The organism is Pantoea sp. JZ2 (assembly GCF_035191405.1).
Classification (GTDB): domain Bacteria; phylum Pseudomonadota; class Gammaproteobacteria; order Enterobacterales; family Enterobacteriaceae; genus Pantoea; species Pantoea stewartii.
This window is the reverse complement of sequence record NZ_CP045247.1, coordinates 459,727-573,164: the sequence shown is the minus strand read 5'-3', so window position 1 is coordinate 573,164 and position 113,438 is coordinate 459,727. Positions and strand designations below refer to the sequence as shown.

117 protein-coding genes, 5 tRNA genes, 4 rRNA genes and 2 pseudogenes (2 of these 128 only partly in view) are annotated in these 113,438 nt (G+C 52.6%); 37 read left to right on the top strand and 91 right to left on the bottom strand.

Annotated features, from left to right (window positions below; genetic code table 11):
* Positions 1-542 carry the 5' end (the start) of an autotransporter assembly complex protein TamB gene (gene tamB, locus GC087_RS02815; RefSeq protein ID WP_324029567.1) on the bottom strand. 3,226 nt of this gene lie to the left of the window's left edge, so only the first 542 of its 3,768 coding nucleotides appear in the window; it begins with the start codon at positions 540-542; its stop codon lies beyond the left edge, outside the window.
* A pseudogene (tamA, locus tag GC087_RS02810) lies at positions 539-2,253 on the bottom strand (autotransporter assembly complex protein TamA). Before tamA ends, tamB begins: the two are co-directional and overlap by 4 nt.
* Before the next feature lie 513 nt (positions 2,254-2,766).
* Between tamA and GC087_RS02805 the strand changes: the two are divergent.
* Positions 2,767-4,086, top strand: coding sequence for a polyamine export protein PaeA (locus GC087_RS02805; RefSeq protein ID WP_033740022.1), 1,320 nt, complete (start codon positions 2,767-2,769; stop codon positions 4,084-4,086).
* A 32-nt stretch (positions 4,087-4,118) separates the two neighbouring features.
* On the opposite strand, the gene GC087_RS02800 is transcribed toward GC087_RS02805, so the two are convergent.
* Positions 4,119-4,325 carry a stringent response modulator YtfK gene (locus GC087_RS02800; RefSeq protein ID WP_003855513.1) on the bottom strand — a complete coding sequence of 69 codons (207 nt, stop codon included), beginning with the start codon at positions 4,323-4,325 and terminating at the stop codon, positions 4,119-4,121.
* A 310-nt stretch (positions 4,326-4,635) separates the two neighbouring features.
* Here GC087_RS02800 and GC087_RS02795 point away from each other — a divergent pair, with 310 nt between their 5' ends.
* Positions 4,636-5,199, top strand: a complete 564-nt coding sequence (locus GC087_RS02795) for a YtfJ family protein (RefSeq protein WP_205955720.1) — start codon at positions 4,636-4,638, stop codon at positions 5,197-5,199.
* Between the two features lie 37 nt (positions 5,200-5,236).
* Here GC087_RS02795 and cysQ read toward each other — a convergent pair whose 3' ends face one another.
* The gene (gene cysQ, locus GC087_RS02790) at positions 5,237-5,980 is read right to left on the bottom strand and encodes a 3'(2'),5'-bisphosphate nucleotidase CysQ (RefSeq protein ID WP_033740024.1); all 744 of its coding nucleotides are present in this window, start codon (positions 5,978-5,980) and stop codon (positions 5,237-5,239) included.
* Between the two features lie 294 nt (positions 5,981-6,274).
* Here cysQ and GC087_RS02785 point away from each other — a divergent pair, with 294 nt between their 5' ends.
* Positions 6,275-8,215, top strand: coding sequence for a bifunctional 2',3'-cyclic-nucleotide 2'-phosphodiesterase/3'-nucleotidase (locus GC087_RS02785; protein WP_324029565.1), 1,941 nt, complete (start codon positions 6,275-6,277; stop codon positions 8,213-8,215).
* Positions 8,216-8,249: 34 nt separating this feature from the next.
* Here GC087_RS02785 and fklB read toward each other — a convergent pair whose 3' ends face one another.
* Complete coding sequence (gene fklB, locus GC087_RS02780; RefSeq protein WP_006118358.1) at positions 8,250-8,870, bottom strand: BamJ family beta-barrel-assembly machinery protein; 621 nt, start codon at positions 8,868-8,870, stop codon at positions 8,250-8,252.
* 220 nt (positions 8,871-9,090) lie between these two features.
* On the opposite strand from fklB, the gene GC087_RS02775 reads away from it, so the two are divergent.
* Positions 9,091-9,756, top strand: coding sequence for an OapA family protein (locus tag GC087_RS02775; protein ID WP_158281346.1), 666 nt, complete (start codon positions 9,091-9,093; stop codon positions 9,754-9,756).
* A 379-nt stretch (positions 9,757-10,135) separates the two neighbouring features.
* On the opposite strand, the gene rplI is transcribed toward GC087_RS02775, so the two are convergent.
* The 5 genes from rplI to yjfP all read right to left on the bottom strand — a co-directional run bounded on the left by rplI (position 10,136) and on the right by yjfP (position 12,587).
* Complete coding sequence (rplI, locus tag GC087_RS02770) at positions 10,136-10,585, bottom strand: 50S ribosomal protein L9 (RefSeq protein ID WP_006120926.1); 450 nt, start codon at positions 10,583-10,585, stop codon at positions 10,136-10,138.
* Positions 10,586-10,624: 39 nt separating this feature from the next.
* A complete protein-coding gene (gene rpsR / locus GC087_RS02765; protein WP_000135199.1) occupies positions 10,625-10,852 on the bottom strand; it encodes a 30S ribosomal protein S18 in 228 nt (75 codons plus the stop codon).
* Between the two features lie 4 nt (positions 10,853-10,856).
* Positions 10,857-11,174 (bottom strand): primosomal replication protein N, encoded by a 318-nt coding sequence (gene priB, locus GC087_RS02760; protein ID WP_006120927.1) that lies wholly within the window; start codon positions 11,172-11,174, stop codon positions 10,857-10,859.
* 6 nt (positions 11,175-11,180) lie between these two features.
* Complete coding sequence (gene rpsF / locus GC087_RS02755) at positions 11,181-11,576, bottom strand: 30S ribosomal protein S6 (RefSeq protein ID WP_006120928.1); 396 nt, start codon at positions 11,574-11,576, stop codon at positions 11,181-11,183.
* 261 nt (positions 11,577-11,837) lie between these two features.
* On the bottom strand, positions 11,838-12,587 hold the full coding sequence (yjfP, locus tag GC087_RS02750; protein WP_006120929.1) for an esterase: 750 nt from the start codon (positions 12,585-12,587) through the stop codon (positions 11,838-11,840).
* A gap of 154 nt (positions 12,588-12,741) precedes the next feature.
* Between yjfP and GC087_RS02745 the strand changes: the two genes are divergently transcribed.
* Together GC087_RS02745 and bsmA are read left to right on the top strand one after the other, a co-directional pair.
* Entirely contained in the window at positions 12,742-14,673 is a 1,932-nt protein-coding gene (locus GC087_RS02745) for a methyl-accepting chemotaxis protein (protein ID WP_054633018.1), read from the top strand.
* 57 nt (positions 14,674-14,730) lie between these two features.
* Positions 14,731-15,057, top strand: a complete 327-nt coding sequence (bsmA, locus tag GC087_RS02740; RefSeq protein ID WP_324029563.1) for a biofilm peroxide resistance protein BsmA — start codon at positions 14,731-14,733, stop codon at positions 15,055-15,057.
* Here the strand turns inward: bsmA and GC087_RS02735 are convergent.
* The 15 genes and pseudogenes from GC087_RS02735 to nnr all read right to left on the bottom strand — a co-directional run bounded on the left by GC087_RS02735 (position 15,031) and on the right by nnr (position 33,079).
* Positions 15,031-16,659, bottom strand: a complete 1,629-nt coding sequence (locus GC087_RS02735) for an isovaleryl-CoA dehydrogenase (RefSeq protein ID WP_324029561.1) — start codon at positions 16,657-16,659, stop codon at positions 15,031-15,033. The genes bsmA and GC087_RS02735 overlap by 27 nt on opposite strands.
* An 84-nt stretch (positions 16,660-16,743) precedes the next feature.
* A complete protein-coding gene (gene rlmB, locus GC087_RS02730) occupies positions 16,744-17,478 on the bottom strand; it encodes a 23S rRNA (guanosine(2251)-2'-O)-methyltransferase RlmB (protein WP_033740035.1) in 735 nt (244 codons plus the stop codon).
* A gap of 66 nt (positions 17,479-17,544) precedes the next feature.
* Complete coding sequence (gene rnr, locus GC087_RS02725; protein ID WP_006120935.1) at positions 17,545-19,980, bottom strand: ribonuclease R; 2,436 nt, start codon at positions 19,978-19,980, stop codon at positions 17,545-17,547.
* 16 nt (positions 19,981-19,996) lie between these two features.
* Positions 19,997-20,440 (bottom strand): nitric oxide-sensing transcriptional repressor NsrR, encoded by a 444-nt coding sequence (nsrR, locus tag GC087_RS02720; protein ID WP_006120936.1) that lies wholly within the window; start codon positions 20,438-20,440, stop codon positions 19,997-19,999.
* Positions 20,441-20,662: 222 nt separating this feature from the next.
* Complete coding sequence (locus GC087_RS02715; RefSeq protein ID WP_033740036.1) at positions 20,663-21,961, bottom strand: adenylosuccinate synthase; 1,299 nt, start codon at positions 21,959-21,961, stop codon at positions 20,663-20,665.
* Between the two features lie 166 nt (positions 21,962-22,127).
* Positions 22,128-22,328, bottom strand: coding sequence for a DUF2065 domain-containing protein (locus tag GC087_RS02710; RefSeq protein ID WP_006120939.1), 201 nt, complete (start codon positions 22,326-22,328; stop codon positions 22,128-22,130).
* Positions 22,329-22,383: 55 nt separating this feature from the next.
* Positions 22,384-23,388 (bottom strand): protease modulator HflC, encoded by a 1,005-nt coding sequence (gene hflC, locus GC087_RS02705; protein WP_006120940.1) that lies wholly within the window; start codon positions 23,386-23,388, stop codon positions 22,384-22,386.
* A gap of 3 nt (positions 23,389-23,391) precedes the next feature.
* Positions 23,392-24,623: pseudogene (gene hflK, locus GC087_RS02700) on the bottom strand (FtsH protease activity modulator HflK).
* 177 nt (positions 24,624-24,800) lie between these two features.
* Positions 24,801-26,081 (bottom strand): ribosome rescue GTPase HflX, encoded by a 1,281-nt coding sequence (gene hflX, locus GC087_RS02695; protein ID WP_006120942.1) that lies wholly within the window; start codon positions 26,079-26,081, stop codon positions 24,801-24,803.
* 75 nt (positions 26,082-26,156) lie between these two features.
* Entirely contained in the window at positions 26,157-26,471 is a 315-nt protein-coding gene (gene hfq / locus GC087_RS02690; protein ID WP_033740039.1) for an RNA chaperone Hfq, read from the bottom strand.
* A gap of 104 nt (positions 26,472-26,575) precedes the next feature.
* Entirely contained in the window at positions 26,576-27,526 is a 951-nt protein-coding gene (gene miaA / locus GC087_RS02685) for a tRNA (adenosine(37)-N6)-dimethylallyltransferase MiaA (RefSeq protein WP_006120944.1), read from the bottom strand.
* A complete protein-coding gene (mutL, locus tag GC087_RS02680) occupies positions 27,519-29,363 on the bottom strand; it encodes a DNA mismatch repair endonuclease MutL (protein ID WP_039341770.1) in 1,845 nt (614 codons plus the stop codon). Before mutL ends, miaA begins: the two co-directional genes overlap by 8 nt.
* 49 nt (positions 29,364-29,412) lie before the next feature.
* Positions 29,413-31,089: an N-acetylmuramoyl-L-alanine amidase AmiB gene (amiB, locus tag GC087_RS02675; RefSeq protein ID WP_205952345.1), complete on the bottom strand. Its 1,677-nt coding sequence runs from the start codon at positions 31,087-31,089 to the stop codon at positions 29,413-29,415.
* Positions 31,086-31,562 carry a tRNA (adenosine(37)-N6)-threonylcarbamoyltransferase complex ATPase subunit type 1 TsaE gene (tsaE, locus tag GC087_RS02670; protein WP_033740042.1) on the bottom strand — a complete coding sequence of 159 codons (477 nt, stop codon included), beginning with the start codon at positions 31,560-31,562 and terminating at the stop codon, positions 31,086-31,088. The genes amiB and tsaE overlap by 4 nt, the downstream gene beginning before the upstream one ends.
* Positions 31,559-33,079: a bifunctional ADP-dependent NAD(P)H-hydrate dehydratase/NAD(P)H-hydrate epimerase gene (nnr, locus tag GC087_RS02665; protein ID WP_054633012.1), complete on the bottom strand. Its 1,521-nt coding sequence runs from the start codon at positions 33,077-33,079 to the stop codon at positions 31,559-31,561. The genes tsaE and nnr overlap by 4 nt, the downstream gene beginning before the upstream one ends.
* On the opposite strand from nnr, the gene queG reads away from it, so the two are divergent.
* Positions 33,078-34,217 (top strand): tRNA epoxyqueuosine(34) reductase QueG, encoded by a 1,140-nt coding sequence (queG, locus tag GC087_RS02660; RefSeq protein WP_324029559.1) that lies wholly within the window; start codon positions 33,078-33,080, stop codon positions 34,215-34,217. The two genes, nnr and queG, sit on opposite strands and share 2 nt — an antisense overlap.
* A gap of 342 nt (positions 34,218-34,559) precedes the next feature.
* On the opposite strand, the gene GC087_RS02655 is transcribed toward queG, so the two are convergent.
* The 4 genes from GC087_RS02655 to orn form a co-directional block, all read right to left on the bottom strand.
* Positions 34,560-34,635, bottom strand: a tRNA-Gly gene (locus GC087_RS02655).
* 26 nt (positions 34,636-34,661) lie between these two features.
* Positions 34,662-34,737: transfer RNA gene (locus tag GC087_RS02650), tRNA-Gly, on the bottom strand.
* Between the two features lie 26 nt (positions 34,738-34,763).
* A tRNA-Gly gene (locus GC087_RS02645) sits at positions 34,764-34,839 on the bottom strand.
* Between the two features lie 153 nt (positions 34,840-34,992).
* Positions 34,993-35,541 carry an oligoribonuclease gene (gene orn / locus GC087_RS02640; protein WP_006120954.1) on the bottom strand — a complete coding sequence of 183 codons (549 nt, stop codon included), beginning with the start codon at positions 35,539-35,541 and terminating at the stop codon, positions 34,993-34,995.
* A 99-nt stretch (positions 35,542-35,640) separates the two neighbouring features.
* Here orn and rsgA point away from each other — a divergent pair, with 99 nt between their 5' ends.
* The 3 genes from rsgA to mscM all read left to right on the top strand — a co-directional run bounded on the left by rsgA (position 35,641) and on the right by mscM (position 41,029).
* Positions 35,641-36,690, top strand: coding sequence for a small ribosomal subunit biogenesis GTPase RsgA (gene rsgA / locus GC087_RS02635; RefSeq protein ID WP_033740048.1), 1,050 nt, complete (start codon positions 35,641-35,643; stop codon positions 36,688-36,690).
* 92 nt (positions 36,691-36,782) lie between these two features.
* Positions 36,783-37,679 carry an archaetidylserine decarboxylase gene (gene asd / locus GC087_RS02630; RefSeq protein WP_033740050.1) on the top strand — a complete coding sequence of 299 codons (897 nt, stop codon included), beginning with the start codon at positions 36,783-36,785 and terminating at the stop codon, positions 37,677-37,679.
* A gap of 11 nt (positions 37,680-37,690) precedes the next feature.
* Positions 37,691-41,029: a miniconductance mechanosensitive channel MscM gene (gene mscM / locus GC087_RS02625; RefSeq protein ID WP_324029557.1), complete on the top strand. Its 3,339-nt coding sequence runs from the start codon at positions 37,691-37,693 to the stop codon at positions 41,027-41,029.
* A gap of 137 nt (positions 41,030-41,166) precedes the next feature.
* On the opposite strand, the gene mdh is transcribed toward mscM, so the two are convergent.
* The gene (gene mdh, locus GC087_RS02620) at positions 41,167-42,105 is read right to left on the bottom strand and encodes a malate dehydrogenase (protein ID WP_006120961.1); all 939 of its coding nucleotides are present in this window, start codon (positions 42,103-42,105) and stop codon (positions 41,167-41,169) included.
* 536 nt (positions 42,106-42,641) lie between these two features.
* Between mdh and argR the strand changes: the two genes are divergently transcribed.
* From argR to yhcN (GC087_RS02600), 4 genes are all read left to right on the top strand, one after another.
* Positions 42,642-43,112: a transcriptional regulator ArgR gene (gene argR / locus GC087_RS02615; protein WP_006120962.1), complete on the top strand. Its 471-nt coding sequence runs from the start codon at positions 42,642-42,644 to the stop codon at positions 43,110-43,112.
* Positions 43,113-43,597: 485 nt separating this feature from the next.
* Positions 43,598-43,861 carry a peroxide/acid stress response protein YhcN gene (gene yhcN, locus GC087_RS02610; RefSeq protein WP_039341751.1) on the top strand — a complete coding sequence of 88 codons (264 nt, stop codon included), beginning with the start codon at positions 43,598-43,600 and terminating at the stop codon, positions 43,859-43,861.
* Positions 43,862-43,934: 73 nt separating this feature from the next.
* Entirely contained in the window at positions 43,935-44,207 is a 273-nt protein-coding gene (locus GC087_RS02605; RefSeq protein ID WP_006120964.1) for a YdgH/BhsA/McbA-like domain containing protein, read from the top strand.
* A gap of 94 nt (positions 44,208-44,301) precedes the next feature.
* A complete protein-coding gene (yhcN, locus tag GC087_RS02600) occupies positions 44,302-44,565 on the top strand; it encodes a peroxide/acid stress response protein YhcN (protein ID WP_006120965.1) in 264 nt (87 codons plus the stop codon).
* A gap of 205 nt (positions 44,566-44,770) precedes the next feature.
* Here the strand turns inward: yhcN (GC087_RS02600) and GC087_RS02595 are convergent, their stop codons facing one another.
* From GC087_RS02595 to aaeX, 6 genes are all read right to left on the bottom strand, one after another.
* Positions 44,771-45,739 (bottom strand): Rpn family recombination-promoting nuclease/putative transposase, encoded by a 969-nt coding sequence (locus tag GC087_RS02595; RefSeq protein ID WP_324029556.1) that lies wholly within the window; start codon positions 45,737-45,739, stop codon positions 44,771-44,773.
* Between the two features lie 142 nt (positions 45,740-45,881).
* The gene (locus GC087_RS02590) at positions 45,882-46,166 is read right to left on the bottom strand and encodes a barstar family protein (protein ID WP_033740055.1); all 285 of its coding nucleotides are present in this window, start codon (positions 46,164-46,166) and stop codon (positions 45,882-45,884) included.
* Between the two features lie 55 nt (positions 46,167-46,221).
* On the bottom strand, positions 46,222-47,676 hold the full coding sequence (locus tag GC087_RS02585) for an NAD-dependent succinate-semialdehyde dehydrogenase (protein ID WP_324029554.1): 1,455 nt from the start codon (positions 47,674-47,676) through the stop codon (positions 46,222-46,224).
* 113 nt (positions 47,677-47,789) lie between these two features.
* Complete coding sequence (gene aaeB, locus GC087_RS02580; RefSeq protein ID WP_039341742.1) at positions 47,790-49,742, bottom strand: p-hydroxybenzoic acid efflux pump subunit AaeB; 1,953 nt, start codon at positions 49,740-49,742, stop codon at positions 47,790-47,792.
* Positions 49,743-49,751: 9 nt separating this feature from the next.
* Positions 49,752-50,684 carry a p-hydroxybenzoic acid efflux pump subunit AaeA gene (gene aaeA, locus GC087_RS02575; RefSeq protein ID WP_033740058.1) on the bottom strand — a complete coding sequence of 311 codons (933 nt, stop codon included), beginning with the start codon at positions 50,682-50,684 and terminating at the stop codon, positions 49,752-49,754.
* Between the two features lie 7 nt (positions 50,685-50,691).
* Complete coding sequence (gene aaeX, locus GC087_RS02570) at positions 50,692-50,895, bottom strand: p-hydroxybenzoic acid efflux pump operon protein AaeX (RefSeq protein WP_006120970.1); 204 nt, start codon at positions 50,893-50,895, stop codon at positions 50,692-50,694.
* 229 nt (positions 50,896-51,124) lie between these two features.
* Here aaeX and aaeR point away from each other — a divergent pair, with 229 nt between their 5' ends.
* Positions 51,125-52,042 carry an HTH-type transcriptional activator AaeR gene (gene aaeR, locus GC087_RS02565; protein WP_006120971.1) on the top strand — a complete coding sequence of 306 codons (918 nt, stop codon included), beginning with the start codon at positions 51,125-51,127 and terminating at the stop codon, positions 52,040-52,042.
* 180 nt (positions 52,043-52,222) lie between these two features.
* Here the strand turns inward: aaeR and tldD are convergent, their stop codons facing one another.
* The 8 genes from tldD to csrD form a co-directional block, all read right to left on the bottom strand.
* On the bottom strand, positions 52,223-53,668 hold the full coding sequence (gene tldD / locus GC087_RS02560) for a metalloprotease TldD (protein ID WP_006120972.1): 1,446 nt from the start codon (positions 53,666-53,668) through the stop codon (positions 52,223-52,225).
* A 65-nt stretch (positions 53,669-53,733) separates the two neighbouring features.
* Positions 53,734-57,561, bottom strand: a complete 3,828-nt coding sequence (gene yhdP, locus GC087_RS02555; protein WP_039341739.1) for an AsmA2 domain-containing protein YhdP — start codon at positions 57,559-57,561, stop codon at positions 53,734-53,736.
* A 133-nt stretch (positions 57,562-57,694) separates the two neighbouring features.
* The gene (gene rng / locus GC087_RS02550; protein ID WP_033740062.1) at positions 57,695-59,164 is read right to left on the bottom strand and encodes a ribonuclease G; all 1,470 of its coding nucleotides are present in this window, start codon (positions 59,162-59,164) and stop codon (positions 57,695-57,697) included.
* A 1-nt stretch (position 59,165) separates the two neighbouring features.
* A complete protein-coding gene (locus GC087_RS02545) occupies positions 59,166-59,747 on the bottom strand; it encodes a Maf family protein (RefSeq protein ID WP_006120975.1) in 582 nt (193 codons plus the stop codon).
* Positions 59,748-59,755: 8 nt separating this feature from the next.
* Positions 59,756-60,244, bottom strand: a complete 489-nt coding sequence (gene mreD / locus GC087_RS02540) for a rod shape-determining protein MreD (RefSeq protein WP_006120976.1) — start codon at positions 60,242-60,244, stop codon at positions 59,756-59,758.
* Complete coding sequence (gene mreC, locus GC087_RS02535; RefSeq protein ID WP_006120977.1) at positions 60,241-61,263, bottom strand: rod shape-determining protein MreC; 1,023 nt, start codon at positions 61,261-61,263, stop codon at positions 60,241-60,243. Before mreC ends, mreD begins: the two co-directional genes overlap by 4 nt.
* 147 nt (positions 61,264-61,410) lie before the next feature.
* Positions 61,411-62,454 (bottom strand): rod shape-determining protein MreB, encoded by a 1,044-nt coding sequence (gene mreB / locus GC087_RS02530; protein WP_003855260.1) that lies wholly within the window; start codon positions 62,452-62,454, stop codon positions 61,411-61,413.
* Positions 62,455-62,763: 309 nt separating this feature from the next.
* A complete protein-coding gene (gene csrD, locus GC087_RS02525) occupies positions 62,764-64,713 on the bottom strand; it encodes an RNase E specificity factor CsrD (RefSeq protein ID WP_110268752.1) in 1,950 nt (649 codons plus the stop codon).
* A gap of 282 nt (positions 64,714-64,995) precedes the next feature.
* On the opposite strand from csrD, the gene msrP reads away from it, so the two are divergent.
* The 11 genes from msrP (at position 64,996) to GC087_RS02470 (ending at position 74,402) form a co-directional block, all read left to right on the top strand.
* Positions 64,996-66,000, top strand: coding sequence for a protein-methionine-sulfoxide reductase catalytic subunit MsrP (msrP, locus tag GC087_RS02520; protein ID WP_006120979.1), 1,005 nt, complete (start codon positions 64,996-64,998; stop codon positions 65,998-66,000).
* On the top strand, positions 66,001-66,603 hold the full coding sequence (gene msrQ / locus GC087_RS02515) for a protein-methionine-sulfoxide reductase heme-binding subunit MsrQ (protein WP_324029551.1): 603 nt from the start codon (positions 66,001-66,003) through the stop codon (positions 66,601-66,603).
* A 221-nt stretch (positions 66,604-66,824) separates the two neighbouring features.
* On the top strand, positions 66,825-67,277 hold the full coding sequence (gene aroQ / locus GC087_RS02510; RefSeq protein ID WP_033740114.1) for a type II 3-dehydroquinate dehydratase: 453 nt from the start codon (positions 66,825-66,827) through the stop codon (positions 67,275-67,277).
* A 25-nt stretch (positions 67,278-67,302) separates the two neighbouring features.
* A complete protein-coding gene (gene accB, locus GC087_RS02505; RefSeq protein WP_033740068.1) occupies positions 67,303-67,767 on the top strand; it encodes an acetyl-CoA carboxylase biotin carboxyl carrier protein in 465 nt (154 codons plus the stop codon).
* Positions 67,768-67,778: 11 nt separating this feature from the next.
* Positions 67,779-69,128: an acetyl-CoA carboxylase biotin carboxylase subunit gene (accC, locus tag GC087_RS02500; protein ID WP_039341728.1), complete on the top strand. Its 1,350-nt coding sequence runs from the start codon at positions 67,779-67,781 to the stop codon at positions 69,126-69,128.
* Between the two features lie 72 nt (positions 69,129-69,200).
* Positions 69,201-69,443, top strand: coding sequence for a YhdT family protein (locus GC087_RS02495; protein ID WP_033740072.1), 243 nt, complete (start codon positions 69,201-69,203; stop codon positions 69,441-69,443).
* A complete protein-coding gene (gene panF, locus GC087_RS02490; protein WP_033740073.1) occupies positions 69,433-70,878 on the top strand; it encodes a sodium/pantothenate symporter in 1,446 nt (481 codons plus the stop codon). The genes GC087_RS02495 and panF overlap by 11 nt, the downstream gene beginning before the upstream one ends.
* 15 nt (positions 70,879-70,893) lie before the next feature.
* Positions 70,894-71,778 carry a 50S ribosomal protein L11 methyltransferase gene (prmA, locus tag GC087_RS02485; RefSeq protein ID WP_033740074.1) on the top strand — a complete coding sequence of 295 codons (885 nt, stop codon included), beginning with the start codon at positions 70,894-70,896 and terminating at the stop codon, positions 71,776-71,778.
* A 400-nt stretch (positions 71,779-72,178) separates the two neighbouring features.
* A complete protein-coding gene (gene dusB / locus GC087_RS02480) occupies positions 72,179-73,144 on the top strand; it encodes a tRNA dihydrouridine synthase DusB (protein ID WP_262959556.1) in 966 nt (321 codons plus the stop codon).
* Positions 73,145-73,167: 23 nt separating this feature from the next.
* On the top strand, positions 73,168-73,464 hold the full coding sequence (fis, locus tag GC087_RS02475; RefSeq protein WP_003855228.1) for a DNA-binding transcriptional regulator Fis: 297 nt from the start codon (positions 73,168-73,170) through the stop codon (positions 73,462-73,464).
* A gap of 176 nt (positions 73,465-73,640) precedes the next feature.
* Positions 73,641-74,402, top strand: coding sequence for an abortive infection family protein (locus GC087_RS02470; RefSeq protein WP_324029550.1), 762 nt, complete (start codon positions 73,641-73,643; stop codon positions 74,400-74,402).
* Between the two features lies 1 nt (position 74,403).
* On the opposite strand, the gene GC087_RS02465 is transcribed toward GC087_RS02470, so the two are convergent.
* From GC087_RS02465 to GC087_RS25785, 11 genes are all read right to left on the bottom strand, one after another.
* Positions 74,404-74,598 carry a hypothetical protein gene (locus GC087_RS02465; protein WP_324029548.1) on the bottom strand — a complete coding sequence of 65 codons (195 nt, stop codon included), beginning with the start codon at positions 74,596-74,598 and terminating at the stop codon, positions 74,404-74,406.
* Between the two features lie 7 nt (positions 74,599-74,605).
* Positions 74,606-75,229 (bottom strand): tail assembly protein, encoded by a 624-nt coding sequence (locus GC087_RS02460; protein WP_324029546.1) that lies wholly within the window; start codon positions 75,227-75,229, stop codon positions 74,606-74,608.
* Positions 75,230-75,374: 145 nt separating this feature from the next.
* Complete coding sequence (locus GC087_RS02455; RefSeq protein ID WP_324029544.1) at positions 75,375-76,322, bottom strand: phage major capsid protein; 948 nt, start codon at positions 76,320-76,322, stop codon at positions 75,375-75,377.
* A 217-nt stretch (positions 76,323-76,539) separates the two neighbouring features.
* On the bottom strand, positions 76,540-76,713 hold the full coding sequence (locus GC087_RS02450; protein WP_324029543.1) for a hypothetical protein: 174 nt from the start codon (positions 76,711-76,713) through the stop codon (positions 76,540-76,542).
* Positions 76,700-76,882, bottom strand: a complete 183-nt coding sequence (locus GC087_RS02445; protein ID WP_324029541.1) for a hypothetical protein — start codon at positions 76,880-76,882, stop codon at positions 76,700-76,702. The genes GC087_RS02450 and GC087_RS02445 overlap by 14 nt, the downstream gene beginning before the upstream one ends.
* 286 nt (positions 76,883-77,168) lie before the next feature.
* A complete protein-coding gene (locus GC087_RS02440) occupies positions 77,169-78,542 on the bottom strand; it encodes a helicase RepA family protein (RefSeq protein WP_324029539.1) in 1,374 nt (457 codons plus the stop codon).
* Entirely contained in the window at positions 78,539-78,907 is a 369-nt protein-coding gene (locus GC087_RS02435) for a hypothetical protein (protein ID WP_324029537.1), read from the bottom strand. The genes GC087_RS02440 and GC087_RS02435 overlap by 4 nt, the downstream gene beginning before the upstream one ends.
* Positions 78,904-79,206, bottom strand: a complete 303-nt coding sequence (locus GC087_RS02430) for a hypothetical protein (protein WP_324029535.1) — start codon at positions 79,204-79,206, stop codon at positions 78,904-78,906. Before GC087_RS02430 ends, GC087_RS02435 begins: the two co-directional genes overlap by 4 nt.
* Positions 79,199-79,417 (bottom strand): hypothetical protein, encoded by a 219-nt coding sequence (locus GC087_RS02425; RefSeq protein WP_324029533.1) that lies wholly within the window; start codon positions 79,415-79,417, stop codon positions 79,199-79,201. Before GC087_RS02425 ends, GC087_RS02430 begins: the two co-directional genes overlap by 8 nt.
* A complete protein-coding gene (locus GC087_RS02420; protein ID WP_324029531.1) occupies positions 79,410-79,589 on the bottom strand; it encodes a DUF4222 domain-containing protein in 180 nt (59 codons plus the stop codon). Before GC087_RS02420 ends, GC087_RS02425 begins: the two co-directional genes overlap by 8 nt.
* Complete coding sequence (locus GC087_RS25785) at positions 79,582-79,710, bottom strand: host cell division inhibitor Icd-like protein (RefSeq protein WP_416383432.1); 129 nt, start codon at positions 79,708-79,710, stop codon at positions 79,582-79,584. The genes GC087_RS02420 and GC087_RS25785 overlap by 8 nt, the downstream gene beginning before the upstream one ends.
* A gap of 265 nt (positions 79,711-79,975) precedes the next feature.
* Between GC087_RS25785 and GC087_RS25780 the strand changes: the two genes are divergently transcribed.
* A complete protein-coding gene (locus tag GC087_RS25780; RefSeq protein WP_416383424.1) occupies positions 79,976-80,161 on the top strand; it encodes a YlcI/YnfO family protein in 186 nt (61 codons plus the stop codon).
* 485 nt (positions 80,162-80,646) lie between these two features.
* On the opposite strand, the gene GC087_RS02410 is transcribed toward GC087_RS25780, so the two are convergent.
* The 3 genes from GC087_RS02410 to GC087_RS02400 form a co-directional block, all read right to left on the bottom strand.
* Positions 80,647-80,856 carry a helix-turn-helix transcriptional regulator gene (locus GC087_RS02410; RefSeq protein WP_324029528.1) on the bottom strand — a complete coding sequence of 70 codons (210 nt, stop codon included), beginning with the start codon at positions 80,854-80,856 and terminating at the stop codon, positions 80,647-80,649.
* Positions 80,857-80,927: 71 nt separating this feature from the next.
* On the bottom strand, positions 80,928-81,710 hold the full coding sequence (locus GC087_RS02405) for a hypothetical protein (protein ID WP_324029526.1): 783 nt from the start codon (positions 81,708-81,710) through the stop codon (positions 80,928-80,930).
* Complete coding sequence (locus GC087_RS02400) at positions 81,707-82,930, bottom strand: tyrosine-type recombinase/integrase (protein WP_324029524.1); 1,224 nt, start codon at positions 82,928-82,930, stop codon at positions 81,707-81,709. Before GC087_RS02400 ends, GC087_RS02405 begins: the two co-directional genes overlap by 4 nt.
* A gap of 737 nt (positions 82,931-83,667) precedes the next feature.
* Here GC087_RS02400 and GC087_RS02395 point away from each other — a divergent pair.
* The 4 genes from GC087_RS02395 (at position 83,668) to GC087_RS02380 (ending at position 87,822) form a co-directional block, all read left to right on the top strand.
* Entirely contained in the window at positions 83,668-84,693 is a 1,026-nt protein-coding gene (locus GC087_RS02395; RefSeq protein ID WP_033740076.1) for an amino acid ABC transporter substrate-binding protein, read from the top strand.
* 68 nt (positions 84,694-84,761) lie between these two features.
* Positions 84,762-85,940 (top strand): amino acid ABC transporter permease, encoded by a 1,179-nt coding sequence (locus tag GC087_RS02390; RefSeq protein WP_205955728.1) that lies wholly within the window; start codon positions 84,762-84,764, stop codon positions 85,938-85,940.
* 15 nt (positions 85,941-85,955) lie between these two features.
* A complete protein-coding gene (locus GC087_RS02385; protein WP_375094075.1) occupies positions 85,956-87,056 on the top strand; it encodes an amino acid ABC transporter permease in 1,101 nt (366 codons plus the stop codon).
* Between the two features lie 7 nt (positions 87,057-87,063).
* Positions 87,064-87,822 carry an amino acid ABC transporter ATP-binding protein gene (locus GC087_RS02380; protein ID WP_033740081.1) on the top strand — a complete coding sequence of 253 codons (759 nt, stop codon included), beginning with the start codon at positions 87,064-87,066 and terminating at the stop codon, positions 87,820-87,822.
* 526 nt (positions 87,823-88,348) lie between these two features.
* On the opposite strand, the gene rrf (GC087_RS02375) is transcribed toward GC087_RS02380, so the two are convergent.
* From rrf (GC087_RS02375) to GC087_RS02350, 6 genes are all read right to left on the bottom strand, one after another.
* A 5S ribosomal RNA gene (gene rrf / locus GC087_RS02375) occupies positions 88,349-88,464 on the bottom strand.
* A gap of 37 nt (positions 88,465-88,501) precedes the next feature.
* Positions 88,502-88,577, bottom strand: a tRNA-Thr gene (locus tag GC087_RS02370).
* Between the two features lie 55 nt (positions 88,578-88,632).
* Positions 88,633-88,748: ribosomal RNA gene (gene rrf, locus GC087_RS02365) — 5S ribosomal RNA — on the bottom strand.
* A gap of 104 nt (positions 88,749-88,852) precedes the next feature.
* A 23S ribosomal RNA gene (locus GC087_RS02360) occupies positions 88,853-91,758 on the bottom strand.
* Between the two features lie 348 nt (positions 91,759-92,106).
* Positions 92,107-92,182: transfer RNA gene (locus GC087_RS02355), tRNA-Glu, on the bottom strand.
* Positions 92,183-92,345: 163 nt separating this feature from the next.
* Positions 92,346-93,887 (bottom strand): 16S ribosomal RNA (locus GC087_RS02350).
* The 16S, 23S and 5S rRNA genes sit together here with 2 tRNA genes alongside, the layout of an rRNA operon.
* Positions 93,888-94,377: 490 nt before the next feature.
* Between GC087_RS02350 and GC087_RS02345 the strand changes: the two genes are divergently transcribed.
* Positions 94,378-94,944 (top strand): gamma carbonic anhydrase family protein, encoded by a 567-nt coding sequence (locus tag GC087_RS02345; RefSeq protein WP_006120665.1) that lies wholly within the window; start codon positions 94,378-94,380, stop codon positions 94,942-94,944.
* Here GC087_RS02345 and GC087_RS02340 read toward each other — a convergent pair.
* From GC087_RS02340 to dprA, 6 genes are read right to left on the bottom strand one after another with little or no spacing between them, the layout of a single operon-like run.
* On the bottom strand, positions 94,899-95,156 hold the full coding sequence (locus GC087_RS02340) for a DUF1488 family protein (RefSeq protein WP_006120664.1): 258 nt from the start codon (positions 95,154-95,156) through the stop codon (positions 94,899-94,901). The genes GC087_RS02345 and GC087_RS02340 overlap by 46 nt on opposite strands.
* The gene (gene aroE / locus GC087_RS02335; RefSeq protein WP_033741503.1) at positions 95,153-95,971 is read right to left on the bottom strand and encodes a shikimate dehydrogenase; all 819 of its coding nucleotides are present in this window, start codon (positions 95,969-95,971) and stop codon (positions 95,153-95,155) included. The genes GC087_RS02340 and aroE overlap by 4 nt, the downstream gene beginning before the upstream one ends.
* Positions 95,972-95,974: 3 nt before the next feature.
* On the bottom strand, positions 95,975-96,547 hold the full coding sequence (gene tsaC, locus GC087_RS02330; protein WP_033741505.1) for an L-threonylcarbamoyladenylate synthase type 1 TsaC: 573 nt from the start codon (positions 96,545-96,547) through the stop codon (positions 95,975-95,977).
* A 9-nt stretch (positions 96,548-96,556) separates the two neighbouring features.
* Positions 96,557-97,102 carry a DNA topoisomerase family protein gene (locus GC087_RS02325; RefSeq protein ID WP_162287056.1) on the bottom strand — a complete coding sequence of 182 codons (546 nt, stop codon included), beginning with the start codon at positions 97,100-97,102 and terminating at the stop codon, positions 96,557-96,559.
* Between the two features lie 23 nt (positions 97,103-97,125).
* Positions 97,126-97,599, bottom strand: coding sequence for a DUF494 family protein Smg (smg, locus tag GC087_RS02320; protein WP_006120660.1), 474 nt, complete (start codon positions 97,597-97,599; stop codon positions 97,126-97,128).
* A complete protein-coding gene (dprA, locus tag GC087_RS02315; RefSeq protein ID WP_033741508.1) occupies positions 97,571-98,695 on the bottom strand; it encodes a DNA-protecting protein DprA in 1,125 nt (374 codons plus the stop codon). The genes smg and dprA overlap by 29 nt, the downstream gene beginning before the upstream one ends.
* Positions 98,696-98,812: 117 nt before the next feature.
* On the opposite strand from dprA, the gene def reads away from it, so the two are divergent.
* The 5 genes from def (at position 98,813) to mscL (ending at position 103,553) form a co-directional block, all read left to right on the top strand.
* Complete coding sequence (gene def, locus GC087_RS02310) at positions 98,813-99,325, top strand: peptide deformylase (RefSeq protein ID WP_006120608.1); 513 nt, start codon at positions 98,813-98,815, stop codon at positions 99,323-99,325.
* Between the two features lie 20 nt (positions 99,326-99,345).
* The gene (gene fmt, locus GC087_RS02305) at positions 99,346-100,290 is read left to right on the top strand and encodes a methionyl-tRNA formyltransferase (RefSeq protein ID WP_006120607.1); all 945 of its coding nucleotides are present in this window, start codon (positions 99,346-99,348) and stop codon (positions 100,288-100,290) included.
* Positions 100,291-100,337: 47 nt separating this feature from the next.
* On the top strand, positions 100,338-101,636 hold the full coding sequence (gene rsmB / locus GC087_RS02300; protein ID WP_262959557.1) for a 16S rRNA (cytosine(967)-C(5))-methyltransferase RsmB: 1,299 nt from the start codon (positions 100,338-100,340) through the stop codon (positions 101,634-101,636).
* A 20-nt stretch (positions 101,637-101,656) separates the two neighbouring features.
* On the top strand, positions 101,657-103,033 hold the full coding sequence (gene trkA / locus GC087_RS02295) for a Trk system potassium transporter TrkA (protein WP_033741512.1): 1,377 nt from the start codon (positions 101,657-101,659) through the stop codon (positions 103,031-103,033).
* Positions 103,034-103,142: 109 nt separating this feature from the next.
* Positions 103,143-103,553, top strand: coding sequence for a large-conductance mechanosensitive channel protein MscL (gene mscL, locus GC087_RS02290; protein ID WP_006120604.1), 411 nt, complete (start codon positions 103,143-103,145; stop codon positions 103,551-103,553).
* Here mscL and GC087_RS02285 read toward each other — a convergent pair.
* The 21 genes from GC087_RS02285 to rpmC form a co-directional block, all read right to left on the bottom strand.
* Positions 103,528-103,782 (bottom strand): alternative ribosome-rescue factor A, encoded by a 255-nt coding sequence (locus tag GC087_RS02285; protein WP_039343751.1) that lies wholly within the window; start codon positions 103,780-103,782, stop codon positions 103,528-103,530. The genes mscL and GC087_RS02285 overlap by 26 nt on opposite strands.
* A gap of 86 nt (positions 103,783-103,868) precedes the next feature.
* Positions 103,869-104,237, bottom strand: coding sequence for a DnaJ family domain-containing protein (locus tag GC087_RS02280; protein ID WP_058707681.1), 369 nt, complete (start codon positions 104,235-104,237; stop codon positions 103,869-103,871).
* 93 nt (positions 104,238-104,330) lie between these two features.
* Positions 104,331-104,717, bottom strand: a complete 387-nt coding sequence (gene rplQ / locus GC087_RS02275) for a 50S ribosomal protein L17 (protein WP_009087575.1) — start codon at positions 104,715-104,717, stop codon at positions 104,331-104,333.
* 40 nt (positions 104,718-104,757) lie between these two features.
* Positions 104,758-105,747 carry a DNA-directed RNA polymerase subunit alpha gene (locus tag GC087_RS02270; RefSeq protein WP_033741519.1) on the bottom strand — a complete coding sequence of 330 codons (990 nt, stop codon included), beginning with the start codon at positions 105,745-105,747 and terminating at the stop codon, positions 104,758-104,760.
* 25 nt (positions 105,748-105,772) lie between these two features.
* On the bottom strand, positions 105,773-106,393 hold the full coding sequence (gene rpsD, locus GC087_RS02265; RefSeq protein WP_006120599.1) for a 30S ribosomal protein S4: 621 nt from the start codon (positions 106,391-106,393) through the stop codon (positions 105,773-105,775).
* A gap of 32 nt (positions 106,394-106,425) precedes the next feature.
* Positions 106,426-106,815: a 30S ribosomal protein S11 gene (rpsK, locus tag GC087_RS02260; protein ID WP_004160563.1), complete on the bottom strand. Its 390-nt coding sequence runs from the start codon at positions 106,813-106,815 to the stop codon at positions 106,426-106,428.
* A 16-nt stretch (positions 106,816-106,831) separates the two neighbouring features.
* Complete coding sequence (rpsM, locus tag GC087_RS02255; RefSeq protein WP_003850176.1) at positions 106,832-107,188, bottom strand: 30S ribosomal protein S13; 357 nt, start codon at positions 107,186-107,188, stop codon at positions 106,832-106,834.
* Between the two features lie 144 nt (positions 107,189-107,332).
* A complete protein-coding gene (gene rpmJ / locus GC087_RS02250; protein ID WP_004160566.1) occupies positions 107,333-107,449 on the bottom strand; it encodes a 50S ribosomal protein L36 in 117 nt (38 codons plus the stop codon).
* A 32-nt stretch (positions 107,450-107,481) separates the two neighbouring features.
* Complete coding sequence (gene secY, locus GC087_RS02245; protein ID WP_006120598.1) at positions 107,482-108,813, bottom strand: preprotein translocase subunit SecY; 1,332 nt, start codon at positions 108,811-108,813, stop codon at positions 107,482-107,484.
* 7 nt (positions 108,814-108,820) lie between these two features.
* Positions 108,821-109,255: a 50S ribosomal protein L15 gene (gene rplO / locus GC087_RS02240; RefSeq protein ID WP_262959558.1), complete on the bottom strand. Its 435-nt coding sequence runs from the start codon at positions 109,253-109,255 to the stop codon at positions 108,821-108,823.
* A gap of 3 nt (positions 109,256-109,258) precedes the next feature.
* A complete protein-coding gene (rpmD, locus tag GC087_RS02235; protein WP_003850166.1) occupies positions 109,259-109,438 on the bottom strand; it encodes a 50S ribosomal protein L30 in 180 nt (59 codons plus the stop codon).
* Between the two features lie 5 nt (positions 109,439-109,443).
* Positions 109,444-109,944 (bottom strand): 30S ribosomal protein S5, encoded by a 501-nt coding sequence (gene rpsE / locus GC087_RS02230; protein ID WP_006120595.1) that lies wholly within the window; start codon positions 109,942-109,944, stop codon positions 109,444-109,446.
* Positions 109,945-109,958: 14 nt separating this feature from the next.
* Positions 109,959-110,312, bottom strand: a complete 354-nt coding sequence (rplR, locus tag GC087_RS02225) for a 50S ribosomal protein L18 (protein ID WP_003850163.1) — start codon at positions 110,310-110,312, stop codon at positions 109,959-109,961.
* Between the two features lie 9 nt (positions 110,313-110,321).
* Positions 110,322-110,855 (bottom strand): 50S ribosomal protein L6, encoded by a 534-nt coding sequence (gene rplF, locus GC087_RS02220; RefSeq protein ID WP_033741521.1) that lies wholly within the window; start codon positions 110,853-110,855, stop codon positions 110,322-110,324.
* 12 nt (positions 110,856-110,867) lie between these two features.
* Entirely contained in the window at positions 110,868-111,260 is a 393-nt protein-coding gene (gene rpsH / locus GC087_RS02215; RefSeq protein ID WP_006120593.1) for a 30S ribosomal protein S8, read from the bottom strand.
* A 32-nt stretch (positions 111,261-111,292) separates the two neighbouring features.
* Positions 111,293-111,598, bottom strand: coding sequence for a 30S ribosomal protein S14 (gene rpsN, locus GC087_RS02210; RefSeq protein WP_006120592.1), 306 nt, complete (start codon positions 111,596-111,598; stop codon positions 111,293-111,295).
* 14 nt (positions 111,599-111,612) lie between these two features.
* Positions 111,613-112,152, bottom strand: coding sequence for a 50S ribosomal protein L5 (gene rplE, locus GC087_RS02205; RefSeq protein WP_006120591.1), 540 nt, complete (start codon positions 112,150-112,152; stop codon positions 111,613-111,615).
* 14 nt (positions 112,153-112,166) lie between these two features.
* Complete coding sequence (rplX, locus tag GC087_RS02200) at positions 112,167-112,481, bottom strand: 50S ribosomal protein L24 (protein ID WP_003850150.1); 315 nt, start codon at positions 112,479-112,481, stop codon at positions 112,167-112,169.
* Positions 112,482-112,491: 10 nt separating this feature from the next.
* The gene (rplN, locus tag GC087_RS02195; RefSeq protein WP_006120590.1) at positions 112,492-112,863 is read right to left on the bottom strand and encodes a 50S ribosomal protein L14; all 372 of its coding nucleotides are present in this window, start codon (positions 112,861-112,863) and stop codon (positions 112,492-112,494) included.
* A 168-nt stretch (positions 112,864-113,031) separates the two neighbouring features.
* The gene (rpsQ, locus tag GC087_RS02190) at positions 113,032-113,286 is read right to left on the bottom strand and encodes a 30S ribosomal protein S17 (RefSeq protein WP_006120589.1); all 255 of its coding nucleotides are present in this window, start codon (positions 113,284-113,286) and stop codon (positions 113,032-113,034) included.
* On the bottom strand, positions 113,286-113,438 hold the 3' portion of the coding sequence (rpmC, locus tag GC087_RS02185) for a 50S ribosomal protein L29 (RefSeq protein ID WP_006120588.1). It continues 39 nt past the right edge of the window; only the last 153 of its 192 coding nucleotides appear in the window; its start codon lies beyond the right edge, outside the window; the stop codon is at positions 113,286-113,288. The genes rpsQ and rpmC overlap by 1 nt, the downstream gene beginning before the upstream one ends.

Sequence of the window (113,438 nt, the reverse complement as noted above, 5' to 3'; positions counted from 1 at the left end):
AGCGCAATTAACAGGCTTTGAATGTGGGTAGGATTCAGCGTTAACGCCCGCGCCTGCCAGTGTAATCCGGTGGAAAAATCCACCAGCGAAATCGCGGTATCATCGACTTTCACACTGATGTTATGCAGCCCGACGTGGCGCAGGCTGATGGGGTACGGCGTACTGAGATTGGTCGCGCTGTTATCGTCTTCGGGTGCCGCCGCCGACGGCGTCATCTTTTTACTGTCGACGACCACACTGATATCTTTTAGCGTCAGATCATCGACGCAGACCGACGAGTGCAGCAGGCAATTGAGATTTACCGCCAGATGGATATTGCCCGCGTTAACGCTGACGCCCGGCATGTCGTAACGTAGACCGCTGAGCGTAAGATTACGCCAGCCGCCATCCACTTTGTTGATGGATAATCCCGGTACCCAGCGCGACGCGCCGTTTAACACTAAATGCAGGCCCGGCGTCGTACCAATCAAAAATGCCACGCCAGCCAACAACAAGACCAAAAAAATCAGAAAGCCAGTCAGGACCTTTTTCCAGCGCTTCATAGTTCAGGCCCCAATCCTACGTAAAATTGCAAACCGTGCTCCTCCCTGTCGCCAATGGGACGCGCAATATCAAACTTAATGGGCCCCACAGGCGATGCCCAGCGCACGCCGATACCGGCACCGGTTTTAATATCGCTTTGGCTGATATCATTGACGGCCTCACCGGCGTCAACAAACACCGCACCCCACCATTTTCCGCTGACGTTGTACTGGTATTCCAGTGAACCGGTGGCCATTTTTGAGGCTCCGGTCAGTTTGCCATCACTGTCACGCGGCGAGACGTTTTTGTACTTATAGCCACGAATACTGCGGTCCCCCCGGCGAAGAAGCGCAGATCCGGCGGCACCTTATCGAAGTCGTTGGTTTCAATCCATCCCACCGTGCCGCGTGCAATAAAGCGGTTCTTTTCGCCCAGCGTACGAATCCAGACGTTTTGCGCCTGCAGGATCAGGAAATCGACATCCGATCCCCAGGTGGTATCGGACACATCGACAGAATAACGTTGCGAGTCGCCCCAGGTCGGCATCAGGCCACCGCGTGAGCGCGTGCGGTTCAGACTGACGCCGGGATAAAGCAACATCGTGGTATTGGTGACATTCCCCTGGGTAAAGTGGTCAAGGCTCCAGCGCAGATTGACGGCCCTTTGCCAGCCACTGCTGCTGTCCCAGTTACGCGATACTGCCAGCGTGCTGGTATCCGCTTTGGTGTCGTTCAGATCGGTGCGTTTGAGCCCGCCTGAAAAAGTGTAGTACTGCTCCAGCGGGCTTTTGAGTAACGGAACTTTGTAGCTGAGATCCACCTGCTGCTCAGGCGCAGAAATATAGGCACTGGCCATCATGCTGTGGCCACGGTCGTTAACCCAGGGCTTTCTCCAGGTGCCTTTCAGACGCGGCCCGACATCCGTCGAATACCCGACACCGGCTTCAACAATATTTTTTGCCCGAGGGGAAACGGCCGCATTTAACGGCAGGACTTTGGTTTTGCGTCCCTCTTTAAATTCCGGCGCGACGACCACCGACTGGAACCACCCCGTCGCCGACAGGCGGCGATTCAGTTCAGCCAAATCACGGGAACTGTAATAGTCGCCCTTTTTAAACGGCACCAGATTTTGCAAATAGGCGTCACGGATCTGTGAGCCCTGGAAGGTGACATCGCCGAAGCGGTAACGCGGTCCGCTATTGTAGTCGATATCCCAAAAGGCTTCGTGGCGCGCCACGGAAACGCCTAACTGACTTTTTTCAAATTCGCCATCGAAATAGCCGTTGCGCAGCGCCAGGTTGGTAAAGCCACTTTTGAATTTATCGTACTGACCATGATTAAGGATTGTGCCAACTTTAGGGCGGCCCTGGGCGATCCAGTTTTTATAGTCCGCATCGTTTTTCGCCTGACCGGTGACAATGATCGTACTACCGGCAATCTTTACCGGCTGGCCAGGCGTCACGCGCGCGATGAGCACCGGACGGCCACCTTGCGCAGGGGCAGGGCGTGATTCAAAGTCGATATCAGGCTCATAGTAGCCGAGCGCGCGAAGCCCTTCTTTGATAGCGGCCGATACGCGCGCGCGGAAACGGCCATCGTTGGTGACTTCGTCGCTGCTGATGGTCGACAGGCGTGCCCTGACGTTTTTTTGCAGTTCGCCGGTCAGCCCTTCAAGCTGTAGTCGAACCGGTGCCGCCCCAAAGGCGGGCGCGACGAGCAATAAGCCCGCCATGCAATAAACATAAAATCGTGGCACCTGTACTCCTGTCTCTCATGCCCGCCCCATTCCGCAGGGCGCGTGTTAATCCTTGTTGCCGTCACAATCGCAACGGCAACTTACTCATCATAGCCGCACTTTTTGCCAAAGGGCAGTCTGTAACGCGTTCTAAGTCAAATTGCGCATTATTGTCGGTAAAACGGACGCACGATACAACGACCTTGTTGTCCAGACAGGCCGCACGCCAGTAGACCGCTCTCCTGCATTACACATGCATCCTGAGCTGAAAACCTCATTATAAGCCACTGTTTGCCCTCTGGCGGCGGCCTCCTCGCTGCTGCTATAATCACCCACCGCAGGCATCCCGCCTGTCTTCATTTCTGCCCCTTTCCCCTTACAACCTTGTCGAACGGGCGCAGACATTTTTGGCACGGATAGCTCCTCTGCGTCGTACGTACAGGGAATAAGCGCCTCAACCGCACGCTGCCCAGGCCAAAAATGACAAGTGGATAACTCTTTGGATTACTTATGCTTGATAGCTTACTTGTCATTCTGCTACTGATCGTAATCAGTGCTTTTTTTTCTCTCTCCGAAATCTCGCTGGCTGCCGCCCGCAAGATTAAGCTGAAACTGCTGGCTGATGAAGGCAACGTTAACGCTCAGCGGGTCTTGAAGATGCAGGAAACGCCCGGCATGTTCTTCACCGTGGTGCAAATTGGCCTGAACGCCGTCGCCATTTTGGGTGGTATCGTCGGTGATGCGGCCTTTTCCCCGGCATTTTCCGCCCTCTTCAATCGCTTTATGTCTCACGAACTGGCCGAACAGCTCAGTTTTATCTGCTCATTCACCATCGTCACCAGCCTGTTTATTCTGTTCGCCGACTTAACCCCAAAACGGGTAGGCATGATCGCGCCAGAAACCATTGCCCTGCGGATTATCAATCCCATGCGCTTTTGTTTACTGGTGATGCGGCCGCTGGTCTGGCTGTTTAACGGCCTGGCCAACGTCTTTTTTCGCGTCTTTAAGCTGCCGATGGTACGCAAAGACGATATCACGTCCGACGATATTTACGCGGTTGTGGAAGCCGGTGCGCTGGCTGGCGTGCTGCGTAAGCAGGAACACGAACTGATTGAGAACGTGTTTGAGCTGGAATCACGCACCGTGCCCTCCTCCATGACGTCACGTGAAAATATCGTCTGGTTTGATCTGCACGAAGACGAAGTCAGCCTGAAAACAAAAATCGCTGAACATCCTCACTCGAAATTCCTGGTCTGTAATGGGGATATCGACCACATCGTTGGCTATGTCGATTCGAAAGAGCTGCTGCTGCGCGTGCTGGGCAATCAGAGCATGGCGCTGAACAGCGGCGTGCAGATTCGTTCTGCGCTGATTGTTCCGGATACCCTGACGTTGTCTGAGGCGCTGGAAAGCTTTAAAACGGCGGGCGACGACTTCGCGGTCATCATGAACGAATATGCGCTGGTGGTCGGTATCATTACGCTGAATGATGTGATGACGACGCTGATGGGCGACTTGGTGGGTCAGGGCATGGAAGAACAGATTGTTGCGCGCGATGAAAACTCCTGGCTGGTGGAAGGCGGGACGCCGATTGATGATGTTATGCGCGTGCTGGATATCGATGATTTTCCGCAGTCGGGTAACTACGAAACAATTGGCGGCTTTATGATGTATATGCTGCGTAAAATCCCGAAACGTACCGACTTTGTGAAATTTGCGGGCTACAAGTTTGAAGTGGTCGATATCGACAGTTACCGCATTGATCAGCTGCTGGTGACACGGATTGATGAACGACCGCCGATGCTGAACGTGACGAAAAGCGAAGAATAGAAACACTCAGGGCGCCATCGGCGCCCTGTTTTTTAGTTAAACTCTAGCTTGAGACGAACGACCTGGCGGTTAATTTCTGACATCACGCTCAGGTGCTGTTTGTCTTTGACCCGGGGGATCAGGACTTTACCTTTATCAAACTCAAACGCGCCCACATCCTTGATGTACAACCTTCCTTTAAACAGCGTCTTAACATATTTTGCTATCTGTAGCGGATTATAGCGCTGGAAGATTTTCATACTTCTTAACTCCTTAATTTTTAAGCACGCTTCACCGTTGCCAAATTCGGTACGGGTCCATGAAGCGCGAATGCGAGATAAACTATAGAACACTCTGCTTACTTCGCACGACCAGAAATAACTTTTTTTACCGTGCTGACAGAACATTACAGAATACTCTGTTATTTACTTTTCACTATTCAGTATAAACCTTCGTTCGTTACAGAATTGTGTGGTTGATAACAAAGCTGACAGCTTTTTGAGACAGCCGCATCATCCCTGCTTACTATTACAGTTGGATGACTAACTGGTCTGATCACTGGAGAAAATAATGAGGCGTATCACTCTGGCCGCACTGGCCTTGTCACTGCTGCTTCCTGTAAGTGCGTTGGCCCACAATCTTGAGACGGGAAAACGCGTGCCGCCCGTGGGCGTCAATGACAAAGGCGAGTTGATCCTGGCGCAGGAAAAATTCAGTTATCAAGACTGGAACAGCGCGCAACTGAACGGAAAAGTACGTGTCATACAGCACATTGCAGGCCGCTCATCGGCTAAAGAGATGAATGCAGCGTTGGTTGAGGCCATCAAGTCAGCGAAACTGCCGCACGATCGCTATCAGACCACGACTATCGTGAACACCGATGATGCCATTCCCGGTACCAGCCTGTTTGTTCGCAGCAGCATTCAGAGTAATAAAAAGCAGTATCCGTGGTCACAGTTTATCGTCGACAGCAAGGGCAATGTGCAGCACGCCTGGCAGTTGCAGCAAGGCGGATCGACCATTGTGGTGCTGGATAAAAACGGTCAGGTGAAATATGTCAAAGACGGGGCACTGACGCAGCAGGAAGTCAAAGAAGTCATTACGTTGTTAAAAACGTTGTTAAAAGCACCCTGACAGCTGAAGTCGGGAGGCGAGTGCCTCCCGTCTGACGTCAGAACAGCGATACACGGAAGCCCGGATTCAGGAAAGATTCACGCGGCGCATAATCCAGCGTTCTTCCCTGCCAGTCGTGGACGTGAGCACCTGCCGCGACAGCAACGGCATGACCCGCGCCGGTATCCCAGATATTGGTGGGTCCAAAGCGCGGATAAAGCTGGGCCTTACCTTCAGCGACCAGGCAAAATTTTAACGATGAGCCGGTTGCCACCGTCTGATGTTCCCCTAGCTGCTTCAGATACTCTTTCATCTCATCATCATCGTTGTGGGAACGACTCACCACCACCAGCGGTGGACGTGCATCCAGAACGTGAATCGGCTGCTTTTCTCCGCCCTCTTCCTTCCAGGCTTTACCTTCTGCTGCCGAGTACATCACGCCCAGCGCGGGCGCGTACACCACGCCCATGATCGGTTTGCCCTGCTCGATCAACGCAATATTGACCGTAAACTCACCATTGCGTTTGATAAACTCTTTGGTGCCGTCAAGCGGATCCACCAGCCAGTAGCGCTGCCAGTGCTGACGGACTTCCCAACCGGGCGGATCTTCCTCTGACAACACCGGAATATCCGGTGTCAGCTGTTTCAGGCCCTTAACAATCACATCATGCGCGGCCAGATCGGCTGCTGTGACGGGCGAATCGTCTGCTTTATGCGAAACATCAGCGGGAACCGAACCGTTATAGACCTGCATAATCGCGTCGCCTGCTTCACGCGCCAGTTGGCTTATTTGCTCTAACATTTGTCACCTCATGTATGCGAATGCTACGCGTTAACTGTTATGCCTGTTGGGGTACATTTTAGCAGTTTCATGCTCGCCCCTGGTTTCAGGTAAACATTTTGAATCCTTTTTCAGCTATATCAACACAATAGCCCACAATGGCAAAGACCTCTTTTCACGCCGGCCTCTGCACTGATGTGACTGAAGCGGCACCAGTCAGGCTCAAAACGTTATTTGCATCACGTTTTAATCTGCCCTTTCATCAGCCTTTTACATTACTTTTGTAGCCTTGATCTTTTAACGTTGGGAGTGAACATGGTTAAGGCGGGAATGATGTTACTGGCACTGAGCGTTTCAGTTGCAGCACAGGGAGCCACCGTGGATTTACGCGTGCTGGAAACGACCGATCTGCACAGCAATATGATGGACTTCGACTATTACAAAGATACGCCCACAGAAAAATATGGTCTGGTGCGCACTGCGTCCCTGATCCATGCCGCGCGTCAGGAAGTCACGAACAGCGTGCTGGTGGACAATGGCGATCTGATTCAGGGTAGCCCGTTAGGCGACTATATGGCTGCGAAAGGGCTCAAACAGGGTGAAGTCCATCCCGTCTATAAGGCGATGAATACGCTGGATTACAGCGCGGGCACGCTGGGCAATCATGAATTCAATTATGGTCTGCCCTATCTGCAAAAAGCCCTGGCGGGCGCGCATTTTCCTTACGTCAATGCCAACGTCATCGATCTGAAGAGCGGTAAGCCACTGTTTACGCCTTATCTGATTAAACCCACCACAGTGACCGATCGCGACGGCAACACGCAGACGGTGAACATCGGCTATATCGGCTTTGTCCCGCCGCAGATTATGGTGTGGGATAAAGGCAACCTGCAGGGCAAAGTGCGGGTGGACGATATTACAGAAACCGCCCGGCGCTACGTGCCCGAAATGCGCGCTAAAGGAGCGGACGTGGTTGTCGTATTAGCCCATTCAGGGTTAAGCAGCGAGCCGTATCAGGCGATGGCAGAAAACTCGGTTTATTACCTCAGCGAAGTTCCGGGCATCAGTGCCATTATGTTTGGTCATGCGCATGCCGTATTCCCGGGGAAAGAGTTTGCGGGGATCAAAGGTGCAGACATTGAGAAAGGAACATTAAACGGTGTGCCTGCGGTCATGCCCGGCATGTGGGGCGATCATCTTGGTGTGGTGGATCTGGTGCTGAGCAAGGAAGGCGATCACTGGCAGGTGACAAGCGGTACCGCGCAGGCGCGTCCGATCTACGATATCGCGCATAAAACTGCGCTGGCTGCTGAAGATCCTGCACTGGTTAAGGTTCTGAAAGACGATCATGATGCTACCCGCACCTTTGTCGCCCAGCCTATCGGAAAATCTGCGGATGTGATGTACAGCTATCTGTCGCTGGTGCAGGACGATCCTACTGTGCAAATTGTGAATAACGCCCAGCGCGCCTACGTCGAGCATTTTATCCAGGGCGATCCCGATCTGGCGCACTTGCCGGTACTGTCTGCCGCCGCGCCGTTTAAAGCCGGGGGACGTAAAAACGATCCTGCCAGCTATGCGGAAGTTGAGAAAGGCAACCTGACCTTCCGCAACGCAGCCGATCTCTATCTGTATCCGAATACGCTGGTGGTGATGAAAGTCAGCGGCGAGCAGGTGAAAGACTGGCTGGAGTGCTCTGCGGGTCAGTTTAACCAAATCGATCCGACCAGTCGCCGCACACAGCCGCTGATCAACTGGAATTTCCGCACCTATAACTTCGATGTGATTGACGGCGTGAGCTATCAGATTGATGTCACACAACCCGCCCGTTACGACGAAGAGTGCAACCTGATCCATCCGGATGCGTCACGCATTAAAGATCTTCGCTGGCAGGGAAAACCCATCGATCTTAAGGCGACCTTCCTGGTGGCAACCAATAACTACCGGGCCTACGCGGGCAAGTTTGCCGGAACGGGCGACAAATACATTGCCTTTGCCTCGCCTGATGAAAACCGCGCGATTCTGGCGGCGTATATCAGTGCCGAAACCAAAAAGCACGGTGAAGTGCGCCCACAGGCGGATAATAACTGGCGACTGGCTGCAATACCTGCCGCGCAGCCTCTTGATATTCGCTTTGAAACCGCACCCGGCGATAAAGCCACACACTTTATTCAGCAGCATGCGCAATATCCCATGAAGGCGACAGGGAATGACGAGACGGGATTCGCTCTCTGGCAGGTAAACTTACAGCAGTAGAGGGGTAAGGGCGGCATCGAACCGCCCTTTATCCTTACAGGATTTCCAGCAGCTCAACTTCAAAAATCAGGGTGCTGAATGGCGGGATGGACGCGCCCGCTCCACGCTCGCCGTAGGCGAGGTTGTGGGGAATCACCAGTTCCCACTTCGAGCCAACCGGCATCAGCGTCAGCGCTTCGATCCAGCCCGCAATCACGCCGGTTACCGGGAATTCCGCCGGCTCGCCACGTGCAACAGAGCTGTCAAACACCGTGCCGTCGATCAGTTTACCGGTGTAATGCACGCGTACGCGGTCCTGGCGCGAAGGAATCGGGCCTTCGCCCTGCGTAATCACGCTGAACTGTAAACCTGACTCGGTGCTGCTGACGCCTTCACGCTGAGCATGGTCCTGCAGGAAAGCCTGGCCTTCTGCGGCCATGGCTTCCACGCGCTCACGACGCACGCTTTCCGCACGCTCATGTACTTCACGCAGGGCGCGATGTACCACATCGACAGGCACCGCAGGTGAGTTCCCTTCCAGCGCGTCGCGCAGGCCCGCGAGCAGTGCTTCTGGCTGCAGCCCCTGCAGACCAGATTCCAGCAGCTGCTGGCCAACCTGTAAACCAATACCGTAACTTGCTTGTGCTTCGACGCTGTCGAAAGAAGGGGTAGTCATCTTCGTTCCTTTCACTCTCGGATATAGTAAGACGGGCAGCATAACAGCGCAGGCCGCTGGCGTAAAATCCGCAGCGCTACAGATGACTTTTGTCGGCGAAAGAGAAACAATACGCAGGTCAAATTTACCAATGCTGGCAGGCACTTCGCGTCCACATTGCCCATACTGTATAAGTGACAAGTTCCCCCTTGTCAGTGGCACTATAAGAAAGAGAGAGAATATGGGCCAGATAGCCCCTCGTCGCCGCAGGACGCATGCACTGCGTATTTTAACCCGGTTACAGAACTTACTGCCGCAACGAACGCGGTCGCAAGGTGCCGGAGCGGAGGAACCCGATATGACTTCAGACGTCCCGTCTCGCCTGCCCAACTGGCTGTATCGCCTCTGGCATTTTACAGACGATATTCGCTGGATGGACCCGCTCCCGGCTTTCCACCGTCGGGGGATCGTCATTGCCGTCATCATACTGCTGCTGGCCTTTCTCTGGCCCTCCAGTACGCCGCAGTATCCGGTCGAACGGCCTGTGACACCCTCGGCCGAAAAAGACGTGCCGATGCAGGCGGATATCTACGATAACAAACCGTCTCGCTCCTCTGCCCAATCCGAACCGAAGGCGGACACGCAGGGTGACTGGCACAGCTACCAGATTGCCGCCGGACAAACGCTGGCACAGCTGTTCCGCGACAATAATCTGCCGGTCAATGATGTGTTTGCCATGGCACGCGTTGAGGGCAACGATCAGCCGCTCAGTACGCTGAAGCAGGGGCAGCAGGTGAAGATCCGTCGCGATGCGAATGGCGTCGTTACAGGCTTAACGCTGGAAGGCGCTAACGGTCCCGTCCTGTTTACCCGCCAGCCGGACGGCAGCTTTTTACGTGTAGAATAAGTCCTCCCCGGTGGCGGTCCGTCGCCGGTTGCGCCCTTCATGGCCGTCATTTTATTTGCCCGCCCGGTTTCCGGGCAGACCAACCGCAACGCAAGCGGATAGCCGCGTCAGCACAGATGACGGAGCGTGGTCGCTGATGTCGCGTCGTCACCCTGATGCGCTGAGGGTTTAGCCGCACATATCATCGTCACCTTTTAATCGGCAAACAGCGCGTTGATCGCATGAGGATCGGGTTGTCCGGTACGCCTTTATGTGATGGCGAAGATGCGGGTGCCGGTGAAGAGGGATGGGGCCGGGCAGAAAAAGAAAGGGTGTTAACGACTGAAAACAAAAACGCCGACACAAGTGTCGGCGTTCAGGTGCGGCAGGCTAATAAAAATTAACCTGCAACCACGTTCACGATCAGTTTCGCGAATACTTCGCTGTGAACCTGGAAGTCCACTTCGTGCTCACCGGTGGTGCGCAGAACGCCGTTCGGTAAACGAACTTCGCTCTTAGCAACGTCAACGCCAGCTGCAGTAACAGCGTCAGCGATGTCGCGGGTACCGATGGAACCGAACAGTTTACCTTCATCGCCTGCTTTAGACGTGATGGTAACAGTGCCCAGTGCGTTGATTTTTTCTGCGCGCGCGTTAGATGCTGCCAGAACGTCAGCCAGTTTGGCTTCCAGTTCTGCACGGCGTGCTTCGAAGAATTCAACGTTTTTCTTGGTAGCAGGAACAGCTTTACCCTGTGGAACCAGGAAGTTACGAGCGTAGCCCGCTTTAACGTTAACCTGATCACCCAGGCTGCCCAGGTTTGCTACTTTATCAAGCAGAATAACTTGCATTACCTTATCCTCTTAAAGTCGTTAATGGACAGTTGCCGATTACTGATGACGATCAGTGTACGGCAGCAGAGACAGGTAACGCGCGCGCTTGATAGCACGAGCCAGCTGACGCTGGTATTTTGCGCGAGTACCAGTGATACGGCTTGGTACAATCTTGCCGCTTTCAGTGATGTAGTTTTTCAGCGTTGCGATATCTTTATAATCGATCTCTTGAACGCCTTCCGCGGTGAAACGGCAGAACTTGCGACGACGGAAATAACGTGCCATTTGGCTAGTCTCCAGAATCTATCAATTCAATCTGCTCGGCATGTAACACCATTTTACTCTGACCATTTCGCGCCTGATGGCAGCTAATAAAGCCTTCGAGAATGAGTTGCGTGCCGACCGTTATATGTTGAGTAATCACCTGATGGGCGCTGCCGCTAAGAATAACAGGCATTCGACACCAGGCTTGCCGGTGAAATCCGGCTTCCATCTGCACCGAGTTGTGCTCAAGCACGAACTGACAGTGCGGAATTCCTGACGGGCTAATTTTTCGAACTGGCGTCTTACACACGGTGCCAGACAGGCGCAGCCGATTAACCGTCACGATGGATTACTCTTCAGAATCCCCAGCATCTGAGTCATCAGCGGATTCGTTAGCAAAATCTTCGCGGCGCTCACGACGCTCGTCTTTCGCTTTAACCATCGGTGATGCTTCAGTTACCGCGTTTTTAACGCGCATAACCATGCTGCGGATAACGGCGTCGTTGAAGCGGAAGTTCGTTTCCAGCTCGTCAATCACTTCCTGCGGCGCTTCTACGTTCATCAGAACATAGTGTGCTTTGTGCAGTTTGTTGATTGGGTAAGCCAGCTGACGGCGGCCCCAGTCTTCCAGGCGGTGGATCGTGCCTTCTGCACCAGTGATAGCACCAGTGTAACGCTCGATCATGCCAGGAACCTGTTCGCTCTGGTCAGGATGAACCATAAATACGATTTCGTAATGACGCATCGAAATTGCTCCTTACGGATTATTCAGCCTCCTGTCAGGGTCAGCTGCGGCCCACGGAAGCAAGGAACGTTATAGGTTGTGAATCACCGAAATGACACACACCTCTGAATGCAGCTGAAAAATTGACGCGTAATCATACTGGCGTGGGCGGACAAACTCAAGCGGGGATTTCATTTAAATCGGCGGGAGACCGCCCCGCTCCCGCGCTTATGTGTGAAAAGCAAGCAAGGGCCAAAGCAAGAGGGCGGTTTCGTTAACGGATCAGAGTTGACGCTTAAAAAAGCTGACCAGCGCGGTCAGACCTGACGGCGTAATTTTGTGTCCGATATGCGTTTCGGACAGCGTGGTCAGGTGGGCATCAAGCCCCTTTTCGCGTAATGCCCGATCCAGGCGCTGAGTTTCAGCAAAAGGCACCACTTCATCGGCATCACCGTGCCACAACAAAAGTGGCCGGTTCGCCAGGTTCTGCAGCCGGGCTGAAGGATCATAGTCCGCCAGCGACGCCATACGTGCTGTGAACTGGGCTTTCTGTTCTTCATTCGTTACCACCACAGGCGGAAACAACGTATGACTGAGCTGCATAAAGTAGCCTGACCCCATCATGCAGGCAACGCTGTGGATGTGTGAATAGCGCGCCATAATCCCCAGCGCCGTCATGCCTCCCATTGAGGCGCCAGCAACGGCAAAGCGCGCATCGGCAATCAGATCGTCGGCACGTAAGGCGGCCTCGATAGCCGGAAATTCATCAATGTTCTGTTTGAGGATGTCCCAGAAATGGCGCAACCGCGTCTCGGCATCACCGTTATAACGCGCACCATGCATGTCGGCATCGGGCATAACGGCACGGAAGCCTGCCTGCGCCAGCGCAACGGCAAAGTAAGCGTACACCTCTTTGGATGAGGTAAACCCGTGATAGAAAACGAGGGTGGGTAAGCGCTGGCGACGCTGACCCGCAGGCGCAGCATGCAGGCACTCGATTCCTGCAAACCTTTCCGTGGTGAGCTCTATCATTTTTTCTCCTCTCCGACGACAAATTGAGACGACATATTAGGGGTTTAATGTAATTCCGCGCTTCACAACATCATAAAGGCAATAATTTCTTAACTAAACATTTGCGCCGCGCTGCCGTTGTTAGTGCATATTTGACAAAAAATAAAGGTACTTTATGAAACGTTTCTCTCTCAGCAGAACAAGCCTTGGAGTGAAGCTGTGCGCCATAACTTCAGTAAGTGTAGGCGTTTTATTGTTAGTTTTGACGCTGATTCAAAGTCAAAATGCTTCACGCCAGTTGGAAAGTCTCGCCATGGATGACATGGTCAATCAGGTGCAGGGCATTACTGAAATGGCGTCCATGTTTAACGCGACGCTGACGCAGGAAGTGGGCAATTATACTCAACTGTTTGTCAGCTTTTTGCCTAAGCGTTTCAGCCGCGATGAAACTTCACGTATTCAGGTGGGCGAGTTTTCAACACCGACTCTGCGGGCCGGGCTCAAAACGCTGAACCTCGATCAAATTGCCGTAGATGATTTTACGGATCGTACGTCGGCCGTCGCCACCATCTTTGTGCGTGATGGTGATAATTTCATTCGTGTTTCCACCTCGCTGAAAAAAGAAGATGGCAGCCGGGCCATTGGCACCCAGCTTGATCGGACCAGTGGGGCCTGGAAAAAAGTGACGCAAGGCGAGATCTACCGTGGACTGGCCACCCTGTTTGGTCACCGTTATATCACGCAGTATCAGCCCGTTAAAGACGACAGCGGTACCGTGATTGCCATTATTTTTGTTGGCGTACAGATCGATAAACAGTACGGCCTGATGCGCGAAAAAGTGCTGGCACGTCGTCTGGGCGACAGTGGGCATTTCTACGTGTTAAACGGCACGCCAGGTGCTATGCAGGGGCAGTACCTGTTTGATAAACAGGCTGAAGGTAAACGTCCCGACTGGCAGGAGGGCGTGCTGAACGCGATGCTGACGCAGCCTGAGGGCGTACAGCAAGCCGATATTGATGGGGAAACCAAAATGCTGGCCTGGCAACAGTTGCCTGGCTGGAACTGGATTGTGGTCGGTGAGGTCAACCGCGACAGCCTGCTGGCACCGGTGATTCACAGCCGCAATATGTTCCTCATAACCGGCCTGATTCTGGTCTTGCTGTTTGCGCCGTGTTTTGTCTGGTACAGCCGTCGTGCCATTACGCGTCCGTTACAGCAGGTCATCCATTTGGCTGAGCAATACGCGGCCGGTAACTTACTGGTTCATCTGGCTACGACGCGCCACGATGAAGTGGGTCAGCTGATTAATGCCATTAACGGGATTGGCGAAGGGCTAGAGAAAATAGTCGCGCAGGTTCGCCGTGCCGCGCAGGAAATCAGCGATGGCACGGATACCATTGCCGCCAGCAGTCACAACATCAGTGAGCAAATTGGGCGCCAGGCAAGCAGCGTTGAAGAGACATCGGCCAGCATGGAGCAGTTTGGTGCGACCGTCGAGCATACCGCCGACAGCCTGCGTCAGGCCATGTCGCTGGTGGCCGAGGCCAGCAGTATTGTGGATAACGGCAACCAGACGGTCACCCGTTCGGTCAACACCATGTCCGCCATCAACGTTTCGTCGCAGAGCATCGCTGACATTACGCACGTTATTGAGTCCATTGCCTTCCAGACCAATATTCTGGCGCTGAACGCCGCGGTGGAAGCCGCCCGGGCGGGTGAGCACGGGCGCGGCTTCGCCGTCGTTGCCGCCGAAGTACGGGCGCTGGCACAGCGTTCCGCCCAGGCAGCAAAAGAAATTGATACGTTGATTGCGACCTCAATACGTCATGTTGCTGAAGGCCATGCATTGTCGGAACAAACCCGCGATGCGATGAGCGAAATTGTGACGCATATTGAGCAGGTTCAGGCGTTAATGGGTGAAATTAACGTCGCCGCACAACAGCAAACGGCAGGCATTGGCCAGGTTAACCTGGCGATGAATCAGATTAGCCAGGCCACGCATCAGAACAGTGAACTGGTTACGCAGGCAGAACAGACAGCCCAGAGCCTGAGTGATAAAGGCCACCACCTGACGCAGCTTGTCAGCGTTTTCTCGATTAAGTCGTGATGATCGCGGGGCGGTGGCTTACACTTATCCTGTTAAGGTGACTCTCAAGGATTAGCTATGCGTTATGTTGTGTTACTGACGTTGAGTCTGTTGTTGAGTAGCTGCACGGCGTTTCAGGAGACGCCGAAAGCCCCGCCCGCGCCAACGGCTCAGGCGCAGTCGATTACCCGCGCGCAAAGCTATGGTTTACCGAAGCTCGGTACGATTAGCGCCAGCGTGAGAGGCTCACCGGATGACGCGGAGCGGGCGATTGCTGCGCGCGCGAATCAGGCAGGCGCCGTTTATTATCAGATTCTGATGGTCGACGAAACGATAACGCCTGGCATCTGGTATACCACCGCGATCCTCTACGGTGCCTCACCGGCCGCTGGCGCGCGCCAGTAGGCGATCGGCCAGTGCCGCATCGATAGTGGGTTCGCCCCGCGTATCCAGCCACTGGCCGCACCAGGCATCCGCCAGTCGCGGTTCAGCGTGGCGTAACAGCTGAACCGCTGTGGCCAACTTCAGGATGTCCTGTGTTAACGTCCGCGCCTGGGCTTCATCGTGTTTGCCCAGGCGCAGCTTCAGTTGACGCCAGCGTCTGTCGAAGTGGCGGTTAACGCCCTTTACCTCATCACATTCCCGAATTAACGCCTCCACGATGCCGCTCTTTTTGCTTATCACACGCAGAACATCCAGACACATCACATTGCCTGAGCCTTCCCAGATGCTGTTAACGGGCATATCACGGTAAAGCCGGGGCAGTTCGCTTTCCTCGCAGTAGCCATTCCCTCCCAGCATTTCCATGGATTCTGCTACAAACGGCATGCCCGCTTTGCAAATCACAAACTTCGCCGCGGGAGTTAACAGCCGGGCAAACGCCGCCTGATTCGCGTCATCCGCCTGCGACCAGGCACGCGCCAGCCGCATCAGTAAGGCCGTTTGCCCTTCCAGTTGTAGCGCCTGACGCGCTAACACCTGACGCATCAGGGGCTGATCCACCAGATTTTTTCCCATCACCTGGCGCTGGTGGGCATGGTAAAGGGCGACGGAGAAGGCCCGGCGCATTTGTCCGTGACTGCCCAGCGCGCAGTCAAAGCGCGTCATGCCGGCCATTTTCAGGATCAGGCGCACGCCTTCGCCCTCTTCACCCAGCAGCCAGCCGGTTGCGTCTTTGAACTCCACTTCACTACTGGCATTGGCGCGGTTACCGAGTTTGTCTTTTAAGCGCTCAATGAAAATGGCGTTATGTGACCCGTCCGGCAGCAGGCGAGGCAGAAAGAAACAGCTGAGTCCCTGCTGCGTTTGCGCCAGGATGACGTGGGCATCGCTTTGCGGTACAGAGAAAAACCATTTATGGCCGATGAGGCGATACGCTTTGCCACTTCCCCGTCCCTGCAGCGGCTCTGCGCGCGTGGTATTCGCCAGCACATCGCTGCCGCCCTGCTTTTCAGTCATCCCCATGCCGATCAACAGTCCACGCTTCTGATCGCCCGGCATCGCATGTGTGTCGTAACGATCGCTGAGTAATGGCTCAAGCCAGCCCCGAAACGCGGTGGGCAGATAGCGTTGCAGCAAGGGAATCGCGGCGTGCGTCATCGTCACCGGGCAAAGCGTGCCGGCCTCAACCTGGGCATGCAAAATAAACCGGGCCGCGCGCGCCACGCTGGCGTTTGGCTGTACATCAGGCTGCCAGCTGAGGTTATGCAGACGGCTGCTGCACACGCCCTGCATCAGCAGATGCCAGGCAGGATGAAAGCGCACGTCATCCACTCTTACGCCGCGCGCATCATAGCGGTGAAGTTCAGGAGGACAGGTATTCGCAAGCCGCCCCAGCTCCAGCGACTCTGCACTGCCCAGTTGACTGCCTACCGATGCCAGCCAGTCGCTGTCCCCTCCGCCGCCTTCACGCAACAGCGCGTCACATAACGGCACGTCAGACAGAAACAGGTTGCTGTTACTGAGAGGAAAAGGTTGATTAAACACGGTGTGAGTTGTCCAGGTCATAACGGCTCCTCGCGATATCACTCACTCAGTATGTAAGGTGAGTGGCCATTATGACCGGACAGAAAACCTAATTTGCGGCGGCGATCACGCGTTGCGCTGACGCACCGCCTCAAACAAACAGACGCCCGTTGCGACTGAAACATTGAGCGAGGAAACGCTTCCTGCCATTGGAATGCTGATCAGTTCGTCACAGTGCTCACGCGTCAGGCGGCGCATGCCTTCGCCTTCCGCGCCCATGACCAGCGCCATCGGGCCTGTCATCTTACTTTGATAAACGGTGTGGTCGGCTTCACCAGCGGTACCCACAACCCAGATGTGATATTCCTGTAGCAGACGTAAGGTACGCGCCAGATTCGTGACCCTGATTAACGGGATGTTTTCCGCTGCACCGCTGGCCACTTTTTTAGCGGTTGCGTTCAGGGGCGCAGAGCGATCTTTCGGCACGATAACGGCATGTACGCCCGCCGCGTCGGCACTGCGCAGGCAGGCACCCAGGTTATGCGGATCGGTGACGCCGTCCAGCACCAGCAGGAAGGGTTTCTCCAGGCTCTGCAGCAGATCCGGCAGATCGCCCTCCTGATACTGCCGACCCGGCTTAACACGTGCCACGATGCCCTGATGTACGCCGCCTTCGACCTGGCTGTCCAGCCATTTGCGGTCGGCCAGCTGAATGACGATCCCTTGAGCTTCCAGCGCGGTCACCAGTGGTTGCAGGCGACGATCGTCGCGGCCTTTGAGAATAAAGACTTCCTGGAAACGTTGTGGGTCACGTTCCAGCAACGCCTGCACGGCATGGATACCAAAAATAATTTCGCTCATCAATCTGCTCAGTGGTTGGAAATAAATGGATAACAGCCCCTGCGCGAACGCAGAGGCCTGGGCGCATCAGGCAGGCTTCGCCTTCTTCGCGGCGCGCTTCGCCTTAGTGGCGGCGGCGATTTTACGGGTTTTCTCCGAAACTTTTTTACTTTTTTTCTCAGTCTTTGCCGCAGCAGGCTTGCTGCCACTCTTGCGGAAAGCGGAATCCGGCTCAAAGTTGGTTTTACGGCTGGCCTGGCGACGGCGTTTGGTTGGTGCTTTACCGTCCCGCTTCGCCTTGTCACGTTCGGTTTTCCCTTCGCCGCGCACCTGACGCTTGCTGGAGATCAACGCAAAGTCAATCTTGCGCTCGTCCATATGGACCGCTTCAACACGCACTTCAACCGCATCACCTAAGCGATACGTGCGTCCACCGGATTCACCGATCAACCGCTGCCCCACCGGATCAAAGCGGTAGTAATCATTGTCCAGTGTCGACACATGCACCAGGCCGTCGATAAACAGATCGCTGAGACGGACAAAGAAGCCAAAGCCGGTAACGCTGGAGATGACACCATTGAAGACATTACCGACCTGATCCTGCATAAAGTCACATTTCAGCCAGTCGGCGACATCGCGGGTGGCTTCGTCGGCACGACGCTCGGTCATGGAACAGTGCTGGCCCAGTTGCAGCATCTGCTGCATATCGTAGTGATAACCGCCCGTGGGTGTCGTCAGGCCCTTCACGTCGCCCTGTTCTTTAGCCAGCAAATACTTGATGGCGCGGTGCAGGAGTAAATCCGGATAACGGCGGATGGGTGAAGTGAAGTGAGCATATGACGCCAGCGCCAGACCAAAGTGCCCACGGTTTTCCGGGTCGTACACCGCCTGTTTCATGGAGCGCAGCAGCATGGTTTGCAGCATTTCCGCATCCGGACGATCGGCAACCTGCTCCAGCAACGCGGCGTAGTCGACAGGCTGCGGTTTATTGCCTCCTGGCAAACTCAGGCCAAGTTCATTTAATACGGTGCGGAAACTTTTGATGCTGTCATCGCTGGGGCGATCGTGATCGCGGAACAGCGCAGGCTCCTGATTCTTCTCCACGAAGCGGGCAGAAGCAATGTTTGCCAGAATCATGCACTCTTCAATCAGCTTGTGGGCGTCATTGCGCGAGGTGCGTTCAACGCGTTCGATGCGGCGTTCAGCGTTGAAAATAAACTTCGCTTCTTCTGTCTCAAAGGAGATACCACCCCGTTCTTCGCGGGCGGTTTCCAGCACCTGGTACATGTTGTGCAGTTCCTGCAGGTCTTTGACCAGCGGCGCGTACTGCTCACACAGCTCCGGGTTGCCTTGCAGAATATTCCACACTTTGGTGTAGGTCAGACGCGCATGGGAGTTCATCACCGCTTCATAGTGTTTAAAGCCGGTGAGTTTACCTTTTGCCGATACGGTCATTTCGCACACCATACACAGGCGATCGACCTGAGGATTCAGCGAGCACAAGCCGTTCGACAGCACTTCCGGCAGCATCGGCACTACCTGCGAAGGGAAATATACCGATGTCCCGCGCTGCTGTGCTTCGTTATCCAGCGGTGTGCCGGGGCGAACATAGTAACTGACGTCCGCAATGGCCACCCACAGACGCCAGCCACCTCCGCGCTTTTTCTCGCAGTAAACCGCGTCATCAAAATCGCGCGCATCCTCACCGTCGATAGTGACTAACGGCAACTGGCGCAGATCGACCCGGCCTTTTTTCGCCGACTCGGGCACCTCTTCACTCAGCTTGCTCACCTGAGCTTCAACCTCTGGCGGCCAGCTGTGCGGAATTTCATGGGTGCGCAGCGCCATATCCACGGCCAGGCTGGTGCCCATATCATCGCCAAGAATCTCGGCGATTTTACCGATTGCCTTCGAACGCCGGGTTGGACGTTGTAAAAGCTCAACGACCACGACGGACCCCATGCGGGCATTCATGGTTTCTTCAGGCCCGATCAGAATATCGAAGCTCAGACGACTGTCGTCGGGCACAACAAAGCCGACGCCGGCATCGGTGAAATAACGGCCGACGATTTGATTATTGCGCGGTTCCTGAACCCGAACGACACGCGCTTCGCGGCGACCTTTTCGATCGGCCCCCAGCGGTTGCGCCAGGATGACATCGCCATGCATACAAAATTTCATCTGTTCGGCAGAAAGATACAGATCGTCTTTTTGCCCTTCAACGCGTAAAAAGCCATAGCCATCGCGATGACCAATGACCTTTCCACGCAGCAGATCAAGACGTTCAGGCAGGGCATAACACTGGCGGCGGGTGAAAACTAACTGGCCATCACGTTCCATTGCACGTAAACGACGGCGTAAGGCTTCGAGGTGCTCTTCTTCCTGCAAATTCATTTCTTGTGCCAGCTCTTCGCGGCTGGCGGGTTTTTCGCGTTTTTCTAATAAAGCCAGAATAAATTCACGGCTTGGAATAGGGTTTTCGTACTTTTCAGCTTCTCTGTCCAGAAAAGGATCTTTTGACATTACGGTTCCTCCGATGTCATTGAGTATTCATTGCCACCGGCGGTTCAGACAATACAATTTCATATAAAGGCGTATTACCTTCCACTAAATCTGCCAGCGTATAGCCGTCCAGTTCTTTTAAAAATAACTGCACGGCATCATGTAAGGCCTGCTTAAGGCGACAGGCAGGCGTGATAGAGCACCGGGCGCAGTCAACCAACTGCAAAGGTTCCATTTTGCGAACCACATCACCAATGATGATATTTCCCGGAGGCATTCCCAGACGAATGCCCCCATTTTTGCCACGTATGGCCGCAACAAACCCAGCACGACTAAGTTGATTGATAATTTTGACCATATGATTACGCGACACGCCATACGTATCGGTGACCTCTGTAATACTGGTTAGTCTGCCTTCCGGCAGCGTGGCCATATAAATCAACGCCCTCAGGCCGTAGTCGGTAAAACTTGTTAGCTGCACAGTGACCTCAGTCAATCATTCGGTGGCACCTGTATGCTCGCCCGTCCTGCTGTTTATTTCAATATTGAACTGGTTCTGACGTATTTCGCTACGATGATAAACCAGAGTGTTGGCGGCTGTGTATTTTTTTCAGCCAGTGTAGAGTTGGACAAGCGAAGGGAATTTTAGTGGCATTAAATCACATAAAAAACAAAGGCCGGACATTGTCCGGCCAGCTGATGATTACGCGCTGAATGGGTCACGCAGAATCATTGTCTCGCTACGATCAGGGCCGGTTGAAATAATATCAATCGGAACACCGGTCACTTCTTCTACACGTTTGATGTAGTTGCGCGCCGCCTGAGGCAGGCCTTCCAGCGTTTTAACGCCAAAAGTGGTTTCGCTCCAGCCCGGCAGGGTTTCATAGATCGGCTCAATGCCTTCCCAGTTCTCAGCAGCCAGCGGCGTAGTGGTGACTTCACTGCCGTCAGGCATGCGATAAGCCACGCAAATTTTTACTTCTTTCAGACCATCCAGTACGTCCAGCTTGGTCATACAGAAACCAGACAGTGAGTTGATCTGCACCGCACGGCGGACCGCAACGGCATCCAGCCAGCCCGTACGACGGCGGCGGCCTGTAGTGGCACCAAATTCGTTACCTTGCTTGCAAAGGAACTCACCGGTTTCATCGAACAGCTCGGTAGGGAACGGACCCGCACCCACACGCGTTGAGTAGGCTTTAACAATACCCAGTACGTAATCGACAAAACGCGGGCCGATACCTGAGCCTGTCGCCACACCACCGGCGGTGGTGTTGGACGAGGTCACATAAGGATAGGTACCGTGATCGATATCCAGCAGTGTTCCCTGCGCGCCTTCAAACATAATCAGATCGCCACGCTTACGCGCCGTATCCAGCAGTTCAGACACATCGACCACCATGCCGGTCAGAATGTCGGCAACCGCCATGACATCGTTCAGCACTTTATCGTAGTCGACGGCTTCTTCTTTGTAATAATTCACCAGCTGGAAGTTATAGAGATCCATCACTTCTTTCAGCTTGGCAGCAAAGGTTTCTTTGTTGAACAGGTCGCTGACGCGCAGTGCACGACGGGCAACTTTGTCTTCGTAAGCCGGTCCGATGCCACGGCCCGTCGTCCCGATCGCTTTTGCACCGCGCGCTTTTTCGCGCGCCATGTCCATGGCGACATGGTATTGCAGGATCAGCGGACAGGCTTCAGAAATCAGCAGACGTTCGCGTACGGGAATCCCACGCTCTTCCAGGCCTTTCATCTCTTTCATCAATGCTTCAGGAGAGAGAACCACGCCATTACCAATGATGCTGGTAACGTTATCACGCAGGATGCCAGAAGGGATTAAGTGGAGAACGGTTTTTTCACCGTTGATGACAAGTGTATGGCCCGCATTGTGGCCGCCTTGATAACGCACCACGTAGTTAGCGCGCTCAGTCAGAAGGTCTACAATCTTACCTTTACCTTCGTCACCCCATTGGGTGCCCAGTACGACGACGTTCTTACCCATTTCTCAAAATCACCGATTGCTTAAAAAAGGATTCTACCATCTGATTTTATGGTTTTCAGCACTTTTAGCACACGATTGCGCGCTTTTTTGCCTGCGTTTTGATCACTACTACATCCAGGGGGTAAACGCGGCTTCAGATACCACACAGACGGCGAGCGCCACCTTATCAGGCTTCGCCATGCAGCCGCAGCATGCAGTAAATCACCACGCCGGCGACCACTAATCCCCCACCAAAACGGTGTAAAAGCCGATCGGGCAACTGGGTCATGCTCAACACTACGCGCCGCCACAGCCGTGGCATAAACATCGGCCCCAGTCCCTCGAGCACTAAAACCAATGCCAGTGCCATCCAGATATTTACGTTCATTCCGCATCCAAAAAAAAGGCCGACAACATTGTCGGCCTGTCAGTTATATCAGTTCTTAGCGCGTGGCGTTAGACGGTGCCTTCATATAGCGGAAGAAGTCACTGTCCGGGCTCAACACCATCACGTCCTGATTTTCGTTGAAGCTGTTTTCATAAGCACGCAGGCTGCGGATAAAGGCGTAGAAATCCGGATCCTGACTGAAAGCATTCGCAAACAGTTTTGCCGCTTCTGCATCGCCATCACCGCGGGTAATCAGGGCTTCACGCTGGGCTTCTGCCAGCGTACGGGTAACCTGATAGTCAGCCTGAGCACGCAGTTTTTCCGCCTCTTCCTGGCCTTGTGAACGCTGACTACGCGCAACCGCTTCACGCTCGGCGCGCATACGGTTAAAGATCGCATCTGAGACTTCCGTCGGCAGATTGATCTGCTTGATCCGCACGTCAACAACCTGAATCCCTAACGCCGCCATACTGTTTGGATTTGGCGCAGGTTCACTGCTGTTGGTTTCCCGTTCAACCCGTGCCGCTGCGCTGGCGATAGCATCATCTGCGGCTGGCGTAGACACGTCATCGTCACCGCCTGCCGTACCGGTATTCAGCGCATCACGGACATCCGTGGTCAAACGACCACGAGAATCGGTCACGATGTCTTTCACGTCGAGACGGCCCATTTCTGAACGTAAACGGTCACTGAATTTACGCTTCAGCAGCACTTCGGCCTGAGACACATCCCCACCACCGGTTGCCAGGTAGTAGCGACTGAAATCGCTGATGCGCCACTTAATGTAAGAGTCGACAATCAGATCTTTCTTCTCTTTGGTGACGAAGCGATCGGCCTGGTTATCCATGGTCTGGATACGCGCATCCAGCATTTTAACCGTTTCGATAAACGGAATCTTGAAATGCAGACCCGGTGCAAAAACCTGAGGCTTGTTTTCGCTGTCGCGCAGGACTTTACCAAAGCGCAGGACAATACCGCGCTCACCTTCCTGTACCACGAAGAGCGACGCATAAATGGCGACCAACGCGATAATAATGACAACTATGACTGGCTTACGCATTGATTACTCTCTCCCTTCGCGCTGGGTATCGTTGCGCAGAGCGTTGGCTCGACGCTGATCCATGATGCTGTCTGGACTGTATGACGACGTGTCCGTGCGGCTTGCACTCCGATCGGAAAGTGACGGCAATGCTGCGCTGCTCTTTTGCCCGTTCTTCGCAGAGGAAGACTGAACACCACGCATCAGTTGATCGAGAGGCAGAACCATCAGGTTGTTACCACGATCGTTCACCAGCACTTTACGTGTATGACTCAGAACACGCTCCATGGTCTCAATGTACAGACGCTCTTTGGTAATTTCCGGCGCGGCTTTGTATTCCGGTAAAAGCTTGGCAAAACGCGCCACTTCACCCTGTGCTTCCAGCACCGTGCGCTCTTTATAAGCACGTGCTTCTTCCAGCACACGCTGCGCACGACCGTTAGCCCGCGGCTGAACTTCGTTCGCATAGGCTTCCGCTTCACGCACATACTGCTCACGGTTTTCACGCGCGGCAATCGCATCATCAAACGCTGACTTCACTTCTTCAGGAGGACGCGCCGCCTGGAAGTTAACGTCAAGCACCGTGATGCCCATATGGTACGGGCGAATGGTTTCGTCGATTTCGCGCTGCGTTTCGCTACGCACGACCGTACGACCTTCTGTCAGAATACGATCCATGGTAGAGCGACCAATTACGCCGCGCAGCGCACTGTCCGTTGCCTGACGCAGGCTGTCGTCCGGGCTGGTAACAGAGAACAAATAGCGTTCCGGATCGGTTACGCGGTACTGCACGTTCATCTCCACGCGCACGACGTTTTCATCAGAGGTCAGCATGACGCCCGAGGCCGCCAGTTCACGCACGGCTTCGACATTCACGGCGCGGACCTGATCGATAAAGGTGGGCTTCCAGTTCAGGCCTGGCTCAACGATGTGGCTGAACTTACCAAAGCGCGTGACAACACCGCGTTCCGCTTCTTTGATCGTATAAAATCCGCTTGCTGCCCAGATCACTACTGCCGCAACAGCGACAATGCCAAAAAGTTTGCCGCTACCGCCGGAACTGCGCTGACCATTGTCACCTTTATTGCCACCGCCGAATCCGCCAAGCTTTTTACTCAGCTTGCGGAAGATATCATCCAGATCAGGAGGCCCAGCTTCCTTACCTCCCTTATTCCCCCAGAGTTGCCGCCTTGATTATTGCTGCTTCCCCACGGGTCGCGGTCCTGTCCGTTATTTCCGGGCTGATTCCACGCCATGTCATTACTCCATTTATAGTTTTAGCGGCTTACCCTTGTGATTTTCCGTTGTGGCGGCACTGGCTGCGTCTGTGTTCCCGACTCGCCGACCAGGTGAAGAGAGTGGCCGTCGGGAAATATGTCAACTAACGCCGCGCAACAACATAAAATCGTCAGGGTAAGTTCGGTTTGGCAATCTCAAACAATATAACTGGTCAGCGACGGCTCCTGCTTGCATAAGCGGTGCCAGTCAACAATCGGCATTCGCACATGCAACCCCACACTGCCGTCCTCTTCGTTCCACTCTTTTTCAATCGCCTGCAACTGATAGAAACGGCTGCGTAAGCGCCCCGCATCCGGTGGCAAACGTAAATCGTACTGGGCAATCTCGCCCGACAGACGCTCGGACAGCGCCTGCCATAACAGCGGAATCCCCGCCCCCGTCTGCGCAGAGAGCCATACTCGCACCGGCAGGTTATTTTCGTCACGGTCAATGCGCGGTTCAAAACCGTCCAGCATATCGATCTTATTCATGATCAGTAACGCGGGAATTTCATCGGCTTCGATTTCTTCAAGCACCTCATTGACAGCATCTATGTTTTCATTGACCCGTACGTCGGCTGCATCGATCACATGCATCAGCAACGTGGCCTGGCGGGTTTCCTGCAAGGTAGCTTTAAATGCGGCCACTAAATCATGCGGCAGATGGCGGATGAAGCCGACGGTATCGGCCAGCACAACTTCACCGACATCGGCAACATTCAGGCGACGCAGCGTGGGATCCAGCGTGGCAAACAGCTGATCCGCGGCATAAACGTTGGCAGAGGTGATGGCGTTAAAAAGGGTAGACTTGCCGGCGTTGGTGTAACCCACCAGCGAGACAGTCGGCACATCGGCTTTAGCGCGCGCCTGTCGTCCCTGCTCGCGCTGTTTTTCAACGCGTTCCAGACGTGACAAAATCTGGCTGATACGGCCACGCAATAAACGGCGGTCGGTTTCTAACTGCGTTTCACCCGGGCCACGCAGGCCAATACCGCCTTTCTGGCGTTCAAGGTGCGTCCAGCCTCTTACCAGGCGTGTTGCCAGGTGACGCAACTGCGCCAGCTCAACCTGCAATTTCCCCTCATGGGTACGTGCACGTTGGGCAAAAATATCAAGAATCAGGCCAGTGCGGTCGATAACACGGCACTCGCACAGGCGCTCAAGATTACGTTCCTGAGCGGGCGTTAAGGCATGATCGAAAAGGACGACCGATGCTCCACTTGTTTTTACCGCATCGGCAATTTCAACGGCTTTTCCTTCACCGACAAAATACTTGGGATGTGGCGCTTTACGACTGCCGGTGACAACCTGCAGTGCTTCAACGCCAGCAGAAGAAACCAGGGTTTCGAATTCCTGTAAATCTTCGAGCTCTTTGTCTTGGGAGAACCAGATGTGTACCAGTACGGCCTGCTCACCGGCATCATAACGGTCAAACAAGCTATAACCTCGCTTATATAAAAAGACCAGGACGGAAAACCTGAGGCTTTCCAGTCCTGGTTAAACGGTGCCGCCTTACTCTGCGTTATCACCGTCTTGTTGTGGCTGCGACTGAGCAGACGTATTGCTGCCGCCGTGATGGTAATTGTTGTTGCTGCCACCGCCGGTATTGTTGCTATGGTGAGAAACCGGACGTGAAGGCACAACAGTAGAGATGGCATGCTTATACACCATCTGACTTACCGTGTTTTTCAACAAAATAACGAACTGATCAAAGGATTCAATCTGACCTTGCAGCTTGATACCGTTGACCAAATAGATCGAAACCGGAACACGTTCACGACGCAGTGCGTTCAGAAACGGGTCTTGTAATGATTGCCCCTTAGCCATTCTATCTTTTCCTTATATGCTTGTTGTTTGTTGCTTGTAGAACACAGTGGTTCTGAAAAAAACTGCGTAAAAATTTGCGCACGTAACTTGCCAATTGTACACAATCACCCATGCTTCGCACTAACAACCTGAAGTACTGTATCACGCGCTAAGTGAGGTTCATCACTGTCTAACCAGTGAATGTTCTCCCAGCCACGTAACCAGGTCATCTGCCGTTTAGCGAGTTGCCGGGTTGCGCAAACTCCCCGATAAACCATTTCGTCGTAGTCGATCTCGCCCGCTAAATAAGACCACATCTGGCGATAGCCGACACAACGAATGGAAGGCATATCCGTATGCAAATCACCTCGTGCAAACAGGGCCCGAGACTCCGCTTCAAATCCTGACGCCAACATCTGGTCGAAACGCAACGCGATGCGTTGATGCAACAGCTCGCGGCTCGCGGGGGCGATAGCAAACTGGTGAACATCGTAAGGGAGCGCTTCGCCGGAAATTTTAGTCAGTTCCGTTAAAGTTTTACCCGAAATAAAAAAAACTTCCAGTGCTCGCGAAAGTCTCTGCGGATCATTCGGATGAATACGACTGCCTGCGACCGGATCAATTTCGCAAAGTTGACGATGTAAAGCTTCCCAGCCTTTTTCACTCGCCATTTGCTCTATTTTTTGGCGGACATCCGGATCGGCCGAGGGCAGCGGCGACAATCCTTCAAGTAACGCCTTGAAGTAGAGCATAGTTCCACCAACAAGCAACGGAATTCGTCCATGCTGAACGATATCCGCCATTTCTGCTAACGCGTCTCGCCGAAACTCCGCTGCCGAATAGGCCTCAGCAGGATCGCGAATGTCCAGCAAACGATGGGGTGCCAGCGCCAGTTCCTCCGCAGAAGGCTTCGCCGTACCGATGTTCATCTCTCGATAAATCAGAGCAGAATCTACGCTGATCAGTTCCACCGGCAACTGTTTACGCAGCTCAATCGCTAATGCGGTTTTGCCTGACGCTGTCGGCCCCATCAAAAAAATCGCCTTTGGCCGGCCAGCCTGGTTTAATTCACTCATGCTTCAACGCGTTTATCGCGCTCTCAATCTCGATGGCTTGCAACAAGCCTGAAGGTGGCGATTTCAGCAGCTGTGGACAAAGCCTTTCCAGCTCCGTCAACAGCGTAATCGCCTGGGAGTGATTCCAGTTCTGAGGCTCTGCATCCTCTCGTCGCGCCAGCCACTGGGCCAGCTGCGTCGCAGAGTTCTCTTGCTGTCGGGCGAGATAGCCTAACAGTTCAGGAATCAAGATTTGTAAATTTTGTGTTCGTAACGGTAAAGGCACGGCGCGCAAGATAATGTGGTCGCCCTCCGGATGCAAATCAATGCCCATCTGGTTAAGCAGACTGAGATTGTCCTGTGCCGCCTTGCGCTCTGCCGAGGCGATTTTTAACCGCACAGGAATCAAAAGCGGTTGTGCTTTTAATCCACCTTCCTGCGGCTCTAACTGGGCCTGTTTTAACCACCGCGCCGCCACGGGCAGGGCTAATAACAGTAAAGTCTGGTCCTGCTCCAGCACGGCATACTGATCTGCCAGCACCGTCAGTACGCGACCAAAACTGTGCAGATGCGCTTTCACAGGCGCTGGCGTGATCGTCGCCTCACGTGGCGGCGAGACCGGCGCTTTTGCCGCAGTGGCAGGAGGGGCTGCGGTATCCAGCAACTGCTGATAAACCTTGCCTTCACGCGGGCGATAACCCGGCTCTTTACTTTGCCAACCCGCCCCACCGGTTGTGCCACCACTGTTACGCGGCGTTGCCGCAGGCTGGCTGAAATGATTGCCGCCTGCGGCCTGGCGGTTTTCCTGTTGCCAGCGTGGTGCAGGCTCCTCCGCCTGTACGGCTGGCAGAACGGGCGCCGCACTTTCCTGCAAGACGCTCATGACGCCCTGGTAGATAAAATCATGCACCAGACGTGACTGATGAAAACGCACCTCATGTTTTGCCGGGTGGACGTTGACGTCGACCTGGTGAGGATCGATCGTCAGATAAAGCACATAGGCGGGCTGTTGATCGTCCTGCAACTGGCTCTGAAACGCCTGCCGGATGGCATGGTTGATGAGCTTGTCACGCATCATGCGGCCATTAACATAACAGTACTGGATGTCGCTGATCTGACGAGAACCGGCGGGATCGGCAACCCAGCCGCGCAGAGCTAAATCGTCATGCTGCCAGTCGATTCGCAGTGCGTGCTGCATGAAGGTCGTGCCACAAATCGCGCCAAGGCGACGTTCACGCTGGCGCTCATCGTTAACCGCCCGGTACTGACGCATCAGCTTGCCGTTATGGTTCAGAGAAATCGCCACGTCAAACCGCGCCAGCGCAATGCGACGGATGACTTCATCAATATGACCAAACTCGGTTTTCTCAGTACGCATAAACTTGCGGCGCGCTGGCGTATTGTAAAAAAGGTCAAGGACTTCCAGCGTCGATCCACAGGGATGTGCGGCAGGCTTGAGGGTCACCTGCATATCACGGCCTTCCGCGTACGCCTGCCAGGCTTCGCTTTGTTCGGCCGTGCGCGACGTCAGCGTCAGGCGGGAAACCGAGCTGATACTGGCCAGCGCTTCCCCACGGAACCCCAGGCTCATAATGGCTTCCAGATCGTCCAGCGATGCAATTTTGCTGGTTGCATGGCGAGCCAGCGCCATCGCGAGTTCATCTTTTGCGATACCACAGCCGTTATCGCGGATGCGGATGAGTTTTGCACCGCCCTTTTCGATATCCACATCTATTCGCGTTGCCCCCGCATCAAGGCTGTTTTCCACCAGTTCCTTCACAACCGATGCGGGGCGCTCAACCACTTCTCCGGCGGCAATCTGGTTAGCGAGTTGCGGCGGTAAAATTTGTATTGGCATGCGGGATATCCTTGTAGCTGGTTGCCCGGCCTGCTGGCCGGGCCCACAATCAGGATGCAGGGATTTTCAGGTTTTGACCCAACATCACGTTGGTTGATTTCAGGTTATTCGCCTGAAGAATCGATTTCGGGCTGACACCGTAATGGGCGGCGATGCTGCTCAGTGAATCACCACGAACCACCTTATGTCGGATCGGGCGACGGGGAGTCGTTGCAGCTGGCGTTGTCCTGCTGGCTACCGCGCTGGCAGGCACTTTCAGTCGCTGTCCCACCCAGACGACATCGCGCTTCAGGGTATTCATCTGCCGTAACGTTGCCATACTTACGCCATATTTTGCTGCAATACCGGACAGCGTCTCTCCACGTGTCACGGTATGCCGCTGCACAGCGCCCGTATACTGCGTCTCACCGGTAGCCGGATTACTGGCTACGCTGACCGCTGGCGACGAGCCCAGCGGCCGGTTTTCCTCCTTTGGGACCGATTGTAGCGGGTGCGCCAGGAAATAAGCGCGCAGTCCTTTATATATTGACTGTGCAATCTTATCCTGGTGTGCGCTACTGCCGAGCAGTCGCTCCTCCGAGGCATTACTGATAAATCCGGTTTCCACCAGAAGCGACGGAATATCCGGCGAACGCAACACGCCAAGGCTGGCATGCTCCGGTAAACGTTTGTGTAACGACGTCACACCGCGCAACTGTTGGATGACTTTCACCGCAATGTCATATCCGACGCGCTGCGAGTGACCAAACTGGAGATCAAGCACCGCCTGGCTCAGATAAGGATCGGCCTGGCTGTTGGCCAGTAAATCGCCGGCCCCGCCCAGAAGTTCAGACTGTTTCTCTTTTTGCTCCAGCCAGTTCGCCATCTCACTGTTTGCACGACGGTTAGACAAGACCCAGACCGAGGCACCTGTGGCCGCATGGCTGGGGGCAGCATCCGCATGGATAGAGACCAGCACGTTGGCATTCGCTTTACGCGCCACGTCTGACCGGCCCATCACTGAAATAAAGTAGTCGCCATCACGCGTCAATACACCTTTAAACATCGGATCATTGTTTAAAAGCACCTTCAATTTACGCGCAATCGCAATAGTGACGTTTTTCTCTTTCAGGCCGTGCTGCCCAATTGCGCCGGGATCCTGACCGCCATGTCCCGCATCAATGGCGACAATCACCGTATCGTTGCGGCTGGACGTGCCACCCGGTACGGCCGTGCTATTGGTATTGGTTACCGTAGTGACCGGATTCGCATTGAACGGATTGCTGGCATTGCGTTGTCGCGTTCGGATGGGCTGGGATTCTGCCACGGCAGCAGGTGCGCTGCGCGTAACGGCGGGATGCTTACCCTGAATAGTAAAGACAACGCTGTAATTGCTGCCATTGCGCTGTGTCACTGCGCGGGTTTTTCCCGACTGCGTTAGCTCAAAAACCAGCCGGATACTTTGTTTATCTTTTGGCGTGCTGGTACGAATACGCTTTACGATGTTATCGCCGCTAAACGTTAGGGGTAGCCCTTTAATCACGCCACTTTGACGGATATCCAGAACAACGCGGTCGGGATTATGTAGGGGAAAATAGGCATAAACCGGCTGGCCAGAAAAACTGAGCGTTACTGTCGCCTGATTCCCGCCATTTGATACCTGAATGTCCGATAAATTAGCGGCAAACAGCGGACCCGCAACCAGTAGCAATCCTGCCACGATAACTGTTTTCATCCATGACATCATGCCGGTGCCCTGCCTTGTTCGATCTGCGTCACCCAGCGCTGTCCCTGCTCGGAATGTGCCACCAGTTCGGCCTCGCGTGCCTCATTGACATAACGCAGCGTTAAGGCGATATCCGGGGAAGGCAAAATACCGGCACCCTGTTGCGGCCACTCCACCAGACAAATCGCGTCATTGGTGAAGTAATCACGAATCCCCATGAACTCGAGTTCTTCCGGATCGGCAAGGCGATAAAGATCAAAATGATAGACAGCACGCCCGTCCAGAACATACGGCTCAACCAGCGTATAGGTCGGACTTTTCACATTGCCCACGTGGCCGGATGCCTGTAAGAAACCGCGGCTGAATGTGGTTTTTCCCGCACCGAGGTCGCCGTAAAGATAGATAACCGCCGCCTTGCCACAGGCATGCGCCAGTTGAGCACCCAGGTCGAGTGTTGCCGCCTCAGTGGGCAAAGGTATAACACAGCTCTTCATGCTTCTTGATTCATCTCTGGATTAACAAACTGCCACAGCAGATCAAATAAGTCTGATGCCAGCATACCGCGCGTGCCCCATAGTGCCGCTCGCTTATCAGCGGCAGCACCGTGAGCGACACAACCTGCGCAGGCAGCATCAAACAGCGCCAATTTTTGTCCCATCAACGAGGCAATAATACCGGTGAGCACATCACCCATACCACCCGATGCCATTCCTGCATTACCCACATCGGCAAAAGCCATCTGACCACTTTCACTGGCAATAATAGTGCCGGCACCTTTTAAGACCACGACACCACCATAGCGTTTCACCAGTTCCTGTGCAGCATGTAAGCGGTCACTTTCAATTTCGCTGGTTTTAACACCCAGCAAGCGAGCCGCTTCGCCTGGATGCGGCGTTATAATGCGATTCTGACGTTTCTCTGCCTTTATTGCCAGCAAGTTAAGCGCATCAGCATCCCAAAGCATCGGCTTTTCAGCGCTTTTAACCTTCTCCAGTGCATTCTGGCCCCATTCACGCTGTCCCAGCCCCGGTCCAATCGCAATGACATCCGCCCAGGCGATGCCGTCATCCAGGCGCGTATCCGTCAGCTCGTCCACCATCACTTCCGGGCGCGCGGTAAGAATGGGTGCAATATTATCCTTGTGAGTAAGTACTCGCACCAAGCCGCTACCGGTGCGTAGCGCTGCTTCCGCAGACATCCGAATAGCGCCCGCGGTTCCACTGTCCCCACCAATAATCAGCAGGCGGCCCTGATCGCCTTTATGGGAGGTCGCCTTACGCGGCTTAAGCCACTGGCGTAAACTGTGTGCATCGTATCGGGCCATGGGGGGCTGCTGTGCTGCCAGAAAGTCGTGTAAACCCAGACCGGCGAAATAAAGTTGTCCGACACAATCCCGTGCTTTACCGGTGAGCTGTCCGGGTTTTAACGCGATCACGCTCACCGTATGCGTGGCTTCTGTCGCCTCACCCGGCGTCGTGCCGTTTTCTGCCGACAGGCCGGATGGCATATCGATGGCCACGACCGGCGCGCTATGCTCATTGATCTGTGCAATCAGGGTGGATAAAGGCTCAACCGGCGCCCGTGAAACGCCAGTGCCTAACAACGCGTCTACGATCACGTCGACGTTTTCAGGCCAGGCGGCGTCGGGCGCGTGAATTTCGCCGCCCGATTCAAGCCATCCGTCTCGCGCAGTACGCGCTTCGTCGGGTAAAGGTTTACTGCCATCGCACGCCAGCAACGTCACCTGTTTACCTGCAGCCTGAGCCAACCGGGCGACAACATAGCCATCGCCTCCGTTGTTGCCGTGACCGCACAACACCAGCCAGTGCTGAGCTTCTGGCCAGTGCGCCATAATATGTTCATATACCGCCTGACCTGCACGTAACATCAGCTCGTAGAGCGTAATGCCCAGCGCATCTGCCCCCTCGCGCTCAAGTTGTTTCAGCGCCTGCGCAGGCCAGACAGAGTGTGGTAAACTGCCGCGGTTTCTCTTCGGATTCTGGTTAGTCATGTCATACCCTCTGGATCTTGATCAACTCGCTCAACACATTAAGCAGTGGGGACGCGATCTGGGCTTTCAGCAGGTCGGTATTACCGATACCGATCTCAGCGCAGAAGAACCGCGCCTGCAAGCCTGGCTGGATAAGCAGTACCATGGCGAAATGGAATGGATGGCCCGCCATGGAATGATGCGCGCACGTCCGCATGAACTGCTACCCGGCACGCTGAGGGTGATCAGCGTTCGCATGAACTACTTGCCCGCGAAAGCCGCGTTTGCCAGCACGCTGAAAAACCCACAGTTGGGTTATGTCAGCCGTTACGCGCTGGGCCGCGATTACCACAAAGTATTGCGCAATCGCCTGAAAAAGCTTGGAGAAATGATCCAGACGTACTGTGGCGAAAGCCAGTTTCGCCCGTTTGTGGATTCTGCGCCGCTGCTTGAACGCCCGCTGGCGGCGAAAGCCGGACTGGGCTGGACCGGTAAACATTCGCTGATCCTGAATCGTGAAGCCGGTTCGTGGTTTTTTCTGGGTGAACTGCTGATTGATCTGCCCCTTCCCATCGATACGCCGCAGGAAGAACAGTGTGGGCGCTGCGTTGCCTGCATGACCATTTGCCCGACGGGCGCGATTATTGAACCCTATACCGTCGATGCGCGACGTTGCATTTCCTACCTGACGATCGAACTCGAAGGAGCTATACCGGAGGAGTTTCGGCCGCTCATGGGAAACCGGATTTATGGCTGTGACGACTGTCAGTTGATTTGCCCCTGGAATCGCTATGGGCAGTTGACTGACGAAGCCGATTTTTCGCCCCGCGCCGCGCTGCATGCCCCAGAGTTAACCGCGCTGTTTCAGTGGGATGAAGCTAAATTCCTGCGCATTACTGAAGGGTCCCCTGTTCGGCGCATTGGTTATCAGCGCTGGTCCCGTAATATTGCCGTCGCGCTGGGCAATGCACCCTGGCATACAGAGATCCTTAGCGTCCTTGAGCAACGACGTGGCGAAAGCGATCTGCTGGACGAACATATTGAGTGGGCCATCACGCAACAGTTACATAAGCGAAAAGCGCTGGCGATCGATGTTCAACCCGCGCAGCAAAAACGGCTGGTGAGAGTCATTGAAAAGGGATTACCACGTGATGCCTGATTGCGCAACTGTCCAGAAGGCGCGGATTTCCACATCCTGTGAATAAAAATAAAAACGCGTTGTCATTCAATCGTAATAACACAACTGACAGAAAAGGATAACATAATGAAATATTATTATTTCATTAAAAATCAGCAACTTAAATAAAATTTGTGTTATTTTGCAAATGCGTCTACCGTCTGGCTTAATTCACAAACCTGTGGATAACTCTGTTTAAAACAAAATTTTAGAAGGGCGAAAACGGCACAGACAACGCGATAACGGCTGTGGATAACTGGACTGAATTGTCGTTGATACTGCTGCCAGCCTGACAGGCTGTTAACAAAAACGTGACGATAAATCTGGAGCGGGAAACGAGACTCGAACTCGCGACCCCGACCTTGGCAAGGTCGTGCTCTACCAACTGAGCTATTCCCGCATAGAAGGGCACTGCAAAACACATTTTGGAGCGGGAAACGAGACTCGAACTCGCGACCCCGACCTTGGCAAGGTCGTGCTCTACCAACTGAGCTATTCCCGCATAGTAGGATACTGCTAAACATCATTTGGAGCGGGAAACGAGACTCGAACTCGCGACCCCGACCTTGGCAAGGTCGTGCTCTACCAACTGAGCTATTCCCGCGCCTTGTACCGTCATAAATTCTTCACCGGTACGGGGTGCGCATTATACGAGAAATCGCTGCTGCTGCAAGATGCTGACAACAAAATTTTGCGCTTTTAACGCGTTTGCTGATTATTGCAGCAACATGGCGATTTCCTGTGCACCCTTTGCTGGTTAAAGCTGCAAAAAGTGTTGACGGTAATAAGCAAGCTCGGCGACAGACTCACGAATATCGTCCAGTGCCTGGTGCGAACCCGTCTTTTTGAAGCCTGGCAGGATGTCTGGCTTCCAGCGGCGAGCCAGTTCTTTCAGTGTGCTGACATCCAGATAGCGATAATGGAAGTAGGCTTCCAGCTCCGGCATGTACTTAAACAAAAAACGGCGATCCTGACCGATACTGTTGCCGCAGATCGGCGAGGTATTGGCTGGCACCCACTGTTTCAGAAATTCGATCGTTGCCTTTTCAGCAGCACGGTCATCTGTCTGGCTGGCCTTAACGCGCGCAACCAGTCCACTGTTAGTATGAGTACGGACGTTCCAGTCATCCATCAGGCTCAGTTGTTCATCAGACTGATGAACCGCCATCACCGGCCCCTCCGCCAGAATATTCAGATCGGCATCAGTCACCAGAGTGGCAATCTCAATGATACGATCGCGTTCCGGATCGAGCCCGGTCATTTCCAAATCAATCCAGATTAAATTATTTTCGTTTCCAGTGGCCATGCTATTACCTGTGGTTGCTGAGTCGTCATTCGTCATCAATAAGGTGTATCATAGACGTTTTGCCCCTGTGGCGAAATCCAGCTAAACCGGTGAGGGTGAGTGAGTAAAAATAAACTGTCGAAAGGTCAACAACGCCGCGTAAGCGCTAACCACGATCGTCGTTTAAATCAGCGCAAAACGCGCCCGGAAGCGGACGATAATTTATTTGGTGAAGATGCTGAGGGCATTGTGGTCAGCCGATTTGGCATGCATGCCGATGTCGAAGACAGTGCGGGCATTACGCATCGCTGCAATATTCGCAGGACGATTCGTTCACTGGTGACGGGCGATCGTGTGGTCTGGCGCCCTGCCCTCAACGGCGGCAAAGGCATTGTTGAAGCGGTGCATGAGCGCACCAGCGTACTGACACGTCCTGATTTTTACGACGGCGTTAAACCTATTGCCGCGAACATCGATCAGATTATTATCGTGTCGGCCATTTTGCCCGAGCTCTCCCTGAACATAATTGACCGCTATCTGGTCGCCAGTGAAACGCTGGATATCGAGCCGCTGCTGGTGCTCAATAAAATCGACCTGCTGGATGATAAAGCCCGCGCGTTTGTCGATGAGCAAATGGCGATCTATCGCAAGATTGGTTATCGGGTCTTAATGGTCTCCAGCCATGAGAAAGCCGGTCTGAGTGAATTGCAGGCGGCATTGATTGACCGGATAAGTATCTTTGCGGGACAGTCCGGCGTCGGCAAGTCGAGCCTGTTGAATGCCCTGCTCGGTTTTGATCAACAGGAAGATACGGCCATTCTGACCAATGACGTGTCCGACGTGTCGGGTCTGGGTCAGCATACGACGACAGCATCCCGGCTTTATCATTTCCCCGACGGCGGCGATGTGATCGATTCGCCCGGCGTTCGTGAGTTCGGTTTATGGCATCTGGAGCCGGAACAAATCACCCGGGGATTTGTCGAATTCCGTGAGTTTTTAGGCGAATGCAAGTTCCGTGACTGCAAACATGGCTCGGACCCTGGCTGTGCCATCCGTGAAGCCGTTGAGCAAGGAAAAATCGACGCATCCCGCTTTGACAACTATCACCGCATTCTGGACAGTATGGCGCAGGTGAAAGTCCGGAAAAACTTTGCTGAGAGTGAAGATTAAGGCCAGTAACAGCGTAGTCGCCATCTGACCGGGGCGCTGCTACAATCCGCCCCCATTTTGTCAATGTTATAAAAGATAGCCAGGAGGCTAGGGTGTTTGATCGTTTTAAACTTGGCTTGAACCACATTCTCCCCAAAAAATGGCTGACTGAACTTGCTGGCTGGGGCGCAAGCCGTCGCGGCGGCTGGCTGACTAAGCTGGTGATTGACGGCTTCGTCTGGTTTTATAAAGTCGATATGACTGAAGCACGTAAACCGGATACCGCCAGTTACCGCACCTTCAACGATTTCTTCGTCCGCCCGTTAAAGGATGAGGCGCGCCCTGTGGATCCGGATGCGAGCCTGATTGCGCTGCCTGCGGACGGTGCCATCAGTCAACTTGGGCATATCGAAGGCGACCAGATTTTCCAGGCAAAAGGCCACTATTATACGATCGACGCGCTGCTGGCAGGGAACGAGCAACTGGCCGCGTTGTTTCGTGAGGGTGAATTTATCACGACGTATCTGGCACCGCGTGATTATCACCGCGTCCATATGCCGTGCAACGGCATCCTGCGTGAAATGATTTACGTGCCAGGCGATCTTTACTCAGTGAATCCTCTGACCGCACGCAACATCCCTAACCTGTTTGCCCGTAACGAACGGGTCATTTGTTACTTCGAGACCGATATGGGACCGATGGTACAGATCCTGGTGGGCGCGACTATCGTCGGGAGCATTGAAACCGTTTGGGCTGGCACGGTCACGCCACCACGCGAAGGCATTATCAAACGCTGGCACTATCCGGCCGCCGACCACGACGGTGCCGTTGTTCTGCTTAAAGGCCAGGAAATGGGCCGCTTCAAGCTGGGCTCGACCGTGATTAACCTGTTTGCGCCTGGCCGTGTCAGGCTGGCAGAAAGCCTTGAGGCCGAAAGCAAAGTCCGGATGGGACAACCTATGGCGGTCGCCCTGCCTCTGGCCACCGCACCGTCTGACGCTGTCGAATAAGAGTAAGCCCTGTGTTCGTACGCGCGTTCCTCTGTTTGCTGCTGAGCCTGGGGCTCAGCAGTACTACGTTTGCCGCCAGCCTGCCAGATGCCAGCCAGCTCAGACAACAGCTGGAAGAAGTCAAGTCCGCTAAAAACGCCACTTCGCAAACCGATCAGATTCAGTCGCTTGAAGCTGCACTGGCGGCCCTTTCTGAACGTGATGATGCCGTTGAGCGCGCGCAGCAGTATCAACAGGTCATTGATGATTTTCCGCGTCTGGCACGCGAGCTGAGACAGCAAATCGCCTCACTCAACGACAGTGTGAAGACGGTACGCAGCACAATGAGCAGTGCCGAGCTGGAACAAGAGATTCTGCAAATCAGCAGTCAGCTGATTGAGGAAGGACGCCAGGCTCAACAGGAGCAGGATCGGGCCCGCGAGATCAGCGATTCCCTGTCACAACTGCCGCAGCAGCAAACGGAAGCACGTCGGGCGCTGACGGAGAGCGAGCGACGTCTGCAGAGCGCGGGCAGCCCTGCCACGCCAGCCGGCCAGGCACAACTGATGGCCCGTCAGGCAGAAAATGCCGCGAATAAGGCCCGGGTGGATGAGTTTGAGCTGGCGCAGCTGTCGGCAAATAACCGTCAGGAACTGGCGCGCATGCGCGCCGAAGTCCACCAGCGTAAGGTCACCCAGCTCGATAATTATCTCCAGGCGCTGCGTAATCAACTTAATGAGCAACGTCAGCGCGAGGCAGAAACTGCACTGGCCCGGACAGAACAGCTGGCGGAAAACAGCGGTGATCTGCCGCCAGCGATCAGTAAACAATTTCACGTTAACCGCGAGTTATCTGGCGCACTGAATCAGCAGGCGCAGCGAATGGACCTGGTGGCCTCACAACAACGCCTCGCTACCAATCAAATCATTCAGGTCCGCCAGGCACTGTCCACGTTACGGGAACAATCTCAATGGCTGGGTGCATCCAGTCTTCTCGGTGATGCCCTTCGCGCGCAGGTCGCACGATTACCTGACATGCCGAAGTCTCAGCAGATCGACAATGAGATGGCCCAGCTTCGTGTTCAGCGACTGCATTATGAGGATTTGCTCGAACAGCAAAACGTATTGCGTAAGGCCCATCAGCCCGACGGACAGCCTTTTACCAGCGAACAAAAGCGGATTCTGGATGCGCAGCTTAAAACGCAACGCGAACTGCTTAACTCGTTGATTTCGGGCTGCGATACGCTGATTCTGGAGATCACCAAGCTGAAAGTGGCGAACACGCAGCTACAGGATGCGCTAACTGAAGTTAAAGACGCGACGCACCGCTACCTGTTCTGGACGGCCGATGTCAGCCCGATTTCGTTAAGTTATCCCCTCGATGTGGCTAATGGCCTGTCTCACCTGCTGACGCTGGACACACTGGGGCAGCTCGGTAAAGCGCTGGCCATGATGTTTACCAGCCGCAGCACGGTATTACCCATTCTCGGTGCGGTGCTGCTGGTCGGCTTCAGTCTCAGTACCCGCCGTCACTTCAATGCTTTCCTTGAACGCTCAGCCAGCAAAGTCGGTAAGGTGACGCAGGATCGTTTTCGCCTGACAATCCGTACCGTGTTCTGGTCGATTCTGGTGGCGCTGCCGCTGCCGGTACTCTGGGCTACGCTGGGATACGGCCTGCAAAATGCCTGGCCCTATCCTGTCGCCGTGGCGATAGGCGACGGCATCACCGCCACCTTACCTTTGCTGTGGATCTTTATGGTCAGCGCACAGTTTGCGCGCCCGAACGGCCTGTTCATCGTGCATTTTCGCTGGCCTCAGGTGCGTGTTGCACGCGCGATGCGCTATTACTCGTTGAGTATTGGCCTGATCGTGCCGCTGATCATGTTGCTGATTACCTTCGATAACCTTGACGATCGCCTGTTCTCCGCCACCCTGGGGCGGCTGTGCTTTATTTTGATCTGTGGCGCGCTCAGTATTGTGACGGTAAGCCTGAAGCGTGCGGGCATACCGCTTTATCTCGATAAAGAGGGCAGCGGCGAGAATATGATTAACCGCCTGCTGTGGAATCTAATGATTGCTATTCCACTGGTAGCCGCCCTTGCGTCAATGACGGGCTATCTTGATACCGCGCAGGCGCTGCTCGCCCGTCTGGAAACCTCTGTGGCGATCTGGTTTTTCCTGCTGGTGATTTACCACATCATTCGCCGCTGGATGCTGATTCAGCGACGCAGACTAGGCTTTGATCGCGCACGCCAACGCCGTGCCGATATGCTTGCCAACCGTGCGCGCAACGAAGAGGAGAAAGATCAGGCCGCACAAAATACGGACGTGATTGAAATTGAAGAGCCTGTTATCGACCTGGACGCCATCAGTGCCCAGTCGCTGCGTCTGGTACGCTCCATTTTGACACTTATCGCGCTGGTATCGGTCATCGTCCTGTGGTCAGAAATCCACTCTGCATTTGGTTTCCTTGAAAATATTCGTCTGTGGGACGTGAATACCTCCGTTCAGGGCGTCGAAAGCATTCAACCTATTACGCTGGGTGCCGTCCTGATTGCCATTCTGGTATTCGTGATTACCACACAACTGGTGCGCAATATGCCGGCTCTGCTTGAGCTTGCGTTACTGCAGCATCTTGATTTGTCACCGGGCACCGGTTATGCCATCACCACGCTGACAAAATATGTGCTGTTGCTGATCGGTGGCTTGCTGGGCTTCTCACTCATCGGCATTGAGTGGTCAAAACTACAATGGCTGGTTACCGGTCTGGGCGTCGGGCTGGGATTTGGTCTGCAGGAGATTTTCGCGAACTTTATTTCCGGCCTGATTATCCTGTTTGAAAAACCGATTCGTATCGGTGATACCGTGACCATCCGCGACCTTACCGGCAGCATTACGCGCATCAATACCCGCGCAACCACGATCACTGACTGGGATCGCAAAGAGATTATCGTGCCCAATAAGGCGTTCATTACTGAGCAGTTTGTTAACTGGTCGCTTTCCGATTCCGTCACGCGTGTGGTGCTGACCATCCCTGCCCCCGCAACCGTTAGCAGTGAAGAAGTCACTACCCTGCTTAAACAGGCGGCAGAGCGCTGCAGCTATGTGCTGGATACACCGCCACCTGAAGTGTTCCTGGTGGATTTACAGCAGGGAATTCAGTTGTTTGAACTGCGCGTGCATGCGGCGGAAATGGGCCATCGAATGCCGCTTCGCCATGAACTGCATCAGCTTATTTTACATGGCTTTGCAGAGCATGGCATTGAAATGCCGTTCCCGCCGTTCCAGATGCGTGTAGAAGCGCTGAGCCGAAAAACGCCGACAGGTAATAGCGCATCGACCACCCGAACGTTCCGCTCAGGTGGGCTCTGAGAATAAAAATTGCCGTAACGGGCCGGTTAAGAGCGGATTGGTGCGCAGCGAGACAGCTCGTAATCTTGTTCAGGTTAGGTATCAGAACGCAATAAAAAACGCCCGGTCGAACCGGGCGTTATGTTGTCTGAAACGCTTTATTGCTTCACAAAGGCTTCGCCCTGCGCGATATCTTTTTTCAGCGTTTCAAGCATGCCTTCCAGTGCCTGCTGTTCAAACGGACTTAATGCGCCGATGGGCTTGCGCTCAGCAACCCCATTCTTGCCCAGCAGCAGCGGTTGAGAGAAGAAGCGGGCATACTTTCCTTCACCTTCAACATAAGCACATTCCACTACGTTCGCTTCGCCATTCAATGCACGCACCAGCGATAATCCAAAACGGGCAGCTGCCTGGCCCATAGACAATGTAGCAGAGCCGCCACCGGCCTTGGCCTCAACGACCTCAGTACCCGCATTCTGGATACGTTTGGTCAGGTCAGCCACTTCCTGCTCACTGAAGCTGACGCCCGGCACCTGAGACAACAGTGGCAGGATGGTCACACCGGAATGCCCACCGACGACAGGCACTTCAACTTCGCCAGGTTGTTTACCTTTAAGCTCCGCAACGAAGGTGTTTGCACGGATGATGTCCAGTGTAGTGACACCGAACAGACGATTCTTATCGTAGACGCCGTGTTTTTTGAGCACTTCCGCCGCAATCGCCACGGTCGTATTAACAGGGTTGGTAATGACACCAATCAGCGCCTTAGGGGCGGTAGTCGCCACCTGCTCGATCAGGTTGCTGACGATGCCGGCGTTAACATTAAAGAGATCCGCACGATCCATGCCCGGTTTGCGTGCCACACCCGCGGAAATAAGCACAACGTCGGCCCCTTTCAGGGCTGGTTTCGCATCCTCACCGCTAAACCCCTGCACCTTTACTGCGGTGGGAATATGGCTGAGATCTACTGCCACGCCCGGCGTGACAGGCGCGATATCGTAAAGAGACAGTTCTGAACCTGCTGGAAGCTGGGTTTTGAGTAGAAGTGCGAGCGCCTGGCCTATGCCACCCGCGGCACCGAGAACGGCAACTTTCATTCATAACTCCTTATTAAGGTGGGGCAGAGAAGATCCGATATTCCATCTGTATCAGAGCGTAACCAACGGCTCAGTGGATGACGTTTGTCCGGTGCCTGCTCTACCTGCTTCAATACAGAAGCGCCGGATAAAAAATGACACATCATCTTCCTGTCCCTTACTCGCCAGGTTACTCACGCGAGTCAGGCAATTCCCGGTTCAGGCTTACTTTAGTAACAAATGATGAAGGCATCATTCTCACTAACAGGCTGTAAACATTATACCCGTGAACTGGCAACCGTATTATCCGCAGAAAGAGATCGGCAATGTACATTTTTATTTTCTTACCTCATCAATAATATAACACCTTTGCAACCTTTGCCTTTTCAGGCTGTGAGCTGGGTTTTGGTCTGAGGAGATTCTTTGCTATTATCGCCGCCCGCGATGATGACCTCGCAGTACAATTAACAACCGATTGCATAAAAATTCATTTATATGCATAATAATGTCTTTGCTGCGGCCTGGTTCGCGGTTTGTCTTACGTATACTGGTAAATTATGCGAAACCCATCGAAACAAGACGATCTGATTAAAGCCTTCAAGGCATTATTAAAAGAAGAAAAATTCAGCTCTCAGGGCGAGATTGTTCAGGCGCTTCAGGAAGACGGCTTCGAGAACATTAATCAGTCAAAAGTTTCTCGTATGCTGACGAAATTTGGCGCGGTGCGCACCCGCAATGCCAAAATGGAAATGGTTTACTGTTTACCTGCGGAACTGGGCGTGCCGACTACCACCAGTCCTCTGAAGAATCTGGTGCTTGATATTGACTATAACGATGCTCTGGTCGTGATTCATACCAGCCCGGGTGCCGCACAGTTAATTGCGCGTTTACTTGACTCATTAGGTAAGTCCGAAGGCATCCTGGGCACGATTGCAGGAGACGACACCATTTTTATCACGCCAGCACGCGCCTTTACTGTCAGGCAACTGCACGATGCTATTCTGGTATTGTTTGAACAAGAACTTTAGCCTTTATCTCTGACCGGCAGCGCATCTGCCGGTTGATCTGCAGCGCGTCCCTCCTTGTGTTCTCTTCTGTTTAAACGCTCTATTATCAACGAGTTGAGCCTATCTCATTGCCGCTATTTACCTTGTACTATTGGTCATACCCTTTATCCTGACTACTTTTCCACGCTATTTTATACTGCTCTACACCGCATCGATGGTGCTATCCTTTGAGGTTATGTTCACAAGCAGCCTGATCGACCATAAATTTCCGCACCAAAAGTTAAAGTTGCGCATCTTACTGTTTTTATAAGTAATTACCTGCCAAAGGCCGTTTTTTAACCGCTTTTAATAACGTTTAGTTATAAAAAAATCCCATAAGGTTAAAGTATGACTACAAAACATTATTAGGCAGATATTAATTTCTTCCGTTATTAGTCCTATACTTACTTTCGTGATGTGAATCACACTAATAAAAAAGAAGAACAGCCACGACGAGGACATCTTTCATGAAAATTAAAACTACCATCGCTGCTTTAAGCATTCTCTCTGCCCTGTCATTTGGTGCATCTGCAGCTGAATATGTTTCTGCTGCGGATGCTCAGAATCTGCACTCTGTCGGCACTGTGAGCGTTAGTGGTGTCGCCGGTGCGCCATCAGATATCAGACAGCAACTGAGTGAGAAAGCGGATCAACACGGCGCTAAAGCTTTTCGTGTTATCGAGGCTTACAACGATGGCAACTATCACGCCACCGCTGAGTTGTACAAATAAAAGCGTTTGAACTGACAGGTAACCAGATGAGACCACATGCTCACTGGTTAATTAACATTGCTGGAGAAGAGTAATGAAAACCACATTAACCTTTGCCGCCCTGAGTTTGGCTTCGCTCCTGTCCTTTGGTGCCCATGCCGCCAGCCCGGTAACAAATCAACAGGCGCAGGAGATGAACCTGCAGCCCCTGAATCAAACCATCACCGTCAGCGGCATCGACGGCGATCAGACGAATGTTCGCCAGGTTCTGTCTCAAAAGGCAGATGCCCAGGGTGCGGGTCACTATCGCGTCATTGAAAATAATCGCGACGATACGTTCCACGTTACCGCTGAACTTTATAAGTAATGCATCGACGGCAATCGTGCCGCATCTGAAATTAATCGACAACCCGCTCTGTGTTTTGACTCCGTAGGTTGTTGACAGTTATGAGGAAATAAACATGAACATCAAAGCAACCATCGCAACAGTAAGTCTTCTTTCTGCTATGACATTCGGCGCTTCCGCTGCACAGCTGGTGACCGCCGAACAAGCACAGAACTTACAACCTGCCGGAACCGTAAGCATCAGCGGTGTAGCAGGCTCTCCGATTGATTATCGTGCTCAGCTGTCTCAAAAAGCTGATGAGCAAGGCGCAAGCGCTTACAAAATCATTGAAGCAAATACCGGTGACAGCTATCACCTCACCGCACAGCTTTATAAATAGTTCCTCGTCTGTTCATGACGAACCCTTTAGCCCCGATCGCCGGGGCTTTTTTCTGTCTGAAACGGCGAGGCAGAACCTGACAGCCGTAAGGCGCAGGAAAACGGACATCGGCTAACGATCGCGCCAGCGGCACAACACTCAGGCGCGTTAAAAGAAAGGAACTGGCTTTCGCATGAGGTGCTCTGACGCGAAATGGGTGACGTATTTAATGACAGAGTTGCGCTAAGTCGTCATCAGAGAGTGCTGTCATCTCGGCGACAACACGGGGATGCAAACCATTTTGCAGCATCGTGCGTGCGATCTTCAGCGCGGCCGCACGCTCTCCCTCGCTGCGTCCTTTCTCCAGACCACGTTGCTCACCGAGCTGAATTCCTTCTTTTAAACCTTGCTGAATGCCCTTTTCAATGCCTTTCTGCTCAAGCTGCTGTGCAATAGTCATCAATGCATCCTCATGTTGCGGTACTCGCTGTGCCAGCGTCCTGACGAAAATGTCGGCGTCGGCTGTTTCGCCTGCCTGCAAGAGATAGTGTACCAACGATATCACTTGCGATGAAGAGAGATATCCAGCCAGTAAGACGGGGGCCAGCTTATCGATGAGTTCTGTCAACTCTCTTTGATGTATATGCTTTTGCAGCAATGTTAAAGCCGCCATGCTGCGGTGACCGAAAATGTCCTCATCCGGAATAACCGTCACGTCCACCAGCGGAAAAGCGTTGCCATACAGTTCACTGGCGAGCACAGGCATTGCAAACTCATCAAGCCAGCGGGTACTGTAAGGATACGGGCTACGTTTGCCGCTATAGAACAGAACCGGGATGACTAACGGTAGCCGTTTGTTCCCTGCGTCAAGATGCCGCTGCATTGCCGCAATGGCATAGCGCATCAGTCTGAACGCCATATGCTTATCCGGTGATGACTGGTGTTCGATTAAGACATGGATGTAGCCATCCTCTCTGCTTGTGGTTTTCATGCTATACAGCACATCGCTGAAATATTGCCGCAGATCCTCCTCCACAAAAGCACCCGATTCCAGTTTTAATGTATTCAGATCGCACAGGGCGAGCAGCGCTGCGGGAAGGTGCAGTTCCATAAAATCACGGGCAATCGTAGGCTGGGACAAAAATTGCCGGAAAGTCGCATCATGTGGCGTGGGCGTGCCTCTTTTACTTTTCATGTGACCTGTCCTGATGATTGGCGGGCAGAGTATCACGACCAGAAAAAGCGAGGCGTCAGTAAGCGTTAACGTTGCGAGGATGCTCGAGAAATAATGTTTACTTACGCGGACAAGGCATTAAGCCTGATGATCACAGCCGACCTTAGCGTGTTGAAGATGAGAGCACGTTAAATTGCAGTTGCCCTTCCAGTTCCTCCTCCGCCTCGTCGAACAGCAGAATCAAGGCACCGTAGCGCCGCTTCTGTCCCTGCCCCAGGTTCACAAACTCTATTTTGATGGGCAAAGGTAGCCCTCTGCAGACAATCACGTCCCACAATCCATCCAAATCGCAGATATAGCGCGCTTTCAGGGAAAAGCGTTCACAGAATTGCCGGAAGAAATGGGCCTGATCGACAATCTCATTAAAATCAAAACGCTCGACTCTCATACAGGTGACTCCTGTTATTCGTCGCTGGGCGGCCCGGTGCCGCCCAGATAGCCGTTTAACTTAAACCGCCAAGGTGCAGCGCTTTGACCTCAAGGTACTCTTCCATTCCCAGTACCGATCCTTCCCGGCCCAGTCCCGACGCTTTCACACCGCCGAAGGGGGCCAGCTCTGTCGAGACGGCACACTCATTGATGCCTATCATCCCACTTTCCAGCGCCGAGGAAACGCGGAAGACGCGTTGCAGATTCTGCGTATAGAAATACGCCGCCAGCCCGTATTCGGTTTGGTTCGCCCGACGAATAACCTCGTCTTCATCATCAAACCGGAAGCACGCCGCAACCGGGCCAAATGTTTCTTCCTGAGCCAGCTTCATGCCTTCATGCGCATCGACGATGACCGTAGGCTGCCAGAAATTGCCGCCCAGCGCATGTGGCTTACCGCCCGCGAGCACCTTGCCACCCTGGGCAACCGCATCGTTAACATGTTCTTCCACTTTTTCTAACGCCGAACGCTCAATTAACGGTCCGACAATGACGCCGCTGTCCATACCGTTACCCACTTTGAGTTTATTGACCTCATCTGCCAGTTGGGTTGTGAAACGCTCATAGATCGCATTATGAACAAAAAAACGGTTTACGCTGACGCACACCTGGCCCGCGTTACGGAATTTATTGGCAATAGCGCCCTGAACGGCAGCATCAATATCTGCATCCTCAAATACGATATAGGGCGCGTTGCCCCCCAACTCCATCGACACTTTTTTCATGGTCTCGGCCGCATTGCGCATCAACGTTTTGCCCACCGCCGTCGAACCGGTGAATGAGATTTTACGTACGGCGTTGCTCGCCATAATCGCATCGCTGATAGCATGCGTATCCCCTGCCACGCCGTTAAGCACGCCGTCCGGGATACCGGCTTTCTTTGCCAAAGCCAGCAAGGCAAACGCAGAAAGCGGCGTATTGTTGGCAGGCTTGATGATCCCTGTACATCCAGCTGCCAACGCCGGACCTAACTTACGGGTCAACATGGCCATCGGGAAGTTCCACGGGGTGATCGCCGCTACAACACCAACGGGTTCCCGCGTGGCCAGGATACGCGACCCCGCTTTAGCAGGCGGAATGATTTCACCATTGGCTCGTTTGGCCTGCTCGGCAAACCACTGGATGAAACTGGCGGCGTACTCAACCTCGCCTTCCGCTTCTTTAAGCGGTTTGCCCTGCTCCATTGTCATGAGCTCAGCAAGCCAGCGTTTGTTTTCAATGATTAACGTATACCAGCGGTAAAGCAGCGCTGAACGCGCTTTAGCCGTCTGCGCCCGCCAGGCGGGAAAGGCATCTTGTGCAGCCTTAATCGCGTCTTCGGTTTCCTTTTTACCGGCTTTCGCCACCTGAGCAACAACGTCCCCCGTTGCAGGATTGGTTACGTCAAAAGTCGACGTCGTCCTCAGCCACTGCCCGTTGACTAAATAGCCGGTCTGGAACAGTTCGCTGTCTTGCAGTGAAGAAGGCATCTGCGTTACTCCTGTCAGTTTGTTTTTACTTCAGGAAAGTATAGATGGCAAAAATGACAGGTCGGGGAAGGAAGGAAAGTGAAAGGGCCGCCAGCATGGCTGACGGCCCAAATTCAGATTTGGACGAGCGTATTTTGATACTTTGAAAGCATCTCAGACAGCCGTTTCACCGGCTCGGTAACACTGTCCGGTGCATCATAAAGGGCCAGCTTTTCCTGATAGACATCCAGCTCGCGCAGCAAGCGTTGGAAATAATAACGGCGTTTCTCATCACTACGGACGGCAATGATACGATCGGCCGTGTGCCGTAACTGGCGGTGGAAGGCGGAAAGCTCCGCATTAATCGGCACGTCTGCCGCACGCAATCGTTGATGTCCAATGATTAACGTCAGGGCGATGCGGTATTTGTCGATGTCACCGGGAAACAGGTTAAGCAATAAGAAGAGCTGCTGGTACAATGCTGGCAAATGGTTTTCACGCCGGCGCGCCTTATTGGTTGTCATTGCCGACACCGCAGCATACATAAAGCGGTTAAGCAATTTACGTCCTGTTCGCGCTTTCGATTTATCACGGATCAGCAGAATCACCATTAAGGCAAGAAAACTCCCGATCCACTGCCCCAGTGCGTTATCGATAAAAACCGTAAAGTTGAACTGCATCGGATTATCCAGCACCAGGACGTTAATCGTACCGGCCATCGCGCCCAGCGTACCAATCTGGCGGCGTTGAATGAGAATGCCTGAAATAAAGCCCAGTAAACCGATGGCAATGCACAGCAGCAGAGCGCTTTGCTGCGTATTGGGCAAGATGTACATAAAATAAAGCGCCCCCAGCGGTATCGCGACCGTCATGCCATAAACGAAGTCTTTCGCCATCATGAGCGGATTAGGCATGCGCATCGCCAGGGCGGTAATCACGCCAAGCATGACCATACAGCCACTACCTGAAGTCCAGCCGGTATAGAGCCAGAATAATGAGCCCAGTGCCGTCGCCACAAACGTACGAATACCATTTATCATCGCATGGTGGGTTTCTGCCGAACGCGCCTGAATCACGACTTCTCGCTGGAGAATGCGCGCTTCCAGATCGGTAATACGACTATTGCTCTTCACACCATGAATCAACAGCTGGTATTCCGTTGCGGCACTCATCCAACTCCCCAACGTTTCCGGCACGGTTTTACTGCTGGCTGCCATGAGTCGCCGCATCGTTTTCAGACGTTTATGCACATCTTCTGGCGTCGTGGCCTCTTTTTCCGTCAGCACGCGATACTGCGTGGGAATGTACTCAGGACGTGAGTTCTGAATCAAAAACGTTTCCGCCGCCTGTGTAATCAGCGTCAGCGATAGCGTGTTTAGCATCTGCAGACGGCGGCTGGTATTTTGCCAGCGTGACGACTCCATCATTAACTGGCTACGCATACTGCTCAGCGCCGTTGTGCGTCGTACCAGCGCACTCCAGGCTTTATCGACTTCCTCTTTGTCCTGATGCGCCACACACAGTTGCAGCAACCGGTAATGGGCCACCAGCAGCGACGTCACCTCGGCATCAATCACTTTTTTAATGGAGCGCGGGGAAAAAATCATATCTGCCAGAATGGCGCAAAGGATGCCCAGGATAATTTCGCTACAGCGTTCCACCGCATATTGCGGAACCAGCGTAAGGCCGCCGCTGGCGTTTGCCGTGACCACGATAATTAATGCGGTATAGCCCGCGAGACCGAGCGCATAGGAATTTTCGACTTTAATCAGCGACGAAAGCCATACGCAAAAACCGGCCCAGATACAGCACAGCAACAGCATGACCACTGGCGCTCGCACAGTGGCAATCATGATAACCAGAGCGGCAACACAGCCAATTAAAGTACCGATAATACGCAGAAGACCGCGATAGCGTAATGCGCCAGAGTAGGGATCGCCTCCTGCCGCAAACGCCGTTCCCCCTGCAACAATCCCGGCGGTCATCACTGCCCAGCGCGGTGTTTCAAGGTTGAGATGAAAGCCGATCATCAACGCTGCCACCAGCGCAAAGGTCAGCTTTATCGGGAAACGCAGAAATTCGATCATATCGCCCTCTTAACCAAACTCACGCAGGCGGTTAAAGAAGGACATCATGGGTGAAACCGCTTGGTGCGGACGATCCTCCGCGCCAGTAATCACCACGGTCGCCGTCGTGCCGGCAGGGAACTGATTACCAGGCTGCTGATCAAGTCGGATGCGGACCGGTACGCGCTGAGCCAGGCGAACCCATTCCAGATTAGACTGAACGGTTGCCATCCCCTTGCTGTCAACACTGCTACTGCTGTTGGTTACGCCTGCCGCAATGCTGTCCACGGTGCCACGTAAGGTGATGTTGCTGCCCAATGGCGTGATCTCTGCCCGAAAGCCCGGTCTGACGCCGTGCAGTTTGGTCTCTTCCAGATAGGCCAGCACATAAAAGGAGTGCTGCTGCACCAGGGCGACCGCAACCGAGCCGCGCGTAATGAATTCACCCTGGTAAACATTCAGGTTCGTCACCCAGCCGTCTGACGGTGCCTTAATCGTGGTCCGTTCCAGATCAATTTTCGCCAGATCGCGGGTCGCAACAGATTTCGCCAGCTGGTGTTCTGTGGTTTGCAAATCGTTATTGGATTGCTCGATGGCTTCACGCGACATCGCAGAGGTGCCGAGTTGGTTACGACGTCCGGCCTCACGGCGTTTTTCATTCACCAGCGCCTGGTAATATTCTACATCTGCCTGGGCTTCATCCAGCGCCTTTTGATAGCGGGGACGATCGACAACAAACAGCGTATCGCCTTTTTTAACGAGCTGGTTGTCATGAACCGGCACATCCGTAATTAACCCAGTGACATCAGGAGAAATGGCCACCACGTCGGCTGCAAATCTGGCGTCACGCGTCCAGGGCGATTCGGTGTAGAACACCCAGGCACGGAATATGATGATAACGGCGATGATGACCAGCAGGATGGTGATCGCGTAACGCGCGATTTTTCTTATAAGCGTGTTCACGTAAACCTCAAACGAATAAACGGGATACTAAATAAAATACACAGCAGTAGAGAGCTGTATTGAAGAGTGCCGGGTGCCAGACAAGATCGTAAATACCACTGGGCGTCAGCACGCGTTTCACCAGCCAAAACAGCATAAGTGAAACGATGAGTTCGATAAAAATGGGCGGAAAAGAGAGCCCAAACATGACAAAGACCGGAAGTACACTCATTAAAAATCCTTAGTTCGACACGGCCGGGATAGTCCACCGCCTTGATCGACGCAAAAGCCTGCGCCCTAAGCCACATCTGAACTACGGCTGGCTTAATAATAGCGTATCATCGGGTGTTTTCAGGTAATGAAGCGTCGCCAGGTGATACCCCGGTACGCTTATAGTAACGCGCTTAACTATACGTTTTCTACTGAATGTGATCTAAATCACTTTTTAGCCAGAGTAAACAATGGAACGACTTAAAGGTATGTCGATATTTGCCAAAGTGGTTGAATTAGGTTCTTTCACGGCGGCCGCACGACAGCTTCATCTCAGCGTGTCATCCATCAGCCAGATAATCGCCAGGCTGGAAGATGCCCTTCAGGTTAAGTTACTCAATCGCAGCACACGCAGCATCGGCCTGACCGAAGCGGGGAAAATTTACTATCAGGGTTGCCGCCGCATGCTGGCTGAAGCCAGCCAGGTACATGAGCAGTTATATGCGTTTAATAATACGCCTGTCGGGGTGTTACGGATTGGCAGTTCCTCCACGATGGCGCAGAACGTCCTGGCCGGCATGACCAGTGATATGTTGCGTGACTATCCCGGCCTGAGTGTCAATCTTGTCACCGGCATTCCTGCCCCCGATTTAATCGCCGATGGCCTGGACGTGGTTATTCGGGTGGGCGCATTGAAAGATTCCAGTCTGTTTTCACGCAGGCTGGGGGCAATGCCCATGGTGGTGTGTGCCGCTAAATCCTACCTGGCGCAGCATGGAACACCCGAAAAACCGGCAGACATTACAAAATTCGCCTGGCTGGAATACAGCGTTCGCCCCGACAACAATTTTGAATTGATTGCACCCGAAGGCCTTGTGACTCGTTTGTCACCTCAGGGGCGTTTCGTCACCAATGACTCCCAGACGTTAATTCGCTGGCTTAAGGCAGGCAACGGCATCGCCTATGTCCCGATGATGTGGGTGGCAGATGAGATCAAGAGCGGAGAGATCGATATTTTATTCCCACACTATCAATCCGACCCGCGTCCGGTTTATGCGTTATACACCGAAAAAGACAAGCTGCCGCTGAAAGTTCAGGTCTGTATCGACTACCTGACGCACTACTTTGAACAGGTTGCCGAGCAGTACAAGCAGCACCGCAAGACATAGCGCGTCGCCTTTAGCAAGGTGCAGAACAGGGCATCACAAAGGTGCGGAGCAGGACTTTAAACAGGCCTCATTTACGGCAGAGACAGGAAAATCGCGCCAGCGTTTACTGAATGTGGCGCCTTCAGGATGTAATAGTAGCGCACTAAAAAAACCCGCCAGCAGGCGGGTTTGTCAGGCTAATCAGGCGGTGCCGCCGATAGTCAGCTTGTCCAGCTTGAGCGTAGGCTGGCCCACGCCAACCGGCAGACTCTGGCCTTCTTTACCGCACACGCCAACGCCTTTATCGAGCGCCAGATCGTTGCCAACCATAGAGATTTGCTGCATTGCCTCAATACCGGAGCCGATCAATGTCGCCCCTTTTACCGGTTTGGTGACTTTGCCTTTCTCAATCAGATAGGCTTCGGACGTGGAGAACACAAATTTACCCGACGTAATATCGACCTGGCCGCCACCAAAATTAGGCGCATATAACCCGTATTCCACACTTTCAATAATGTCCTGCGGCGTCGATTTACCCGCCAGCATGTAGGTGTTGGTCATACGAGGCATTGGCAGGTGCGCATAAGATTCGCGACGACCGTTTCCGGTAGGATTCACGCCCATCAGCCGGGCATTCAGCTTGTCCTGCATGTAGCCTTTCAATACGCCATTTTCAATCAGTACGTTGTACTGTCCGGGTACGCCTTCATCGTCAATAGCCAGTGAACCGCGTAATCCCTCGATCGTGCCATCATCAACCACCGTACAGAGGTCAGACGCCACCAGTTGGCCCATCTTACCGCTAAAAACGGAGGTTCCACGGCGATTGAAGTCGCCTTCCAGACCATGACCTACGGCTTCATGCAGCAGCACGCCTGGCCAGCCCGCCCCCAGCACCACCGGTAAAGCGCCTGCAGGCGCAGCCACTGCGGAAAGATTGACCAGTGCCATGCGTACCGCTTCGCGTGCCCAGGCATCAGCGCGCACATCGCCATTTTCATCAGCGAGGAAAAACGCGTAGCCAGTACGCGCACCGCCACCGCTGGTACCCCGTTCGCGTTTGCCTTGATCTTCCACCTGAACGCTGATGGACAGACGCACCAGTGGGCGCACATCGGCGGCCAGGGTACCATCGGTTGCCGCCACCAGGACCTGCTCATATACGCCGGTCAGGCTGGCATTCACTTCCTGAACCCGTGGGTCAGCAGCCCGCGCAACCTGGTCAACACGATGTAACAGGGCGATTTTGTCTTCACGGCTGAGGCTGCCAAGCGGATCGACAGGCGCATAGAGCGCGCGGTTGACGACGGCTGACAGCGTGTGCGCCTTGCCATTCCCCTGCTCGCGTACGATGCTGCGGGCCGCTTCTGATGACAGACGCAGGGCATTCATTGTGATCTGATCGGCATAGGCGAAGCCGGTTTTTTCGCCGCTGACGGCGCGGACACCCACGCCCTGATCGATATGGTAGGAACCATCTTTAATGATTTTATCTTCCAGAACCCAGGATTCATGGAAGCTGGACTGAAAATAAAGATCGGCATAGTCCAGACGACGTTCTGAAAGCTGCCCTAACAGGGAAAAAAGGTCCTGCTGATTAATGTTGTTAGCAGTTAGCAACTGCTCACTTACCAGATTCAGAGTCATCGTTTCTCACTCAATATGTGCTCGGATATTCATAGCCTGAGGCAATTATGTTACGCCGTCAAATATCACTTGTTATAGGTTTCGCGTGGCTTACGCATAACCTCGTCAATTTTGGGCTTATCGAGCGGGCCGCTGATGTGATAGCGCAGCACAGAAATTTTACTCCAGAGCGGCCCCAGAACCTTACTGGCCGCGAATACCGCGGCCCCGACGACCGGGTTAATCGCGAACGCGGTGGCGACACCAACGGAGGCGGAAATTTCCGGGGTAACTATGGCTTCCATATCAATCCGTCGCTTCACAAGATCCATATTGCCCTGCATGGCGATATCCGCCTCCAGCCCATCGACTGACAGGTTATCAGTACGGATGACGCCATCTTCAATCCAGGCGGTACCATTGATTGAATCGAAATAGAAACCCTGTTTAAAAGTATCACTGAAGTCGAAACGCAGTTTACGTAGCAGTGCATCAAAACTGAGCAGGCGCAAAATCTGCCCCGCCGCACCGGTATCCACATCCGTTATCTGGCCTTTACCAAAGTGTGTTTTCAGTGTGCCGCTCAGCGTTTCCGCTGATGGCTGCCAGGGTGCAGCGCGCCAGTGCAGGTCATAGTTAATTTTGAAAGGTGCATCGCGTAATGGCGTATTTACGCCGAACCAGTTGGTTGCGTTATTGATATTGCTGCCCTGCAAGGTGCCTTTCAGCGAGGTACGCTGGTCGTTGGGCCGGTTAACCCATTCGCCCTGAATATTCAGACGCGAACTGCCTGTATCCACCAAGCCATTAGTAAGTGCTAACGTACTTCCTTTAGGTTGCAGCCCGGCGGAAACGCGCCCGTATTTTTGTCCCATCAGCCAGCATTCTGCACACTGAAACTGCACCGCAGGCCACTTGCTAAAGTCAATCTGATCGCTTTTTTGCCCCAGTGGCGAAGCCGCGGTATTTTTTCCGTCAGCGCCCTGCCAGTCGGGATTGTAATAAAGATAATCCAGAGCAACCTGCCACGCTGCTGACGGCGAGGTCGTAAGCTGACCACGTAACTCTTTGGCATTAACCTTCACCTGGGTTTTACCGCCCATTTCCTGGGTGACGGTGGTATCCACGTCATGCCACTCTTGCCCTGCCAGACTGACAGCGGGGCTACGTAAGATAATATTGCCTGGCAACGTTGCCCCGCCCACCTTATGCTCACCCGACGGGCTGGCCGCTCCGCCTTCGCCAGCCATCAGGAGTGCCGCCCAGGCTTCGCCATCGAGCGCAGGCAAATTCAGCACCATGCCTGAACGATCCGGCAGCGCCGGTGTGGTTTTGGTGTCGTTAAGCCAGATGCCTCGCTCAACGCGCAGCGTGGGCTCCAGCAGCCAGCGGCTGTTAAACCGGTGCCGCTCGTCAACGCTGCCGCTCAGATCGAAATGCGTTAAGTCGCCGTCTGCATTAACGGTAACCGGCAGGCTCTCGCCAGCCTTTTTGTCGAGTGGCGGAGGTAAGCGACTACTTACTTCCTTACCGTCTCCTTTGAGTTGCACGGCATAATGTGCACCGCCCTTGTGAGGCAAGGTGACGTTTACCTCACCTTGCCACGGAAGATGACCGGCCAGTTGGCTGCTAATCTGTCGGGGTATATCATTGATTTTTGCCAGTTGCCAGTCCGCCTGTAATTTGACGTTCACGCCAAAATCGTCAGGATTCTCCTGCGTGGTGAAGCTGACATCAATCGGCTGTCCAAACCAGTTGGCCTGCAGCGTATCGCTTTCGAGATTGCCGTTGTTATAGCGGAACTGCCCCGTCAAATGGGTCATTGTGGTATTCAGGGGTTTGATATGCAGGCTGTTGTTATTCATCTGCACATCCCCGCTGGCGTGAACATCTTTGCCATTCAATGGAATATCCAGCTTGAGATGACCTTTGGTCAGGCCTTTGACCTGGAGCTGTTCCAGTGCCGCTCCCAGCGACGATTTGAGCGGCGTGTGCTGGAAGTACTCACCGATTTGCTGCCCGTCACCGCTGATATCGCCATTAATAATCAGCTTTTCCTTCAGGTAATCCGGGATGACGGCGCTGACATTGCGGGCATCGACTTCACCCAGTTTCGCCAGTGGCGCATTCATCCACAGGCCGTCATTCAGGAAGTTAAGATCGATATCAAGATTGCTGAGATCGGGCCAGCCCGGCTGGAACGCATAGGTTGCCTGGCGTAACGGCACCCAAACCTGGAACATCCCGTCGTTGTGCTGGAAGGGAAAAAGCGCTGGATTACCGTTAAACAGCAGCGTGGCATTACTGACCTTGCCGCCTTTAATCGCACCGCTTAAATAGTGTGTCAGCGAGTGGCCCATTATCGGTGTCGGAAAATAGCGCCACGCATCACCAGCGTTCGTGACGTTAATGCCGGCCAGAATATTCAGTTGAGGTTGCGCATCACTGTTTTGCTGATAGCGGAAATCGCCGTGCGCCCAAAGGGAACGGGCCTGAATGTCAAGGTCGTGACCCGCCAGCGTCAGCCCCTGCTTATCCTGCGTCCAGTTAAGGTTGCCGGTGATCTGTTTGATCTCCAGCGGTGCCTGGAACATATCACCATAAGGCACCGTAGCCTGCCCCATCGCAATTGCGGCTTGCCCATCGTTCAGGCTGCCTGTTGCCTCACCATTAAGATGGCTGATGCCGGGAACCAGCTTCCAGTACTGCCAGCTAAAATCACGCCACTTTACCTGAAAGCGGGTCTGCTCGGGTTGTGCTAAGGGAATATCTAACGCAAGCCCATCAATCGTGCCCCGCGGCCGCAATGCACGCCAGTTATCAAACAGCGCAGGTGAGAGAGGCGCAAAAAGCGGCACCAGCGGCGCGATGCGATCTAATGCTAACTGCGTCGCACGAACGCGGACTTCGGCCTCGCTGTTGCTGCCCAGCATCTGCTCGTCCTGCGGTTGCCAGAACAGCGAAAAATGACCAGCAGGCCACGCATTGCCGTCTGTGCTGAGTTTGGTTTGCGGCACCGTTACCACCCAGCCATTTTTATAACGCGAAAGGTGCGCCGTCAGACCATCAACGTTGAGAGTATGGGGACCGCTCTCGCCCTGCCAGCTTGCGCCGCCTTGACTTAACAACAGGTCGCCAGCGTAGATATCACCATCACGCAGAGTGACCCAGGCTGCCAGGCTAAACCGGGCGCTGTCCAGACGGGTGTTATCCCGTACCCAGCGGCCCAGCCAGGGGCGCATATCCACGTCATCAGCCTGCATCCAGATGCGACCGTCGTTGAGTAAGCCTTCGTTATCGTTCAGGTCGAGACGGACCTGCACAACACCGTGCTGTCCGGTAAAACTCGACAGGCTGACCTCACCTTCTGCGCGATGTCGCGTATGTTCGTTCAGCCAGGTGAGTTTAGGGATAGCCAGTTCAGCATGCTGACCGGATGGCGTGATAAAACCAATCGTGCTGTCGCGCAGATCGAAGTGATCGAACTGGCGTAAAAACAGATCGTTGATCTGGGTGAGCCTGAAGCTGTGCTTCTCGTTGTCACTGGTCAGGAGAGGCTGAGTGCTGTTAAAGTGTAACTGCCAGAACGTCAGATCGCGGAACTGCCAGCGCCAGTGGAGCAATGACTGCCAGACGTCCAGCGCAACGGTAATACGCGCGATCGAGAGCGTCCCCGTTTGTTTCATGTCCACGTTCAGGTCACGGATTTGCAGCGTGGGCCCAAAATTTTCCCACTTGCCCTTCAGCTGGCTGGCGTTAACATTGGCACCGCTGACGTCAGAAACAAACTCTAAGACCTGACTACGATAGTTATCGAGGTGCGGCATCGCCAGACGCAGCGCACTGACCAGCAGCGCCACAATCACAATGACTGTCGCGAGCAGCAGTAACATCACTCTTGGCAACTGCCTCACTCACACCTCTCCTTGTCTACCGTTAACGACGGATGGTTGCTGCTCATACCCGGCGTCTTATGACATAAGCGGTATGGGGCCACATTTTACCCTAAAATGTGCGGCCAGACATCGTGAGCCTGACCGGCCAGCACTACATCATGACCACATCGAACTGTTCCTGAGTATAGAGCGCTTCAACATGCACCTTTACCTGCTTGCCGACAAACAGCTCCACTTCCGCCAGCGCATGGGACTCATCCGTTTTCAACGCTTCGCCCACCGTCGGCGACACGTAGACCAGGAAACGGTCAGAATCATAAGCATGATGAACACGAACAATTTCACGCATAATTTCGTAGCACACCGTTTCGACGGTCTTCAGTGTGCCGCGCCCTTTACACACCGGGCAATCCTCACACAGCACGTGTTCGATACTTTCGCGCGTACGCTTGCGCGTCATTTCCACCAGCCCTAAGGCGGAAAACCCGCTGATGCCCGTCTTCACTCTGTCTTTACTGAGCGCGGTTTCCAGCGAATGCAGCACGCGACGGCGATGATCTTCATTACTCATATCAATGAAGTCGATAATGATGATGCCGCCAAGGTTACGTAGCCTCAGTTGGCGGGCGATCGCCTGTGTCGCTTCCACATTGGTGTTAAAAATAGTTTCATCAAGGTTTCGGTGTCCGACAAAGGCACCGGTGTTGATGTCGATTGTCGTCATCGCTTCAGTTTGGTCGATGATGAGGTATCCGCCAGATTTCAGTTCAACTTTACGTTCCAGTGAGCGCTGAATCTCGTTCTCAACATCAAACAGATCAAAGATGGGCTGTTTTCCATTGTAAAGCTCGAGCTTGCTGGACATCTCCGGGATGTATTCGCTGGTGAATTCCTTGAGGAGATCGCAGGTCAGGCGCGAATCGACACGAATGCGATCCAGCGCTGCGCCCGCAAAATCGCGCAGAATACGCTGCGCCAGCGCCAGCTCACCATAGAGTAGACAACGGGTTTGATTGCGCTTTTTCCGCTCGCTGACTTTGGTCCAGAGCCGTTTCAGAAACGCAGCATCCTGCGCCAGCTCTTCTTCGCCAATGCCTTCCGCGGCGGTGCGGATGATGAAACCGCCCAGGTCGTCACAGTAGTCGGCCACGACGGCTTTAAGCCGTTCACGCTCTTTTTCACTGGCAATGCGTTGTGAAACGCCAACGTGTGAAGCGCCGGGCATAAACACCAGGTAGCGCGAGGGCAACGTGATATCTGTGGTTAGCCGCGCGCCTTTGGTGCCGAGGGGATCTTTCACCACCTGCACCACGAGATCCTGTCCCTGACGCACCAGCTCCGCGATATCACGTACCACGAAATTTTTCTTTTCGTCGCCCGCAACGCATTCTGTATGCGGCATGATGTCGGACGCATGCAGGAAGGCCGCTTTATCAAGCCCGATATCCACAAATGCCGCCTGCATGCCAGGCAAAACCCGGCTGACGCGCCCTTTGTAAATATTACCGACGATGCCCCGCCGGGCTTCGCGCTCAATGTGAATTTCCTGCAGGATACCGCCATCAATGTAGGCGACGCGCGTTTCAGCAGGCGTAACGTTAACCAGTAGTTCTGCCGTCATGTTAACCCCTTACGGCACGCAGTGACTGGAACTGGTCGATCAGTTCCGCGGTCTCAACCAACGGTAATCCGACGACTGCGTGATAACTTCCATTGATTTTACGAACAAAGTTTCCGCCCTTTCCCTGAATACCGTAAGCGCCTGCTTTATCCATAGGTTCACCTGTGGCGATGTACTCATTGATGTCGTGTGCGGTTAAGTTACGAAACGTCACCTCGGTGACCACCAGACAGTCCAGCACCTGCTGACGATCGGCCAGCGCGATAGCCGTCATGACCTGATGCGTTTTTCCCGAGAGTTTACTAAGCATCGCGCTGGCATGGTCGGCATCGTGGGGCTTTTCCAGCACCTCGCCATTGAGCACCACGATGGTGTCGGCACCCAGCACCGGTAAGTCTTGCCGGGCAACCGTGACGCCCGCTTTAGCTTTGTCATGCGCCAGGCGTCGAACATAGCCCTCCGCCGTTTCACCGGGCTGACGTTGCTCTTCAACATCAGTGACAAGACGCTCGAAGGTGATGCCAAGCTGGCTCAGCAGTTCACGTCGGCGGGGAGACGCGGAGGCCAGATACAGGGTTACCATAAATTTCCTTATTGAACAGCGAACTGACGGCGGATCTTTCTCATCAATAAGAATAGCCACGGCCAGAGAATCCCGTCGACAACACTGCTCCAGAAAATTTCAGGGCGGAATGAGACGTTGATCACCAGAAACTCTGCCCAGAAGACGATCACATCCATTGCTAATGACAGCACCATAACCATTAACGCCTGCTGCCACAATGCTAAGTTACGGAATAACTGGAATTTAAACGCAACCAGATAGGCGATAATGCTGAGCGCCAGTGCGCGAACGCCCAACGTCGAACCGGCGATTAAATCCATAATCGCCCCCAGCAGAAAACCGCTGCCCACATTCACGCGATGCGGCAGCGCCAGCACCCAATACACCAGAATCAACAATAGCCACGATGGCCGGAACATATAGATCTGTTCCGGCCATGGCATGATTTGCAGAATAAACGCCATCAGAAAGGACAGCCAGATCACCCATCGTCCCTGGCTGCGATATCGACTCAATTCTGGCCTCCGCGTGAGCGGGAAGCGGCATCCTGCGAACGACTTTCGCTGCTGCCCGAAGCGGGTGTGGTAGTCTGTGTGGTGGGCGCAGGCGGCCCCATTTCGCCGGCAGGCGGCAGCACCTGCGGCATCATTTGCATCAGGCGCTCGTTCGCGACCCGATGCACTTCATCAGGCGCCATAGGCATATCACCATTATGATCGGCTCCCCAAAGCAGCAGCAAATAGCGCAGACGTTGCAGACCCGCAGTAGGATGTGCCTGAATCACGGTATAAGCGCGTTGCGTATCCACTTTTACCGAGGACACGACACCGACAGGATAGCCTTCAGGGAAGCGGCCACCTAAGCCTGAGGTGACTAACACATCGCCCACGCGAATATCGGTATTGCCTGGCAGATGTTCCAGTTGTAAATCTTCCGTACAGCCATTGCCCGCCGCAATGACACGAATATCATTACGCAGTACCTGAATGGGCAGCGCATGTGATGCATCACAAATGAGCAGAACGCGGCTGGTAAACTGACCGACAGCGATGACCTGGCCCACAACCCCTTTATCACTGATGACCGGCTGACCTTCATATACGCCATTGGCGCTGCCTTTATCAATCACGACCTGATCGGTATAGGGATCGGTACCGGTGGAGATCACCTGGGTCACCATCTTATGCTCGTCCTGACGCAGAGGTGAACCCAGCAATTCGCGCAGGCGTGCATTCTCCTGCTTGTATTGCCCCAGCATGAGCAGGTCGCTGTTTTTCAGAAACAGCTCCCGACGTAACGCTTTATTTTCCAGCTCAAGCTGCTGGCGTGAAGCCAGCGTATCTGACACGCCATCCAGAAGTTGACGCGGGCCGTTGGCCAGGAAGTAAAACGGACTGACCGATGTGTCCAGATAGTTGCGTATTTGCGTAAATGAACTCACGCGACTATCTGCGATGATGATGGCAATCGCCACAATCACCGCCAGAAAGAGACGCAATTGCAGAGAAGGGCCTCTGCTAAAAATCGGCTTCATATAATCTGCGTGTTCCTCGACTACAAGGTAAGAAAGTACGGACGTACCGCACTTTCCTGGGCTGGACACATCATACCGATGCACGCAGCGCCGGTTTACACGCTACTCCCTGCGCACTGTTACGACGGTCTCAGCCGGTTGAGGCCATTATTCTTCGCTGAATAAATCGCCGCCATGCATGTCGATCATTTCCAGGGCTTTACCGCCGCCGCGCGCAACGCAGGTCAGCGGATCTTCCGCGACGACAACAGGAATGCCTGTTTCTTCCATCAGCAGACGATCCAGATTTCTCAGCAGCGCACCACCGCCCGTCAGAACCATGCCACGCTCGGAAATGTCAGAGGCGAGTTCTGGCGGACACTGTTCCAGCGCGACCATTACTGCACTCACAATTCCGGTAAGCGGCTCTTGCAGGGCTTCAAGGATTTCATTTGAGTTAAGGGTAAAGCCGCGTGGCACACCTTCTGCCAGGTTACGACCACGCACTTCGATCTCACGCACTTCGTCACCCGGGTAAGCAGAGCCGATCTCATGCTTGATACGTTCCGCTGTGGCTTCACCAATCAGTGAACCGTAATTACGGCGCACATAATTAATGATGGCTTCATCGAAGCGGTCACCACCGATACGCACGGAAGAAGAGTAAACTACGCCGTTCAAAGAAATGACGGCAACTTCAGTGGTACCGCCACCAATATCGACTACCATTGACCCGGTCGCTTCAGAAACCGGTAAGCCAGCGCCAATGGCGGCCGCCATAGGTTCTTCAATCAGGAACACTTCACGTGCACCCGCCCCCTGGGCAGATTCGCGGATTGCGCGGCGCTCAACCTGCGTGGCACCGACAGGCACACATACCAGCACGCGCGGACTTGGACGCATAAAGCTGTTGCTGTGAACCTGCTTAATGAAGTGCTGCAGCATTTTCTCGGTCACGAAGAAGTCGGCGATAACGCCATCTTTCATAGGACGAATGGCTGCAATATTGCCCGGTGTACGGCCTAGCATCTGTTTGGCGTCATGACCAACGGCCGCTACACTTTTAGGTGAGCCGGCACGATCCTGGCGAATAGCCACTACGGAAGGCTCGTTCAGCACGATGCCTTGTCCTTTTACATAAATCAGGGTGTTCGCGGTACCCAGGTCAATGGACAAGTCATTGGAAAACATGCCACGAAATTTTTTAAACATACTAAGGGATAATCCTGCAAGCTGGAGGCGGAAAATAAAATCCGCTTACTTTACCAACCACACGAAGCTGCCACAAGGCGCAAAAACGTTCTGCTTCGGTGAAAAATTAGGCGACATTCGCATTAAATCATTTACAGCTGTTTCGCACACGAGCGGAACAGCGATATCACGCTATCAGAGCTGCTTGTTAAAGAATTTTCTTAACTTTACTCCGACATAAAATCTAACATTTCAGGCGCTCTATTCTGCCTGTTTGTTGTCCTGTATTCACTAAAAGCTGGCGTAAAACCGGCGAATTCAGGCAAACGATTAAATCTGGTAACGTTGCGAGTACTTTTTCACATTACTGTTGACCGGCTGAGAAGGTGAAAACAGGTCGCCCTGCCCGCCTTCAACGCCTAATTCGACCAGAGTTTGCCACTCCGCTTTTGTGCGAACGCCTGCCGCATAAAGCCGGGTACCGGTCGGCTTGCAGACGTCCAGCAAGCTCCGCACAAACAGCTGATTTTCAGTACGGCGCTCAATGTTGCGCACCAGGCCGGCATCCAGCTTGATTAACGCGACCGGCAGTTGCCTGATATAGGCGCTACTGACTACCGTCAGTCCTGCCTGACTGATGGCAATCCGGCAGCCAAATGCCTGGAGCGAATGCAACACCGGAATCAAACGGCTGATGTGTTGACAAACATCCCCTTCCGCAAGTTCAAATAAAAATCGTTTTCGCTGACTTTTTGGGCAGGCCAGCAACATTCGCTGCAACCAGACGACAAAGGGACGCTTTAACAGAGAGTCGATACTGACCGGGATAACCAGTGTTTCTTCAGGCCACAGCTCTGACAAAGCGGCAATGCGCAACACCATCTGCCGGTCCCAGCTCTCTACCATCCCAAGCTGCTGCACCAGTGGCATGTATTCAGCCGACAGCACTTCTTTATCACCATCAAAGATGCGGCTGAGTATGACACGATGACGAACCTTGCCCTCACGGTCCACGGCAGGTTTTTGATAGAGCCGCGGCCCACCGCGACTGAGTGTATTTTCCAGCAAAGTGCGCCAGCGAACACTGCCGCGCCCGGCATCCTGCGGATTGCCCGCGCCGTTTGACCAGTTATTGCCACCGGACAGCGTTGCCCGTCGCGTCGCCATCTCCACATTTTCCATTACCTGCGGCACCGTCTGGCCACTGTGCCAGGCGCTGATACCAATGTGAATAAAGTCGTCACGGTTCACCATGCGCATAGGAGGTAACGCATCAACGGCATTAATTAACTGGTCAGCGATGCTGTTGGCCTCTTTCAGGCTGCGGTGCGGCAGCAATACCGCAAAATCACTGCGAAAATAACGCGCAAGAAGCGCGCCGGGATAACGCATGACAAAAGTGGACAGCATATTGACGACGTTAAACAGGTACTCTTCAACCAGCACCGGTCCAAGCGAGTGATCGTGCGTGTCGAGCTCAGGAAAGCGGATCATCATGACCACGCCGTGTGTCCCGACATCTTCCTGGTCCTCCAGCAAGGTGGCCAACTGATTATCGAAGAAAAGCCGGTTATTCAGCCCGGTTCGGCCATCCTGCGCAGCAAAGGTACGAATTAACGTATCAATGCGAACGCGCTGCTCGCCGGCTTCCTGTAAATCTGACAGAAGCTGATCGATCGCCCGACTGGCTTTGGGCGGCCACTCATCACGCTGCTTTTGGCGGAAGAAGGTACGCTCGCCAGCAAGAATCGATGCCGAACGACTTTCCAGGTGTTCCATCCCGCGCCATTGACGCACCAGCCAGCGATGGATGATGGACAGCATCACCGCCATAATCAGTACAACCAGCACGAGGGCGACAAGGGTATAAGTCGCAGGAATCGAGCGTAGCCAGGTTTGTGCAGGATCGAGAATCGTCAACTGGAGCCGCATTCCCGGTTGGTGCATTAGCGCAATGTCAAAATGGATATAGCGGTTTTTTTCGTGCTCGAGCATCTGATTTTCATGGCGGGACAGCGTAAAAACAGGTTGGCGACCGTTATAGAGAGAAAGTTGCTCCGCGTTAATAACAGGCAACATCGGGGCCAGCCAGGCCTTAAGCGCATCGGGAGGTTGGCTCAGCAAGACGTTATCAACTTCGGTCGCCAGCACCTGTACGCGACTTTCGACGCGCTGATGCGTGAGCCAGAAAACACTAAAAGCACAACCCACCAGCATTAAAACCATTGCCAGTACGCTAATCAGTGTAATAAATGCAGAAAGTTTGGTCGTTAATCGCATCCCTGTGCCTGTTTCACTTCGGTTGTCGCCGGATCACGCTGGCGCTGCACGGCAGCCGGAAGAAATTTGAGCAAAATAACACAAATGTCGTCTGGCAACAGTGGCGTTGTGCGTGAAGGCGAAGTATACCGCTGAGAAGATCTCACAGCGCCTGATTCTACATTTTTCAGTGGATTCCCATTTGAGAGCGAAGCCAGGAAATTTCACATTTTTGCAGCGAAATTCGCCAGCATAGGTAATAGTCATCATGCTGGTTGAGACTATCGCGCCTGGAGAAAAACGATGAAGCCGACTAAAAGCCTGACCGAAGCAGATGTAACGCCGGAAAGCATCTTTAATATGAACCGTCGTCGGGTGCTTCAGACGCTGGGGCTGGGTGCCGCGGCCATGGGCCTTCCCGGCATGGCGAATGCTGATATCCTGAGCTGGTTCAAAGGCAACGACCGCCCTGCTGCCCCCGCAGGCCGTCCGCTTGACTTTACCAAACCCGCCCAGTACCAGGCTAACCTGCCCTTAACGCCCGCCGATAAAGTTTCCGGATACAACAATTTCTACGAATTCGGTCTGGATAAAGCCGATCCTGCGGCGAACGCCGGTACCCTAAAAACCGATCCCTGGAAACTGACGATTGAGGGCGAAGTGGCTAAGCCCGTGACGCTGGACATGGATGATATTTTTAAGCGCTTCGCGATGGAGCAACGAATCTATCGCATGCGCTGTGTTGAAGCCTGGTCGATGGTCGTTCCCTGGATCGGATTTGAACTGAATAAACTGCTGAAGCTGGCAGAACCCACCAGCAAAGCCCGCTTCGTCGCCTTCCAGACGCTGTACGCGCCCGATCAGATGCCAGGGCAAAAAGACCGGTTTATTGGCGGCGGGCTCAATTACCCTTATGTAGAAGGTTTGCGTCTGGATGAAGCGATGCATCCGCTTACGATTCTGACAACGGGCGTATACGGTAAAGCGCTGCCGCCGCAGAATGGTGCGCCGATTCGCCTGACGGTTCCGTGGAAATATGGCTTTAAGGGCATCAAGTCCATTGTGAAAATTACGCTCACTCACGATCAACCGCCAACGACATGGAATCAGATTGCCGACAATGAGTATGGTTTCTATGCCAACGTGAATCCCCATGTGAACCATCCACGCTGGTCACAGGCGACCGAACGTTTTATTGGTCCGGGCAGTAGCTTTAATGTGGATCGTCAGCCCACGTTACTCTTCAACGGTTATGCCGATCAGGTTGCCTCACTCTATCGCGGCATGGATTTGCGGGAGAATTATTGAGTGCGCCTGACAATAAAGCAGATCGGCTGGCTTAAAGTCCTGTTGCATCTGGCTGCGTTCCTGCCGTTGGTTTATTTGATCATGGCCGCGATGCACGGTGGACTGAGCGCCGACCCGGCAAAGGATATCCAGCATTTTACCGGCCGAATGGCATTGAAACTGCTGCTGGCTACGTTGCTGGTGTCGCCCTTAACGCGCCTGATAAAACAACCCCTGCTCATTCGGACCCGACGCCTGCTGGGGATCTGGACATTTTTCTGGGCCAGTTTGCATTTGACCAGCTACTACCTGTTGGAGCTGGGAATAAATAACATCGGCCTGCTGGGCAGTGAGCTGATTTCCCAGCCCTATCTGACGCTGGGGATCCTCTCCTGGTTTATCTTGTTGGCGCTGGCCGTCACGTCTTTCCAGCGCATGCAGCGTAAACTCGGCAAACGGTGGCAAACATTGCATAACCTGATCTATCTGGTCGCGATCCTGGCACCTGTCCATTATCTCTGGTCAGTCAAAATCCTTTCGCCGCAACCCATTATTTATGCGCTTTTAGCCCTGGTCCTGTTAGCGTGGCGCTACAAAAAGTTCATTAAGTGGTGGCCGCGTTAACCGCTCTTTTCCCCGCTATCGTCTGCAAAAATGCGGTCTCCGGACCGCATCCGATCAACTTCGCAGATAAGACCAGTATTTTGCTGCGAAATGCCACGAAACGGATATAATGGCCGGCTTTATTGCGATTTGACGCTTCTTTTTCACCGTGACGGGTGACAAATGGAAAGCGGCAAGGTATTTTACGCGATGCCTCAATGATTGCGGGAGATGGCAGCAAGATGGCCGATAAATTACATATTCTGCTTTTGAACGGTCCCAACCTTAATCTGTTGGGAACGCGCGAGCCTGAAAAATACGGGGACGTCACGCTGGATCAGATCGTTTCTCGTCTTGTGCAGCAGGCAGACCAGTTGAATGTAGCGTTAAGCCATTTGCAGTCCAATGCTGAATATCAGCTCATTGATCGCATTCATGAGGCAAAAGGCAACGTGGATTATATCATCATCAATCCTGCCGCGTTTACGCACACCAGCGTCGCACTTCGTGATGCGCTGTTAGCAGTGGACATTCCCTTTATCGAAGTCCATCTGTCAAATGTGCACAGCCGCGAGCCCTTCCGCCAACATTCCTATTTTTCTGATGTCTCTGCGGGCGTTATTTGTGGGCTTGGCGCCGATGGCTACTCGTGGGCATTACAAACGGCAGTAAAGCGCCTGTCTCATACTAATTAATCAAACTGAGTACGGAACCCCATTCATGGATATTCGTAAAATTAAAAAACTGATCGAACTGGTTGAAGAATCTGGCATTTCTGAGCTGGAGATTTCCGAAGGTGAAGAGTCTGTTCGTATCAGTCGTGCACCTGCAAACACTGGTTATCCGATGATGCAGCAGGCTTATGCTGCGCCTGTTGCTCAGCAACCGGCGCTGGCGAGCGCCGTGGCACCTGTTGCCGCTGTCGCAGAAGCTGCACCAGCAGAAATCAGTGGTCACATCGTACGTTCACCGATGGTCGGTACCTTCTACCGCACACCAAGCCCGGATGCGAAAGCGTTTGTGGAAGTGGGCCAGAAAGTCAATGCCGGTGACACGCTGTGCATCGTTGAAGCCATGAAAATGATGAACCAGATCGAAGCCGACAAATCTGGCGTTGTTAAAGCCATTCTGGTCGAAAGTGGTCAACCGGTAGAATTTGACGAGCCACTTGTTGTCATCGAATAACGGGGCGAACCATGCTGGATAAAATTGTTATTGCTAACCGCGGTGAGATTGCACTGCGCATTCTGCGTGCCTGTAAAGAACTGGGCATTAAGACTGTCGCTGTTCACTCAAGCGCGGACCGTGACCTGAAACACGTGCTGCTGGCAGACGAAACGGTTTGCATCGGCCCGGCACAGTCGGTCAAAAGTTATCTCAACATCCCGGCGTTGATCTCTGCTGCAGAAATCACCGGCGCGGTGGCGATTCACCCTGGCTACGGCTTCCTGTCTGAGAACGCGGATTTTGCTGAGCAGGTTGAGCGCTCTGGCTTTATCTTTGTGGGCCCAAAAGCTGACACCATCCGCCTGATGGGCGATAAAGTGTCGGCCATCACGGCGATGAAGAAAGCTGGCGTGCCGACCGTACCTGGCTCCGATGGCTCACTGACCGATGACATGGAAAAAAACCGTGCCTTCGCCAAGCGCATCGGCTATCCGGTCATTATTAAAGCCTCCGGCGGCGGCGGCGGTCGTGGTATGCGCGTTGTGCGCAGTGACAAAGATCTGGAACAATCCATCAACATGACGAAAGCGGAAGCCAAAGCGGCTTTCAACAACGACATGGTGTACATGGAGAAGTATCTGGAAAATCCACGTCACATCGAAATCCAGGTTCTGGCTGATGGCCAGGGCAACGCCATCTATCTGGGCGAGCGTGACTGTTCTATGCAGCGCCGCCACCAGAAAGTCGTGGAAGAAGCGCCAGCACCGGGCATTACGCCAGAGCTGCGTTCATTCATCGGTGAGCGTTGTACTAAAGCCTGTATCGATATCGGCTATCGCGGCGCAGGGACGTTTGAGTTCCTGTACGAGAATGGCGAGTTCTATTTCATTGAAATGAACACCCGTATTCAGGTTGAACATCCGGTCACCGAAATGATCACCGGCGTCGACCTGATTAAAGAGCAACTGCGTATTGCTGCTGGCCAGCCGCTGTCAATCAAGCAAGAAGATGTGATTATTCGTGGTCATGCGGTTGAATGCCGTATCAACGCCGAGGATCCGGTCACCTTCCTGCCAAGCCCTGGTAAGATTACCCGTTTCCATGCACCGGGTGGTTTTGGTGTGCGTTGGGAATCCCATATTTATGCGGGTTACAGCGTGCCGCCGTATTATGATTCCATGATCGGAAAGCTCATCACCTACGGTGAAACCCGTGATATCGCCATTGCCCGTATGAAAAACGCGCTGGCGGAGCTGATTATCGACGGCATCAAAACCAACATCGAACTGCAGATGAAAATCATGTCCGATGAAAACTTCCAGCACGGTGGCACCAATATCCACTATCTGGAGAAAAAACTCGGCCTGCACGAGAAGTAATCGCAATGCTGAGTTAGTCTGAGGCCGGATATTCCGGCCTTTTTCTTTTCCCGCTGGCGTTAAGGTCACATCATGGACGCGCGTTTTTTACAGGCTCACAAAGAGGCTCGCTGGTCGCTCTGTCTCACGCTGGCCTGGCTGGCTGTCTGGGGCATTTCCGCCTGGTCAGGCGGCGATGCGGTTGGCATAACCGGTTTGCCACGCTGGTTTGAGCTCTCCTGCATTTTTGCGCCTCTGCTGTTCATTTTTCTGTGCTGGCTAATGGTCCGTACACGCTTCCGTGAGATGTCTCTTGAGGAGGAAGATGAACACTGAAATCATCCTGCCACTGTTGGCTTATCTGGTCGTTATTGCCGGTCTGTCCGTCTTTGCGATGCGTAAACAGCGCAAAGGAAATTTCCTGACCGAGTATTTTCTGGGTAGCCGTTCGATGGGCGGATTTGTGCTGGCTATGACCATCACCACCACCTATATCAGCGCCAGCTCCTTTATCGGTGGCCCAGGCGCAGCGTATAAATATGGTCTGGGCTGGGTGCTGCTGGCCATGGTTCAGGTTCCTGCTGTCTGGCTTTCACTGGGTGTACTGGGGAAGAAATTTGCCATTCTGGCGCGTAAGCATAATGCGGTCACGCTTAACGATATGCTCTATGCGCGCTATGGCAGCACACTATTGGTGGTCCTGGCCAGCCTGAGTTTACTCGTTGCCTTTGTGGGCGCGATGGCCGTGCAGTTTATCGGTGGCGCACGCCTGCTGGAAACCGCAGCCGGTATCCCCTACGACACGGGATTACTGATCTTCGGTGGGACTATCGCGCTTTATACGGCATTTGGCGGCTTCCGGGCCAGCGTGCTTAACGATGCCATGCAGGGCATTGTGATGCTGATTGGCACCTTTTTGCTGCTGTTTGCGATTATTCACCATGCCGGAGGGATCCATACTGCTGTAGAAAAACTGCATGCGATTGATCCCAAACTGCTGTCTCCTGAGGGGCCGGGCGATATCATTACGCCGACGTTCCTGAGCTCGTTTATTGTTCTGGTCTGTTTTGGCGTTATCGGTCTGCCCCATACCGCTGTCCGCTGTATTTCCTACAAGGACAGTAAAGCCGTTCACCGGGCGATTGTTCTCGGCACCATCGTGGTCGTGGTACTGATGCTGGGAATGCATCTGGCAGGCGCGCTGGGCCGCGCCATATTGCCCGATCTGACCGTGCCGGATCGGGTTATCCCGACGCTGATGATTACCGTCCTGCCGCCGCTGGCCGCTGGGCTGTTTTTAGCGGCGCCGATGGCGGCGATCATGTCGACCATCAATGCGCAGCTGTTGCAGGCTTCCGCTACGCTGGTAAAAGATCTGTATTTACGCCTCGCACCTCAGCAACTGGACAATGAGCCACGACTGCGGATGTTATCGGGCACGGTGACATTTGCCCTGGGTGTCGTTTTGCTGTTCGTGGCCTGGCATCCGCCCGACATGATTATCTGGCTTAACCTGCTGGCGTTTGGTGGGCTGGAGGCAGTATTCCTGTGGCCGCTGGTTCTGGGGTTATATTGGGAACGCGCCAATGCCGCAGGCGCGCTCAGCGGGATGGTGGTGGGCGGAGGCTGTTATGCCATTCTGGCAACCCTGGGCCTGCAACTGTGGGGATTTCATCCCATCGTGCCTTCCTTATTGTTAAGTCTGCTGGCGTTCCTGGTCGGCAATCTGTTTGGGCGTTTACCCGCCGTGGTTAACGCACCACAACACTGAATTAAGAGAGATGTTATGCCGTGGATTCAAATCAAAATTAACAGTTCTGGCGCCAACGCAGAGGCGCTGAGCGATGCACTGATGGAAACCGGTGCCGTGTCAGTGACCTTTCAGGATACCCATGACACACCCGTCTACGAACCTCTGCCCGGGGAAACCCGTTTATGGGGCGATACCGATGTTATCGGGTTGTTCGATGCCGAAAGCGACATGGAAGGCGTCATTGCCGAACTTTCACAGCATCCACTGCTGGGAGAGAATTTTCGCCACAAGATCGAGCAGATCGAAGACAAAGACTGGGAACGCGAGTGGATGGAGAACTTCCATCCTATGCGCTTTGGCGAACGCTTGTGGATCTGCCCGAGCTGGCGCGATGTGCCCGATCCGAATGCCGTCAATGTCATGCTGGATCCCGGGCTGGCTTTCGGAACCGGCACACATCCCACCACATCGCTCTGTCTGACGTGGCTCGACGGTCTGGATCTGAACGGTAAAACGGTGATCGATTTTGGCTGCGGCTCTGGGATCCTGGCGATCGCCGCCTTAAAGCTGGGTGCAGCGCAGGCCATTGGCATTGATATCGATCCTCAGGCGATTCAGGCCAGCCGCGACAATGCCGAGCGCAATGGGGTGGCGGACCGTCTGTCTCTTTATCTGCCGCATCAGCAACCGGAAAACCTGCAGGCTGATGTGGTGGTGGCAAACATTCTTGCCGGACCGCTGCGTGAGTTAGCGCCGCTTATCCGCGTGCTGCCTAAACCAGGCGGGCATCTGGGATTATCAGGCGTGCTGGAAAGCCAGGCCGAGAGTGTCTGTGAAGCTTATGCCATGCACTTTGCGCTGGACCCTGTCGCCGTTAAGGAAGAATGGTGCCGGATTACGGGTGTAAAAAACGCTTAGCGTCGTAAACGATGCGAGCGTCAGACTCAGCCCTGCGAACGTCGCAGGGCTGTATACCTTCTCCTCATACAGATGAAAGCGAACCTGTCTGGTCGTCGCTGCCTTTCACGCTCAATCGCTATGCTTTTGTCAACCGTCTGTACGGCGTGTTGTGTCGTTAATCACGGTATGTGACGTTTTTTATCTGGCGAATGCCGAATCTTCGTCGGAAAAACCTTTGTTCACAAAATAAACATAACTAGATAACACCATGATTTTTAATGTCATTTATCCATAACACCCTTGTCAGAGCAGACTAAAAGCAGTTTTCTTGCGAATTGTTCAAAGTTTGGCCTTTCATCTTAAGAAAAAAATGCGTAATATACGCCGCCTTGCAGACACAGTATGGCATTACGACTTCATGCGCATTGGAAACCTCCAGCTGAGAAATCGACTGATTGCGGCACCGATGGCCGGTATTACAGACAGGCCTTTCAGAACGCTTTGTCATGAGATGGGTGCAGGAATGGCGGTTTCTGAGATGTTGTCATCCAATCCCGAAGTGTGGGCCAGTGACAAATCTCGTTTACGCATGGTGCACAGTGATGAATCCGGCATTCGTGCCGTCCAGATTGCAGGCTGTGATCCCAGTGAGATGGCTCAGGCTGCACGTATTAATGTCGATGCTGGTGCACAGGTGATTGATATTAATATGGGTTGCCCAGCCAAAAAGGTGAACCGCAAAATGGCGGGGTCGGCCTTACTGCAATATCCTGCCGTGGTCGAGTCTATTCTCTCTGCCGTGGTAAATGCGGTTGATGTACCGGTCACATTGAAAATCCGTACCGGTTGGGATCCAGAAAACAGAAACTGTGTCGCGATTGCCCAATTGGCTGAGCGTTGTGGCATTCAGGCTTTGACGATACATGGCCGCACTCGTGCCTGCCTGTTCAACGGAGACGCTGAATACGACAGCATTCGGACAGTTAAGCAGAGTGTCTCTATTCCGATTATCGCGAACGGAGACATAACTGACCCGCATAAAGCCAGAGCAGTGCTCGACTACACCGGAGCCGACGCTTTGATGATAGGACGTGCTGCTCAGGGAAGACCGTGGATCTTCCGGGAAATCCAGCATTATCTGGACACTGGGGAGCTGCTTGCCCCGCTGCCACTGGCAGAGGTCAAGCGTTTGCTTGTTTCGCATATACGTGAGCTGCACGACTTTTACGGTCCAGGCAAGGGATACCGTATAGCGCGGAAGCACGTGTCCTGGTATCTCCAGGAACATGCCCCAAATGACCAGTTTCGGCGCACATTCAACGCCATTGAGGATGCCAGCGAACAGCTGGAGGCGTTGGAGGCATACTTCGAAAATCTTGCGTAACGAAATAAAGAGCTGAAAGAACTATGTTCGAACAACGCGTAAATTCTGACGTACTGACCGTTTCTACCGTTAACTCACAGGATCAGGTAACTCAAAAACCTTTGCGTGATTCGGTTAAACAGGCACTGAAGAACTATTTTGCTCAACTGAATGGTCAGGATGTGAGTGACCTGTATGAGCTGGTTTTGGCTGAAGTCGAGCAGCCTCTGTTGGACATGGTGATGCAGTATACCCGTGGCAACCAGACCCGTGCTGCCCTGATGATGGGTATCAACCGCGGTACGCTGCGTAAGAAACTGAAAAAATACGGCATGAACTGATTTAAATCGGCATGTTATTGAAAAAAAAGGCGCTTATGTTAATTCATAGCGCCTTTTTTTATTATTCTGACTGCACCACTGACTGCACACCAACCTAAACAATGCTGAACGTTATTGAACGGTAGCACGCTTGGACATAAGATAATTTTCTTGACTCACATAATGGTTTTATCACTATGAAAACAATCATGGATGAACTAAATACTGATTTTGAAAAAGCTCAGGCACTTCAATCCATGCTTGTCAGCTTGGCTACATCAGGATCGTTCGATTCGTATAACTACCAGTTGCTCAGAACATTTTTTATTGAATCTCCTATCTACCAATCACTGACACCAAGTTTTGTCAAAACGAACAGGAGCGGAGATCAGTTTTGGCAGTTTATAAAGTTTAAGTTCGGAAGCTATGCAGAGCGCAGGAAATTCATTTGGGATGAATTTCAACCCTTGCTGGATTTCATCGAAGGTAAAAACAAAGCCCCCGCAGATGAGAAAATTTCCGAGGTCCTAAAATCATTTAGCGAGGATGGCGTGCACTCAGTTTGGGCTAAAGCGCTCGAAAGAAGGCATACCGACCCTGACGGAGCTATAACCTCAGCCAGAACTTTGCTCGAAACTGTCTGCAAGCATATTTTGGATGATATAGGTGTTGCATATAACGACAAAAATCCCGAAATGTCAGAACTCTATAAAGCTGTTTCAAAGGAACTTAATTTATCTAACGATCAACATTCTGAACCTGTTTTTAAGCAGATTTTAGGTGGTTGCTCTTCAGTTGTTAATGGCTTAGGCATATTGAGGAATAGACTGGGTGATTCACATGGTAAGAATCGCAGAGCAGTTAGGCCAGCAGCGCGACACGCGGAGTTGGCCGTAAATTTGGCTGGTTCAATGGCTCTATTTTTAATCAGTACATGGTTAAATAAAAAAGGTGAATAAGTTACTTGGATCTCGGATTCGGTGTCCTCGCCCATGCGAAGTGACCATTAGCTGATCTGAGATGGTTATCTTTTCGGCGCTGCGATGCCAATCCTTCTGAAATAGTTTTTCTTATCAGCAGTCGGTCAGCTCCGTCCAGCTCATGACCATCCCGTTTTAAAGCCACGGCAAGTGCTTTAGCAATTTCATCTTGCATAAAAACCTCACTGCTGATCGCTGGTAAAACTCCCGGCACTAATAACAGCGCCACCAATCTCACGCTCGCCGTACAGAACCGGAACCGGATAACCCATAGCAACAGTGTTGACTGGCGATCCAAAAGCATAGTTAGGCTTATTATCAGTACTGGACGATGCGCCAACGTTAAACTTAGGTTGCGGAGTCAGCATCTGAACGACTCCCCCCAGAGTCATTGACAAACCCAAACCCAGTAGTGCGGTTGATGTGGCCGCTACAGCCGCGCCGACACCGTTAGCAGCCGCCCAGGCAGCAATGCTTGCACCGCCAGTGAAAAAAGCTGCGACTAAAGCAACAGCACCAATGATGATTTGCAACGTGCCGCCGCGCTTTGAACCTTCGATAATGGGCTCCATTTCAAACTCAGCAGACGCAGAACACATATCAAACTCCTGAAGCGAGATATTGTCTTTGCCACTGAAAAACGCAAAACGAACGCCATTAAGATGCGCGTTAGATACGTACTTTTTGAAGCCCGGCACCTGTGAACACATAGCGCGGATAAGCTCGCGCAGGTCTGCAACGTGGAAGCGGTGAATCCTCCCAAACTTTTTAGCCATTAAACCTTTAAGTTTCATAGTCTTGATCATTATTTCACCCTTATATGATGTAGTTCCGGGGTTTAAAGACCTTTTCCGGCAGGTCAGGAATTCAATGAACATCAATTTTGCCAGTACTACCGCCGCTGGCTGGCGGTTTCGCCCTTTTTGCGGAGGGACTATCCGCTTTCAAAATTTATGAGCCAGATGAGAGGCTGGTAACCGGCTTTCCTACTTTTTCCCAGCCACAGTAAATCGTGGTCATAATTGCTGCTGAGTTCGTTTGATACAGACTTACCTTTTCTGTTTGGACAGGCTCAGAAGAATTATTTTCAGGGGAGTCAGACATTTCTACAGCCCCCTCAGTTGAGGTGATCATTCCCGCGCCTTCAACGTTGATTAGCATATTCGCGGGGTCAATCAGTGATACCCCTGCTGCGTATTGGCTTGGAAGAACAGAAATTCCCAGAAGATCAAACTGACGTAGCTGATTTTCTGTCAGGCTAAGTACATAAATATTAGGCACCACCAGCGCAGAACCCTGCAGAGAATTGCCGTTGCTTACGTGCGTCGAAATCAAATCAGCATAGCCAGATGAACTTGGCGCGTTGATAAGAACTCCGGCAGGTGACACCTCAGGCACCTCGGCGTCTCCTGATAAGAACTTGCTGTCGATTTTCCTGATGCTTTCACTCACCATCATGTTACGGATAGTTGAGTCAGCACCGGGGCTGGAAAGACGCAATAGCTCATCAGTTACGACGACCAGTGAAGCCATTTTGAAAGGTTTTAGCGTTTCAGAGTTATTGACAGCACCTTTGCGGACAGGAACGGCAGAACCTTCTTTCAGCCAGCCCGCCCCGATACCACTGACAGCGCCGACTTTGGTTTTAAATGGGTATTGCATCGCTCTCGCCATAAGGCGACCAGGAATTGATTGCGAGAATACGTATTCAGCAAATTCTCTGGCAATAACATCTGTGGTGATCAATGGGCTGTCTGATGTGGTTGCTCCGGCAACCAGAGCTTTTGAAAAATACTGCTCCAGCTTCTGATCCTTTTCAGAAAAACTCTTTGCCTCACTCAGGCGACCATTGCAGCGGGCCAGTATGCGGGCTGCTTTGACAAATTCCAGACCTTTCATAATTTCTCCGTAGGGTTAACTGTTCCTGTTAACGGGCACCAAAAAAGTTAATAGGCTTGTTAACAGCTTAATCTGATAAACAATTGATTATTAATTGCTTAATCGGTTTATAGGTTGATTGTTAACACCCCCTCAAAAGGGGATATTTTCTGCGCGTGAGAGGGGGCGAGGTTTCGTAGCGCGAAGGTCTGCGACCTTTTCCGTACCCCCCACCCCTTTAGTGCTCACCCAGCAGGCTAATCAGTCCTGACACATCGCTCTCCAGCTTCTCAATGCGCATGTCACGCTCCTGTAGCTCTGCGGCGTGCTTGGCATTGGCTTCAGCCATTACCTCTCTTACAGCCTCGCTGACGGCTTTCAGGATTGATGTATCTCGATCAGTTAATGCCATCGGCTTTTACCTCGTTGTTGCCTAATGCCTGGTCAATCAGGTGTCTTGCGATAGCGTGTACAGACGGGGCGCTACCCATGCTGGAACGCTGGCGCTCTGAGGCCTGAATCTGTTCCAGCCGCTTCACTTGCTCAGTAGTGAGCAGGATAGTTTTGAAATTGGGGTTCATTAGTGCTCACTCCTTAATCAACTATCTTAATTGTTTCACCTATCGCAATACTTGTCACCAACATTGCAAATAACGAAACGATACTCACAAAAGAAAAGGAGCCTAAGCTCCTCACCATTTCTCACTTATCCATATTACTCACGCGCTCCTCACCTGATTTCTATTAATTAGGCTCTAAGCCAGTTACAGCAAGGGTTTAAGGGGTATTCCTCACTTGTGTCGCATATACACAGTGAAAGTGAGGAACCAGCATTTATCTTCAAGAGGTTCCTCACCATTAATCAAATCACTCCTCACGCTTCCTTTTCGACAATATTTTTACCTCTTCACCATTCACAGATATCAAACCATCTGTATGCAGCTTGGTTAACCAGCGACTGAAATTTTTACTGGTATCAATCCCCATCGATTTCATGTCATCCCTGAGAATTGCTCTGGTGCAAATATCTCCGCTCTCTGTTCTGCTGCGTATCAGATTCCAAAGTGTTGAATGATTCTCCGTAACATTGCCAACCCTGGCTAACTCAGGGTCAATCTCAACCGCTGCACGCGCTACATCACGCACCACCAGCGAACAGATATCTTCGCCGTCATCATCGGTAAAAAGATCAACGCTGCGCAGGTCATAGGCCTTCTTATGTGGCTCCTCGGCATCTTTCATCTTCGTGCAGTTCAGAATTAGCGCCTTTCCCTCACCTTCTCGTTTGACACTAAATTCTGCGTCCAGAGCAGCCCTGAAGGAACTGGAGCCACGCGCCCCCTTAGCCTCATCTTTGCCTGAATGGTGAACCACCAGCACACTGGCTCCCGTTACACGCTTGATGTTGTCGCAACCCTCAATGAATGCCCCCATATCGCGGGCGTTATTCTCATCGTCACCACCAAAGCAGCGGGCAAGAGTATCAATCACGATCAGCTGCACAGGCACACCGCATTCAGACTCAATATGTTTTGAAGCCCTGATTACTTCGTCGACTTCCTCACGGCGCACCGGAAAGACAGGACGGTTTACAAGCCAGAGATTGTCTGCCTTCCTCTGGTTAACCTGCTCCCATGCACGGATGCGGCGGGGAACGCCAACACCACCTTCACCTACGATGTACATCACAGCACCTGCGCTCACCTTGCGCCCTGACCATTCCATGCCTGCGGCAATGTGACAGGCCCACGATACCGCTAAAAAACTTTTGTAGGAGCCGCTTGGCCCGTAAATGCTGCACAGTGACTGAGCCGGCAAAAAGTTTTTGATGACGTAATCCTGCCTGACGTTATAACCCTCAGAGCCACGCGACAGCGGTAAGCGGGTACGTATAGGGCCAACACCCGACTCAGGGAATACCCGACCAATACGGGCGGTATCCCGCAGCAGAGCGTTAAGCTCCTCCTCGCCAATTTCTTCCACCAGCAGGCTACGCCGTGAGGCAAGCATCTGCTCATTGTCTGTCTGGATATAACCCGCATCACAAAGCGACTCGTAGGACAGGGAAGATACCTGTTGCAGGCGGGCCACCAGCTTCCCGTAGCGCGTGGACGGGTCTTTGTGGGCCTTAAGCGCCTTTTCAGTCTCAGAGCGTTTCAGGTGATGCCCGTTAGCCCAGCGGTAAGCACAGTAGAACAGGGCATCTGATACAGTCTCTACGGCGGTTAATGTCACTGTCATTTCGGAATACCCCCGCTCATCTGGAATTTGCCAATCAGTGGGTGATACCAGTAAGCAGAGCCATACTTGCGCTTAGCTGACTTGAGCACCAGACCAGCCGCCTCCCTGAACTTCTCATCGTGAACCAGATAACCGCCGCCTTTGTGCTTCACCATCATCACGCCAGTGTTCTGCGCCAGTTCTTCGCCCTTCTTGGTGGAAATGCCAAACTCAGCCGCCAGCGTTGACACCATCGACATGCCAGGCGGGATTTCTCCCCCCTGTGTGGCCACCAGCGATTTTAGTTTTAATTCCAGTTCATCCACGCGCTGGAGCAGAGAATCAACACGGCCAGACAACTCATTAAACTTAACGTTGCTAATCATGATTTCTGCTCCTTACGGCGTTTATTTTCTAAATCCGCTAAATCGCTGTTCTGTGTCAGTGCCTGTGCAATGCGTGGAAGGTTTCTCAATACCGCGCCAATCAGGTTCAGATCACGTTTTGCATCTTCATCGGGATATTCTTCGCTCTGGCTGGCTTCGAAAGTCATATTGCCGATAACCTGTAACGCGGAATTAATTGCACGTGCAGCTGTTGAACAGTTGTCGCTGTATTCCTGTAGTGAGTCAGTAGGTAAATCAGCCAGTGTGTGCCTGATAAGTGCGTGATAGATGTCAGTCATCGTTACCACCCTCAAGCAATGCCTGATCCATATCCATACTGATGTCACGAACAAGACTGTTTATGCCTGCAATGGCGGCGGTAATATCCCCGGATTCCATTTCACCGCTACTGTGTTCCAGCGCGATTAACAATGCACAGACCTGATGTATTCCATACGTACCACTGTTGAATCGGTTGGTGCCAACTGAGGTGACTTTCAATTTATCCATGATTCACCTCCTGAACTAAGGTGAATTCTTTGCAGAAACGCTGCTCCGGCCATGTGCAGGGGCAATCGAAACCATCACGAATGAACGCTACGCGGTTGAAAGCTGCGCCCACTACAGTGACCAGTTCGCCCCGGCTGTTCTGCCAGCGCTGCTTAGGCTGAATGCTATGCATGACGCACCTCCGTTAATGGCAGGCGTGCAGCAAGTGAGAGAATGAAGTGCGGGGCCAGTACGCGGCGGGCGTCCTGCTCTGTTTCTGCCTCTACTGACAGGCGGCACGGCTTTGAAGCCATATCAGCGCGATCAATAGCCAGAAAACGCCATGTAAATTTAGGGTGAGTTTGGGTATGCTGTTGAACAGCCATAATGTAAGCCTCGATTACGTTGTGGTAAGAGGCCCGGTAAGTGTTAGCGCACTGCCGGGCTTCGTTGTTTTTGTCCACCTCACCAAACGAAGTGAACACCACCAATATATTCACAGGTGAACACCACGTCAACGCTTGATTTAAGATTTTCCTCAGGCATACTGAACACCACCAAGCATATGGAGATTCAGCAATGGCAACGGGTAGAAGAAATAACAAGTCACTACAAGTTTCAGTAAGGCTTCCGCTTGCAGATCTTGAATTGATTGAAGCCGTTAAAGAGCCTGATGAAAGCACGGCGGGTTTTTTGATAGCAGCGGCCAAAAATGAAATTAAGCGCCGCCAGCGCAAAAAGACTAAGGACACCTCACAGGAATAACAGTCTGACCTTTCAGGGGCATAAATCGAAAAGTCTCTGATTTCTTCGATAACCTTGTTTTGAGGTAACCGGTCTTTCCCCCCAATGAGGTAAAAGCTCAGAACCGACTCGCTTAAAGATAGTTGGATGGGCTCATCGCTTATGAAGTCTGTCGAAGAAATCAACGTTCTACTTAGCTCTTTAGGGGTCGATCCAAAAGTCGAGACACCCCCCTTTGCTTTTGAAGGTGCCGAAGATGCGCTGTAAAACCAGCTTATTAGCGATGACGACGATGCGTCCAACTTTGGACGTATTGATGAAGCGCATTTTTTCGGTTCAGTCAACAACGTTGGCCCATTTACAGCGGTGGATTTCCCGCAGCCAGAAAAGATATGAGCAAATCTGCGTGCATTGACCTGATCGATCAGTGTGCTATTATTTTCAGCGCTATTTAAGAAGTGACTTGGGCGGCCCTGCAAGGTCGCCTTTGTTTTATCCGGCATACCTCACCCCGCATTCCCGATATCTGCTTTAGGCTGTGAAATCTGCCAGGCGGTAACTTCAGACAGAAGCCAGCCAACAGCACGACCACCGATTTTACGGCGTGCCGGAAACTGGCCTTTCTTTTCCATCAGGTAACGAGTGGTTCGGCAGAGTCCGGTTATCTTCCGGCACTCTGGTTCACGGATAGTGCGCTCTGAAATTTGGTTGTTCATTACTGCTCCTTACGGTGTGTTTTCGTTCGTAAGGAGCGTAATGAGGCGGGATTGGGTCTTTTGGCTTTGTCCTATTTTACTGTGGATTTATCCACATATTCTAAATCCACCTCTTTGATCCATTCAGCGAGAACTTTACCGGACACTGGCGGCCTGATTCCGGCAGCGTCGAAATCAGCCAGCATCTCCCCGTTATCTCTTTCTGTGTTCAGCAAGGAACGCGCCTTCTCTGATGCACCTTTACCGTACTGAATCTCAATCAGCGCTTTAATCATTTTGGCCTGCTTATTGGTATTCACTCTCTTTGGTGCGCTATCAGCATCTGATTCTGGCAGTTCGCCTTTTCTAGAGCTTATTGCGCTCATGTCAGGAGCCATAATGCATAGGTTTTTTACAGGCAATTGTACGCCATAAAAGCTGTGAATTAGCACCTCATCAAAATCAGTTTCTTCAGAACTAACTTTGAGGGAGTTAACCTTGAAAGTAATTAAATCCTTGTCGAACTCTAAATCTATTAAATTTGATGGAAGTAATTTAAAGAAACCATTCAATGACTTAATGAAAAAAACTTTTCTATCCTCTTTTCCTTCCACCTTCTCGGGGTAAATACCACTAACAGACCAACCTTTCCCCCTCAAAGAATTATGAATACCGGATTCGTCCATATCAAATGTAAAGATATTGAATCTTTCTTTTTCCGTCTCGCGCCAAAAAGAAATATATATTGAAAAATCGACGACTCCTGTTGCCCCCATATGTATTACATCGCTTACAGAGCAATTTAATTTTTTTGCGGCTTCATCTATCGGGTAGTAAAGCCGCTCAGGGATGGTGAAATCTTTTTTATTGGTCATTTAGCCGCCTTCATCACAATGACGTTTTTAGGTGTTTCAGACAGCAGGTTTAGCCTGTCCATCCACTTATTTAACGCATCCAGCTTTTCCGGCATGTACTGGCTGCGGTTATAAACTGCCATTACGCCACCCAAGGTATGCCCCAGAAGCTGCTCAACAACGTGCGGCGCTATCCCCATGTTGTTTAGCGTGGTAGCGAACGTCCGGCGCAGATCGTGAAGCGTCCAGGGCTCAGAATGGCCCAGATGTTTATACAGGCTTCTCCCCCACTGACTGACCGCCTCTGATTTCTTCTCAACACCAAGCAGCAGGCCGCTACCTCTGTTCTGCTCCACCAGCGCTGTAATGTATTCCCGGACATCATCAGGAATGGGCCTCACAATGCGCTCACCGCCTTTACTGTGTTCACGCGGCACAATCCACACCCAATCCTTCAAATCCCACTCAGAGAGGCGTGAGAGCCTTAATTCCTGCGTCCTGCATCCAAACACCACCAGCAGGCGAACCAGAGCGGCGTAGTAAGGCGTAAAACGCTTTTCCTGACATGCTATCCAGATATCAGCTAATTCCTGCTGTGTGTGCTCTCTGTCGCGTTTGTGCTGCTTTCTGCCAACATCATCAATGGTCAGGTCATCCAGCGCGTTACTGCTGGCATAGCGATGTACACGGCAGAATTTAAGAGCCTGCTTACACATCTGAAGGAGATAGCCAGCGGCCACGGGAGCATTACTTCTCACGCGCTTAAAGCATTCCAGCCAGTGGCGGGTTTCACACATGGAAAGAGGATAAGAGCCAATGTAGGGGTAAATATGTTTTTTAAGCTGTTCTGTATGCTTTGCAACGTTGGCGCGGCGATGGGTGGCGTATTCAGTGATCCAGTACTCAAGAGCCTCTTTCACCGTGACCGGCTGTAAAGATTGTTGCTTAGTAATACCAAGCTGAAACTTTGGATTCACGCCCTCAGCCAGCCAGGAGCGGCACTGCTCACGCAGTTCTCTGGCTGCTTTGAGCGACAACTCTGGATAGTTACCCAGCTTGATGCGTTGGGACGCGGTTTCCCGACCTCCGGTGCGGTATGTGAAATACCAGGTAAGAACACCAGCCTTTGAGACTTTGATGCTTAGCCCGTCACCGTCCGCATAGAAATTATCAGCAGGGCTTTCCCTACCGTTCATTTTTCGTAGAGCTGTATCGCTCAGTTTGTTCGTTCCACCAGCCATTAAGACCTCAGTTCATGTGTAAGACTGACTGCACCACTGACTGCACATCGCTATGTTACTCCTTAAACCTTAGCGAACAAGTTTAAACAATAAATAGCTATAAAGTCCGTAAATACATAAGGTTACATGAACACTAGCGAACGAAGATAAACGTTAAAAAACAAGGGTTTTGATAATACGGCATGAACTGATTCAGGTTCACACCGTTAATCTCGCCAGCCTTCGGGCTGGCGTTTTTATTTGTGCGTTACTACGCAAATTTTTTTAAAAACGCTGAAACAGTTGCATCACATATGGTAACTGTAGTTGCAGTCGCCAGCGTGACTTTAACAGACTTACCTTTCACACTTTCTCTTCTTCGCGGCCTTTGTCTTTTGTACCACCATGCCCTTCAGCCCAGCCCTGTCGGCCTTTTGTGAGCACGGCTACCTTTTTAAGCAATCTCATGTCTGCTTACATCAGCCACATGCAAACAGGCTCACACTGTTGCTAAATAGTGAAACAAATTGCACTAAATGTGATCTACCCGACTCGAAATGCATCCTTTTGGTGCGCCATATTATTGCAGCCTTCCGGATAATTCAGATTATTACCCGATATTTCAGGTGAATTCAGAATTCTGCAAACCTGGCACTGGCTTTGCAAAGTCGTGGATGGCTGATCGCCACAGACAGGAAACGCACACCAAAGTGCGCACTACATAACAACACAACACGACATGCCACACAGGATGCTTTATGAAAAAGATGATGCTCTCTACTCTGGTTGCTGCGGCTTCGCTGCTCGCCGTTGCTCAGCAAGCCCACGCAGGCGCCACGCTGGATGCGATTAAAAAGAAAGGATTCGTTCAATGTGGTATCAGCGATGGCCTGCCAGGTTTCTCTTATGCAGACGCCAGCGGTAAATTTACCGGTCTTGATGTGGATATCTGTCGTGCCGCGGCAGCAGCCGTATTTGGTGATGCAACAAAAGTAAAATATACCCCGCTGACCGCAAAAGAGCGCTTCACCGCATTACAGTCTGGCGAAGTGGACGTGCTTTCTCGTAACACTACCTGGACCTCATCACGTGATGGCGGCATGGGCTTCATGTTTACCGGTGTTAACTACTATGACGGCATTGGTTTCCTGACACACAAAAAAGCGGGCCTGAAAAGTGCGAAAGAGCTGGATGGTGCCACCGTCTGTATTCAGGCCGGTACTGACACTGAACTGAACGTTGCGGATTATTTCAAAGCGAACAAGATGCAGTACACCCCGGTGACATTTGACCGCTCCGACGAATCGGCAAAAGCACTGGATAGCGGCCGTTGCGATACGCTGGCTTCCGATCAGTCACAACTTTATGCACTGCGTATCAAATTAGGTAAACCAGACGACTTTATTGTTCTGCCGGAAGTCATCTCTAAAGAACCGTTGGGTCCTGTTGTTCGTCGTGGTGATGATGACTGGTTCACCATCGTGAAATGGTCACTGTTTGCCATGCTGAACGCCGAAGAAATGGGCATCACCTCTAAAAACGTGGATGAGAAAGCCGCGAAGCCAGCGACGCCCGATATGGCTCACCTGTTAGGTGCCGAGGGTGACTATGGCAAAGATCTGAAGCTCGATAACAAATGGGCGTACAACATCATCAAGCAGGTCGGTAACTATCAGGAAAGTTTTGATCGCAACGTCGGTAAAGACAGCCCGCTGAAAATCGCTCGTGGCCAGAATGCGCTCTGGAACCAGGGTGGTATTCAGTACGCACCACCGGTTCGTTAAGTCTACGTCCCCGTCGGGCACCGTTTTCTGCGGTGCCCCAGCAAGGCTTTCGTTATTGAGGTTTCAACATGTCACAACGCCCAACCGTGAAAAGGGATTTTTCGTTCGGTAATCCCACGGTTCGCGCCTGGCTTTACCAGATCGTGGCGATCGTTATCGTACTGTCTGTGGTGGGTTATCTCGTCCACAACACCGTCATCAATCTTGCTAATCGCGGTATCACTTCCGGGTTTGGTTTTTTAGAACGTAATGCGGGTTTCGGCATCGTTCAGCATCTTATTGATTATTCCGAAGGGGATACCTACGCGCGGGTATTTCTGGTTGGCCTGACAAATACCCTGCTGGTTTCCGCACTTTGTATTGTATTTGCTTCCATACTGGGCTTCTTTATTGGCCTGGCGCGTCTCTCAGAGAACTGGTTATTACGTAAAATCGCGAATATCTACATTGAAATCTTCCGCAATATCCCGCCGTTATTGCAGATTTTCTTTTGGTATTTCGCGGTGTTGCGTAACCTGCCCGGCCCGCGTCAGGCGCTGAATGCCTTTGATCTCGCCTTCGTGAGTAATCGTGGCCTGTATATTCCCTGGCCGACCTATGCGCCTGGTACCTGGCCTTTCGTTATCGCTCTAGCACTGGCTGTGGTGGCGAGCTACGGTTTATATCGTTTTAACCGACAGCATCAGCTTAAAACCGGTCAGTTACGTCGCTCCTGGCCCGCAGCTGTTGCGATGCTGATCATGTTCCCGCTGGTTGCGCATGCAGGTTTTGGTGCCGCTATGCACTGGGATATCCCGGAGTTGCGTGGATTTAACTTCCGGGGCGGCTTCGTCATGATACCTGAGCTGGCAGCGCTCACGCTGGCCCTGTCGATCTACACGTCATCTTTCATTGCCGAGGTGATTCGCTCAGGTATTCAGGCTGTGCCTTACGGACAGCATGAAGCGGCGCGTTCACTGGGGTTACCGAATCCCGTCACGCTGCGTCAGGTCATCATTCCTCAGGCCATGCGAGTGATTATTCCGCCCCTGACCAGCCAGTATCTCAATATCGTCAAAAACTCCTCTCTGGCTGCCGCGATAGGTTACCCGGACATGGTGTCGCTGTTTGCCGGTACGGTGCTGAATCAGACCGGTCAGGCTATTGAAACCATTGCGATTACGATGAGCGTCTACCTGATTATCAGCCTGCTGATTTCACTGTTGATGAATATTTATAACCGCAAAATCGCGCTGGTTGAGCGTTAAGAACACGGGATGACTATGTCTGTCACTGCACATGAAACGACGCCCGTAGCCTCCTCGCCGCTGAGCCGGGGCTGGCTATGGGCCCGCAAGAACCTGTTTTCAGGATGGTTTAACACCTTACTGACGTTGTTATGTATCTGGCTGATCTGGCACCTGATCCCCCCGGCGCTGAACTGGCTGATCTTTGATGCCAACTGGTTTGGCACTACGCGCGCAGACTGCACAAAAGAAGGCGCATGCTGGGTCTTTATTCATGCCCGTTTTGGTCAGTTTATGTATGGGCTCTATCCTCATGAGCTGCGCTGGCGCATTAATCTTGCGCTGGTGATTGGCTTAGTGTCGATTGTGCCCATGTTCCTTAAACGGTTGCCGTTTCGTGGACGCTATATCGCCGTCTGGGCGGTATGCTATCCGCTGATCGTCTGGTTTTTACTGTACGGTGGATTTTTGGGACTGGATCGCGTGGAAACGCGCCAGTGGGGCGGCTTAACGCTGACCCTGATCATCGCCTCGGTAGGCATTGCGGGCGCCTTACCTTTAGGCATTTTGCTGGCGTTAGGGCGCCGCTCTAAAATGCCTGTTGTCCGTACGCTTTCTGTCATCTTTATTGAGTTCTGGCGTGGCGTTCCGCTGATCACCGTGCTGTTCATGTCATCGGTCATGCTGCCGCTGTTTATGGCAGAGGGAACCACTATCGACAAACTGGTACGTGCCTTAGTCGGCGTGATTCTGTTCCAGTCGGCGTATGTGGCCGAGGTAGTTCGCGGTGGGCTGCAGGCATTACCAAAAGGACAGTATGAAGCCGCTGAATCCCTTGCCCTGGGATACTGGAAGACCCAGATGCTGGTGATCCTCCCTCAGGCGTTAAAACTCACCATTCCGGGCCTGGTGAATACCATTATTGCGTTATTCAAAGATACCAGCCTGGTTATCATCATCGGTTTGTTCGATCTGTTTAGCAGCGTTCAACAGGCTACGGTCGATCCGGCCTGGCTGGGCATGTCCACAGAGGGCTATGTCTTTGCGGCGCTGGTCTACTGGATTTTCTGTTTTAGCATGTCACGTTACAGCCAGTATCTGGAAAAACGTTTTCACACCGGGCGTAAATCGCACTGAGGTTTCTATGACACAAATAATAACTGATTCAACCAATGCGATGATTTCGCTTGAAAATGTGAACAAATGGTACGGCCAGTTTCATGTGCTGAAAGACATTAATCTGCAGGTGAAACCGCGCGAACGTATCGTGCTATGCGGTCCGTCAGGGTCAGGAAAGTCGACGACGATTCGTTGTATCAACCATCTGGAGGAACATCAGAAGGGGCGGATTGTGGTCGATGGTATTCATCTGAATGATGACGTACGGAATATAGAGCGCGTTCGTACTGAAGTCGGTATGGTCTTTCAGCACTTTAATCTTTTTCCTCACCTTACGGTTTTGCAGAACTGTACGCTAGCGCCGATGTGGGTGCGTAAGATTGCCAAAAAAGAAGCGGAGGAGCTTGCGATGCACTATCTGCAGCGCGTACGCATTGCTGAACATGCGCATAAGTTTCCTGGTCAGCTTTCAGGCGGCCAACAGCAGCGTGTCGCGATTGCGCGTTCATTGTGCATGAAACCTAAAATTATGCTGTTTGATGAGCCCACCTCTGCCCTGGATCCGGAAATGGTGAAAGAGGTGCTGGATACCATGATTGGGCTTGCAGAAGATGGCATGACGATGCTGTGTGTCACGCATGAGATGGGCTTTGCACGTACCGTTGCCGATCGGGTGATCTTTATGGATCGCGGCGAGATCGTGGAGGTTGCGCCACCGCAGGAGTTTTTTGCAAATCCGAAGTCAGAACGTACCCGCGCTTTCCTGTCCCAGGTTATTCACTAAACGCTCTCGTTTCTGACCGTACCTCCGTCTCTGACAGAGGTACGGTTCTGACCTTTCCTGTCCGGATGATGCACCACGTTGTAAATCCTCCGTCATCCTTTATAAAACTCCGCTTTTAGCAACTGAGGATACGCTGTCGTCGACGGTGCATGCCTGAATCGTGCTTGTATCCAGCGAGGGTGAGCTGGCCCAGCCAGTGCTCGCTGTGCATTGATCGGATATGGGTGATTCAGGCAGGTTTGCTGACGGCTTATAGGGTGATCCACAGATCTTTCCGCTTTAACCCTGATACGCGTCTGCCTGAGCTGGCCCGTCATGTACTTTATGTGGACGAGCCTGCTGGCGACAGGTAGAAATCGACGTTGCGGAAGTCAGCCAGCCCACCAATGAGGCGAGTTTCCAGACTGTGGGGCCGGCGGTAGCGCGGCTTCCGCTGAGGTGATCGGCTCGTCCCTTTCGGTTTCAGGCGGATAACCGACGTAAAAAAGCCCCGTACTTTCGTACGGGGCTTTTTTACTTTATTGATGCCTGGCAGTTCCCTACTCTCGCATGGGGAGACCCCACACTACCATCGGCGCTACGGCGTTTCACTTCTGAGTTCGGCATGGGGTCAGGTGGGACCACCGCGCTACAGCCGCCAGGCAAATTCTTTATTCGCCGAACTCTAGCCATATATAACTGGTGCTGATACCCAGAGTCGAACTGGGGACCTCACCCTTACCAAGGGTGCGCTCTACCAACTGAGCCATATCAGCACGCAACAGGTATTCCCGGCATTGTTATGCTGATGCTCGGGTCGTTCAATTTGATGCCTGGCAGTTCCCTACTCTCGCATGGGGAGACCCCACACTACCATCGGCGCTACGGCGTTTCACTTCTGAGTTCGGCATGGGGTCAGGTGGGACCACCGCGCTACAGCCGCCAGGCAGATTCTGTCTGCCGCACCGCCCTCTCGGGCCGCACGGCGTTATCCGGTAAACAAGGCTGAAAATTATTTCTGTCTCTCAACCCAAAACGCCTCTGGCGTTGTAAGGTTAAGCCTCACGGGTCATTAGTACCGGTAAGCTCAACGCATCGCTGCGCTTACACACCCGGCCTATCAACGTCGTCGTCTTCAACGTCCCTTCAGGAGGCTCGGAGCCTCAGGGAGAACTCATCTCGGGGCAAGTTTCGTGCTTAGATGCTTTCAGCACTTATCTTTTCCGCACTTAGCTACCGGGCAGTGCCACTGGCGTGACAACCCGGACACCAGCGGTGCGTTCACTCCGGTCCTCTCGTACTAGGAGCAACCCCCCTCAATTCTCCAGCGCCCACGGCAGATAGGGACCGAACTGTCTCACGACGTTCTAAACCCAGCTCGCGTACCACTTTAAACGGCGAACAGCCGTACCCTTGGGACCTACTTCAGCCCCAGGATGTGATGAGCCGACATCGAGGTGCCAAACACCGCCGTCGATATGAACTCTTGGGCGGTATCAGCCTGTTATCCCCGGAGTACCTTTTATCCGTTGAGCGATGGCCCTTCCATTCAGAACCACCGGATCACTATGACCTGCTTTCGCACCTGCTCGAGCCGTCACTCTCGCAGTCAAGCTGGCTTATGCCATTGCACTAACCTCCTGATGTCCGACCAGGATTAGCCAACCTTCGTGCTCCTCCGTTACGCTTTGGGAGGAGACCGCCCCAGTCAAACTACCCACCAGACACTGTCCGCAGCCCGGATCACGGGCCCACGTTAGAACACCAAACATTAAAGGGTGGTATTTCAAGGACGGCTCCACGCAGACTGGCGTCCACGCTTCAAAGCCTCCCACCTATCCTACACATCAAGGCTCAGTGTTCAGTGTCAAGCTGTAGTAAAGGTTCACGGGGTCTTTCCGTCTTGCCGCGGGTACACTGCATCTTCACAGCGATTTCAATTTCACTGAGTCTCGGGTGGAGACAGCCTGGCCATCATTACGCCATTCGTGCAGGTCGGAACTTACCCGACAAGGAATTTCGCTACCTTAGGACCGTTATAGTTACGGCCGCCGTTTACCGGGGCTTCGATCAAGAGCTTCTCTTTACGGATAACCCCATCAATTAACCTTCCGGCACCGGGCAGGCGTCACACCGTATACGTCCACTTTCGTGTTTGCACAGTGCTGTGTTTTTAATAAACAGTTGCAGCCAGCTGGTATCTTCGACTGGCCTCGGCTCCGGGAGCAAGTCCCCTCACCTACGCGCCAGCGTGCCTTCTCCCGAAGTTACGGCACCATTTTGCCTAGTTCCTTCACCCGAGTTCTCTCAAGCGCCTGGGTATTCTCTACCTGACCACCTGTGTCGGTTTGGGGTACGATTTCGTGTTACCTGATGCTTAGAGGCTTTTCCTGGAAGCAGGGCATTTATCACTTCAGCACCGTAGTGCCTCGTCGTCACGCCTCAGTGTAAAGTGCACCGGATTTGCCTGGCGCACACACCTACACGCTTAAACCGGGACAACCGTCGCCCGGCCGATATAGCCTTCTCCGTCCCCCCTTCGCAGTAACACCAAGTACAGGAATATTAACCTGTTTCCCATCGACTACGCCTTTCGGCCTCGCCTTAGGGGTCGACTCACCCTGCTCCGATTAACGTTGAACAGGAACCCTTGGTCTTCCGGCGACAAGGTTTTTCACCTTGTTTATCGTTACTTATGTCAGCATTCGCACTTCTGATACCTCCAGCATGCCTCACAGCACACCTTCAACGGCTTACAGAACGCTCCCCTACCCAGCAACGCTTACGCGTCGCTGCCGCAGCTTCGGTGCATGGTTTAGCCCCGTTACATCTTCCGCGCAGGCCGACTCGACCAGTGAGCTATTACGCTTTCTTTAAATGATGGCTGCTTCTAAGCCAACATCCTGGCTGTCTGTGCCTTCCCACATCGTTTCCCACTTAACCATGACTTTGGGACCTTAGCTGGCGGTCTGGGTTGTTTCCCTCTTCACGACGGACGTTAGCACCCGCCGTGTGTCTCCCGTGATAACATTCTCCGGTATTCGCAGTTTGCATCGGGTTGGTAAGCCGGGATGGCCCCCTAGCCGAAACAGTGCTCTACCCCCGGAGATGAGTTCACGAGGCGCTACCTAAATAGCTTTCGGGGAGAACCAGCTATCTCCCGGTTTGATTGGCCTTTCACCCCCAGCCACAGGTCATCCGCTAATTTTTCAACATTAGTCGGTTCGGTCCTCCAGTTAGTGTTACCCAACCTTCAACCTGCCCATGGCTAGATCACCGGGTTTCGGGTCTATACCCTGCAACTTAACGCCCAGTTAAGACTCGGTTTCCCTGCGGCTCCCCTATACGGTTAACCTTGCTACAGAATATAAGTCGCTGACCCATTATACAAAAGGTACGCAGTCACACCACGAAGGTGCTCCCACTGCTTGTACGTACACGGTTTCAGGTTCTGTTTCACTCCCCTCGCCGGGGTTCTTTTCGCCTTTCCCTCACGGTACTGGTTCACTATCGGTCAGTCAGGAGTATTTAGCCTTGGAGGATGGTCCCCCCATATTCAGACAGGATACCACGTGTCCCGCCTTACTCATCGAACTCACAACCTGTGCACCTTTGTGTACGGGAGTATCACCCTGTACCCTGCGACTTTCCAGACGCTTCCACTGATGCACAAGCTGATGCAGGTTCTGGGCTCCTCCCCGTTCGCTCGCCGCTACTGGGGGAATCTCGGTTGATTTCTTTTCCTCGGGGTACTTAGATGTTTCAGTTCCCCCGGTTCGCCTCATGCCGCTATGTATTCACTGCATGATAGTGTGACGAGTCACACTGGGTTTCCCCATTCGGGTATCGCCGGTTATAGCGGTTCATATCACCTTACCGGCGCTTATCGCAGATTAGCACGCCCTTCATCGCCTCTGACTGCCAGGGCATCCACCGTGTACGCTTGGTCGCTTAACCTCACAACCCACAGGCGTTTATTTGTTTACAGTAACGGCTGCGCGTAAAGAATGCATCGTTGCGCGGTGCTCGCCATGCTCACGTACTTCAGTACGCTCCGCTGGCTGTGCGCCGACGCGCCTTGCTTTCTTTACTGCTCGCGCGCTACTGCATAACAGTTGCTTGTAAGCTGTAAGCTTTTGAGAGACCCGAACGCATCGTGCTGTGTTCCTTATTACGGAGGAACACGACGTGCGTCGTTTCAAATTTTCAGCTTGTTCCGGATTGTTAAAGAGCAATATCTTAAACACGACTCGCAAGTCGTCTTTAAGATATATCGGCAACACCTTTCACCTGTCACCAAGCAAGTGGCGTCCCCTAGGGGATTCGAACCCCTGTTACCGCCGTGAAAGGGCGATGTCCTGGGCCTCTAGACGAAGGGGACGTGAAATCCTTGTGCAACAGACACGGGTTATTTCACGTGAAGGTGAGATTAGATAATCAGGCGACAATAGTTATTGTTACCGCACCCCAACGCGTAGACGCTTTGCTCATTACTTTTCTATCAGACAATCTGTGTGAGCACTGCGCACGAAGGTATCTTCAGGTAAGGAGGTGATCCAACCGCAGGTTCCCCTACGGTTACCTTGTTACGACTTCACCCCAGTCATGAATCACAAAGTGGTAAGCGCCCTCCCGAAGGTTAAGCTACCTACTTCTTTTGCAACCCACTCCCATGGTGTGACGGGCGGTGTGTACAAGGCCCGGGAACGTATTCACCGTGGCATTCTGATCCACGATTACTAGCGATTCCGACTTCACGGAGTCGAGTTGCAGACTCCGATCCGGACTACGACGCACTTTATGAGGTCCGCTTGCTCTCGCGAGGTCGCTTCTCTTTGTATGCGCCATTGTAGCACGTGTGTAGCCCTACTCGTAAGGGCCATGATGACTTGACGTCATCCCCACCTTCCTCCGGTTTATCACCGGCAGTCTCCTTTGAGTTCCCGACCGAATCGCTGGCAACAAAGGATAAGGGTTGCGCTCGTTGCGGGACTTAACCCAACATTTCACAACACGAGCTGACGACAGCCATGCAGCACCTGTCTCAGCGTTCCCGAAGGCACCAAGGCATCTCTGCCAAGTTCGCTGGATGTCAAGAGTAGGTAAGGTTCTTCGCGTTGCATCGAATTAAACCACATGCTCCACCGCTTGTGCGGGCCCCCGTCAATTCATTTGAGTTTTAACCTTGCGGCCGTACTCCCCAGGCGGTCGACTTAACGCGTTAGCTCCGGAAGCCACTCCTCAAGGGAACAACCTCCAAGTCGACATCGTTTACGGCGTGGACTACCAGGGTATCTAATCCTGTTTGCTCCCCACGCTTTCGCACCTGAGCGTCAGTCTTCGTCCAGGGGGCCGCCTTCGCCACCGGTATTCCTCCAGATCTCTACGCATTTCACCGCTACACCTGGAATTCTACCCCCCTCTACGAGACTCAAGCCTGCCAGTTTCAAATGCAGTTCCCAGGTTAAGCCCGGGGATTTCACATCTGACTTAACAGACCGCCTGCGTGCGCTTTACGCCCAGTAATTCCGATTAACGCTTGCACCCTCCGTATTACCGCGGCTGCTGGCACGGAGTTAGCCGGTGCTTCTTCTGCGGGTAACGTCAATTGATGAGGTTATTAACCTCACCACCTTCCTCCCCGCTGAAAGTACTTTACAACCCGAAGGCCTTCTTCATACACGCGGCATGGCTGCATCAGGCTTGCGCCCATTGTGCAATATTCCCCACTGCTGCCTCCCGTAGGAGTCTGGACCGTGTCTCAGTTCCAGTGTGGCTGGTCATCCTCTCAGACCAGCTAGGGATCGTCGCCTAGGTGGGCCGTTACCCCGCCTACCAGCTAATCCCATCTGGGCACATCCGATGGTGTGAGGCCCGAAGGTCCCCCACTTTGGTCTTGCGACGTTATGCGGTATTAGCTACCGTTTCCAGTAGTTATCCCCCTCCATCGGGCAGTTTCCCAGACATTACTCACCCGTCCGCCACTCGTCACCCGAGGAGCAAGCTCCTCTGTGCTACCGTCCGACTTGCATGTGTTAGGCCTGCCGCCAGCGTTCAATCTGAGCCATGATCAAACTCTTCAATTTAAAGTTTGATTTGCTGCAACCAGTGCAGCGATGCTCAAGGAAAACGTCGTAATGAATTTCAATACGTGTTCACTCTTAAGACTTGATATTTTTTGCGTCCGGAGACGCGGATATCAATCCTGCGAGTGCCCACACAGATTGTCTGATAAATTGTTAAAGAGCAGTGCAACCAGCGGGTTAACCGTCTGTTGCGAGGTGGCGTATATTACGCTTTCCTCCTTCAGAGTCAACTTCTTTTTCAGAAGTTTTTCTCCGGCGGCTCAGTTGCCTGACCCTCTCAACACCGCCTTCCGTAAGCCGTTGTGCCGTGTCGATGGAGGCGCATTATAGGGATCCGAATGAATTGCACAACCCTTTTTTTGGATCTTTTTACTGACTGCCGAGAAAACATTCATATTGATTAGATCACCAACGATCCGGCACAAAATCCCCTTGCCAGTTGGTCAGAATCGCATCAGGCTGCCAGTAAACTCAGTAAAAGGAGAACAAAATGACTGTAGCGTTACGCCCTTACAAACATCTTTTCCCAAAATTGGGTCTGCGCGTCATGGTTGATCCCACCAGCGTGGTAGCGGGTGACGTCATTATGGAAGATGATGTAGGTATCTGGCCTTTAGTCGCTATTCGTGGCGATGTGAACCAGGTGCATATTGGTGCCCGAACCAATATTCAGGATGGCAGCGTCCTGCATGTCACGCATAAATCAGAGGCCAACCCCGCCGGTTTTCCTCTGATAATTGGGGAAGACGTAACGGTTGGGCATAAAGCGATGCTACATGGCTGCACGATAGGCAATCGCGTACTGGTTGGAATGGGCTCAATAGTACTGGATGGCGTCATTGTTGAAGACGACGTTATGATTGGTGCCGGGAGCCTGGTTCCCCCCGGCAAACGACTGGAAAGTGGCTATCTGTATGTCGGGAGCCCGGTCAAACAAATCCGGCCGCTGAATGAAAAAGAAATTGAAGGTCTACTTTACTCTGCCAGCAACTATGTTAACTGGAAGAACGACTATCTGGCCGGAGACAGCCAGACCCATCCTTCATTATCGACCTGATCGTTTCGAATGCAGTCTTCGGCCTGATCTTCCAAATCCCAGCGATGATGGCGAAACAGCGTCATCGCTTCTCCCTCACCGAACTGTTCATTAAGCGCCTCAACACTGATAGCGCAGGTTAAGCCCATCCCGTTTACCAGAACAGGGAAACAAACGGCCCTTAATTCTGTATTCAGGCTTTCCCGATCAGGAAACTGTATCGCCTGGTTCATGACTGCATCCCGGCTTTTAATGAGGCGATGACCGGTGCGATTTCGGGCATCACCCCGTGCCATAGATGAAAGGCATGCGCGGCCTGACCCACCAGCATCCCCAGCCCGTCAGCAAGATGAGATGAACCGTGCTGCTGACACCAGCGCAGGAAAGGCGTTAAGCCACTCTGATAGAACATATCGTAGCAACGTAGCTCAGCATGAACTAGTGAAGGCGGCAACGGCGGTACTTCACCCTGAATACCACTTGATGTGGCATTAATGACAAGGTCGAAATGTCTATCCACAAGCGCGTCAAACGAACACGCATTAATCGCTCCGCGATGGGCAAACTCTGCGGCCAGAGTCTGCGCATTCAACGCCGTTCGGTTCACGACCGTGATCGTTGCTCCCATTGAAAGCAGAGGGAGAATGACGCCCCGAGCGGCCCCACCTGCCCCCACCAGCAGAAGATGGCTGTCGGGCTTAATCATCCCAAGGCGCTGAAGATCGCTGAGCAGCCCAATACCATCCGTATTGTCGCCAAGAATTTGGCCATCATCACACAGCTTTAGCGTGTTCACAGCCCCTGACAGCGCAGCGCGCTCGGTCAACTGGTCGGCAAATGCCCATGCCTGCTGTTTAAAAGGCAGCGTAATGTTCGCACCCGCCCCGCCGTCGTGGAAAAAAGTGCGGAGAGTCTCAGGAAAAGCATCAACAGGCGCATCAATACGATCATACTGAAGAGAGATTCCAGTCTGTCGCGCAAACGCCTGATGAATGTGCGGCGATTTGCTGTGACTGATGGGATGACCGAAAACTGCAAAATTTGCCATATATTAACCCTGGCGTATCAAATTGCCGCTGATGACATCGCGAATCTCAGAAGGATTGAGCCTTCCTCCTGTCTTTCCATTCAATACAGGAAACGCGGTGCCAAACTGCAATTTGACCTCTTCGACTGAACGGCACGGTGGCTGACCGGAAAGATTAGCGCTGGTCGATACCAAAGGTTTTCCAAACGCCCGGCACAGCGCCTGAACATCCGGATGATCGCTAACGCGGATGGCCAGCGAATCAAATTGCCCGGTTAACCAGCGCGGGGTAACCGGAGAAGCAGGCACGACAAAGGTGACCGGGCCTGGCCAACAGGCAAACATACGTTCACGCTGCTCCGTGGTTAAGGCCTCATCTGATACGTAAGGTTTAAGCTGATCATAGTCGGCAGCTATCAGGATCAAGCCTTTCTCTACTGGCCGTTTTTTTAATGCCAGCAGTGCCATGACCGCAGATTCATTATCGGGATCACAGCCTAAGCCGAATACCGCTTCGGTGGGATAGGCAATCACAGCATGCTGGTTAAGATGGCTTACACAATCCTGCAATGAGCCGGCAACGGGTTGATTTAACATGGTTATGTCTTATGTCTCTTGAATAATAGCTTTGCCACAACTTTTACTGGCGCAGAAAAGCCGGATGCCCTGCGCCGTCTTTTTCTCGACTAAAAGCGGAAATTCACAATGCGGACAGCGCCCCGCCACTGGCGTCAGGTTCACGGCAAACTGACAGGCTGGATAGCGTTCGCAGGCATGAAACGTTTTACCAAAACGCGAGCGGCGTTGTACCAGCTTACCCTGCTGACACTGCGGACAGTCGATCGTGGTTTCATCCGGTTTATCGATGGTTTCGGTGTAATCACACGCGGGATAGTCGCTACAGCCAATAAACATGCCAAACCGGCCCTGGCGCAATACTTTTTCCGCCCCGCATTGTGGGCAAACGTGGCCTTCCAGAACTTTGACAACATGCCCATCAGCCTGGTTTCCCAAAGGCTTGATATAGTCACAGGCAGGGTAATTTGCACAGCCCAAAAATGGGCCATGCTTTCCTGAACGTATAACAAGTTCTGCCCCGCATGCGGGGCAGGGATCCTGTTTACGCACAGTAAAGAGTGCGGTTTTACTCATAACAGTCATGCATTACTAAAAATTTAATGCAGCATACCTTCGTTGACGTCGAATAGCAGTTCTTCCATCTGCTGATACGCGTTTTCACATCCAGGGATGTTAAACAGCACCATCAGCACCACCCATTTAAGATCCTCAAGATCGAAATCCAGCGTATCAAGCGCCATGACACGTTCAATGACCATTTCTCGTGTTTCCAGACTCAGTACCTGGATTTGCTCCAGGAACAGCAGGAAACCGCGGCTTTCGGCATCTAAACGCTTGCTCTCTTCATCGGTATAGATGCGCATAGAGAGCGGATCATTTGCCAGCAAAATTGGTGCGACCAGTCCTTCCTGATAGTCCGCCAATTTCTCTAACCAGTTCAACGCATTATAAATATCTTCGCGGTGGAAACCGGCATCCGTCAAGTCATCTGTCAATCTGTCCTGATCAACACCCATTTCTGTTTCGTTGTGGATATAGGTCTCAAACAAGTACATGAGTACGTCGAACATGGCATGCCCTCCTCAATCGGACATAGCCGCCGGGTACAGCTGCGATCCATCCTGCTAACTCCAGTTCCAGCAATTGAGCTGTAATAACTGGCACAGGTTGGCCGGCACGTTCAGCGACAACGTCAACAGGTGTAACCTCATCACCTACGTTAGCCAACAGCTCGGCAAATGGCAATGGAGCATCGTCACTGGCATCAGAATAAATTTCATCTGACGGGTTAACAGGTAACCAGTTAAGCATAGCGCGTAAATCTTCGACAATGTTATTAGGATGTGCCACCAACATGGCACCTTGTTGGATCAGCCAGTTTGTCCCCTCACTGCCGCTGTTACCCAGCGCACCCGGTAAGGCATAAACATTGCGATTCTGCTCTAATGCATAACGGGCTGTGACTAATGAACCACTTTTTAATGACGCTTCAATGACGAGAACACCCTGACTTAACCCACTGATAATACGGTTTCTGCGCGGAAACTGATGCGCCAGTGGCGCGGCAGTAAGCGGAAACTCCGAGATCACGGCGCCTCCCTGCATAACAATCTCCTGCGCCAGCGCAGTGTGTTTTTTGGGATACAGATGGGCCAGTCCACTCCCCAGTACGGCCACGGTTTTACCCTGCACATTTAATGCGGCACGGTGTGCCACGCCATCAATCCCGATAGCCAGCCCACTGGTTATGGTCAAACCGCTCAATGCCAGTTGTTGGGTGAACCAGTCGCACCAGTAACGGCCTGAGGGCGAACACAGACGGCTGCCTACCACCGCCAGTTGAGGTGAAGATAATACGGTTGGATCACCGTTTACATATAAGAGCGGAGGGAAACAGGCCGTTTCAAGGAGTTGAGCGGGGTAATGCGCATCCAGCGCCGTAATCAGGTGATGCGTTGGACACTGTGCCAGCCAAGTGTTAACGGTTGCCAGCCAGTCCGTGGTTTTCTGATGGGCATAATGATGTTGCGCTGTCTCGAAGCCCTTTTGGCTTAATATCACATCAATATCCTGACCTGCGCACAGTTGCTGCGCCGCGTTAAGCCAGCGTCGGCCCGTCAGGCCGGGTATCGCGGCCAGCCGCAGTAATCGCGCCCTTTTTTCCATCGTCACGGCCTCCTGATAACCGTCGCATCCCTCCGCAGAATGCTGTCAATCAGGTACTAAAAAGTCTACAATATGAGGCAGTAATCTTTTCCTTTTAGAATATAGATCTGGATATTTATGTCAGTTTTACAGGTGTTACATTTTCCTGACGAGCGCCTGCGCAAGATCGCCGCGCCAGTCAAAGAAGTTAACGCAGAAGTTCAGCGTATCGTTGATGATATGTTCGAAACCATGTATTCCGAAGAAGGTATCGGCCTTGCCGCTACGCAGGTGGATATTCATCAGCGCATCATTGTGATTGATGTCTCTGAGAACCGGGACGAGCGACTGGTATTGATCAATCCCGAGCTTCTGGAAAAAAGTGGTGAAACAGGTATCGAAGAAGGTTGCCTGTCCATTCCTGAGCAACGCGCCTTTGTGCCTCGTGCAGAGCGGGTAAAAGTGCGGGCGTTAGATCGCGAAGGTAAGCCGTTTGAACTGGAAACCGGTGACCTGCTGGCTATCTGTATTCAGCATGAAATTGATCATCTGGATGGCAAACTGTTTATCGATTATCTGTCGCCTCTAAAGCGTCAGCGAATCAAGACAAAGTTAGAAAAACTGGCGCGGCAAAACGCCCAGGCCTCTTGAGATCTGAAAAAGGGATAAACGTGTCTGCCCCGCTTAATATAATCTTTGCTGGCACACCAGACTTCGCGGCGCGTCACCTTGACGCGTTGCTCGCATCTGAGCATAAGGTCGTTGGTGTTTTCACCCAACCAGACCGCCCTGCCGGGCGCGGCAATAAGTTGACCGCGAGTCCGGTAAAAGCGCTGGCTCTTGCCCACGACATTCCGGTTTTTCAGCCCAAATCGTTGCGCCCTGCGGAAAACCAACAGCTGGTTGCCGATTTGCAGGCCGATGTCATGGTCGTGGTGGCTTATGGCCTTATCCTGCCGAAAGCCGTGCTTGAGATGCCACGTCTGGGCTGCATCAACGTACATGGTTCGTTGCTGCCACGCTGGCGCGGCGCGGCGCCTATTCAGCGCGCGCTTTGGGCGGGTGATCAGGAAACCGGTGTCACCATCATGCAAATGGATGTCGGGCTGGATACCGGTGATATGCTGGTAAAACTGGCCTGCCCTATTACTGCTGAAGACACCAGTGCTTCGTTATACGACAAACTGGCCAGCCTCGGACCAGAAGGGCTACTGACAACCTTGTCGCAATTGCGTGAGGGCAACGCCCAGCCGGTGAAACAGGATGAAACCCTGGCAAATTATGCTGAGAAGCTCAGCAAAGAGGAAGCACGTCTTGACTGGCAGTTGCCCGCAGAACAGCTTGAACGCTGCATTCGCGCCTTTAATCCCTGGCCGGTTAGCTTTTTTATGGTAAATGATCAGCCAGTAAAAGTATGGCAAGCCGGTGTTTTACCTCATGTCAATAAACGACCGGGCGAGATCGTTAAGGCTGACAAACAGGGCATTCACATTGCCACCGCCGATGGCGTACTCAATTTACTTCAGTTGCAACCCGCTGGTAAAAAACCGATGTCGGCACAGGATCTGCTCAACTCTCGCCGGGAATGGTTTGAACCTGGCTCTCTTCTGGACTGACATTCAGGCCCGGTAAATCCGGGCCTTTTGTTTGATGGCACTATCTTATGACTAAATCATCCAACCTTCGTAGCCTGTCTGCACAACTGATTGAACGTGTTGTCGATAAGGGCGAGTCACTCAATACTGTGCTGCCTGCCGCACAGAAAAAAGTCGCCGATAAAGACGCCGCTCTGGTGCAAGAGATCTGCTTTGGTGTGTTACGAACGTTACCGCAGCTGGAAGCGCTTATCGGGAAATTGATGGAGCGCCCTCTGACCGGCAAACAGCGTACGCTGCATTTTCTGATCATGGTGGGCCTGTACCAGTTACTCTACACGCGCGTCCCGGCACATGCGGCATTAGCCGAGACCGTTGCTGGTGCTGAAGTGCTGAAACGTGCCAATCTGAAAGGATTGATCAACGGCGTGTTACGTCAGTTCCAGCGCCGTCAGGAGGAACTCCTTGCCAGCATCCAGGAAGGTCCACAGCGCGATCTTCATCCCGGATGGCTACTGAACCGACTGCAGCTTGCCTGGCCAGATCGCTGGCAACAGATTGTTGACGCGAATAACCAACGCCCACCGATGTGGCTGCGGGTTAACCGTCAGCACCATACCCGTGACAGTTGGCTTGCTCTGCTGACCGCCAGTGAAAGAGAGGCGATGGCCGCAGAGGATGTGCCGGAAGCATTACGCCTGGCCTCGCCAGCGCCGGTTCACCAGTTACCCGGTTTCGACCAGGGCTGGGTTACGGTGCAGGATCTCTCAGCACAGCGCTGTGCGCTTCTGCTTGAGCCTAAAAATGGCGAACATATTCTCGATCTGTGTGCAGCGCCAGGCGGTAAAACGACGCATATTTTAGAAATAGCCCCTGACGCGCAGGTCCTTGCTGTGGATGTGGACGCACAACGACTGAAGCGCGTAACCGAAAACCTGACACGGCTGGGAATGACCGCCGAGGTCAAACAAGGTGATGGCCGTACTCCGCAGCAATGGTGTGATCAACGGCAGTTTGATCGTATCCTGCTGGATGCGCCCTGCTCAGCCACAGGCGTGATTCGCCGCCATCCGGATATCAAATGGTTACGCCGCGATCGCGATATCAGCGAACTGGCCGCTTTGCAGCGTGACATTCTGGAGGCCACCTGGCCGCTTCTTAAAGCGGGCGGTACGATGATCTACGCGACCTGCTCTGTCCTACCGGAAGAGAACCATGAGCAAATCAGCGGTTTCTTACAGCGACATGCGGATGCACAGGCTGTCTCCCTTTCAGGCGCGCCCGACACGGGCTGGCAGGTGTTCCCTGACGCTGAAGGCGGAGACGGATTTTTCTACGCTAAGCTGATTAAAGACGCTAACGCATAATGAAAAGGCTTTGAATAGCGATGAAAATCATCATTCTTGGTGCAGGCCAGGTTGGAGGCACACTGGCCGAAAATCTGGTTGGCGAAAACAACGATATAACAGTTGTTGATACAGATTCAGCACGTTTACGTCAGTTACAGGATAAATTTGATTTACGTGTTGTGCAGGGTCATGGTTCCCACCCACGGGTTCTCCGTGAGGCCGGCGCGGAAGACGCCGATATGCTGGTCGCCGTTACCAGCTCTGACGAAACCAACATGATAGCCTGTCAAATCGCGTATTCGCTCTTCAACACGCCAAATCGTATCGCCCGTATACGTGCGGCTGACTATCTGCGCGATGCAGATAAGCTTTTTATCCCCGAAGCAGTGCCTATCGACCATCTGATTTCGCCTGAGCAACTGGTTATCGACAATATTTACCGCCTGATTCAATATCCGGGCGCGTTGCAGGTAGTTAATTTTGCTGAAGGCAAAGTGAGCCTCGCAGTCGTGAAAGCCTATTACGGTGGCCCCCTGGTGGGCAATCCATTGTCGATCCTGCGCGATCACATGCCCCATATCGATACGCGCGTAGCAGCGATTTTTCGTCAGGACCGCCCTATCCGGCCACAGGGCTCCACCATTATCGAAGCCGGCGATGAAGTTTTCTTCATTGCCGCCAGCCAGCATATTCGTGCGGTAATGAGTGAAATGCAGCGCCTGGAAAAGCCTTATAAACGCATCATGTTAGTAGGCGGCGGCAACATTGGCTTTGGCCTGGCGCAAAAGCTCGAGAAAAACTACAGCGTGAAACTTATTGAGCGCAATCCCCAGCGCGCGGCCGAACTGGCTGAACAGTTGCACGACACGGTGGTCTTTTACGGTGATGCCTCCGATCAGGAACTACTGGCGGAAGAGCATATTGAGCAGGTGGATTTGTTTATCGCCGTCACCAACGATGACGAAGCCAATATCATGTCTGCCATGCTGGCCAAAAAAATGGGCGCCAAGAAAGTTATGGTGCTGATTCAACGCCGTGCTTATGTCGATCTGGTCCAGGGCAGCGTCATTGATATCGCCATTTCACCCCAGCAGGCGACCATCTCGGCCTTACTGGGACATGTGCGCAAAGCCGATATTGTGGGTGTCTCGTCATTACGTCGAGGCATTGCTGAAGCCATCGAAGCCATCGCGCATGGCGACGAAACCACATCGCGCGTGGTGGGACGGTCAGTTGATGATATCAAGCTGCCACCAGGCACACTGATTGGTGCTGTGGTGCGCGGCGACGATGTGATGATAGCGAATGACAATCTGCGTATTGAACAGGGCGATCACGTTGTGATGTTTTTAACCGATAAAAAGTTTGTGCCGGACGTCGAGCGCCTGTTCCAGCCTAGTCCGTTTTTCCTATAACACATAAAAAGCCAGCACTGACATGTCAGTTGCTTATTGTCTGTGGTTGATGGCAAATATTGTGAGCTTTGTTAAACTTTATGGCATTGGCTAAGGCAAGGAGAGAAGTATGAGTTTATTCAAAGAGTTTCGTGATTTTGCGATGCGCGGCAACGTGGTTGATCTGGCCGTCGGTGTGATTATCGGTGCGGCATTCGGTAAGATTGTTTCATCACTGGTCGCGAACATCATTATGCCACCGCTGGGCTTGCTGATTGGCGGCGTTGATTTCAAATCGTTTAGCTGGGTGCTTAAACCTGCCGTCGGCAACACACCGGCTGTGGTTATGGAATATGGTATTTTCCTGCAAACCGTATTTGATTTCATCATTGTTGCTTTTGCTATCTTTATGGCGATTAAGCTGATGAACAAACTGTATAAGAAGAAAGAAGTGGAAAAACCGGCACCTAAGCCTACAAATGAAGAACTGCTTCTGACAGAAATCCGCGATTTACTCAAACAACAGAATACGAAAATCTAAAATAAAAAGCCGCTCTGAAGCGGCTTTTTTGTGTCTGTAAAGCAGAAGGCCAGTGATAAACGGCTTGCTTATCACTGGCCTCCCAGCCTTTCCCATGTTTTTCTTTACGCCGGTAACTGCCTTTGCCTTTTTGTTTTTCTTCAACACGTTGCCTGAACAGCGGGTCGTGTAACAATGCCTGTAAGGCGTTATCCTGTATTTGTCCTTTCGTATGACGGTATCTGGACATAACTTCTCCGGTTGAGTAATGGAATAATGCGGTGAAAAGATGAAGCAAACTCATTATACGCGCACAACAGCGACAAAAAATACACCTTAATCGGGCACGAGTTTGGTCTTAATCGCACGACCATATTCCCCCTCAAGAAAATCAGTGCGCATACCGGCCTGGCTCAGCCTTATCTTCAGTTGCCGTAATCGTTGTGTCTGGATCAGCGCCTCTGGATCGTCAGGATCTAAATGCTGTAAAAGATCGCTGACCTGAAGTGCTTCGCGGCGCAGCTCAAGTTCGGGTGGAAGAAAGCCTGCATTTTTTAACAGTCGGTATCCTGCACGCAGTTCAGGTGGAACCTGACTGTCGTCTTCGAGATTCAGCGGTGCGCCTTCGCCAGGCAGATCACTCAGCTCACCTTTCTCCTGCGCGGCTTTAATATGCTGTTCTGCAAGCTGATCAACTAACCACATTGTTCACCTCCTTCATGACACCACAAGCGTAGCAGACGCTGAATGACAGGCAATAAAAAACCCGCCGAAGCGGGTTTTTCACATTGCAACAGATTACTCTGCTGCAGCTTCTGCTTGAGCTTCTGGACGATCAACCAGCTCGATGTATGCCATCGGAGCGTTGTCACCAGCGCGGAAGCCACACTTCAGAATGCGAGTGTAACCACCTGCACGGCTCGCGAAACGCGGGCCTAACTCATTAAACAGTTTTGCCACGATCTCGTTATCACGAGTACGGGCGAATGCCAGACGACGATTAGCTACGTTGTCGGTCTTGGCAAGAGTAATCAGCGGCTCAACTACGCGGCGCAACTCTTTGGCTTTCGGCAGAGTCGTCTTGATGATCTCGTGACGAACCAGAGAGCCAGCCATGTTGCGGAACATAGCCTGACGATGGCTGCTGTTGCGGTTCAGTTGACGACCACTCTTACGATGGCGCATGACCTTATCCTTCTCAGTGAAACCTTAACCTGTGATCGGGTTATTCATCAGCAATGCTTGCCGGTGGCCAGTTTTCCAGGCGCATGCCCAGAGACAGACCACGTGAGGCCAGCACATCTTTAATCTCGGTAAGAGATTTTTTACCAAGGTTAGGCGTTTTAAGCAGCTCAACCTCAGTACGCTGTACCAGATCACCGATGTAGTGGATAGCTTCTGCCTTAAGGCAGTTAGCAGAGCGGACAGTCAATTCCAGATCGTCAACAGGGCGCAGCAGGATCGGATCGAATTCTGGTTTCTCTTCTTTCACTTCCGGCTGACGTACATCACGTAAGTCAACGAAAGCTTCCAGTTGTTCTGCCAGGATGGTCGCCGCACGACGAATCGCCTCTTCAGGATCGATTGTGCCGTTGGTTTCCATTTCGATGACCAGCTTGTCCAGGTCGGTGCGCTGCTCTACACGCGCTGCTTCAACATTGTAGGCGATACGGTCTACAGGGCTGTAGCAAGCGTCGACCAGCAGACGGCCGATTGGGCGCTCATCTTCTTCCGAATGAATTCGGGCAGAAGCCGGCACATAACCACGACCACGCTGAACTTTGATACGCATGCTAATAGATGCGTTGTCATCGGTCAGATGGCAGATCACATGCTGCGGCTTGACGATTTCGACATCACCATCATGGGTAATGTCGGCTGCAGTCACAGGGCCAATGCCAGATTTATTCAAGGTAAGAATAACTTCATCTTTGCCCTGAACTCTTACCGCCAAACCTTTAAGGTTGAGCAGGATTTCCAGGATATCTTCCTGTACACCCTCTTTGGTGCTGTACTCATGCAGTACACCATCAATTTCAACCTCGGTCACCGCGCAACCCGGCATTGATGAAAGCAGAATACGGCGCAGCGCGTTACCAAGAGTATGGCCAAAGCCACGCTCTAAAGGCTCAAGGGTCACCTTGGCGTGCGTCGAACTCACTTGCTCGATATCTACCAGGCGCGGTTTTAGAAACTCTGTCACAGAACCCTGCATTGTGTCCTCTCTTTGGTACTAAGCTTTACTTAGAGTAAAGCTCGACGATCAGGTGTTCGTTAATGTCCGCAGACAGATCAGTACGTTCAGGAATACGTTTGAACACACCTTCCATCTTAGCTGCATCAACTTCCAGCCAGGTTGGCTTTTCACGCTGCTCAGCCAGCTCCAGAGCGGCCTTCACGCGAGATTGCTTTTTGGCTTTCTCACGGATGCTAACGACATCATTCGGAGATACCTGATAAGAAGCGATGTTAACAACGCGACCATTTACCAGAACAGACTTATGGCTGACCAGCTGACGTGCTTCCGCACGCGTGGCACCAAAGCCCATACGATAAACGACGTTGTCCAGACGGCCTTCCAGCAGAGCCAACAGGTTTGCACCGGTGTTGCCTTTCAGACGTGCTGCTTCTTTGTAATAGTTACGGAACTGACGCTCAAGCACACCGTAGATACGACGAACTTTTTGCTTTTCACGTAACTGACCGCCGTAGTCAGACAGACGTGGCTTGCGCGCACCGTGCTGACCAGGGGCTTGCTCAATCTTACACTTGGAATCAATCGCGCGAACGCCAGACTTAAGGAATAAGTCAGTGCCCTCACGACGGCTCAGCTTGAGCTTAGGACCCAAATATCTTGCCATTTTCTTTCTCCAACTAACCTAAAAAACGGACGTTATACGCGACGTTTTTTCGGCGGACGACAACCGTTGTGAGGGATCGGAGTCACATCAGTAATGTTCGTGATGCGGAAACCAGCGGCGTTCAGAGCACGAATCGTTGATTCGCGGCCTGGACCCGGACCCTTAACCATAACTTCCAGGTTCTTAATACCGTAATCTTTTACAGCTTCTGCACAGCGCTCTGCAGCGACCTGAGCAGCAAACGGCGTAGATTTACGTGAACCGCGGAAACCGGAACCACCGGCGGTTGCCCAACCCAGTGCGTTACCCTGACGATCAGTAATGGTAACGATGGTGTTGTTAAAAGACGCATGGACATGAGCCACGCCATCTGAGACTTGTTTTCTTACACGCTTACGTGCACGAACTGGTGCCTTTGCCATTATTTACTCACCCCGATTATTTCTTGATCGGTTTACGCGGACCCTTACGGGTACGTGCGTTGGTCTTGGTGCGCTGACCGCGAACCGGAAGACCACGACGATGGCGCAAACCACGGTAGCAACCAAGGTCCATCAGACGCTTGATGCTCAGGGTGATTTCACGGCGCAGATCACCTTCAACAACGAATTTAGCAACTGCATCACGCAGCTGATCAATTTGTTCTTCAGACAGCTCACTGATCTTAACATTTTCAGCAATACCCGTTGAAGCGCAAATGGCTTTAGAACGAGTTTTACCAATACCGAAGATCGAAGTTAATGCGATAACGGTATGTTTCTGATCAGGAATGTTAATGCCTGCTATACGGGCCACTATGCACTCCTACTATTTAATATGTACGCACCATGCTGAAAAGCCCGTTTTCAGGATACTCAAATGGAAACGTACAGACATACAAAAGATTGGCTGGCTAATCTAGCCAGCTCAACCCGACTTTGCAAGAAAAATATGTGAAAATCAGCCTTGGCGCTGTTTATGCTTTGGCTCGGCGCTGCAGATCACACGAACGACACCGTCGCGACGAATGATTTTGCAGTTACGACATAATTTCTTGACGGAAGCACGAACTTTCATTTTTACTCTCCGTAACTTCTCAACCACCTGAATTAACGGCCATAGCCCTTCAGGTTAGCTTTCTTCAATGCAGACTCGTACTGACTTGACATCATCAGAGTTTGCACTTGAGCCATAAAGTCCATGATGACGACCACTACGATAAGCAGCGATGTACCGCCAAAGTAGAAAGGAACTTTCATCGCATCACGCATGAACTCCGGGATAAGGCAAATAAAGGTAATGTAGAGGGCACCGATTAAGGTTAACCGTGTCATTACTTTATCGATATATCTCGCCGTTTGCTCTCCCGGACGAATTCCCGGTACGAATGCACCAGACTTCTTCAGGTTATCTGCTGTTTCACGCGGGTTGAAAACCAACGCCGTGTAGAAGAAACAGAAGAAGATGATAGCAGTCGCATAGAGTAGCACATAAAGCGGCTGTCCTGGCTGCAAATACATCGAAATTGTTGTCAGCCAGTTCCAACCGGTACCGCCCCCGAACCACGATGCAATCGTTGCCGGGAACAGAATAATGCTGGAAGCGAAGATTGCGGGGATAACCCCTGCCATATTCACTTTCAACGGTAAATGTGTGCTCTGTGCAGCGTAAACGCGACGACCTTGTTGACGTTTCGCATAGTTCACCACGATGCGGCGTTGACCACGCTCAACGAAAATAACAAAGAAGGTCACTGCAAATACGAGAACTGCAACCAACAGCAACAGAAGGAAGTGCAGGTCACCTTGCCGCGCTTGCTCGATGGTATGGCCAATGGCCGGCGGAAGTCCCGCAACAATACCCGCGAAGATAATGATCGAGATACCGTTACCGATACCACGTTCAGTAATCTGTTCGCCCAGCCACATCAGGAACATTGTCCCGGTAACCAGACTTACAACAGCGGTAAAATAGAATGCAAAGCCTGGATTCATTACCAGGCCTTGCATACCAGGCATATTCGGCAAACCGGTAGCAATACCGATCGACTGGAATATGGCCAATACCAACGTACCGTAACGGGTGTACTGACTAATCTTACGACGGCCAGCCTCCCCTTCTTTCTTGATTTCTGCTAAGGCAGGATGAACCACCGTTAACAGCTGGATAATAATAGATGCCGAAATATACGGCATGATACCCAGAGCAAAAATAGAAGCACGGCTGAGAGCACCACCAGAGAACATGTTAAACATTTCAATGATGGTGCCACGCTGTTGCTCAAGCAGTTTGGCAAGTACAGTGGCATCAATACCAGGGATTGGAATGAAAGAGCCAATGCGGAAGACAATCAGTGCACCGATAACAAACAGCAGTCTGCGTTTCAGTTCACCAAAGCCACCTTTGGCACTTTGAAAATCTAATCCCGGTTGTTTAGCCATCTGCTACTTATTCCTCGATTTTACCGCCAGCAGCTTCGATTGCAGCACGAGCACCTTTGGTGACACGCAGGCCGCGAACCGTTACCGGTGCAGAAACTTCACCAGACAGAATGACTTTAACGAACTCAATCTGGACACCGATAATGTTGGCTGCTTTCAGCGCGTTCAGGTCGACGATACCGCCTTCAACTTTCGCCAGATCAGACAGACGAATCTCTGTGGTGATCATTGCTTTGCGAGAGGTGAAACCGAACTTCGGCAGACGACGGTACAGAGGCATCTGACCACCTTCGAAACCGCGACGTACGCCACCGCCAGAACGTGAGTTCTGACCTTTGTGACCACGACCACCGGTTTTTCCGAGGCCAGAACCGATACCACGACCCAGACGCTTGGTAGCGTGCTTAGACCCTTCGGCCGGAGACAGAGTATTTAAACGCATCTCTTACTCCTCCACTTTAACCATGTAGGAAACCGCGTTGACCATGCCGCGTACAGCTGGCGTGTCTTCACGCTCTACGGTATGACCAATACGACGCAGACCCAGGCCAACCAGAGTGGCTTTATGCTTAGGCAAGCGGCCGATTGAACTACGGGTTTGAGTGATTTTAATAGTCTTTGCCATCGTGATTACCCCAGAATTTCTTCAACGGATTTACCACGCTTAGCAGCGACCATTTCCGGAGACTTCATATTGCCCAGGCCGTCGATAGTTGCACGAACCACGTTAATCGGGTTAGTAGAACCATAGGCTTTTGCCAGAACGTTATGTACTCCAGCGACTTCCAGAACGGCGCGCATTGCACCACCGGCGATGATACCGGTACCTTCTGAAGCCGGCTGCATGAACACACGGGACCCAGTGTGCGCACCTTTAACAGGGTGCTGCAGGGTGCCGTTGATCAGCGCGACATTAACCATGTTGCGACGGGCTTTCTCCATCGCTTTCTGGATCGCTGCTGGAACTTCACGCGCTTTACCGTAACCAAAACCAACGCGGCCGTTACCATCACCCACTACAGTCAGTGCGGTGAAGGAGAAAATACGACCACCTTTTACAGTTTTAGATACACGGTTTACCGCGATCAGTTTTTCCTGCAGTTCGCCAGCTTGTTTCTCGATGTGTGCCATCTTAGACCTCTACCTTAGAACTGAAGGCCAGCTTCACGGGCAGCATCTGCCAGTGCCTGGACGCGACCATGATATTGGAAACCGGAACGGTCGAAAGAAACACCAGTGATGCCTTTTTCGATTGCGCGTTCTGCAATAGCTTTACCTACAGCAGCTGCGGCTTCTTTATTACCGGTATACTTCAGTTGTTCAGTGATAGCTTTTTCTACAGTAGAAGCAGCAACCAGAACTTCGGAACCGTTCGGGGCGATTACCTGTGCGTAAATGTGACGCGGGGTACGATGTACCACCAGGCGAGTAGCACCCAGCTCTTTGAGCTTGCGACGTGCACGGGTCGCACGACGGATACGAGCAGATTTCTTATCCATAGTGTTACCTTACTTCTTCTTAGCCTCTTTGGTACGCACGACTTCGTCGGCGTAACGGACACCCTTGCCTTTATAAGGCTCAGGACGACGGTAGGCGCGCAAGTCAGCTGCAACCTGGCCGATCACCTGCTTATCAGCGCCTTTCAGCACGATTTCAGTCTGAGTCGGACACTCTGCAGTGATACCCGCGGGCAGCTGGTGATCAACTGGATGAGAAAAGCCCAGAGACAGGTTAACTACGTTGCCTTTAACGGCAGCACGATAACCAACACCAACCAGCTGCAGCTTCTTAGTGAAGCCTTCGGTAACACCGATAACCATTGCGTTCAGCAGCGCGCGAGAAGTACCCGCCTGCGCCCAGCCGTCAACATAACCTTCGCGCGGAGCGAAAGTCAGAGTGTTGTCAGCATGCTTAACTTCAACAGCATCATTGATAGTACGAGTCAGCTCGCCGTTTTTACCTTTAATCGAAATTACCTGACCGTTGAGTTTTACCTCTACGCCGGCAGGAACAACGACAGGTGCTTTAGCAACACGAGACATAGTATCCTCCGATTACGCTACGTAGCAGATAATTTCGCCACCAAGACCAGCCTGGCGCGCTGCACGATCAGTCATAACACCTTTCGATGTAGAAATGACAGCGATACCCATACCAGCCATTACCTTTGGCAGCTCATCTTTTTTCTTATAGATGCGCAGGCCGGGACGGCTTACTCGCTGAATGCTTTCTACAACCGCTTTACCCTGGAAATACTTAAGAGTCAGTTCCAGTTCCAGCTTGGTGTCGCCTTCGATTTTAAAATCTTCAATAAAGCCTTCTTCCTTCAGCACGTTGGCAATTGCCAATTTCAGCTTGGAGGAGGGCATGGTGACCGCAACTTTGTTCGCGGCCTGACCGTTACGGATACGGGTCAGCATATCCGCGATCGGATCTTGCATGCTCATCTGTGTTACTCCCGTGATTCAATTGGTGACAATTACCAGCTAGCCTTTTTCAGACCCGGGATTTCACCGCGCATTGCGGCTTCACGGACCTTGATACGGCTCAACCCAAACTTCCGCAGGAAACCGTGCGGACGACCTGTTTGACGGCAGCGGTTACGCTGACGTGAAGGGCTGGAATCACGCGGCAGACTCTGCAGCTTGAGAACGGCATCCCAACGGTCTTCGTCGGAAGCGTTCACATCAGAAATGATCGCTTTCAGTTCAGCGCGTTTTGCGAAGAATTTGTCTGCTAATTTCACACGCTTAACTTCGCGTGCTTTCATAGATTGCTTAGCCATTAAGTAACCCTACCTTACTTACGGAACGGGAAGTCAAAGGCAGCCAGCAGAGCACGGCCTTCATCATCAGATTTCGCAGTAGTGGTAATGGTAATATCCAAACCACGAACGCGATCGACTTTGTCGTAGTCGATTTCTGGGAAGATGATCTGCTCACGTACACCCATGCTGTAGTTGCCACGACCATCGAATGACTTAGCGGACAGGCCACGGAAGTCACGGATACGCGGTACAGCAATGGTGATCAGACGCTCAAAGAACTCCCACATGCGTTCGCCACGCAGAGTTACTTTACAGCCGATCGGATAGCCCTGACGGATTTTGAAGCCTGCAACTGATTTGCGTGCTTTGGTGATCAACGGTTTTTGACCGGAGATTGCTGCCAGGTCAGCTGCTGCGTTATCCAGCAGTTTCTTGTCAGCGATCGCTTCACCAACACCCATGTTCAGGGTGATCTTCTCGACCCGAGGGACTTGCATGACAGAATTGTAGCCGAACTCAGACATGAGTTTCTGGACTACCTCGTCTTTGTAGTAATCATGCAGTTTCGCCATCGTACTACTCCAAATTACTTGATAGTTTCGCTATTAGATTTGAAGAAACGGACTTTTTTACCGTCTTCGAATCTAAAGCCTACACGGTCAGCCTTACCGGTTGCCGCATTGAAGAGAGCAACGTTAGAAACCTGAATTGCAGCTTCTTTTTCAACGATGCCGCCTGGTTGGTTCAGAGCCGGAACAGGCTTCTGATGTTTCTTAACCAGGTTGATACCTTCAACGATGACCTTGCCAGAAGACAGGACGTTCTTAACTTTACCGCGCTTACCTTTATCTTTACCGGTTAACACGATAACTTCGTCGTTACGACGGATTTTAGCTGCCATTGTTCGCTCCTTAGAGTACTTCTGGTGCCAGAGAGATAATTTTCATGAACTTTTCAGTACGAAGTTCACGAGTTACCGGCCCAAAAATACGCGTACCGATAGGCTGCTCGCTGTTATTGTTTAAAATAACGCATGCATTACCATCGAAGCGAATGACAGAACCGTCCGGGCGACGAACACCCTTCCTGGTGCGCACCACTACCGCCTTCAGGACATCACCTTTTTTAACTTTACCACGTGGAATTGCTTCCTTGATGGTAACTTTAATGATGTCGCCGACGCCTGCGTAGCGACGGTGCGAGCCACCCAGAACCTTGATACACATTACGCGACGTGCACCGGAGTTGTCGGCGACGTTCAGCATAGTCTGTTCTTGGATCATTTCAGTGCTCCGCTAATGTCAACTACTACTTCGGGACCTAGACCTCAGGTCGATTGAAAGCCCCATAATTGAGGGCGCGGCATTATAACACCGGTTCTCGCAGATGGGTAGAAAAAATGAACGGCTCTTTCGAGCCGTTCATTAGATTTTTAAAGAGGGCAAATTCTATTACAGAATTGCTTTCTCTACAACGCGAACCAGTGTCCAGGACTTAGTCTTAGACAGTGGACGGCATTCGCGGATTTCTACCACGTCGCCGATTCCACATTCGTTGTTCTCGTCATGGATGTGCAGCTTAGTCGTACGCTTAATGAATTTTCCATAGATTGGATGCTTCACGAAACGCTCGATAGCAACAACAGCAGATTTCTGCATTTTGTCACTAACAACACGACCCTGCAGAGTACGGATTTTATCGGTCATTACGAACCCGCCTTCTCAGTCAGTAAAGTCTTAACGCGTGCAACATCACGGCGAACCTGCTTCAGCAGATGAGACTGCTGCAGTTGGCCAGATGCTGCCTGCATGCGCAGGTTAAATTGCTCACGCAGCAGATTAAGCAGCTCAGTGTTCAG

Coding starts and splice junctions, on each gene's coding strand:
- rpsR (WP_000135199.1), bottom strand. CDS start 10,852: ATGGCACGTTATTTCCGTCGTCGCAAGTTCTGCCGTTTCACCGCGGAA.
- rpsH (WP_006120593.1), bottom strand. CDS start 111,260: ATGAGCATGCAAGATCCGATCGCGGATATGCTGACCCGTATCCGTAAC.
- GC087_RS02470 (WP_324029550.1), top strand. CDS start 73,641: ATGAAAACAATCATGGATGAACTAAATACTGATTTTGAAAAAGCTCAG.
- dprA (WP_033741508.1), bottom strand. CDS start 98,695: ATGGAAAAAAGGGCGCGATTACTGCGGCTGGCCGCGATACCCGGCCTG.
- GC087_RS02605 (WP_006120964.1), top strand. CDS start 43,935: ATGAAAACCACATTAACCTTTGCCGCCCTGAGTTTGGCTTCGCTCCTG.
- GC087_RS02775 (WP_158281346.1), top strand. CDS start 9,091: ATGGGCCAGATAGCCCCTCGTCGCCGCAGGACGCATGCACTGCGTATT.
- GC087_RS02380 (WP_033740081.1), top strand. CDS start 87,064: ATGACACAAATAATAACTGATTCAACCAATGCGATGATTTCGCTTGAA.
- GC087_RS02285 (WP_039343751.1), bottom strand. CDS start 103,782: ATGTCCAGATACCGTCATACGAAAGGACAAATACAGGATAACGCCTTA.
- mutL (WP_039341770.1), bottom strand. CDS start 29,363: ATGCCAATACAAATTTTACCGCCGCAACTCGCTAACCAGATTGCCGCC.
- cysQ (WP_033740024.1), bottom strand. CDS start 5,980: ATGTTAGAGCAAATAAGCCAACTGGCGCGTGAAGCAGGCGACGCGATT.
- yhcN (WP_006120965.1), top strand. CDS start 44,302: ATGAACATCAAAGCAACCATCGCAACAGTAAGTCTTCTTTCTGCTATG.
- GC087_RS02715 (WP_033740036.1), bottom strand. CDS start 21,961: ATGGGTAAGAACGTCGTCGTACTGGGCACCCAATGGGGTGACGAAGGT.
- rng (WP_033740062.1), bottom strand. CDS start 59,164: ATGACGGCAGAACTACTGGTTAACGTTACGCCTGCTGAAACGCGCGTC.
- GC087_RS02710 (WP_006120939.1), bottom strand. CDS start 22,328: ATGAACGTAAATATCTGGATGGCACTGGCATTGGTTTTAGTGCTCGAG.
- argR (WP_006120962.1), top strand. CDS start 42,642: ATGCGAAACCCATCGAAACAAGACGATCTGATTAAAGCCTTCAAGGCA.
- aroE (WP_033741503.1), bottom strand. CDS start 95,971: ATGGCAAATTTTGCAGTTTTCGGTCATCCCATCAGTCACAGCAAATCG.
- rpmJ (WP_004160566.1), bottom strand. CDS start 107,449: ATGAAAGTTCGTGCTTCCGTCAAGAAATTATGTCGTAACTGCAAAATC.
- amiB (WP_205952345.1), bottom strand. CDS start 31,089: ATGATGTCATGGATGAAAACAGTTATCGTGGCAGGATTGCTACTGGTT.
- rpmD (WP_003850166.1), bottom strand. CDS start 109,438: ATGGCAAAGACTATTAAAATCACTCAAACCCGTAGTTCAATCGGCCGC.
- rlmB (WP_033740035.1), bottom strand. CDS start 17,478: ATGAGCGAAATTATTTTTGGTATCCATGCCGTGCAGGCGTTGCTGGAA.
- rplR (WP_003850163.1), bottom strand. CDS start 110,312: ATGGATAAGAAATCTGCTCGTATCCGTCGTGCGACCCGTGCACGTCGC.
- GC087_RS02440 (WP_324029539.1), bottom strand. CDS start 78,542: ATGACAGTGACATTAACCGCCGTAGAGACTGTATCAGATGCCCTGTTC.
- GC087_RS02430 (WP_324029535.1), bottom strand. CDS start 79,206: ATGACTGACATCTATCACGCACTTATCAGGCACACACTGGCTGATTTA.
- aaeB (WP_039341742.1), bottom strand. CDS start 49,742: ATGATCGAATTTCTGCGTTTCCCGATAAAGCTGACCTTTGCGCTGGTG.
- rplO (WP_262959558.1), bottom strand. CDS start 109,255: ATGCGTTTAAATACTCTGTCTCCGGCCGAAGGGTCTAAGCACGCTACC.
- hflC (WP_006120940.1), bottom strand. CDS start 23,388: ATGCGTAAGCCAGTCATAGTTGTCATTATTATCGCGTTGGTCGCCATT.
- secY (WP_006120598.1), bottom strand. CDS start 108,813: ATGGCTAAACAACCGGGATTAGATTTTCAAAGTGCCAAAGGTGGCTTT.
- csrD (WP_110268752.1), bottom strand. CDS start 64,713: ATGCGATTAACGACCAAACTTTCTGCATTTATTACACTGATTAGCGTA.
- GC087_RS02425 (WP_324029533.1), bottom strand. CDS start 79,417: ATGGATAAATTGAAAGTCACCTCAGTTGGCACCAACCGATTCAACAGT.
- prmA (WP_033740074.1), top strand. CDS start 70,894: ATGCCGTGGATTCAAATCAAAATTAACAGTTCTGGCGCCAACGCAGAG.
- rplX (WP_003850150.1), bottom strand. CDS start 112,481: ATGGCAGCTAAAATCCGTCGTAACGACGAAGTTATCGTGTTAACCGGT.
- GC087_RS02435 (WP_324029537.1), bottom strand. CDS start 78,907: ATGATTAGCAACGTTAAGTTTAATGAGTTGTCTGGCCGTGTTGATTCT.
- GC087_RS02345 (WP_006120665.1), top strand. CDS start 94,378: ATGACTGTAGCGTTACGCCCTTACAAACATCTTTTCCCAAAATTGGGT.
- GC087_RS02410 (WP_324029528.1), bottom strand. CDS start 80,856: ATGAACAACCAAATTTCAGAGCGCACTATCCGTGAACCAGAGTGCCGG.
- GC087_RS02735 (WP_324029561.1), bottom strand. CDS start 16,659: ATGACCTGGACAACTCACACCGTGTTTAATCAACCTTTTCCTCTCAGT.
- GC087_RS25785 (WP_416383432.1), bottom strand. CDS start 79,710: ATGGCTTCAAAGCCGTGCCGCCTGTCAGTAGAGGCAGAAACAGAGCAG.
- GC087_RS02585 (WP_324029554.1), bottom strand. CDS start 47,676: ATGCCTTCTTCACTGCAAGACAGCGAACTGTTCCAGACCGGCTATTTA.
- rpsN (WP_006120592.1), bottom strand. CDS start 111,598: ATGGCTAAGCAATCTATGAAAGCACGCGAAGTTAAGCGTGTGAAATTA.
- GC087_RS02545 (WP_006120975.1), bottom strand. CDS start 59,747: ATGGTAACCCTGTATCTGGCCTCCGCGTCTCCCCGCCGACGTGAACTG.
- GC087_RS02795 (WP_205955720.1), top strand. CDS start 4,636: ATGAGGCGTATCACTCTGGCCGCACTGGCCTTGTCACTGCTGCTTCCT.
- rpsF (WP_006120928.1), bottom strand. CDS start 11,576: ATGCGTCATTACGAAATCGTATTTATGGTTCATCCTGACCAGAGCGAA.
- GC087_RS02455 (WP_324029544.1), bottom strand. CDS start 76,322: ATGAAAGGTCTGGAATTTGTCAAAGCAGCCCGCATACTGGCCCGCTGC.
- mreB (WP_003855260.1), bottom strand. CDS start 62,454: ATGTTTAAAAAATTTCGTGGCATGTTTTCCAATGACTTGTCCATTGAC.
- mscL (WP_006120604.1), top strand. CDS start 103,143: ATGAGTTTATTCAAAGAGTTTCGTGATTTTGCGATGCGCGGCAACGTG.
- rpsQ (WP_006120589.1), bottom strand. CDS start 113,286: ATGACCGATAAAATCCGTACTCTGCAGGGTCGTGTTGTTAGTGACAAA.
- GC087_RS02460 (WP_324029546.1), bottom strand. CDS start 75,229: ATGATCAAGACTATGAAACTTAAAGGTTTAATGGCTAAAAAGTTTGGG.
- rplN (WP_006120590.1), bottom strand. CDS start 112,863: ATGATCCAAGAACAGACTATGCTGAACGTCGCCGACAACTCCGGTGCA.
- fklB (WP_006118358.1), bottom strand. CDS start 8,870: ATGACTACCCCTTCTTTCGACAGCGTCGAAGCACAAGCAAGTTACGGT.
- tsaC (WP_033741505.1), bottom strand. CDS start 96,547: ATGTTAAATCAACCCGTTGCCGGCTCATTGCAGGATTGTGTAAGCCAT.
- tsaE (WP_033740042.1), bottom strand. CDS start 31,562: ATGAAGAGCTGTGTTATACCTTTGCCCACTGAGGCGGCAACACTCGAC.
- GC087_RS02405 (WP_324029526.1), bottom strand. CDS start 81,710: ATGACCAATAAAAAAGATTTCACCATCCCTGAGCGGCTTTACTACCCG.
- GC087_RS02745 (WP_054633018.1), top strand. CDS start 12,742: ATGAAACGTTTCTCTCTCAGCAGAACAAGCCTTGGAGTGAAGCTGTGC.
- mdh (WP_006120961.1), bottom strand. CDS start 42,105: ATGAAAGTTGCCGTTCTCGGTGCCGCGGGTGGCATAGGCCAGGCGCTC.
- GC087_RS02450 (WP_324029543.1), bottom strand. CDS start 76,713: ATGGCATTAACTGATCGAGATACATCAATCCTGAAAGCCGTCAGCGAG.
- accB (WP_033740068.1), top strand. CDS start 67,303: ATGGATATTCGTAAAATTAAAAAACTGATCGAACTGGTTGAAGAATCT.
- orn (WP_006120954.1), bottom strand. CDS start 35,541: ATGGCCACTGGAAACGAAAATAATTTAATCTGGATTGATTTGGAAATG.
- def (WP_006120608.1), top strand. CDS start 98,813: ATGTCAGTTTTACAGGTGTTACATTTTCCTGACGAGCGCCTGCGCAAG.
- tldD (WP_006120972.1), bottom strand. CDS start 53,668: ATGACTCTGAATCTGGTAAGTGAGCAGTTGCTAACTGCTAACAACATT.
- rplE (WP_006120591.1), bottom strand. CDS start 112,152: ATGGCGAAACTGCATGATTACTACAAAGACGAGGTAGTCCAGAAACTC.
- GC087_RS25780 (WP_416383424.1), top strand. CDS start 79,976: ATGGCAACGGGTAGAAGAAATAACAAGTCACTACAAGTTTCAGTAAGG.
- fis (WP_003855228.1), top strand. CDS start 73,168: ATGTTCGAACAACGCGTAAATTCTGACGTACTGACCGTTTCTACCGTT.
- GC087_RS02270 (WP_033741519.1), bottom strand. CDS start 105,747: ATGCAGGGTTCTGTGACAGAGTTTCTAAAACCGCGCCTGGTAGATATC.
- nnr (WP_054633012.1), bottom strand. CDS start 33,079: ATGACTAACCAGAATCCGAAGAGAAACCGCGGCAGTTTACCACACTCT.
- GC087_RS02280 (WP_058707681.1), bottom strand. CDS start 104,237: ATGTGGTTAGTTGATCAGCTTGCAGAACAGCATATTAAAGCCGCGCAG.
- rplF (WP_033741521.1), bottom strand. CDS start 110,855: ATGTCTCGTGTTGCTAAAGCACCTGTCGTTGTTCCTGCCGGCGTAGAG.
- GC087_RS02800 (WP_003855513.1), bottom strand. CDS start 4,325: ATGAAAATCTTCCAGCGCTATAATCCGCTACAGATAGCAAAATATGTT.
- miaA (WP_006120944.1), bottom strand. CDS start 27,526: ATGAGTGAATTAAACCAGGCTGGCCGGCCAAAGGCGATTTTTTTGATG.
- GC087_RS02390 (WP_205955728.1), top strand. CDS start 84,762: ATGTCACAACGCCCAACCGTGAAAAGGGATTTTTCGTTCGGTAATCCC.
- GC087_RS02385 (WP_375094075.1), top strand. CDS start 85,956: ATGTCTGTCACTGCACATGAAACGACGCCCGTAGCCTCCTCGCCGCTG.
- aaeX (WP_006120970.1), bottom strand. CDS start 50,895: ATGAGTGTACTTCCGGTCTTTGTCATGTTTGGGCTCTCTTTTCCGCCC.
- trkA (WP_033741512.1), top strand. CDS start 101,657: ATGAAAATCATCATTCTTGGTGCAGGCCAGGTTGGAGGCACACTGGCC.
- GC087_RS02805 (WP_033740022.1), top strand. CDS start 2,767: ATGCTTGATAGCTTACTTGTCATTCTGCTACTGATCGTAATCAGTGCT.
- GC087_RS02325 (WP_162287056.1), bottom strand. CDS start 97,102: ATGAGTAAAACCGCACTCTTTACTGTGCGTAAACAGGATCCCTGCCCC.
- rplQ (WP_009087575.1), bottom strand. CDS start 104,717: ATGCGCCATCGTAAGAGTGGTCGTCAACTGAACCGCAACAGCAGCCAT.
- GC087_RS02465 (WP_324029548.1), bottom strand. CDS start 74,598: ATGCAAGATGAAATTGCTAAAGCACTTGCCGTGGCTTTAAAACGGGAT.
- aaeR (WP_006120971.1), top strand. CDS start 51,125: ATGGAACGACTTAAAGGTATGTCGATATTTGCCAAAGTGGTTGAATTA.
- GC087_RS02590 (WP_033740055.1), bottom strand. CDS start 46,166: ATGAGAGTCGAGCGTTTTGATTTTAATGAGATTGTCGATCAGGCCCAT.
- GC087_RS02495 (WP_033740072.1), top strand. CDS start 69,201: ATGGACGCGCGTTTTTTACAGGCTCACAAAGAGGCTCGCTGGTCGCTC.
- queG (WP_324029559.1), top strand. CDS start 33,078: ATGTCATACCCTCTGGATCTTGATCAACTCGCTCAACACATTAAGCAG.
- GC087_RS02400 (WP_324029524.1), bottom strand. CDS start 82,930: ATGGCTGGTGGAACGAACAAACTGAGCGATACAGCTCTACGAAAAATG.
- GC087_RS02445 (WP_324029541.1), bottom strand. CDS start 76,882: ATGAACCCCAATTTCAAAACTATCCTGCTCACTACTGAGCAAGTGAAG.
- GC087_RS02420 (WP_324029531.1), bottom strand. CDS start 79,589: ATGCATAGCATTCAGCCTAAGCAGCGCTGGCAGAACAGCCGGGGCGAA.
- GC087_RS02595 (WP_324029556.1), bottom strand. CDS start 45,739: ATGAAAAGTAAAAGAGGCACGCCCACGCCACATGATGCGACTTTCCGG.
- bsmA (WP_324029563.1), top strand. CDS start 14,731: ATGCGTTATGTTGTGTTACTGACGTTGAGTCTGTTGTTGAGTAGCTGC.
- rsmB (WP_262959557.1), top strand. CDS start 100,338: ATGACTAAATCATCCAACCTTCGTAGCCTGTCTGCACAACTGATTGAA.
- mreC (WP_006120977.1), bottom strand. CDS start 61,263: ATGAAGCCGATTTTTAGCAGAGGCCCTTCTCTGCAATTGCGTCTCTTT.
- GC087_RS02340 (WP_006120664.1), bottom strand. CDS start 95,156: ATGAACCAGGCGATACAGTTTCCTGATCGGGAAAGCCTGAATACAGAA.
- yjfP (WP_006120929.1), bottom strand. CDS start 12,587: ATGATAGAGCTCACCACGGAAAGGTTTGCAGGAATCGAGTGCCTGCAT.
- rpsD (WP_006120599.1), bottom strand. CDS start 106,393: ATGGCAAGATATTTGGGTCCTAAGCTCAAGCTGAGCCGTCGTGAGGGC.
- dusB (WP_262959556.1), top strand. CDS start 72,179: ATGCGCATTGGAAACCTCCAGCTGAGAAATCGACTGATTGCGGCACCG.
- rpsK (WP_004160563.1), bottom strand. CDS start 106,815: ATGGCAAAGGCACCAGTTCGTGCACGTAAGCGTGTAAGAAAACAAGTC.
- GC087_RS02785 (WP_324029565.1), top strand. CDS start 6,275: ATGGTTAAGGCGGGAATGATGTTACTGGCACTGAGCGTTTCAGTTGCA.
- GC087_RS02395 (WP_033740076.1), top strand. CDS start 83,668: ATGAAAAAGATGATGCTCTCTACTCTGGTTGCTGCGGCTTCGCTGCTC.
- msrP (WP_006120979.1), top strand. CDS start 64,996: ATGAAGCCGACTAAAAGCCTGACCGAAGCAGATGTAACGCCGGAAAGC.
- rnr (WP_006120935.1), bottom strand. CDS start 19,980: ATGTCAAAAGATCCTTTTCTGGACAGAGAAGCTGAAAAGTACGAAAAC.
- panF (WP_033740073.1), top strand. CDS start 69,433: ATGAACACTGAAATCATCCTGCCACTGTTGGCTTATCTGGTCGTTATT.
- aroQ (WP_033740114.1), top strand. CDS start 66,825: ATGGCCGATAAATTACATATTCTGCTTTTGAACGGTCCCAACCTTAAT.
- hfq (WP_033740039.1), bottom strand. CDS start 26,471: ATGGCTAAGGGGCAATCATTACAAGACCCGTTTCTGAACGCACTGCGT.
- rpsE (WP_006120595.1), bottom strand. CDS start 109,944: ATGGCACACATCGAGAAACAAGCTGGCGAACTGCAGGAAAAACTGATC.
- accC (WP_039341728.1), top strand. CDS start 67,779: ATGCTGGATAAAATTGTTATTGCTAACCGCGGTGAGATTGCACTGCGC.
- smg (WP_006120660.1), bottom strand. CDS start 97,599: ATGTTCGACGTACTCATGTACTTGTTTGAGACCTATATCCACAACGAA.
- rplI (WP_006120926.1), bottom strand. CDS start 10,585: ATGCAAGTTATTCTGCTTGATAAAGTAGCAAACCTGGGCAGCCTGGGT.
- yhcN (WP_039341751.1), top strand. CDS start 43,598: ATGAAAATTAAAACTACCATCGCTGCTTTAAGCATTCTCTCTGCCCTG.